Annotated in this window: 89 protein-coding genes and 5 pseudogenes (1 of these 94 cut by a window edge); 78 read left to right on the forward strand and 16 right to left on the reverse strand. The window is 43.8% G+C overall.

Features of this window, described 5'->3' with window-relative positions; genetic code table 11:
• The first annotated feature begins 212 nt into the window (after positions 1–212).
• From B9N86_RS13405 to B9N86_RS13425, 4 genes are all read left to right on the forward strand, one after another.
• The gene (locus tag B9N86_RS13405; protein ID WP_208919719.1) at positions 213–1,586 is read left to right on the forward strand and encodes an ABC transporter substrate-binding protein; all 1,374 of its coding nucleotides are present in this window, start codon (positions 213–215) and stop codon (positions 1,584–1,586) included.
• 84 nt (positions 1,587–1,670) lie between these two features.
• On the forward strand, positions 1,671–2,615 hold the full coding sequence (locus B9N86_RS13410) for a carbohydrate ABC transporter permease (protein WP_208919720.1): 945 nt from the start codon (positions 1,671–1,673) through the stop codon (positions 2,613–2,615).
• A gap of 109 nt (positions 2,616–2,724) precedes the next feature.
• On the forward strand, positions 2,725–3,564 hold the full coding sequence (locus B9N86_RS13420; protein WP_210190671.1) for a carbohydrate ABC transporter permease: 840 nt from the start codon (positions 2,725–2,727) through the stop codon (positions 3,562–3,564).
• Positions 3,565–3,594: 30 nt separating this feature from the next.
• On the forward strand, positions 3,595–4,512 hold the full coding sequence (locus B9N86_RS13425; RefSeq protein WP_208919723.1) for an N-acetylneuraminate lyase: 918 nt from the start codon (positions 3,595–3,597) through the stop codon (positions 4,510–4,512).
• A 212-nt stretch (positions 4,513–4,724) separates the two neighbouring features.
• Here B9N86_RS13425 and B9N86_RS13430 read toward each other — a convergent pair whose 3' ends face one another.
• Positions 4,725–5,288 carry a TetR/AcrR family transcriptional regulator gene (locus B9N86_RS13430; protein ID WP_208920355.1) on the reverse strand — a complete coding sequence of 188 codons (564 nt, stop codon included), beginning with the start codon at positions 5,286–5,288 and terminating at the stop codon, positions 4,725–4,727.
• A gap of 184 nt (positions 5,289–5,472) precedes the next feature.
• Here B9N86_RS13430 and B9N86_RS13435 point away from each other — a divergent pair, with 184 nt between their 5' ends.
• The 7 genes and pseudogenes from B9N86_RS13435 (at position 5,473) to B9N86_RS13465 (ending at position 15,327) form a co-directional block, all read left to right on the forward strand.
• Positions 5,473–6,957 (forward strand): DHA2 family efflux MFS transporter permease subunit, encoded by a 1,485-nt coding sequence (locus tag B9N86_RS13435; protein WP_208919724.1) that lies wholly within the window; start codon positions 5,473–5,475, stop codon positions 6,955–6,957.
• Between the two features lie 842 nt (positions 6,958–7,799).
• Positions 7,800–9,455, forward strand: coding sequence for a DUF6138 family protein (locus B9N86_RS13440; RefSeq protein WP_208919725.1), 1,656 nt, complete (start codon positions 7,800–7,802; stop codon positions 9,453–9,455).
• 386 nt (positions 9,456–9,841) lie between these two features.
• Positions 9,842–10,480: a spore coat protein gene (locus B9N86_RS13445; RefSeq protein ID WP_208919726.1), complete on the forward strand. Its 639-nt coding sequence runs from the start codon at positions 9,842–9,844 to the stop codon at positions 10,478–10,480.
• A 377-nt stretch (positions 10,481–10,857) separates the two neighbouring features.
• The gene (locus B9N86_RS13450; protein WP_208919727.1) at positions 10,858–12,357 is read left to right on the forward strand and encodes a malate:quinone oxidoreductase; all 1,500 of its coding nucleotides are present in this window, start codon (positions 10,858–10,860) and stop codon (positions 12,355–12,357) included.
• Between the two features lie 345 nt (positions 12,358–12,702).
• Positions 12,703–13,200, forward strand: a pseudogene (locus B9N86_RS13455) (SDR family oxidoreductase); the annotation flags it as partial.
• Between the two features lie 111 nt (positions 13,201–13,311).
• Complete coding sequence (locus B9N86_RS13460) at positions 13,312–13,635, forward strand: hypothetical protein (protein WP_208919728.1); 324 nt, start codon at positions 13,312–13,314, stop codon at positions 13,633–13,635.
• Positions 13,636–14,067: 432 nt separating this feature from the next.
• Entirely contained in the window at positions 14,068–15,327 is a 1,260-nt protein-coding gene (locus B9N86_RS13465; protein WP_208919729.1) for a M24 family metallopeptidase, read from the forward strand.
• A 56-nt stretch (positions 15,328–15,383) separates the two neighbouring features.
• Here the strand turns inward: B9N86_RS13465 and B9N86_RS13470 are convergent, their stop codons facing one another.
• Positions 15,384–16,058 (reverse strand): CerR family C-terminal domain-containing protein, encoded by a 675-nt coding sequence (locus B9N86_RS13470; protein WP_208919730.1) that lies wholly within the window; start codon positions 16,056–16,058, stop codon positions 15,384–15,386.
• A 497-nt stretch (positions 16,059–16,555) separates the two neighbouring features.
• On the opposite strand from B9N86_RS13470, the gene B9N86_RS13475 reads away from it, so the two are divergent.
• The 5 genes from B9N86_RS13475 to B9N86_RS13495 all read left to right on the forward strand — a co-directional run bounded on the left by B9N86_RS13475 (position 16,556) and on the right by B9N86_RS13495 (position 21,467).
• Positions 16,556–17,875 carry a glycosyltransferase family 2 protein gene (locus B9N86_RS13475; RefSeq protein WP_208919731.1) on the forward strand — a complete coding sequence of 440 codons (1,320 nt, stop codon included), beginning with the start codon at positions 16,556–16,558 and terminating at the stop codon, positions 17,873–17,875.
• A 379-nt stretch (positions 17,876–18,254) separates the two neighbouring features.
• Positions 18,255–18,557, forward strand: coding sequence for a hypothetical protein (locus B9N86_RS13480; protein ID WP_208919732.1), 303 nt, complete (start codon positions 18,255–18,257; stop codon positions 18,555–18,557).
• A 1-nt stretch (position 18,558) separates the two neighbouring features.
• Positions 18,559–18,879, forward strand: coding sequence for a hypothetical protein (locus B9N86_RS13485; protein ID WP_208919733.1), 321 nt, complete (start codon positions 18,559–18,561; stop codon positions 18,877–18,879).
• Positions 18,880–19,125: 246 nt separating this feature from the next.
• Positions 19,126–20,580 carry a benzaldehyde dehydrogenase gene (gene yfmT / locus B9N86_RS13490; protein ID WP_208919734.1) on the forward strand — a complete coding sequence of 485 codons (1,455 nt, stop codon included), beginning with the start codon at positions 19,126–19,128 and terminating at the stop codon, positions 20,578–20,580.
• Between the two features lie 17 nt (positions 20,581–20,597).
• A complete protein-coding gene (locus tag B9N86_RS13495) occupies positions 20,598–21,467 on the forward strand; it encodes a methyl-accepting chemotaxis protein (RefSeq protein WP_208919735.1) in 870 nt (289 codons plus the stop codon).
• 380 nt (positions 21,468–21,847) lie between these two features.
• Here B9N86_RS13495 and B9N86_RS13500 read toward each other — a convergent pair whose 3' ends face one another.
• Positions 21,848–22,201 carry a DUF6199 family natural product biosynthesis protein gene (locus tag B9N86_RS13500; RefSeq protein ID WP_244563075.1) on the reverse strand — a complete coding sequence of 118 codons (354 nt, stop codon included), beginning with the start codon at positions 22,199–22,201 and terminating at the stop codon, positions 21,848–21,850.
• Positions 22,202–22,677: 476 nt separating this feature from the next.
• On the opposite strand from B9N86_RS13500, the gene B9N86_RS13505 reads away from it, so the two are divergent.
• From B9N86_RS13505 to B9N86_RS13535, 7 genes are all read left to right on the forward strand, one after another.
• Entirely contained in the window at positions 22,678–23,610 is a 933-nt protein-coding gene (locus B9N86_RS13505) for a hypothetical protein (protein WP_208919736.1), read from the forward strand.
• A gap of 233 nt (positions 23,611–23,843) precedes the next feature.
• The gene (locus B9N86_RS13510; protein ID WP_208919737.1) at positions 23,844–24,626 is read left to right on the forward strand and encodes a DeoR/GlpR family DNA-binding transcription regulator; all 783 of its coding nucleotides are present in this window, start codon (positions 23,844–23,846) and stop codon (positions 24,624–24,626) included.
• A gap of 2 nt (positions 24,627–24,628) precedes the next feature.
• Positions 24,629–25,774, forward strand: a complete 1,146-nt coding sequence (gene nagA, locus B9N86_RS13515) for an N-acetylglucosamine-6-phosphate deacetylase (protein ID WP_208919738.1) — start codon at positions 24,629–24,631, stop codon at positions 25,772–25,774.
• Between the two features lie 523 nt (positions 25,775–26,297).
• A complete protein-coding gene (locus tag B9N86_RS13520; protein ID WP_208919739.1) occupies positions 26,298–27,032 on the forward strand; it encodes a hypothetical protein in 735 nt (244 codons plus the stop codon).
• Positions 27,033–27,263: 231 nt separating this feature from the next.
• A complete protein-coding gene (locus B9N86_RS13525; protein WP_208919740.1) occupies positions 27,264–27,674 on the forward strand; it encodes a BlaI/MecI/CopY family transcriptional regulator in 411 nt (136 codons plus the stop codon).
• Complete coding sequence (locus B9N86_RS13530; protein ID WP_208919741.1) at positions 27,674–29,551, forward strand: M56 family metallopeptidase; 1,878 nt, start codon at positions 27,674–27,676, stop codon at positions 29,549–29,551. The genes B9N86_RS13525 and B9N86_RS13530 overlap by 1 nt, the downstream gene beginning before the upstream one ends.
• 246 nt (positions 29,552–29,797) lie before the next feature.
• Positions 29,798–30,208, forward strand: coding sequence for a BlaI/MecI/CopY family transcriptional regulator (locus tag B9N86_RS13535; protein ID WP_208919742.1), 411 nt, complete (start codon positions 29,798–29,800; stop codon positions 30,206–30,208).
• A 440-nt stretch (positions 30,209–30,648) separates the two neighbouring features.
• Here the strand turns inward: B9N86_RS13535 and B9N86_RS13540 are convergent, their stop codons facing one another.
• Positions 30,649–31,047, reverse strand: coding sequence for a winged helix-turn-helix transcriptional regulator (locus B9N86_RS13540; RefSeq protein ID WP_208919743.1), 399 nt, complete (start codon positions 31,045–31,047; stop codon positions 30,649–30,651).
• Between the two features lie 189 nt (positions 31,048–31,236).
• On the opposite strand from B9N86_RS13540, the gene B9N86_RS13545 reads away from it, so the two are divergent.
• From B9N86_RS13545 to B9N86_RS13555, 3 genes are all read left to right on the forward strand, one after another.
• Positions 31,237–32,451 carry an MFS transporter gene (locus B9N86_RS13545; protein WP_208919744.1) on the forward strand — a complete coding sequence of 405 codons (1,215 nt, stop codon included), beginning with the start codon at positions 31,237–31,239 and terminating at the stop codon, positions 32,449–32,451.
• Positions 32,452–32,552: 101 nt separating this feature from the next.
• Positions 32,553–33,398 (forward strand): aldo/keto reductase, encoded by an 846-nt coding sequence (locus B9N86_RS13550; RefSeq protein WP_208919745.1) that lies wholly within the window; start codon positions 32,553–32,555, stop codon positions 33,396–33,398.
• A gap of 118 nt (positions 33,399–33,516) precedes the next feature.
• Positions 33,517–34,311: an SDR family NAD(P)-dependent oxidoreductase gene (locus B9N86_RS13555; RefSeq protein WP_208919746.1), complete on the forward strand. Its 795-nt coding sequence runs from the start codon at positions 33,517–33,519 to the stop codon at positions 34,309–34,311.
• Positions 34,312–34,708: 397 nt separating this feature from the next.
• Here the strand turns inward: B9N86_RS13555 and B9N86_RS13560 are convergent, their stop codons facing one another.
• Complete coding sequence (locus B9N86_RS13560) at positions 34,709–35,608, reverse strand: AraC family transcriptional regulator (protein ID WP_208919747.1); 900 nt, start codon at positions 35,606–35,608, stop codon at positions 34,709–34,711.
• Positions 35,609–35,954: 346 nt separating this feature from the next.
• Between B9N86_RS13560 and B9N86_RS13565 the strand changes: the two genes are divergently transcribed.
• A complete protein-coding gene (locus tag B9N86_RS13565; RefSeq protein WP_244563076.1) occupies positions 35,955–37,133 on the forward strand; it encodes a sugar efflux transporter in 1,179 nt (392 codons plus the stop codon).
• 366 nt (positions 37,134–37,499) lie between these two features.
• On the opposite strand, the gene B9N86_RS13570 is transcribed toward B9N86_RS13565, so the two are convergent.
• Positions 37,500–38,438 carry a helix-turn-helix transcriptional regulator gene (locus B9N86_RS13570; RefSeq protein WP_208919748.1) on the reverse strand — a complete coding sequence of 313 codons (939 nt, stop codon included), beginning with the start codon at positions 38,436–38,438 and terminating at the stop codon, positions 37,500–37,502.
• A 124-nt stretch (positions 38,439–38,562) separates the two neighbouring features.
• Here B9N86_RS13570 and B9N86_RS13575 point away from each other — a divergent pair, with 124 nt between their 5' ends.
• The 5 genes from B9N86_RS13575 to B9N86_RS13595 all read left to right on the forward strand — a co-directional run bounded on the left by B9N86_RS13575 (position 38,563) and on the right by B9N86_RS13595 (position 42,442).
• Positions 38,563–39,012: a VOC family protein gene (locus B9N86_RS13575; RefSeq protein ID WP_208919749.1), complete on the forward strand. Its 450-nt coding sequence runs from the start codon at positions 38,563–38,565 to the stop codon at positions 39,010–39,012.
• A 98-nt stretch (positions 39,013–39,110) separates the two neighbouring features.
• Entirely contained in the window at positions 39,111–39,932 is an 822-nt protein-coding gene (locus tag B9N86_RS13580) for an isocitrate lyase/PEP mutase family protein (protein WP_208919750.1), read from the forward strand.
• Between the two features lie 120 nt (positions 39,933–40,052).
• The gene (locus tag B9N86_RS13585) at positions 40,053–40,859 is read left to right on the forward strand and encodes an AraC family transcriptional regulator (RefSeq protein WP_208919751.1); all 807 of its coding nucleotides are present in this window, start codon (positions 40,053–40,055) and stop codon (positions 40,857–40,859) included.
• 78 nt (positions 40,860–40,937) lie between these two features.
• The gene (locus B9N86_RS13590) at positions 40,938–41,909 is read left to right on the forward strand and encodes a proline dehydrogenase family protein (protein WP_208919752.1); all 972 of its coding nucleotides are present in this window, start codon (positions 40,938–40,940) and stop codon (positions 41,907–41,909) included.
• Positions 41,910–42,004: 95 nt separating this feature from the next.
• Positions 42,005–42,442 carry a GNAT family N-acetyltransferase gene (locus tag B9N86_RS13595; protein WP_208919753.1) on the forward strand — a complete coding sequence of 146 codons (438 nt, stop codon included), beginning with the start codon at positions 42,005–42,007 and terminating at the stop codon, positions 42,440–42,442.
• A gap of 71 nt (positions 42,443–42,513) precedes the next feature.
• Here the strand turns inward: B9N86_RS13595 and B9N86_RS13600 are convergent.
• Positions 42,514–43,861, reverse strand: a pseudogene (locus B9N86_RS13600) (transposase).
• Between the two features lie 339 nt (positions 43,862–44,200).
• On the opposite strand from B9N86_RS13600, the gene B9N86_RS13605 reads away from it, so the two are divergent.
• On the forward strand, positions 44,201–49,066 hold the full coding sequence (locus B9N86_RS13605) for a S8 family serine peptidase (protein ID WP_208919754.1): 4,866 nt from the start codon (positions 44,201–44,203) through the stop codon (positions 49,064–49,066).
• A gap of 61 nt (positions 49,067–49,127) precedes the next feature.
• On the opposite strand, the gene B9N86_RS13610 is transcribed toward B9N86_RS13605, so the two are convergent.
• The 6 genes from B9N86_RS13610 to B9N86_RS13635 form a co-directional block, all read right to left on the reverse strand.
• A complete protein-coding gene (locus B9N86_RS13610; protein ID WP_342193868.1) occupies positions 49,128–49,457 on the reverse strand; it encodes an amidohydrolase family protein in 330 nt (109 codons plus the stop codon).
• A 151-nt stretch (positions 49,458–49,608) separates the two neighbouring features.
• On the reverse strand, positions 49,609–50,688 hold the full coding sequence (locus B9N86_RS13615) for a DUF418 domain-containing protein (protein WP_208919755.1): 1,080 nt from the start codon (positions 50,686–50,688) through the stop codon (positions 49,609–49,611).
• A complete protein-coding gene (locus B9N86_RS13620) occupies positions 50,685–51,305 on the reverse strand; it encodes a DedA family protein (protein ID WP_208919756.1) in 621 nt (206 codons plus the stop codon). The genes B9N86_RS13615 and B9N86_RS13620 overlap by 4 nt, the downstream gene beginning before the upstream one ends.
• 72 nt (positions 51,306–51,377) lie before the next feature.
• Positions 51,378–52,571, reverse strand: a complete 1,194-nt coding sequence (locus tag B9N86_RS13625; protein WP_208919757.1) for an MFS transporter — start codon at positions 52,569–52,571, stop codon at positions 51,378–51,380.
• A 66-nt stretch (positions 52,572–52,637) separates the two neighbouring features.
• Entirely contained in the window at positions 52,638–53,264 is a 627-nt protein-coding gene (locus B9N86_RS13630) for a GNAT family N-acetyltransferase (protein WP_208919758.1), read from the reverse strand.
• Positions 53,261–54,043, reverse strand: coding sequence for a MerR family transcriptional regulator (locus B9N86_RS13635; RefSeq protein ID WP_208919759.1), 783 nt, complete (start codon positions 54,041–54,043; stop codon positions 53,261–53,263). Before B9N86_RS13635 ends, B9N86_RS13630 begins: the two co-directional genes overlap by 4 nt.
• Positions 54,044–54,124: 81 nt before the next feature.
• Between B9N86_RS13635 and B9N86_RS13640 the strand changes: the two are divergent.
• A pseudogene (locus tag B9N86_RS13640) lies at positions 54,125–54,333 on the forward strand (serine hydrolase domain-containing protein); the annotation flags it as partial.
• A gap of 33 nt (positions 54,334–54,366) precedes the next feature.
• Positions 54,367–54,885: a GrpB family protein gene (locus B9N86_RS13645; RefSeq protein ID WP_208920359.1), complete on the forward strand. Its 519-nt coding sequence runs from the start codon at positions 54,367–54,369 to the stop codon at positions 54,883–54,885.
• 192 nt (positions 54,886–55,077) lie between these two features.
• Here the strand turns inward: B9N86_RS13645 and B9N86_RS30965 are convergent.
• Positions 55,078–55,723 (reverse strand): annotated as a pseudogene (locus tag B9N86_RS30965) (DMT family transporter).
• 394 nt (positions 55,724–56,117) lie between these two features.
• On the opposite strand from B9N86_RS30965, the gene B9N86_RS13655 reads away from it, so the two are divergent.
• The 13 genes from B9N86_RS13655 (at position 56,118) to B9N86_RS13715 (ending at position 65,458) form a co-directional block, all read left to right on the forward strand.
• On the forward strand, positions 56,118–56,516 hold the full coding sequence (locus B9N86_RS13655; RefSeq protein ID WP_208919760.1) for an Rrf2 family transcriptional regulator: 399 nt from the start codon (positions 56,118–56,120) through the stop codon (positions 56,514–56,516).
• A 114-nt stretch (positions 56,517–56,630) separates the two neighbouring features.
• A complete protein-coding gene (locus B9N86_RS13660; RefSeq protein ID WP_208919761.1) occupies positions 56,631–57,563 on the forward strand; it encodes an NAD(P)/FAD-dependent oxidoreductase in 933 nt (310 codons plus the stop codon).
• Between the two features lie 166 nt (positions 57,564–57,729).
• On the forward strand, positions 57,730–58,050 hold the full coding sequence (gene trxA / locus B9N86_RS13665) for a thioredoxin (RefSeq protein ID WP_208919762.1): 321 nt from the start codon (positions 57,730–57,732) through the stop codon (positions 58,048–58,050).
• A gap of 89 nt (positions 58,051–58,139) precedes the next feature.
• On the forward strand, positions 58,140–59,363 hold the full coding sequence (locus B9N86_RS13670; protein ID WP_208919763.1) for an MFS transporter: 1,224 nt from the start codon (positions 58,140–58,142) through the stop codon (positions 59,361–59,363).
• A 71-nt stretch (positions 59,364–59,434) separates the two neighbouring features.
• Positions 59,435–60,202 carry a class I SAM-dependent methyltransferase gene (locus tag B9N86_RS13675; RefSeq protein ID WP_244563077.1) on the forward strand — a complete coding sequence of 256 codons (768 nt, stop codon included), beginning with the start codon at positions 59,435–59,437 and terminating at the stop codon, positions 60,200–60,202.
• Between the two features lie 166 nt (positions 60,203–60,368).
• A complete protein-coding gene (locus B9N86_RS30780) occupies positions 60,369–60,659 on the forward strand; it encodes a GNAT family N-acetyltransferase (RefSeq protein WP_342193870.1) in 291 nt (96 codons plus the stop codon).
• Positions 60,660–61,210: 551 nt separating this feature from the next.
• Complete coding sequence (locus tag B9N86_RS30295; protein WP_244563078.1) at positions 61,211–61,444, forward strand: hypothetical protein; 234 nt, start codon at positions 61,211–61,213, stop codon at positions 61,442–61,444.
• 283 nt (positions 61,445–61,727) lie between these two features.
• Entirely contained in the window at positions 61,728–62,135 is a 408-nt protein-coding gene (locus B9N86_RS13690; protein WP_244563079.1) for a GNAT family N-acetyltransferase, read from the forward strand.
• 245 nt (positions 62,136–62,380) lie between these two features.
• Positions 62,381–62,917, forward strand: coding sequence for a hypothetical protein (locus tag B9N86_RS13695; protein ID WP_208919766.1), 537 nt, complete (start codon positions 62,381–62,383; stop codon positions 62,915–62,917).
• Positions 62,918–63,074: 157 nt separating this feature from the next.
• A complete protein-coding gene (locus B9N86_RS13700) occupies positions 63,075–63,437 on the forward strand; it encodes a hypothetical protein (protein WP_208919767.1) in 363 nt (120 codons plus the stop codon).
• Positions 63,438–63,636: 199 nt separating this feature from the next.
• Positions 63,637–64,041: a phosphotransferase family protein gene (locus B9N86_RS13705; protein WP_208919768.1), complete on the forward strand. Its 405-nt coding sequence runs from the start codon at positions 63,637–63,639 to the stop codon at positions 64,039–64,041.
• A gap of 216 nt (positions 64,042–64,257) precedes the next feature.
• Positions 64,258–64,803, forward strand: a complete 546-nt coding sequence (locus tag B9N86_RS13710) for an AAA family ATPase (protein ID WP_208919769.1) — start codon at positions 64,258–64,260, stop codon at positions 64,801–64,803.
• Between the two features lie 322 nt (positions 64,804–65,125).
• Positions 65,126–65,458 carry a VOC family protein gene (locus B9N86_RS13715; RefSeq protein ID WP_208919770.1) on the forward strand — a complete coding sequence of 111 codons (333 nt, stop codon included), beginning with the start codon at positions 65,126–65,128 and terminating at the stop codon, positions 65,456–65,458.
• A gap of 466 nt (positions 65,459–65,924) precedes the next feature.
• Here the strand turns inward: B9N86_RS13715 and B9N86_RS13720 are convergent, their stop codons facing one another.
• Together B9N86_RS13720 and B9N86_RS13725 are read right to left on the reverse strand one after the other, a co-directional pair.
• Entirely contained in the window at positions 65,925–66,647 is a 723-nt protein-coding gene (locus B9N86_RS13720) for an SDR family NAD(P)-dependent oxidoreductase (protein WP_208919771.1), read from the reverse strand.
• Between the two features lie 154 nt (positions 66,648–66,801).
• Positions 66,802–67,383, reverse strand: coding sequence for an NAD(P)H-dependent oxidoreductase (locus B9N86_RS13725; protein WP_208919772.1), 582 nt, complete (start codon positions 67,381–67,383; stop codon positions 66,802–66,804).
• A 164-nt stretch (positions 67,384–67,547) separates the two neighbouring features.
• Here B9N86_RS13725 and B9N86_RS13730 point away from each other — a divergent pair, with 164 nt between their 5' ends.
• The 30 genes and pseudogenes from B9N86_RS13730 to B9N86_RS13870 all read left to right on the forward strand — a co-directional run.
• Complete coding sequence (locus B9N86_RS13730) at positions 67,548–68,540, forward strand: AraC family transcriptional regulator (RefSeq protein WP_425298612.1); 993 nt, start codon at positions 67,548–67,550, stop codon at positions 68,538–68,540.
• A 117-nt stretch (positions 68,541–68,657) separates the two neighbouring features.
• Positions 68,658–68,975, forward strand: a complete 318-nt coding sequence (locus B9N86_RS13735) for a hypothetical protein (RefSeq protein WP_208919774.1) — start codon at positions 68,658–68,660, stop codon at positions 68,973–68,975.
• A gap of 282 nt (positions 68,976–69,257) precedes the next feature.
• A complete protein-coding gene (locus B9N86_RS13740; protein WP_210190672.1) occupies positions 69,258–70,019 on the forward strand; it encodes a GNAT family N-acetyltransferase in 762 nt (253 codons plus the stop codon).
• 296 nt (positions 70,020–70,315) lie between these two features.
• A complete protein-coding gene (locus B9N86_RS13745; RefSeq protein ID WP_208919775.1) occupies positions 70,316–73,486 on the forward strand; it encodes an ATP-binding cassette domain-containing protein in 3,171 nt (1,056 codons plus the stop codon).
• A gap of 352 nt (positions 73,487–73,838) precedes the next feature.
• Entirely contained in the window at positions 73,839–75,587 is a 1,749-nt protein-coding gene (locus tag B9N86_RS13750; RefSeq protein ID WP_208919776.1) for an ABC transporter substrate-binding protein, read from the forward strand.
• Positions 75,588–75,682: 95 nt separating this feature from the next.
• A complete protein-coding gene (locus B9N86_RS13755) occupies positions 75,683–76,636 on the forward strand; it encodes an ABC transporter permease (RefSeq protein WP_208919777.1) in 954 nt (317 codons plus the stop codon).
• Positions 76,637–76,653: 17 nt separating this feature from the next.
• Complete coding sequence (gene opp4C, locus B9N86_RS13760; protein WP_208919778.1) at positions 76,654–77,586, forward strand: oligopeptide ABC transporter permease; 933 nt, start codon at positions 76,654–76,656, stop codon at positions 77,584–77,586.
• A 7-nt stretch (positions 77,587–77,593) separates the two neighbouring features.
• A complete protein-coding gene (locus tag B9N86_RS13765) occupies positions 77,594–78,574 on the forward strand; it encodes an ABC transporter ATP-binding protein (RefSeq protein WP_208919779.1) in 981 nt (326 codons plus the stop codon).
• Entirely contained in the window at positions 78,571–79,536 is a 966-nt protein-coding gene (locus B9N86_RS13770; protein WP_208919780.1) for an ABC transporter ATP-binding protein, read from the forward strand. The genes B9N86_RS13765 and B9N86_RS13770 overlap by 4 nt, the downstream gene beginning before the upstream one ends.
• Positions 79,537–79,775: 239 nt before the next feature.
• On the forward strand, positions 79,776–80,111 hold the full coding sequence (locus tag B9N86_RS13775; protein WP_210190673.1) for a hypothetical protein: 336 nt from the start codon (positions 79,776–79,778) through the stop codon (positions 80,109–80,111).
• Positions 80,112–80,410: 299 nt separating this feature from the next.
• Complete coding sequence (locus tag B9N86_RS13780) at positions 80,411–81,004, forward strand: sugar O-acetyltransferase (protein WP_208919782.1); 594 nt, start codon at positions 80,411–80,413, stop codon at positions 81,002–81,004.
• A gap of 610 nt (positions 81,005–81,614) precedes the next feature.
• A complete protein-coding gene (locus tag B9N86_RS13785; protein ID WP_208919783.1) occupies positions 81,615–81,998 on the forward strand; it encodes a GntR family transcriptional regulator in 384 nt (127 codons plus the stop codon).
• Positions 81,995–82,861, forward strand: a complete 867-nt coding sequence (locus B9N86_RS13790) for an ABC transporter ATP-binding protein (RefSeq protein WP_208919784.1) — start codon at positions 81,995–81,997, stop codon at positions 82,859–82,861. The genes B9N86_RS13785 and B9N86_RS13790 overlap by 4 nt, the downstream gene beginning before the upstream one ends.
• The gene (locus tag B9N86_RS13795) at positions 82,854–83,477 is read left to right on the forward strand and encodes an ABC-2 transporter permease (RefSeq protein ID WP_208919785.1); all 624 of its coding nucleotides are present in this window, start codon (positions 82,854–82,856) and stop codon (positions 83,475–83,477) included. Before B9N86_RS13790 ends, B9N86_RS13795 begins: the two co-directional genes overlap by 8 nt.
• A 13-nt stretch (positions 83,478–83,490) precedes the next feature.
• A complete protein-coding gene (locus B9N86_RS13800) occupies positions 83,491–83,784 on the forward strand; it encodes a YfzA family protein (protein ID WP_208919786.1) in 294 nt (97 codons plus the stop codon).
• A gap of 38 nt (positions 83,785–83,822) precedes the next feature.
• Positions 83,823–84,695 (forward strand): CPBP family intramembrane glutamic endopeptidase, encoded by an 873-nt coding sequence (locus B9N86_RS13805; protein ID WP_208919787.1) that lies wholly within the window; start codon positions 83,823–83,825, stop codon positions 84,693–84,695.
• A gap of 71 nt (positions 84,696–84,766) precedes the next feature.
• Positions 84,767–85,060 (forward strand): YfzA family protein, encoded by a 294-nt coding sequence (locus B9N86_RS13810; protein WP_244563080.1) that lies wholly within the window; start codon positions 84,767–84,769, stop codon positions 85,058–85,060.
• A gap of 569 nt (positions 85,061–85,629) precedes the next feature.
• Positions 85,630–88,128 carry a GH39 family glycosyl hydrolase gene (locus B9N86_RS13815; protein WP_208919788.1) on the forward strand — a complete coding sequence of 833 codons (2,499 nt, stop codon included), beginning with the start codon at positions 85,630–85,632 and terminating at the stop codon, positions 88,126–88,128.
• Positions 88,129–88,327: 199 nt separating this feature from the next.
• Complete coding sequence (locus tag B9N86_RS13820) at positions 88,328–89,569, forward strand: PTS sugar transporter subunit IIC (protein WP_208919789.1); 1,242 nt, start codon at positions 88,328–88,330, stop codon at positions 89,567–89,569.
• Entirely contained in the window at positions 89,556–91,865 is a 2,310-nt protein-coding gene (locus tag B9N86_RS13825) for a beta-glucosidase family protein (RefSeq protein ID WP_244563081.1), read from the forward strand. The genes B9N86_RS13820 and B9N86_RS13825 overlap by 14 nt, the downstream gene beginning before the upstream one ends.
• 38 nt (positions 91,866–91,903) lie before the next feature.
• Positions 91,904–91,987: pseudogene (locus B9N86_RS30300) on the forward strand (gluconate 2-dehydrogenase subunit 3 family protein); the annotation flags it as partial.
• Between the two features lie 185 nt (positions 91,988–92,172).
• Entirely contained in the window at positions 92,173–92,502 is a 330-nt protein-coding gene (locus B9N86_RS13830; RefSeq protein ID WP_244563082.1) for a hypothetical protein, read from the forward strand.
• A gap of 557 nt (positions 92,503–93,059) precedes the next feature.
• Positions 93,060–93,743, forward strand: coding sequence for a 4'-phosphopantetheinyl transferase family protein (locus B9N86_RS13835; protein ID WP_210190674.1), 684 nt, complete (start codon positions 93,060–93,062; stop codon positions 93,741–93,743).
• 940 nt (positions 93,744–94,683) lie between these two features.
• On the forward strand, positions 94,684–99,210 hold the full coding sequence (locus B9N86_RS13840; RefSeq protein ID WP_210190675.1) for a non-ribosomal peptide synthetase: 4,527 nt from the start codon (positions 94,684–94,686) through the stop codon (positions 99,208–99,210).
• A gap of 76 nt (positions 99,211–99,286) precedes the next feature.
• Complete coding sequence (locus B9N86_RS13845; protein WP_208919791.1) at positions 99,287–100,531, forward strand: macrolide family glycosyltransferase; 1,245 nt, start codon at positions 99,287–99,289, stop codon at positions 100,529–100,531.
• On the forward strand, positions 100,524–103,652 hold the full coding sequence (locus B9N86_RS13850; RefSeq protein ID WP_208919792.1) for a cyclic peptide export ABC transporter: 3,129 nt from the start codon (positions 100,524–100,526) through the stop codon (positions 103,650–103,652). The genes B9N86_RS13845 and B9N86_RS13850 overlap by 8 nt, the downstream gene beginning before the upstream one ends.
• A gap of 34 nt (positions 103,653–103,686) precedes the next feature.
• Positions 103,687–107,511 (forward strand): non-ribosomal peptide synthetase, encoded by a 3,825-nt coding sequence (locus B9N86_RS13855; RefSeq protein ID WP_208919793.1) that lies wholly within the window; start codon positions 103,687–103,689, stop codon positions 107,509–107,511.
• Positions 107,512–107,524: 13 nt separating this feature from the next.
• The gene (fabD, locus tag B9N86_RS13860) at positions 107,525–108,808 is read left to right on the forward strand and encodes an ACP S-malonyltransferase (RefSeq protein ID WP_208919794.1); all 1,284 of its coding nucleotides are present in this window, start codon (positions 107,525–107,527) and stop codon (positions 108,806–108,808) included.
• 21 nt (positions 108,809–108,829) lie between these two features.
• Complete coding sequence (locus tag B9N86_RS13865; protein ID WP_208919795.1) at positions 108,830–112,873, forward strand: type I polyketide synthase; 4,044 nt, start codon at positions 108,830–108,832, stop codon at positions 112,871–112,873.
• Positions 112,866–115,343, forward strand: partial view of a beta-ketoacyl synthase N-terminal-like domain-containing protein gene (locus B9N86_RS13870; RefSeq protein WP_208919796.1) — the 5' portion only. It continues 954 nt past the right edge of the window; only the first 2,478 of its 3,432 coding nucleotides appear in the window; its start codon is at positions 112,866–112,868; its stop codon lies off the right edge, out of view. Before B9N86_RS13865 ends, B9N86_RS13870 begins: the two co-directional genes overlap by 8 nt.

The following is a 115,343-nucleotide window of genomic DNA, read 5'->3' on the forward strand; positions in this document are numbered from 1 at the left end:
TAATCCGCATAGGAAATGAATGTTGAAAGCGTTTTATATTGTTACATTAGCAAACCCTTTCTCAACATTCAATACGGGGAAGGGCAATGGCAACCAGTTCATTGACGGAGTCCACCAAAACTTGAAATTGCCGCATTGTTGAGCTTCGGATTCGCGGGTAAGATGGGATTGTGCACAAGCAAGACAAGTCGAAACGGGAGGATGATGAAAGCATGCCTAGGGGGAAAAAAAGATTCGGGCTCGGCACGTTTGTTGTTGCGTTGTCCCTGCTGGTGAGCGGATGCGGTGCATCCGGAGGGAATACCGCGGGAGAAAACGGAGGCGGAAGCCAGCCGCCATCAACGGCCGCTAGCGGAGAGGCCATCGATTGGAGCACGGTCAAAGCAGACATCCGGTTCGTCTATCCGGGCACTTCGGAGGCGGAGAAAGAGCTGGCCGAACAGTTCAAGGCGAGAATGAAAGAGAAATATCCTAACGTCAATATTGAGTATATGTATCTGTCGTGGGCGGATATGGAGAAAAAGCTATCCGTCATGCTGAATTCGGGCGACGTCCCGGATCTCACTCAGACGCAGGACGTCACCAACTTGGTTCGGCTGAACGGCCTGGAAGACCTGACACCCTACTTCGAGCAAGAGGGCGAGCAGCTGAAGAAGGATGATTTTCTGCCGGGTACGATGGAATATGCCCAGGAGGACGGCAAGCTGTACGCTGTGCCGAACCTGGCTAACTCCTTCACGTTGATCGTCAATGAGCAGATGCTGAACGAAGCGGGCATGAAGCTGGAGGACTTGCAAACGTGGGAGGACGTAGAGAAAGCGGCCAAGGCGATGACGAAGGATGGCAAGTACGGCTTTGGTTATCCACTTGGAATAGCCCGGTTCTCTTTCCGCGTGCCGTTCACGGCCGCATACAGCAATGATCTGCTTCTGAGCGATACCTCTGATGAGAGCAAAAGCAAATACATGGAGACGCTGCAGCATTTTAAAAATCTGGAGCCTTATCAGCCGAAAGCGCATCTGACCTGGGGCTACCCGGAAATGTTCCGCGCCTACAGCAATGGCGAAGTTGGCATGATTGCGGCGGGAACGTTCTTTACGGCCAACGTATACAGCATCAACCCGGACATCGTCAATGTCTCCCGTACGATTGCGTATCCGAAGGGACCTTCGGGCACGGTGGCTAAAGCGCCGGTATCGAACGTCGGCATCGCGATGTTCAAGGACAGCAAAAACAAGGAGGTCGCCTGGAGATTGATCCAGGAATGGTCATCCCAGGAATTCAATAGCACGGCGGCATCCGTCGTCAACGTAACGGCGATTAAGAGCACGAGCCTGGACGAAATTATCAAAAAGTCGGAAAAAATTTATCCGAAAGCGATCGAGGGCCACAAGACAATGCTGAACGACTTCAGCAAGCTGCTGGATGAATCTGGCGTTCCGATGGACAAAATTCCGGGACAAAGCGAGATGGAAGTGGTCGTTCAGGAACAGATGGCCAAGCTGCTGAACGACAAAGTGACGGTTGAAGAGGCATATGCCGCCATTAAGGACGGCATCGACAAAATCAAGGCCAAACTGGAATAGGCCGGACTCCCGTGGAGCTGCATGCCGAACCATTGCGGCTCCACCTTATGTAATGGGACCGGAGAAGGAAAGGAAGCGGAAGTAATGTCCAACATACTGAGGCTAGATAAGCAGGATCCGCCGCATAGCCGGCAGCGGAGACGCGCTTCGGCGTTTTTTCGGGAGTTCGGCTTCGGGTATTTTTTGCTGGCGCCCGTCGTCCTTTATATTGTGGTGTTTCAATTTTATCCGCTTACCGAAACGATCCGTCTGAGCCTTTACGATTACTCGCTCATCTCTGGACGGGGCATGTCGTTCAACGGCTTCGGCAATTACAAGGAACTGCTCGTGAACGACGAAGCTTTCTGGCGCATTTTCTGGAACAGCATCATCTGGGTGCTCGGGTCCACCGCGCTGCAATTCGCAATTGCGATCCCAGCCGCAATAATATTGTTTAGTAAGATACGGTTCAGAGGGCTGTGGCGCGGATTGATGATGGTTCCATGGGTATCGCCCGTGGTCATTATCGGCATCGTCTGGAAGTGGATTTATGACGGTCATTACGGTTTATTCAACCATTATTTGAAGATGGTTCACCTTATTTCTGAAAATATCGTCTGGCTTGGAGACGAACAGCTCGTCTGGCCCGCGCTGCTGCTAACGTCGGCATGGAAAGGATTCCCCTATATTACGCTGATGATGCTGTCCGGGCTCACGGGCATCTCCCGGGAGATGATCGAGGCGGCGCATATGGATGGGGCTTCCGCGTGGCAGCGGTTTACCCGGATTACGCTGCCGATGCTGAAGCCGATCATGTACGTGACCGGTCTTGTCAGCATAGTCTCCTCCTGGACTAAATTCGAAATGATATGGGCGCTGACGAACGGTGGTCCGGGCTATGCGACCAGCATTTTGCCGACGTACTTATATACGAATTCATTCGTTTATTTCGATCTCGGCAAAGGCTCGGCAATCGCGACGCTGTCGATGGCGATGGTATTGATTCTGGTCGGCATTTATTCGCGTCTGTTCGGCCGAAACCAGGAATAGACGTCAGAGTAACGATATCATTCACGCTTGACGTGATATTCAAACGAGTCTTCGCCCAGCTTGCAAAAATCAAGCGGGCAACAACGTTGTATGATACGAGGTGCGACTTATGAAGGAGTCCTTTGCTCAAAAAACGGCGAATTATGTCTGGCTGGCGCTGTTGATGGTATTCACGCTGCTGCCGTTCGCCTGGCTGATCGTCACGACGCTGAAGCCGGATACAGAAATGTTCTCCACGGTGCCGACCTGGATCGTGGACAATTTGACCTGGGATCATTACCGCTGGGCGCTTGGCGATGCGGGCTTGCAGCTGCCCCGGCTGCTGCTCAACTCAATTATCGTGTGTGGCATTACCGCGTTGATTACGGGAGCCGTCGCCTGCATTAGCGGCTATGGTCTGGCTCGTTACAAGGTGCCCGGCGTCGGCCTGGTCGTAGCGCTGATCGTGCTGGCCCAGATGATTCAGGGACCGCTGATCATGATTCCGTGGTACAAAATGGCGGCAGCGTTCTCGCTGCTGAATACGAAAGCGATTTTAGTGATGATTTACGGGACACTGACGATACCGGTCGGGGTGTGGATTATGAGCGGGTTTTTCCGCACAATACCGTCCGAGCTGGAGGAAGCTGCGGCGATTGACGGCGCAGGCAAGTGGCGAACGCTGTTCACGGTCATTATTCCGCTAAGCTTGCCGGGACTGGTGTCGATCACGCTTTATGCATTCATTCTCGGCTGGAACGACTACCAGTACTCGCTCATTTTAACCAGCTCCATCGACGCGAAAACCGTTCAGGTCGGCATTGCCGAATTGATGGAAAGCATGGGCTCGACCAACTGGGGCGGATTGCTCGCAAGCGGGGTTATCGTAATTTTGCCGATTATCGTGATATTCGCGTTTATTCAGAAGTATTTGATCGAAGGAATGACTGCAGGGAGCGTAAAAGGTTGACAGGCGTTACAAGAAAAGGAGCTGAAAGATATGACAAAACCTCACGATTTCAAAGGAGTGTATACTGCGCTTATTACGCCGATGCACGAGGACGGAAGTATCGACCGTGAATCTTTGGCCCGTCTGGTCCGGCATTTGCAGGTCCAGGGGGTTAAAGGGTTTTATGTGGGCGGAAGCACCGGCGAGGGCTTCATCCTGAGTACGGAGGAGAGGCAGGAGGTGCTGGAGACGGTCGTCCGCGCGGCGGAGGAGGGCAAGTCAACGATCATCGCCCACGTCGGATCCATCGGTACGGAAGCTTCGATCGAGCTGGCGCGTCATGCCGAGCGGCAGGGCGTCGATGCGATGTCGGCAGTGGTGCCGTTTTATTACAAAACGACAGTAGAACAGATCAAGGAGCACTACAACGCGATTATGGCCGCCGTCCCGCTGCCGATGCTTATCTACCACTATCCGGGAGCGACAGGAGTCCAGCTGTCGATGGATTTCTACGAGGATATGGCGCGTCATCCCCAATGCATTGGTGTCAAATTCACCTCGCTCAACCTGTTCGAGATGCAGCAAATTCGCGCCCGCTGCGGAGACCGCTTTCTAATCTTCAACGGGCATGACGAGGTGTATGCGGCTGGCGCTCTCATGGGAGCCGACGGCGCTATAGGCAGCACGTATAATATGATGGCTCCGCTGTTCGTCCGGATGTTTCAAGAGGCAGAGCGGGGCGGCTGGTCGAGGCTTCCGGAACTGCAGGCCGAGAGCAACGAGGTGATTGCGCATATGGTGCAGTTCGATGTGATTCCTTACGAGAAGTATATATGTTATGCGCAGGGCATTATCCGGTCGCCCAGAGCAAGGCAGCCGCTAAAACAGCTGACGGACGCAGAGACAGCGGCGATCCGGACGTTTTATGAAGAGAGTGCTGTGTTGAAGGCATCTGCTTATCAAGGGTAACCCGCTCCTTTAGGAGATTTTCTGGAGCAATTGATCGACGAACGCAGTGCGGAATATTGATGTGTGTCATGACAGTGGCGGATCAGGAGTTCACGATTAATATAAAAAGAATCGAGAAGGCATCCCAGGCGGGAGTGCCTTCTTTGTTTTGCCCAATGAATCCCCAAACTGTTGTTGTTACTGCTAGTTTTAAGTAACGCTTTGTGATTTCCTCATTTTTCTCCATTAACTAAAAGAGTAATTTGGTGTGCCATATAATTAGGGCTGTAGGGCGTTCTTTCTTTCAGCCACCAAGTTACAATACCAAGCGTTGAAGAAGCGATCACTTCATTAAGGACATGGAAAGGCCGTCCCTTTATTTTTCTTTCCTCGCCCCACAGGGTGATGATATCCAATAGCATTCCAAACACCCGATCATGAAAAGCCTTATTCTCTAACATCACATGATACAAACCTGCATTTTGATAAAAATGTTCAAGAAATGAAGTAAGGGCGGGATAAGAGGGGGAATGAGAGGATGAATTCTTGATAGCATCAATCGTAATGGTCTGGTACATCTCATCAAGAATCTCTTCAATCATCTGCTCCATTAAGTCATCTATTCCGTCGTAATGCAAGTAAAACGTCGCTCGATTTAACTCTGCCCGGTCAGCAATACGTTGAACGGTTAGTTTGGTTTGATCCGAATCTTCTCGAATTAAAGAGATAAGGGCTTGTTTAAACATCTTTTTTGTCCGTTTAATTCGAGGATCGATTTTGATATCTTCTGAGCTCATCTTTTCCAGTCCTTTATCTATAATTTCATACATATTCGACATATGTTATAAATGATGTCGTTTAGTAGGCATATCACCGAAAGGTGTAATTTACGGCCATTATTTTATCGTGTTAGTATTCATTTTATCAACATTGCATCTGTTAAACAACAACGTGTCTATTATAAACGAAGGTGGATTGTTCATGAGTCAACGCATTCAAAATGAAGCAAAATCAAATAGGAGAGTTCTTTTATTTATATTGTTATCAGGTTCATTCTTATCTGTTCTGAATCAAACGATACTGACCGTTGCATTACCGGAATTTATGGGCGAATTTGATATTAATGCAACCACGGTACAATGGCTGACAACAGGGTATATGTTAGTGAATGGAATCTTGATACCGGTAACTGCCTATTTAATGAATAGATTCACGACCAGGCAGCTCTTCATCAGTTCCATGCTCTTCCTTCTGCTTGGAAGCATATTAGCAGCTTCTTCTCCTAATTTTACCTTATTATTAACCGGTCGATTGGTGCAAGCTTCAGGAGCCGGAATCATCATGCCTCTATTAATGGCTGTTATTTATGAAATTTTCCCTATCAATAACCGTGGATCCGCGATGGGAATGATCGGTCTTACGATGGCGTTCGCTCCTGCGATTGCACCTTCTTTGGCCGGTATAGTTATAGAACATGTATCTTGGCGCTGGTTGTTTATTGGCATGATCCCATTGCTCGGTATCGTAATCCTATTATCGTTCAAATACTTATTTAACGTATCAGAGACATCCAAACCCAAAGCGGACATTCCCGGAATTATATACTCCACCTTAGGATTTGGCGGTATCCTTTACGGTTTTAGCAACGCAAGTGGCAGCGGATGGGGAAATATCGTCGTTTTGTCTTGTTTGATCGGTGGGGGAGCCTTTCTTGTACTCTTCTGTACGCGTCAACTCAAATCGTCTAATCCTATGCTGGACTTACGCGTTTTTAGCAATAAAACTTACTTATTGACAACAATCATCAATACTTTGGTTACGATCATTATGTATGCGGATATAATTTTAGTTCCTCTATATTTGCAATCAAGCATGGGGTACACTGCGCTAGAATCAGGCTTACTGTTGCTGCCCGGAGCGCTATTGATGGCAGTTATGTCACCGATAACTGGCCGTTTATTCGATAAATTCGGACCGAGGATTCTCATGTTAACGGGGCTTGTTTTTGTCATTATAGCGGTATGGGGCGTAACGAATCTAAGCGTTACAACCAGCTACACTTATTTAATGATACGTACGATCGTTTTACGTCTCGGTTTATCTCTGTTAGTTATGCCTGTAACGACTGCAGGTCTCAATGCGCTGCCCCAAAAATGGACTGCTCATGGTTCTGCAGTTACGAATACGGTTCGTCAAGTGGCAGGCGCTATCGGAACAACGCTCGTGGTTACGGTGATGACGATCAGTTCCAGTCATCACCTAACAAAATTAATGCAGTCCGATCCGTCATTTTCACAAACCCAGCTCGCACAAGAGTCATCCATTCTTGGCACGAGCGATGCCTTTATTTATATTGTATTTGTGGGCATCATCGCATTTATCTTGACTTTGTTTATGCCGAAGCAAAAATCTGGCTCAAAGCAAGAAATCTCCAATTCGCAAAGTCCTTCTCGTGCTGACGCTTAAATATTCATTTCTTAGAAGTTGAGTTCGATCATAAAACAGCCTTGCCGTGCAAGGCTGTTTTGTGTGTTAATGTCACTCCAAAGGGGGACGATGGAAATTTCCGCTCTTTTTTATGCGGATTTTGCTTGCCAGTAACAGCAAATTCTTAAATCCTATCATAATAATGTCGATTTATTATTTCATGTAATATAATATCAAATAAAGTGTAGCGTATTCCAAGATTTGTATAGAGATAAGCGACGTCCAACATTAACGAAATGATATTAACTTTGCAACAATTACCGCCACGTGACGCAATGATTTGCTGATCGGCTCGGCTCCATCGAGAACTACTAGGCGCGCAGCAAGTAATTAACTACGGGGGGTACAGAGGGCGAGGCGCCGTTGATTGACGGCCCGGAATTCACGTTCTGGGGCGGCTTGGGCTGGTCCATTTTGTTCTTCGAGGGGAGTTTGGAAATCTGTAACCCTTATGGCGTGATGGTGAATTTCCACGATTCTAGCATAGTCGGATTCGACGATCTTTCCAATGCAGAAGAGATGTTCGAGGAGAGTGATTGTCCATGAAGGAGCACTAGAGAGGACACCAAACAATCAATGCCGAAAATGAATTTCATAAGGCGCTGAAGTATTTGGATTTTGGCAAGTTGGAACTGTGATTTACAATTAGCCGTATTCCGGATCAGAAAGCGCATTACAGCGCATGACGCATGAACTTCTTCATCACGATAAGGTTGTAGCGGTTTTTGCAGGATCAATTCGACAATGCGCTGCCGTCAGAATATATGAAGGTAAGCGCGAAAATGAATTTATATCGGAGTATAAAGGAGCATTAGATAAACATGGATTTCACTCTCGAAACGATTCTGGACAAAATGAAACAGGAGATCGATAAATGGATTGCCTATATTAGCGATAAGGACGCGGAACGAATCGTGAAACGAACTTCGCTGCAGGTGGGCATTCACGATCACGCGCTGCTCGAATATACCAAAGGCAAAGTGAACGTGAGCGATAAGGAGCTCAACTTTACGATGCCGGGAGGCAAGACCAGGCACGGCGAGTCGCTGACCGAGGAAAAAGTGCGAGAGTGGATCGTCCCTGAGCTTTCTTCTTATGTGCGGCATAAATTGGACGAGCTGCCGCGCTCGTTAATTGATTATCAATTTACATTTAACGGAAAGTTTCGGGCGCGAGAAGGCAGTGTCAACGTTCGTATTCTCGAATATGTCGATGAGACGAAGAAAAAACAATTGCAGGAACGAATCTCCATCTATATTGTGAATAAGCTCGAACCGGGAATATATCCGACCAAACCCTTGGAGACGTTTTTCCTCTCCAGGCACCTGTTGGACGAGCGGTTGTTTCCTGATTTGGATGCCGACCGGATCATTTCCATTTTCGAGAACATTCAACAAGTGAATAAAGGGAACAAACATCTTGTAGAGCATCGTTCTTATCTAATTAGCGCATTGCGGAATTGGGCGGAGAATCAGTGGTTGCCACGTTATTTCGATAATATTGGGACACAGTGGCAGAGAGAATATAAGAAAAAGTGTGACGCCCGGCTGGAAGATACCGAGCAAGGTCCGATCGAACTGGTCATCTATGCCGCGATGTTGATTCTGAAATACGAGCCCTCCCACAGCAGAAGCACGGGATTGGCTATTTTGAATTGCGCTATCGAGTTGGGAAGCGCCCGGGCAAAACGTTTGACGAAGGAAGGCAGCGGAACGTTCGCCAAGGAAGACGTCAGCTTGAAGGACGAACTGGCGGAATGCGCAGCCAACGATGTTTTTGCCGAGGCGACCATAGCCATTAAGCAGGAAACGGAGGAGAGCTACGCGCGTGCACTCCGGTTTCTGACTCGCCTATTAGGCATAGGCTTCCCCAAAAGCTACCAAATCAAGCTGAAATCCGGCGTCAAGCAGTGGCTGCCTATCAAAGGGTTGGCCAAGTCGGGCACGCATCGCTTCTTCGCCAACGCTCTGGAATATCCGAATTTGCATCCCTTACTGGAGGAGTACGCCCGGGCGGCGATGGAACCGTTCGAATGGTATGAGGATACGGATGGGGAAAAAAATTGCATGCCGGGTAGTTATGCGATCTTCGGCCTCGGATTGGCGGATCGTGCTTATTTTCCGTTAGTAGAAGAATATATGGGGAAGGTTGACGAAGAACACCAAACCGTTCAGAACGACTTCACGGTTGCTTTGGCCGAGCGGCATGGCGTTAGCGCGGAGACAATTCCAACGCTGGTGAAGTGCATGCTGTATTGCACGGATTCGATGAAGCTGAAGATCAAATCCGATATGGAAGACGATAGGCATCTTAGGCTGCTGCTCGATCAGGTTCGCGGCCTTCAGTACTACGAGGTGGAGCATATCGTTTATTTGATCTGGGGAGAAACGGACAAGTTGAAGAAGATAGCCGCAAAAGCCGAAGGGGATCGGGGTCAATGGCTCTCCGAGTTGGCACAGGCAGCCAGCCGCGGCTAACCTTGGCGATCACCGTTCGAAGATCCGACGGAGACAAGAGGGAAAAACATTTCCAGATGGATAGTGTGTCGAAGAATAGTCGCTAAATTGGCGGCTTTTTTGTTTTACCGATATAAGTTCTTGGCCTAACCCAATGACAAGGAACTTATATCGTTAACCGAAATGGACAATAGCAAAATAAATTCGCTGTCATGCGCTCACTGTTGGGAGGATGGGCGGCAAGGACTCTTCAAAAATTAAACGTGGGCACTTTAATATACTATGAATACTTTGAGCTAATTAACTTAACAATATTCTTGAACTGCAATGAAGCCATCCAAAGCCAGAACCCGACTGAAATATTCATGTAATGGAAATTAAGCAAAAAACACTAGGAGGTTATATGAATGCAATTCCAACAGCCACAAAATCACCAAAACATTGAAACAGGTATGGTTCCACCACAAATGAACCATGGCGGTCATGAAATGTTTGATGTCCACGAAGTATTGGCAGGATCAATCAATACAATGAATACTTATACCATGCTGAGTGGGCACGTACAGGATCCAGAGCTTCGGGATATCTTGCAACGCCAGAAGCAATTTATGGCTGATGAATATAATATCACCTTAGAATGTTTTAAATCAGGACAAGATCCTTCAAAACCGACGCAAAGCTATAAAATGAAACAGCGAAATGACTTTACTTTCGGAATGAAACCAAGTCAACCGAAAAAACCAATGCAGTCTACTGCCGAGATAAACGATGAAACCATTGCGCTCAGCATGTTAAGTGCAGTTAAATCGGGTTCTACAATGAAAACAAATGCTGCTATGGAATCAACGAATCCGGTAGTACGTCGTGTGCTTGCTGATTCCCTTCCCAATTGTATTGAAATGGCTTATGAGATCTCGCTTTACCAAAACAAACATGGCTACTATCAAGTACCACAGCTTTCCCAGCAGGACATGCAGCAAATGCAAAATGGTTACGCCCTTGCTCCCGTGCAGCCGCAAATGTCTGGTAAACTGTCTCCTCACTAAAAATCAAAGCGCCGGCTTCTGAAGCCATATTCATTCGATTAACCAGTCCATCAAAGGGCTGGTTTTTTCGGTTGTCGGAAGACAAGAATATTTTCTCATCCAAGGCCTTAATCCTTGCAAGAAGCTGGGTTAAGGCCTTGGTTTTTGTGTGTTCCGAGAGCCTTGTGGACGAATTTCTCACTTTTTTACCAACTTTAAATAGTTTATAATTATTAGATAATAGTAGATATTTTAATCTATATATATCTATAATAGACTATAATATGGTGATAATTGACACAGAAAAGGTGTGTTTCTAGGTGACGCCTTGCTTATTAATCATCTAAGCAGGAGCGCCTACTCTTTTTTTTCAAATATACGGGATAAGGAAGGTTATCATGAGCAACATACAGAAAAAAACAGATGTTATCTTAATTGGTGCCGGAGTGATGAGCGCGACTTTGGGATCATTACTGAAAGAATTAGCACCTGAATGGGAAATCAAAGTGTTTGAGAAACTCGAAAAAGCAGGAGAAGAAAGCTCTAACGAATGGAATAATGCGGGCACGGGTCATGCTGCCCTGTGTGAGCTTAACTATACATCCGAAAAATCTGACGGATCTGTAGATATTAGCAAAGCTATAAAAATTAATGAACAGTTTCAGCTTTCAAGACAGTTTTGGTCTTATCTTGTAAACAGCAATCTGATTCGTAATCCGCAGGACTTTATCATGCCAATACCTCATATGAGTTTAGTACAAGGGGAAGAAAATGTAACATTTTTGAAAAAACGTTTTGAAGCGCTGTCAAACAATCCTCTGTTTCAAGGGATGGAATATTCCGATGAATCTGAAAAACTGAAGGAATGGATTCCGTTAATCATGGAGGGCCGTACATCGAATGAACCGATAGCGGCAACAAAAATCGATTCTGGCACGGACGTCAACTTTGGCGCTTTAACGCGCATGCTGTTTGACCACTTAGAGAGTAATAACGTTGAGATACACTACAAGCAAAGTGTTAAGAATATTAAACGTACTAGCGACGGCACGTGGGAAGTGAAAGTGCATGATATCGATAGCGGTAAAATAGAGTACCATACTGCAAAATTCGTCTTTATCGGCGGTGGGGGCGGAAGTCTACCTTTACTACAAAAAACCGGTATTCCTGAGTCAAAACATATTGGAGGGTTCCCGGTAAGCGGGCTATTTTTGGTATGTAACAATCCGGAAGTTGTAGCACAGCATCATGCAAAAGTATACGGTAAAGCTAAGGTTGGTGCTCCTCCAATGTCTGTTCCGCATCTGGATACAAGATATATCGACAACAAAAAAGCATTGTTGTTTGGACCGTTTGCCGGCTTCTCACCAAAGTTCTTAAAAACGGGTTCCTATTTTGATTTGATAGGTTCCGTAAAACCGAATAATGTCTTAACTATGTTGGCCGCAGGTGTAAAAGAGATGGCATTGACAAAATACCTGATCCAACAAGTGTTGTTATCGAATGAAAAGCGTATGGAAGAATTACGCGAGTTTATTCCGAACGCTAAAAGCGAGGACTGGGAAATAGTAGTAGCGGGCCAACGTGTGCAAGTTATCAAAGATACGGATGCCGGTAAAGGAACACTTCAATTTGGTACGGAAGTTGTTAGTGCCGCTGATGGCTCGGTAGCTGCATTGCTCGGTGCTTCTCCGGGTGCTTCTACTGCCGTTCACGTTATGCTTGAGGTATTAGAAAAATGTTTCCCGCAACATATGAAAGAATGGGAACCGAAAATAAAAGAAATGATTCCTTCTTATGGCGTGTCACTAGTGGAAAACCCAGAGCTTTTCCAAGAAATTCATACATCAACAGCGCAGACGCTTAGTCTAAGCGAAAAAGAACTGGTCTATAGTTAATTTTTTGGATGAAAGTATGATAAAGAGGTTGAAAAGGTAATGATTGAAGGTTTTTTTCATTAAACCTATCGAAGGACAAGAACATACATGCATAAGAAGTCGCCAAAATGGCGGCTTTTTTGATTTAACGATACAAGTTCAATGGTGGTCCTTAAAACTATTTTGATAGATTCGAACTGGAACAAAATGAGACATTTACTCTCATTGGAAATCAGACTGGGAAGCAGGAAAAGGGAAAAATGGTTAATACAGCAAAAAAGGAGGATTAGTTGATGAGTATGAGGAAATTAATAACTCAGTAGAAATAAGAATTAAACAACAATTGATTTCAATAGTTGAAAATATCGGTTTGATATTCTTGTGAATAACGCTGGAATTGGTCAAATTTTAACCTTGGAAGAGACGACGGAAGAATCTTTTAACGAAGTCATGAACATAAATGTCAAAGCACCGCTTTTTGTTATCCAGCAAGCTTTGCCGCGTCTGAAAGATGAAGGCCGTATCATAAATATCTCTTCGTTTGTTACACGCGTGGCCTCTCCTAGTGTTTTCGCCTACAGCATGTCGAAGGGTGCAGTCGATACACTTACGCACGTATTAGCTCAGCAACTTGGGAGCCGTAATATTACGGTGAACGCCATCCAGCCTTGCATTATTAATACAGAGATGAATGCAGGGACGTTGCAAGATCCCAATGGACAGAAATATGCCGCTGGTCTTTCAACCTTCGACAGGTGGGGAGAGCCTGAAGATGAGGCTGATATTGCCGCCTTTCTTGCCTCATCGGACAGCCGTTGGGTAACCGGTCAATTGATTGATGCAAGTGGCGGATCTCATCTGTAATTTTACGGGTTCAGAAACCCGGCTGAAGAGCTAGGCTTTTGAACCTAGTTCATATACTTCACTTATAGCGAAAGAAGCCAAGAGTCGGATTTATCAAGAAAGGGAATGATTATGCGAGTAATTACTTTATGCGGTTCTACAAAATTCAAAGACCAATTCGAACAAGCAAATGCATTTCTCACACTTCAAGGTAACATCGTTATTAGCGTTGCCTTCTTTGAGCAAAGCGAAGGTTTTGAAATAACTGAAGAACAAGCTGATCTACTTGGTAACCTGCATTTTAGAAAGATTGATATTTCTGATGAAATATTTGTAATTGATGTTGGAGGTTACATAGGGAACAGCACAAAAAAAGAGATCAAGTATGCTGAAGAGAAGGGAAAGGCAATCCGCTACTATTCTAATGGTGGGATTCCTTCAAAAGTATTCAACTAAGCTCAAAAAGACCATCTGAATGTCTGTTGTATATCAAAATCAGCATTTGGGTTACTCGGTGGTGAGATCGATCGTTCATTTTCAAAATGGGAAGCAAACAGATCGCTTTACGAAGTACTTCATTACCTCTTTAAATCAACTACTACAATATAGGAAATGAAAAACACTGTAATCTTTAAAGATACAGTGTTTTTCATTTTAATGATTTAAAGATTAATTCTCCAAGTTATATAATTTGGAGCTTTTTTTGCACATAAATCAATTAATTCAATTGAATTAATCAAATGAATGAATTATACTTGCAATGTAACAGGTTCATTCATGACATCTATTGGAGAGGAGCCATTCTCATGTATACGGTTGGATGATGACAAAAGGCAACGATCAGCGATGAACTCTGGAAAGAAATAAACGTTAGGAGGAGAAAGAGGTATGAACAATCAAGATACTAGAATCCCTACCTACTCACTTGCGGAAAGAGATCGTAGATGGAACATTGCAAATCAGCTAATGGAAGAAGAGCATGTGGATGTATTGATTGTGTATGGAGATCGAGAAGGTGCGTTCCCTGCTGTATTTAACCCGGACACCTACTTTACGAATGAGCGTCCAGGTTCTATTGTCATTTTCCCTAAGAATGAAGAGCCGATCTCTGTTGTCTTTTTAGCCACTGCTGTGGAAGATCATATTCAAGCTGGATATACGAATACGCAAGGCTGGATACGCCCGGAAAATATGTATGTCGGAAAAATGGGTGCGCACATCGTCAAGATTATGGAAGAGAGAGGACTTACAAATAAAGCATTTGGTGTGATTGGCTTAGAGCCTTATCCTCCCTATTACTTTGATGGAGCCATGCCCTATAATACTTGGCAAACGATCCTAAAGGGATTACCGAATGCGACCTTTAAGCCTGTGGGACACAAATTTTTCGCACTGTCTTCTGTGAAAAGTCAGGAGGAGATCGAGGTATTAAAATGGTCTGCGAACGTTGGGGAAAAAATGTGCCAGGCGATGCTTGAGGCAACGAAGCCAGGCGTGAGAGAAAATGAGATCTATGCGGCAGGGATGAATGCTTGTGCGACCCATGTCGGGTTCACGACAACGATATTAATGGGATCAGGACCAGAGTTCGTAGGATGGGGACTGCCCGCATGGACATATCGACCAGAGGAGCCGCGGGTGATCCAAGAAGGAGATATTATTTTGGCCGAGGTATTTTCATCATTCGGAATGCTAGAGACGCAGCATCAGCCTTCAATCGCTGTGGGAGCTGTGCATCCGGATTTTGAGCGGGCGGCAGCGGCAGCGAGACAATCGTATGAGAACGGAGTAAAAGAGCTGCGGCATGGGGCTACCTTCGGAGACGTGGTCAAAGCGATGAATGAGCCGATGCGTGAAGCAGGAGGCTGGCACGTTCATCCGCTTATTCATTCCATCAGTCCATTTGGTCTTATTGGGGTTGGTGATGAGATTGCACGGTTGCCTGAGGCGAGAGAGTACGGGAAAGTGCTGCCGATCCCATCCATAGGGTTAGAGACCGAACTCAAGACAGGAATGGTGTTTGCATTTGAGCCGAATTGTGCGATTGGTAAGAAGGTCATTAATCTTGGCGGAACGGTGATCGTGGGTGAAGCTGGGGGAATTGAACTAAATAAAAATTCTACTCAGCTGATGAGGGCAACTTGGTAAAATAGCAAAAGGGTACGTAGTGAAGAGTGTTTATGTCTTCGTTACGTACCCTCTTTTTAATGAGAATAGCCGCTGCATGTACGAATCGACATTTCGCCAAGCTCCTTTGCGATCAAAGCAACGTGTGCTTCATCCAAGTCTTGAATCCCTTGGCGTCTGAAATAGGTTTCCTTCGCTACAGAGAACGCAACCGATTGTCCAACAATGGCATGTGCGATTAATATCGTTTTTGGATCTTTTGCGTCTAGATCCATTAATTTACCCACCAAGACGGCAATCATCTGATGTAGTGGCTGGAAGAATTGTTCATACAAAATGTCATAAGCCTCTGTAGGCTGCAGCTGCTCTCTTGCGATAAATACACTTCTTGCATTGGCTTCATGATTGCCAATCATCGTCTTGGAAAATTGCGTCATGACTTTTTTAAGAGCTTCTGCGGCTTCTTCTTTTGACCGTTTCTCAATCTCTTCTGTCTCAATTAGAGCCTGCTTCAAAAAATCATCTTGAACGGCTGCTGTCAAGCGACGGGCAACCGCTAAGTACAATCCTTTTTTTCCACCGAAATAATACGGAATCGCCGATTGGTTCACACCAGCTTCATCTGCAAGGGTCCGCGTACGTACGCCTTCATAGCCATGTAATCCAAAGATCCGTAGCCCTGCTTCTAATAAACGAGTTTGGGTAGAGTCTTCATTTCCTTTATTCATATCACTGCTTAGGTTTGTATTCAATGTCCAATCCTCCATACTGTTGAGTATAATTAATTCAAATGAATTAATCAATTGAAACAAAAGCACGGTGCGACTTATTTTCGTTTATGTTTAATTACGCATGGAATGGAAGATTGAGGTATATGGCAGGCTGTGCTATGATCATTCCATAATTTGCTAGAGCTATTAGTATACTTGATCAAAAGATAATGGCCTCTTGTTTAGTTAGCAAGAGGTCTTTTTGCTGTGAAGTAATTCCTATTTATAGATTGTTAAGGCTACATCTTAAATGAAAAATGGAACAATGTTGTAACGTGTTGCAAAGTGAGCAGGTTCCTGCCGATTCAAATGCTGATTACAACTATGATAACTGGAATCGGTGGAGCTGAAGTAGCTGCAGATCTGAATATTTCAGAAGTATATGTAAGGATGATTGATTAATCCCTGATCTTTTTCAATCCAAAATGATAAATAATTTATCTACCACAAAATAAACCTTGAGGGGATGTATCAGCATAATGAAGGCAATAGTATCTGGGGTCGCATTACTTGTTTCAATTTACATTATCGCTCAATTTAATTTGACGAATTCTCTTCTAATCAGTGTTTTGATTATTAGTCAACTTGTAACATTATTCTTTACGGCTTATCAAACCATAATCTCTACTCTTGGAATGTTGTGGAAACGTGGCACAGGATACTTGAATAATACGGTAGGGCGTAGGTATGCACTGGTTGTATGTGCTCATAATGAAGAGCAGGTTGTAGGTGACATCGTAAATAACCTACAGCAATTAGACTATCCTAGAGAGTTGTATGATATTTATGTCATTGCTGACAATTGCTCGGATAACACAGCGCGTATCGTTCGTGACTTGGGAGCCATTGCAATGGAACGTCATGACAAAACTAAAGTCGGTAAGGGTTACGGCATCGAGTGGTTTCTTGACAAGTTATGGGGATTAGAAGATGAAGGTAAACATTATGATGCTGTAGCTATTTTTGATGCAGACAATCTTGTTACAACAAACTTCTTAAAGCAAGTAAATGCAAAAATGGATGCCGATCATGAAGTAATCCAAGTCTATATTGACAGTAAGAATCCTAATGATACATGGATAACACGATCTTACGCTTTTTCTTATTGGGCAACAAGTAGGATTTATCAGTTAGCTCGAGAAAATATCGGTTTCAGTGCGCAACTAGGCGGTACAGGTATGGTCTTTAGTGCTTCGGTATTAAAGGAGATGGGGTGGGAGGCAAAGTCACTCACTGAGGATCTTGAGTTTACAGTTAAGTATCATTTAGAAAGAAATAAACGTGTAGCATGGTTGCATACGGCGAAAATTTATGACGAAAAGCCATTGAAATTCAAGCAGTCTTTTGCTCAGCGCATTCGATGGATGAAAGGGCATTTTGACTGTGCATTTCGTTATTTCAAGCCTTTAGTTAAAAACATAGTTAAAGGAAAGGGTTCACGCTTAGCTTCACTCGATATTTTGATTTACTTAATACAACCAACAAAGATCGTGTTAGCTACGAGTGGCTTTGGATTCTTTTTTTTATCTTTATTTGATCCTTTGCCAAACTACATACAAAAATATGTTTTGAACGTATGGTGGGCTATACTTATCCCTTATTATGCCCTACCATTTATAGGCCTTGTACTTGAAAAACAGGGTAAGAGAGCATGGTGGTTTATTCAGACATATTTATTCTCATTATCGTGGATTCCCATTGTAGTTTATTCCTTTTTCCGCAGGAATGAGAAAACATGGAATCCTACACAGCATACACGTTCAATGAGTATTGAAGAGGTGTTTAAAGAAGTTAGATAATGTTTTTAATAAGCTTTGTCTATTGTATTGAAACATCCTGGACGGATTGAATAGCTTGTTCAGGGATAGGTGGTGAGCTGGTAGAAGTGTATCTCCATAGCTCGGAATCGGATAATTATGTGAAGGGATATATAGACCGCAGCGGTACAATCTTATGGCCGCCTCATAATAAATTTTAGTAGTGGTTTCTTTCTTGTTTAAGTTTCAAATCTAAATACATACATGGGTAAAGAAACAGCTCTCCGTGAGCTGTTTCTTTTGTAATGCCTAATCAGATGAACTTAAAGATTGCAAATGAACTAAATTAGGGGATTATCTATACAACATCCCCCTTTCCTTGTCAATATGTGGTAAGTTGTAAAAGAAAGGAGACCTTTAAATGTTGAAAAAATTTATCGCAGCTTCTTTAATTGCCACAACAATAATACCAGCTACTGGAACTTTTGCAGCTGAAAGTACAAGTGATATTTCTAACGGAAAAGTAAAGTCTATAACAACATTCCTTGGAAATAGATATATGGATGGCGTATCCTGGGGACATTACAATCATATTAGATCATGGGAAACAATATACGATAATGGCACAAAAGTTGATTTCCGTAACAAGGGAAATATTAACTATACGATCAAACTTAGTGATTCCAATTACACTGCCACTTTCTTGGAAGAATTAAAGGTGTAAAATGGGAGAATTATCAGACAGCGGTAAAAAGGATGAACAAAAATGGGGAGTGGGTAGTTTATCACCCGTTTTCTCTATTTTAGGCACTTTAGTAGGTACCATTCAAACAAAATCATTGTCTCAACTAGAAACAAATTTTCAAGCATTTTCAAGTGTGAAAAGCTTATTAGGAATAGGATTGATTATCTTATCTTACATGTTAGCTAAAAATTATCCTAATCATAAATTTTCTGCAGTAGGAAAAAAAATCGCTATTTTTTTATTTTATGCTTTTATACTTATTATAAGTATTACAACATTATTTAATATATTGATTTCATAATTAAAAGGCTATTAGAGTAATTTCCAATAGCCACGTTTCGTGTCGGAGAACAAGAACTTATATTCATAGACGATTTGATGGCTGTGCAATGTTACTCGGCATCGGCAACCGATATAATGGCTGCCGCTTTTTCAACTAACAAGGAGAATAGGTTGATTAAGTTCACGAATCTGACTTAACATTTACCGGTATTCAGTCGATAAATATATTAGGTCAATAGGAATTATTCGACACAGGAGGGACAATATGGATTACTCAAAGTTAGGAAAACAATTTATAGGTGGGGAATGGAGAGATGGCAAGAGCGGTAAAACGCTGCCTGACATCAATCCTTATAATGATGAGGTTATCACGGCTTTTCAAATAGCCAGCGTTGCAGACATTGATGATGCTTATCAAGCTGCCTATAAAGCTAAGCTGGAATGGGACAAGGTTAACCCATACAATAAACGCGACATCCTTGAGAACGCTGTTAAATATATTGAAGCGCATGAGGAAGAGATTACGTCCATTATTATTCAAGAGCTGGGTGGAACACGGCTGAAGGCAGCATTTGAGATCGGTCTTGTGAAAAATATGATTAAGGAAGCGGCTACGTTCCCGCTTAGAATGGAGGGTAAGATTTTGCCTTCTACAGAGGATGGTAAGGAGAACCGTCTGTACCGGATCCCAGCCGGCGTGGTTGGGGTTATCAGTCCGTTTAACTTCCCTTTCTTCTTGTCTATGAAGTCAGTTGCTCCAGCGCTGGGTGCCGGCAATGGCGTGGTGCTGAAGCCGCATGAAGATTCACCCATTACGGGTGGAACTCTGATCGGCAAGATTTTCGAAGAAGCGGGTGTACCGAAGGGCCTATTGAATGTTGTGGTGACAGATATTAAGGAAATTGGCGATGCGTTCGTCGAGCATCCGATTCCAAGAATCATTTCCTTCACGGGTTCGACTAAGGTCGGAAGCTATATTGGCCAACTGGCAGTCAAGAACTTCAAAAAGCCGCTACTGGAGCTCGGCGGGAATAGCGCGTTCATTATCCTGGAGGATGCGGATATTGACTACGCGGTACAAGCTGCGACATTCAGCAGATTCACGCATCAAGGCCAGATCTGTATGTCGGCCAACCGGATTCTTGTACAGAAGACAATCTATCAGGATTTTGTAGATAAATACAGAGAGAAGGTCTCTACGCTTACAACAGGTGATCCGAGTGATCCGCAGACCATCATTGGACCAGTCATCAACAACCGTCAGGCAGAGACACTGCAGAAGCTGATTGAAAAAGGCATTGAGCAGGGTGCTGTTCCCCTGGTGCAAGGTAAGATTACCGGTAGAATGGTAGAGCCTACAGTCCTCGTAAATGTCAAACCGGATATGGTTGTAGCTCAAGAGGAGTTGTTCGGCCCGGTTGTGTGTATCATTCCGTTCGAAACGGAAGAGGAAGCCATTGAAATTGCCAACGATACGCGTTTTGGGCTTAGCGGGGCAATTCACACCTCCAATCTTGAGCGTGGTGTAGAAATAGCGAAGAAGGTCCACACTGGTATGATCCATGTGAACGATGTCACGATTAACGACGAGCCGATTGTAGCTTTTGGCGGAGAAAAGCAGTCCGGTTTGGGCCGTTTGAATGGGGAATGGAGCCTGGATGAGTTTACCACGATGAAGTGGATTTCGGTTAACTACGGACAAAGGAAATTCCCGTACTAAGGGCTGGGGGAGAAAGCATGAATAACGTGACTGAAGGGCAAACACAGCATGAGCTGATCAAAGCCTTTGTAAGGGTAGCTCCACTGCTGAAAAGTCTCACTAATGATGATATCACAGTTGGCATTTATGACACGGAGAAGCTGATCATCAACATTCCGGGCAATACCTTCTCGCTGAATGTCAGTCCGGGGGACCCGCTTATGGAGGGGGACATTGTAACAGATGCGATTAGGAATAATACAGCTTTATCGGCTGTCGTTCCGAAAGAGCTGTTTGGTTTTCCGCTTGCTGCACGCGCAATACCGCTGCATGACGAGCAGGGCAGGGTTATCGGTGGTGTAGGCATGGGTACAAGCCTCGAGAAAGCGAATAAGCTTTTTGAGATGGCCGAGAGCTTTTCCGCTATTGTCGAACAGACAACTGCGTCCATTGAAGATATCAGCCAATCCGTTTCTCACCTTACCGACCGTGTGACCGAAGTAACAAACCAAATGAAGGACGTTAGCTCCAGTGCGCAGCAGATCGGTAAGATTTCCACTGCTGTTAAGGAGATTTCGGATCAGAGTAACATGTTAGGGCTTAATGCTGCCATCGAAGCGGCAAGAGCAGGGGAAGTGGGAAGAGGCTTCTCAGTCGTTGCCGATGAGATTCGGAAGCTGGCGACGAGTTCTAAAGAGAATGTGGACCAGATTAATGGCATCACTAAGAATATTCAGGAGCTTTTGCTGGGGTTAAATCATGCTTTTTCTGATATTCACACTCTAACAGGTAGCCAGTCAGGGGCGATTCAGGAATTCACTGCAACGATCCAGGAGATTAGTATTAAAGCAGAGGAATTAGCGCAGGTTGCTGAAGAAACACTTTTTTTAAAAGAAAACAGTCAATAGGAAATCAGAATTTTCCTCTTATACTTTAGTCTTGTATACTGAGCAACAGGACTTGGAAGAAGAAATACAGCTATAATGTATTTCTTCTTTTTTTTTGATCTTTTATCTAGGGTTCATTTATAACGAGAATTGACATTGAAAAACCGACCGGGAAAGAATTGGTCAACGTTAATCCGATGAAGCGCTTTAGCCGTTCAGAGGTTACCAGCTATCTAGTCGCTTTCCAGCTGTAGGGATAAGCCTTAGTTTAGCTAAAATGAATTATTGTAGGGATAATTGTAACGATCATTTTCTTAATCACAGTACGCAGAGATTGCAGAGCAGCGCACGGCAGTGATTCTGCCGACTTTGAATATAATCCCTTAAGGGAAGAAGGGCTTTTAAACAAAGAGATGTTGTGCGCTTAGCAGGATAATTAATGCGCCAAATCCTATGGCTATTTTACCAGCAAATTTTATGTACCATATCCTCAAATCACTGAGTTCACTATCGTCTCCTATTCTTCTGAACCACCATGATTCAGGACGCTTAATGGCGTATATGCCAAGTGTAATTACTGCACTACCTAATAAAATTGAAATAATAAACGTGGATGAAGAAACTCCTTTAAAAAGAGTAGATATTCCTACCAGTGCAATAATCGACCCAATAAATATAGTTATTACTCCTCCGATTTGTGTTTTTACTAATTCGTCATCATCACGTACGACGTCATCAGGAATTCGCGAAAACAATCTGTACTAATCGGAATCAGGATTTCTGCATATATATAGTCCGATTACAATATGTACGATACCAAGTAGCATCCAAAACATTTGATCAACCCCTTAAAAAGACACTACGCAAGAATCGATATGAGGTTCCAGCATTAGGAGGTTTGATCTAGCTTAGAACAGATTTCAACTGCTCAATATCCTCTACTCCACCTTGAATATCGTTCTGCAGAATATCATCTTGTGTTAAATCAGGTTCCGATCTGGCTATTCTTCAAGAGAAATTCGGAGTGACTTACGGTAAGAAGTATTGATTAAAATGATGATTTAGAACAGTTATAAAAGTTGTCTTCCTTGTCCTATTCAGTGAAAATCAACAGCAAATTGCAGAGTATGTTCAAAAAAAGTTGTTGTTGCCACTTATGAATTGTCAGAAAAAGAGGCGCGCCGAAGTCTATAACATGAAAGCAATTATATTTTAGAAAGAGGGAAAACACATGTTATCTTACATTGGAAATGGCGCGTACTGCTACGCAAACTCTTTATCCATGCTTTTGGAGACGATTGGTGAGAAGGTGTCACCTGCATTACTCGAAGTGCTCTCTGGTGTAGGGATCGGGGCGACATGGATCGAGCAGCCAAAGTTGCTCTTTTTCGGAGAAATGATTCCAGATCGGGGTGTTAGCCATGCGCTCGAACTTCTTGGCTATGAATGGAAGGAGATATCAGGTGATGTAGAGGGTGAGCCGCCTTTAGAAGAATTACGGCGTGATTTGGAGTGTGGACCTGTTTTGCTCGGCCCCCTTGATATGGGGCATCTGACTTATAATCCAAACGCAGCGTATTTGGGTGGTTCCGATCATTTTGTACTCGCTTATAAGATTGATGACAATGCGATTTATCTACATGATCCCGCAGGATTCCCTTATGTAAGCTTGCCATTATCGGAGTTTGTTATAGCGTGGAAAGCTGAGTGCATCATTGATCGAGTCTTCTCTTATCATTATTGGGCAGCTCCTAAACGTAAGGACAGTCCGTCAGAGGATGAGATATTTGCGAATGCGGTTCGTTACTTTCAAAAAATCTATCAAACAAGTGCATCAGCTGCTCCTAACTCTGAAGTGTTATATGGAAATGAAGCGATCCTGCGCGTAGTAAAACGGATCAAGGAAGAAGAAGGGCTCATGCCAGCGGAAATTGCTCATTTCTCATATTTTGCTTTCCAACTAGGGGCGAGGAGAGCTATGGATTATGCTGAATTTTTCATCAAGGATGCTCCTGAATTTGCTGCGATCAAGGAGAAGCAGGCAAAACAATTCGGACGTTGTCACACTCTGATTGTGGAGAAAAATTTTCAAGCTCTCGCCGATGCCTTGTATGAGTTAGCTGAGATGGAAGAAAAATTTCGTCGAGTAATTTGTGAAAGTTAATTCAGTTTGTTTTTAAAAAACTCGCTCTTTCGTTGAATTGAACTGTGACCCACAAGAAGGACACTTTGAAAAAAGTGATCCTCTTTTGGGTCTTTTGTTTTTAAATAAGCGAAATGGATCTACTACGGTGTGGTGACTCTATTTTTTACTTATAAATACTTATTGAATTTTACATATTACTTATATATGCTTAAACCATAAATTCAAATGCTTAACTAAGGAGGGCACCCAGTGTGTTTCAAGAACATAGGTTATTGAAAATTCTTGATTACTTAAAGCAACATCAATCGATGAGCGTTGGGGAAATTTGCTCAATTTTTCAAGTATCCAGAGATACGGCGCGAAGAGATATTGTCAAGTTGGTTCAAGAAGGTGTCGTTGTTCGGACGCATGGAGGGGTAGCTCTTCCAGAACTTCAGAAGGAGCTCGCTTCCTATCAAGATCGTCTTATTGAGGAATCCACCAGCAAGAACGATATTGGTAAGCTTGGAGCCAAGCTGATTCGAGATCATGAGACGGTATTCTTGGACGTATCGACAACGGTCCAATTTGTCGCGGAACATATTCAGGCGAAACAGATTACTGCCGTTACACATTCCATTGATAATGTAGGCATTCTCTCCAAACGAGATGATTTGAGCATTTATGTGCTTGGGGGCTATCTGCATACCCAGAACCGCCTATTATACGGTCCTTCCGTCATCGATAAGATTAGTGAAATTCGAGCTGATAAGGCGTATATTGGGGCAACGTCTATTCAGCCAGACGGACTCTATTATCCCTATGAAGAAGATGTTCGTGTGAAGAAGGAAATGGCCAAGCAATCGGATCAAGTGATCCTTGTTGTGGATCATACGAAATTCGCATCAAAATCAAGATTTAAGTTGGATTTTGATTACGTGGATATTATCGTGACAGATCAGTCTATTTCCAGCGAGATGAGAGAAGTATTAGATCAGAAAAATATCACACTGATTGAATGTACAACAATTAATCCTAAGGACGGAGCTGAGTAGAGATGAACAACAAAATCATTCAACATGTCAACGTAGTGCTTCCACATCAAATACTACCTTCCGCTACAGTCTGGGTCACAGACGGGAAGATCGAGCGAATTGAGACGCAAGAAGCTCAGCAATTCGACGAGGGGTACGAACGGATAGATGGTAATGGGATGTGGCTCATTCCTGGGATGATAGATGTTCATATCCACGGAGCCAATGGCTACGATATGATGGATGGCACGGAGGCTAGTATTCAAGAGGTATCCCAAACATGTGCTACAACCGGATGCACGTCGTTCTTAGCGACATCCGTAAGTTCAACGATGGAAGATCTGCTGAACATGATTCGCTGCGTGAAATCGGTGATTGGTCGTGAGCAAGGGGCGAAGATCGCCGGCATTCACTTGGAAGGTCCCTATTTGAATCCGAAGCGTAAAGGGATGCAGAATGAGAAGTATCTTCGTCATCCTGATCTCGATGAAATGAAGCTTATTTTCCAGGAAGCCGGTTCACTCATTAAAATGGTGACGATTGCTCCGGAATTACCGGGAGGTTTAGAGCTAATTTCCTACTTAAAGGATCAAGGGGTTGTCATTGCCGTTGCGCACTCCGACGCCACGTATGAGGAAGCAAAGGAAGCATTTGGAGCAGGCGCGAGTCATGTTACACATTGCTTTAACGGAATGAGACCGATTCATCATCGAGACCCCGGTCTGATCGTTGCCGCATTCGAGGAACCGCATGTAAGTCTGCAAGCGATTGTCGACCAAGTCCATCTTCATCCTGCGATAATCCGCCTGATGCATCGCATCAAAGGGCCGGAAGGGATGGTACTGATTACAGACGCACTTCAAGCGATGGGACTGGGCGATGGAGAATACTTGTTTGGCGGCCACCATGTCACTGTATCCGAGGGGATTGCAAGGCTAGCGGACGGTACTTTGGCATCGAGCACGGTGACGATGAATGAAGCGTTACGATTAACCGTAGAGAATGGAATATCCTTGACAGATGCTGTACAGATGGCTTCGACATCGCCTGCTCGTATTCTAGGTTTGTCGAACAAAGGGAAGATGGAAATCGGCTACGACGCGGATTTCGTCCTCCTCAATGAGAAGTATGAAGTACAATGGACGATGATTGAGGGGCAATTGGTCTAATTCATACGCATATTACTATTAACGCGGAGTCTGATCAGAACATCGATTATTTCCTTGAAAACATAGCAACCGATTCTCATCACAATACTATGTACAATAAAGGAAGCTTTGACTCATAAACCTGAATACTTCTTCCAGTTAATGAATTCAATAAATAGATGAGTTAAAAAATCAACTTAGCAGTTTTATATAAGTTTAAATAATTACCATGCTTCAGACGATGTCAAAGCATGGTAATTATTTAACTTAAAAATGTTTATGGAAGTAAAAAGCTTACAAAGCATTCCTGAAGTTGTTATAAATAGAACTGGTAACTAAATCTCTTTTTAATCTATTGAACAACGGTGGGCTCTTTTTTCGCCATGATATGTTGGCAACAGGGTCTTTTTTGCATGTAACAATAGCGAGAAAAAAATATTCTTCACAAACCATGTTGACATTGTAGAACTACAGCTGTAGTATTGAGTCTTAACTACATCCGTAGTTTTAATAACCGAAAATCATAGGAGAGGAGTATTACACAATGAAAACAGCAACAAAAGTAGCAATCGCAACACTTAGCAGTATTTTATTACTGGGTTCTTCCGTAAACCTCGCAGCGGAGGCGGCACCCTCCCAGTCGGCGGCACAAAAAACCGCTGTTAAAAAAGCAGCCAAGTCTATATCTGCAGAGGAAAAAAAGTTTATCGAAAATGAGATCCAGAGAGTGAAGGAGCTGACCAAAGAGTCGGGTGATATGTATGTTTTGTATCATAAATACCCAAAGTTAAATAGCGGATTTGATATTAGCTATTGGGGAGTGACACATGAATTCACTACATACGAGGACTACTTGAAAAAAGCTTCAACTCTGAAGGGCTCCATTCTGCAGCAGCCTGCCAACCTGCCAAAGGGATATAAGTTTTTAACAGCGGTCATTGAAGGTCCGATCGAAGGAAAGTTCGTTGATGAAGTAAGGGCCGAAGGTAAGAAGAGCGGAAAGCCCATCTACATGAAAAAGATAGATTGGAAAGAGGCGGCAACCATCCGTCTTAAATATACGAACGGAAAAGACACGCTGGGCTTTTCTAAGTATACGGTAGACTCAAAGGGAGGCAAGAAGAAAGGTTTCTTTGACGATGAACTGCCGGCTCATATCTTTCCAAAATACGTTTTTTGGAATGATGGCGGCAAATTCGAATACAGTATTTCAATAACCTCATTGGATATGTCCAGGAAACAGAAGATCGAAATTCTGAAAGCAGCGGTGAAAAAATAACATTTTGCGCCAGCTACTACAGGTCTTGCGGACAGGCCCATACAGCTCTAGAAATAGGATTGCATGAGTTCTTTTGCAGATCAACATTCCCACAAGCGGTGCAAATATACTGCATGTAACTAAACCGAGAAAATTTTCTTCACAAAACATGTTGACATTATCAAACTACAATCGTAGCATTAACATAACTACATATGTAGTCTGATTGAATTGACTTTGGAGGTTTCATGCATGAATCAAATACCACCGATTACGGATGCAGAGCTGGAAATTATGCGCGTATTGTGGGCAAAGCCGGACTGCCCTTCCAGCGAGGTCGTAAAGCAAATGACGGATCGAATGGGGTGGAGCCCCAATACGACCCGGACGCTCCTTAGTCGTCTGGTGCAGAAGGAAGCAGCGGGTGCGAAACTGGAAAAGGGTTCGAAGCGCACCCAACTATTTTATCCTATCATCAGCGAGCAGGAGTATCTGCAGTCCGAAACCAAATCCTTCATGAAAAAACTTTATGGGGGAGCTTTAAAGCCGATGCTGGCCAACTTTTTGCAGGATAAAAAACTGAATGCGCAGGAAATCGAGGATCTAAAGGCTTTGTTTGACGAAAACCGCAGCGACGGGGAAGCAGCAAAGAGAGAGCCCTGATGAGTCCTACATTGCATGAAAATTTATTGTCGTTTTTCGGCTGGGTGATTCGCGGATCGTTCATGGCCTTCATCCTGATCGTACTTGTCCTGATCCTGCAATTTCTACTAAGAAACAAGATTGAAGCCAGATGGAAATATTGGCTTTGGCTTCCTGTGGGCATTCGTTTGCTGCTCCCTTGGGCCCCGGAATCTTCGTTTAGCCTATACAATGTTTTGTCTCTGGAGGCCATAGCGCCTGGTATTCATCAACAAACTCAAGTTTCACCGGTTTGGAAGGAAGCGGGGAGAATAAGCGAGGCGGTGGTTCATGTTGAGCGCTCATTAAACCCGGAAGCAAGCGGAACTTCGGAAGTACCTGCTCCATCCATTGAATTGGGACCCGTGCAGGAGAGCAGCTTTTGGTGGAGCGGGTTCAAGCAAATAGGCTTCACCAATATGCTGATGTCGGTTTGGCTTGCGGGCGTGCTGTTTCTTGCCGCGAGAACGGTATACGATCAGATTCGATTGAAACAAGCCTTGCGCGCGGGCCGAAATATGGATACGCCTTTTTTATCGGCAGTGTTTCGCGAGACGAAACAGCAATTAGGCGTGAAGCGAAAAGTGCAGTTTATGGCCAGCGAGCGAATTCCGGGACCTGCCGTGGTCGGTTTTAATAAGCCGGCGATCGTCATTTCGCCAAGTCTGCTCATCACGCTGCAAAAGGATCAACTCCAATATATTCTGGCGCATGAGTTCGCACATATTCAGCGGCGGGATGTGGCAGTGAACTGGTTGATGCATATCATCCTGATCATCCATTGGTTTAATCCGTTCTTATGGCTTGCCGTACATAAAGCAAGACAAGACCAGGAGATGGCCTGCGATGCATGCGTCTTGGATCGGATGAGCCCGCAGCAAAACAATGCATACGGACAAACGATCATCCATGTGTTGGAGCATTTTTCAGGAAACCAACACCAGCCGGGGCTTGCCGGCCTGTCAGCCACGCATAAACAAATGAAAAGGAGACTTAAGATGATTAAACATTTTCACAAAAAATCCTACCGCCTGTCCATTCTGGGGATGGGGATGATTCTCGCGCTTGGCAGCGTGACGTTGGTTAATGCAAAGGAAAGCGATGCAGGGAGCGTACCACAAAAAGCTTCAGTGCAATTGGAACAGGATTCAAAAGCTGCTGTGAATAATGAGCCGGATATTATCTATCCCGAGGGCGATATAGACCGCGAGCTCTACAAGAAAGAACTGGAAAAGGCCCGAAAAAAAGCAGAAGCAGCAGCCAAGGCTCTAACTCCAGAGGAAAAGAAGTATATCGAAGATGAGACCAATAGAGTGAAGAAACTAAGTAAAGAGACAGGTGATATGTACGTTCTGTATCATAAATATAAGGATCTTAACAGCGGACTCGACCTAAGTTATTGGGGAGGGATAGAAAAATTCTCTACTTACGAGGACTACTTGAAAAGAGCTTCCACCTTGGAAGGTTCCATCCTGAAGCAGCCCGCCAACCTGCCGGAGGTATATAAGTTTTCCAAAGCGAGAATTGAAGGTCCAACCGAAGGAAAGTTCCTTGATGAAGTAAGGGCCGAAGGTAAGAAGAGTGGAAAACCCATCTACGCGAAAAAGATAGACTGGAAAGAGGCGGCAACCATCCGTCTTGAATATACGAACGGGAAAGACACGCTGGCCATTTCTAAATATATGTTGGACTCAGAAGAAAGTAAGAAGAAAGGTTTCTTTGAGGATGACTTACCGGCGCATATCTATCCAAAATACGTTTTTTGGCATGAAGGCGGCTTTGAATACAGCATTTCAACCACATGGGATATGTCCAAGGAACAGAAGGTCGAAATTCTGAAAGAAGCGGTGCAGAAATAATATTTTGAGCAAGCTTGGTCTTGCGCGGGTTAACCCATGCACTCCTGGAAATAGGATTGCATGGGTTCTTTTGTTGATCATGATTTCTCCGAAAGCGCTGCGGTTAATTTTGCATGTAACAAAAATGAAAAAATTTTAACTGCCAAAATATTCAGCATAAAACATGTTGACATTACCAAACTACAATTATAGCATGGATATAACTACATACGTAGTCTGAGTAAATTGCCTTTGGAGGTTTCATGCATGAATCAAATACCACCCATTACGGATGCAGAACTGGAAATCATGCGCGTCTTATGGGCCAATCCGAATTGCCCTTCCAGTGAGGTCGTAAAACAAATGACGGATCTGATGGGGTGGAGCCCGAATACGACCCGGACGCTCCTCAGTCGTCTGGTGCAGAAGGAAGCGGCGGGTGCGAAGCTGGAAAAGGGTTCGAAGCGCATCCAACTATTTTATCCTATCATCAGCGAGCAGGAGTATCTGCGGTCCGAAACCAAATCCTTCATAAAAAAACTGTACGGCGGAGCATTAAAGCCGATGCTGGCTAATTTTTTGCAGGATAAAAAGCTGAATGCGCAGGAAATCGAGGATCTGAAGGCTTTATTTGACGAGAAGCGGAGCGACGGAGAACCAGAAAAAAGAGATACCTGATGACTCCATCATAGCATGCATGTTTATGGTCAGTTTTTGACTGGGTGATTCGCGCATCGTTCATGGCCGGCATCCTGATCGTGCTTGTCCTTAGCCTGCAATTTCTGCTGCGAAGCCATCCAATGACATCGAGCTTTCAGCAATCACTTGAGACATAGATTGTTTCACCTTCCAACTGGAATTAGCTTGAAGATCTCATTTACAGTAGTGAGACATATATCTTGGGGATTTGGATCAGTAAAGCATTCACTATGTATTTAAATTTCTTATCAATTGCTACTTTGGGAAACGCGTGAAAGCGATCGTAACATGAAAAAGGGCTAAGTCAAATATTTGACTTAGCCCTTTTTCAAATGTTGCGGAATGCATGCATCATCCAAGCTACACTTACTGATAACGCAACAAAAAAAACGGCTAACGCCGTTATTCACTTGTACGGTTTAGCGTACGTCTGATGGCTCATCCGCAACCTTAAGTTTATCGTTAAGCACATTATCCTCAAGCACGCTGAATTTGTCACCGTATACTTTTGTAATATGTTTTTCACCCCATGCACAGAGCAAATCCAGAATTCCGCTCAAACTCATGCCGTAATCGCTCAGCTCATATTCCACTTTTGGCGGTACCTGGTTATGGATAATGCGGTTGATCACACCATCTTCCTCCAGCTCCCGCAGCTGCTGAGTCAGCATTTTTTGCGTGATATGAGGCATGAGACGCTTCAACTCGCTTGTTCGTTTACGACCATGGGTCAGGTGACACAGGATCACACATTTCCACTTGCCTCCGATGACTTCCAATGTCGCTTCTACTGCTATGTTGTATTTCTTCGCCTGCATAAACATCCTCCCATTCTTATGGGCACTAAAAAGTACCTAGGGTACTGACAGGTGCCTACATTACAAAAAAGTACGTTCTTCACACAATAAATGATATAGATCATAATAGCATTTGCCAGCTGGATTACACCATACTCAATATTTTTACATTATACAAGCAAGACATTGGACAGGAGGAAATTATCCATCATGGTTTTAGATAAAAAAAGTAGCATGCTTGCGCTGCTGGCGCTTGCCGTTAGTGCCTTTGCTATTGGTACTACAGAGTTTATAAGCGTGGGGTTACTTCCGCTGATTGCGGAAGATATGAATATTTCAGTGACCACTGCAGGATTAACCGTTTCGATGTATGCACTCGGCGTTACCTTCGGTGCACCGATATTAACATCTTTAACTTCAAGGATGTCCAGAAAATCATTGCTGCTGTGGATTATGATCATTTTTATCATAGGAAACAGCGTGGCAGCCAGTGCATCATCCATTGGCATTCTGCTTGCTGCACGCGTACTCTCCGCCTTCTCCCATGGCGTATTTATGTCGATCGGTTCGATCATTGCAGCAAGCGTAGTACCAGAGAACCGGAGAGCATCTGCTATCTCCTTTATGTTCACGGGCCTTACGGTAGCTACGGTTACGGGTGTGCCGCTTGGAACATTTATCGGTCAGCAGTGGGGATGGAGACTAGCATTTGTCGCCATAATTGTGGTCGGTATTGTTGCATTTATCGCGAACTGTATACTTGTGCCTTCGGAATTGCCCAAAGGGGAGCGCACTTCATTCCGAGATCAGGTCAAGTTGGTGACGAATGGCAGACTGCTGCTTATGTTCCTGATCACCGCATTAGGTTATGGAGGGACCTTTGTTGTCTTCACTTATTTATCTCCATTGCTACAAGATATAACCGGCTTTAAGGAAACCACGGTGGCCGTTATTCTGCTTGTGTATGGGATTGCCATCGCTGTCGGTAATGTTATCGGCGGGAAGGCAGCCAACCGGAATCCGCTCAAAGCTCTGCTCTATATGTTTATTGCCCAAGCGCTGGTGCTGTTCATTCTTACGTTTACGGCACCATTTAAAGTGGCCGGTTTAATCACGATAATCCTAATGGGTTTTCTCGCTTTCATGAATGTGCCGGGATTGCAGGTATATGTCGTTATGCTGGCTGAGCGGTTTGTCCCGAGCGCCGTGGATATTGCTTCAGCGATCAATATTGCCGCGTTCAATGCCGGTATTGCCATCGGTGCTTTCCTTGGCGGCTTGATCACGAATTCGATGGGCATGATTCATACGGCATGGATCGGAGCATTGATGGTACTAGGTGCTGTCGTGCTCACGGGTTGGAGCTTGAAGCTGGAACGAAAGGATCAGCAGGAGCAGCAGAAACAGCAGGAGCAAGCAGCTTAAAACGTTATTTTATATGAAGGGAGGTGGTGTCTTAAGCGTTCGGTCGGGGCTATTGTTAGGGAATTAACATTTTTACAAAAAATTATCGGAGGTTTATCAACATGACAGCAAAACACTTACAAGATACAACCACTTTATATAATGGAGTCAATATGCCTTGGTTCGGACTTGGCGTATTCAAAGTAGAAGAAGGACCGGAATTGGTAAATGCCGTACGTACGGCAATCCAGCATGGGTATCGGAGCGTGGACACAGCCGCAATATACGGTAATGAAGAAGGTGTCGGGCAAGGAATCCGCGAGGGCTTGGCAACTGCAGGTTTAAATAGAGAAGATCTGTTTGTTACATCTAAAGTGTGGAACGCTGATCTGGGTTATGAATTGACATTGAAGGCTTACGAAGAAAGTCTCCAGAAGCTTGGTCTGGAATATTTGGATTTGTACCTCATACACTGGCCGGTTGAAGGGAAATATATCGAAGCATGGAAAGCGTTAGAGACGCTTTACAAGCAAGGACGCGTAAAAGCCATTGGCGTGAGTAATTTCCAGATCCATCACCTTGAACAGTTAATGAAGGAAACCGAAATCAAGCCGATGGTGAATCAGGTTGAATATCACCCGCGACTAACGCAAACAGAACTGCAGTCGTTCTGCCAGTCGAACGGAATTCAGCTTGAAGCCTGGTCACCCTTAATGCAGGGTCAACTGCTCGATCAAGAGGAGCTTCGGAACATTGCGGAGAAACATCATAAATCCATTGCCCAGATAATTCTGCGCTGGGATTTACAGAACGGCGTAGTGACGATTCCAAAATCAACCAAGGAACACCGAATTATGGAGAATGCAGCTATCTTTGATTTTGAATTGTCTGGTGAAGATATGCAGCGCATCAACAGCTTGAATCAGGATCACAGAGTGGGTCCAGATCCGGACAATTTTGATTTCTAAGAAATCCGCGTTTACGGCAACAATATAAATGTAATGAATATTATGGCTCTCCTTACTTCCAGTAGCACTACCGGAACAAGGAGAGCTCATTCCTACATAGATAGAAGGAGAGAGAATCATGAATCTAGATTTACAGGGCAAAGTCGCATTGGTAACAGGTTCAACGTCCGGCATCGGCAAAGCGATAGCGATGTCTCTTGCCGCCGAGGGAGCATCGGTTATTATTAATGGAAGACACGAGGATAAAGTGAAACAAACAATACATGACATTCACTCGAAGCATCCAGATGCCGAGTTGCGTTTTGTCGTAGCAGATCTTGGCACGGAGGAGGGTTGCCATCAGGTCAGGGAAGCTGCTCCGGTTGTTGATATTTTGGTTAACAATTTAGGGATCTTTGAGCCTGCTGAATTCTTCGATATATCGGATGCAGATTGGTTCAAGTTTTTTGAGACGAATATTATGAGCGGTGTTCGGTTAACACGGCACTATCTGAAAAACATGATCAATCGCAATGAAGGCAGAATCATCTTTATCGCGAGTGAAGCAGCCATTATGCCTTCGCAGGAGATGGCACATTACAGTGCAACCAAGACGATGCAGCTGTCTCTTTCCCGGAGCTTGGCTGAGCTGACAACAGGCACACGCGTAACGGTGAATACCGTCATGCCTGGATCAACCCTTACCGAAGGCGTTGAGACGATGCTGAATACCTTGTACCCGGATGAGAAGCTTACCATCGAAGAAGCCGAGCAGCGGTTTATGAAGGAAAACCGGCCGACGTCTATTATTCAGAGACTGATTCGACCGGAGGAGATTGCGGATTTTGTTACGTATCTGAGCAGCCCCAAGTCCTCGGCCATTAACGGTTCAGCACTCCGCATTGATGGGGGCTTGGTACGAAGCGTGTTCTAAGGGAAAAAGCAGCTTGAATAATTATTTATGAGCGGTATTTCTGCCTGAAAGATTTGCGTTTGAAGCCTGTGTAGCGAATGAAAATGGATAAAAGACAACGGAGAAATCAAATGATGCCAGGAAACATTGAGGGGAGAAGGAAGTCTGGATAGGCTGTCCGTTTGTCAGAGGACAACAACATATTTTCATTGGGACCACGTAAATACGTGGTTTTTCTTTTAAGGATATATGTTCTTGTCCAAATCCAAAGACAAGAACATATATCCTTTGCCGCGTACCCGTAAGTATAAAATTCCTCTCTAACAATAAGCTCACTTTTTATCCCTAGTAAAACTGGTAACTATCCTTTGCACGGTTTGGACCCTACTTAAGTAGGAGTCATACGTTGTTCTTCTGGTCATAGTTCCCCCCTCAGGCGCTTTACATCTTCTCTTGGTGGAAAACCAAACATACGGGAATATTCGCGACTGAATTGCGATGGACTTTCATAACCTACCTGGAAAGCGACATCAGCAGCATCTGTTGACTCCGACAATAACAGGCGCCGGGCTTCCTGGAGTCTCAGTTGTTTTTGGAACTGAATCGGGCTCATAGCGGTTACCTCTTTAAAGTGCCTGTGAAGTGAGGCAGCACTCATATTTGCTATTTCTGCAAGCTTTTCAATCCGAAAAGACCTGTCATAGTTATTCGTAATTTGGTCGATTACGTCTCTAATACGATTGGTAGAGCTTCCTTCTAATGCAATCTGTACCAGCACATTCCCATGCCGCCCTTGCAGAACCCTATAGAGAATTTCCTTCGTAAAAAGAGGAGCAAGTAACGGAATATCCTTCGGATTGTCTAACAAACGAGCTAATCTGATTACAGCATCTAGCATTGATAACTCTGTCGGGCTGACAAACATGGCTCGATTAGCATTCTCTTTCTTTCCAACTCGAATTTCAGAATCACGTAGAACTTCTAAGATTTGACTCGGTGTAAATACAAGATTGAGAGCCAAATACGGAACCTCTGAAGAAGCTTCCACAATTTGCGCCGTAACCGGCAGATCAACCGATGCAACAAGGTAATCGGCTGGACTGTACCTAAACCGCTCCTGTGACAGCCATACCTCCTTCGCACCTTGAACGATGATGCATATAGAAGGCTTGTAGACACTGTGCTTTGGACCGGTAATATTAGAGCGGCGAATAAAAAATAAAGATGGAATCGCAGTTGCGTTAACACCTTCCTGACTTGAATAACACTCTATGAGTTTAGCAAGCTCTTCTTGCTGTTTATACATTGGTTCAGACATAAGATCCTCCTTACCCTTTTAACTTGATAGTACCATTATAATGTTTATTCATCTGCGTGTAGATGGCTGTGAGAGGATTAGGCAATCATTTGCGACAAATTGGGTATCGGTTGCTTTTTCATTTGTTGCATAATTAGAGAACACGTTGACGTAAATGGTATCAGGGTTTCACACTTTGAAGTGAGGTGGAATTATGATGCAAATTCGTTTTCGGTTCTTTTATCTGGCTGTTTTTATAAATCTTGAATAAATCATAATGACCTGTCGTTAAGCGCGACCATTGCGAGCGCTGAGGAGGAAATAATTATGTATAATCGAATAAAAAACCTGTTTGCGATAAAAGGTTATGGTTTATTCGTCATTTGTACTGCTGGTTGGTGTGGGAATTTCTATTACGCAGCCATATCTATCCTTGTATGCCACTGAAGATTTGGGAATGAGTGCGGGAGCCTTTGGGGTGTTCATCGCAGTAAGTTCATTAAGCGGAGTAGTGGTCAACTCGCTAATTGTTAAGCGATCGGATAGCGGATTGGATCGAAAATGGTTGATTATTTTAGCAATGCTTTCATCTGCTCTAGGGTATGCTTCATATTTAGTTTTTGATAACTTCATTATTCTGTTGATTGTCATCACTATTTTTAATGGATACGGGGCTTCTGCCATGCCGCAAATCTACGCCTACGCACAGGAGTCGGCAATTGAAAGCCAAACGAGTGATAGGACTTTTGCGATGTCAACATTACGTTCTCTGGTATCACTGGGATTCCTGATAGGACCGTTAGTCGGTACACTCATTTTGGGATTACTTGGATACAGGGGGCTTTTTCTAGGGACATCCGCCATCTATCTTACAATTGCTTCACTTATATTCTTGTTTCTGCAAAAACGAAAAACTGTTCAAGGCAATGACAAAAAGAGAAAAAGCAAGGCCACCTCATCGCTTAAAAACAGGCAAATCATGCAGCCGCTTATCGCCTTTACCTTACTATTTGCGGTCAATGCTATTAATGGAATCAACACGCCGTTGTTTATAATAAATGAACTCCAAGGTACACATATGGATGTCGGTTTAGTCGTTAGTATTTCTGCTGGCTTGGAAATTCCCATAATGCTTACATTAGGTGCACTGGGCAGAAAAATATCAAACCATTCATTAATGATCATTGGATGTTTTGTGGCTCTTATCTATTACAGCATCTTAAGTATATCGACCGATTCCTGGCAACTTATCGCTGCGCAGCTTCTGCAGGCAACGTATGTAGCTATTGTCATGGGTAATGGACTAAGTTATTTCACGGATTTATTACCTGATTCACCAGGGCTATCCACCACGATCTATTACAATGGGTCCATCATTGGAAGACTAGTCGGAAATATGGGTGGCGGTATCATTGCCCAGTTTGTAGGATTTCGTCATGTTTATTGGGCCTGTCTCGCCATTGTGATTTTCTCGTTGTTTATCTTATGGAGAACAAAACCTCATAGGGAAAGCGAAGCAGCAACAGGGCACACTGGGTCCGTGTAGTATGTAATCCACACGACCATTTCAAGCTACTGCAAATTTAACTAGGATGGATTTTCTTCCAGACTTTGTACTGCATGAGGCTGTTTCCGTAAATGAGGAACGGATAGATCTTAGTGCAGTTTAATATGCAGCTTATATTGAGAGTGGACAACAACATATACACATAGGGACCGCGTAGATGCGCGGTTTTATTTGTTTAAGGATATCCGAATTACTCAATCAAACCAAGTGCAAACCGACCAGCGAATCCGACGATAGGTCTGCAAATATTTGACGGCAGCATCAGCAAGCTGATCTGTCGGAACAGTAAAGCAGGATAGTGGCAGGATACTTAACGACTCATTAGGGCACCAGAGCCATGCTCATTTATAATTTTTGATAGTGATTTAAGAGATTCTCTATTTTATCTTGGATAATTTGTTTTAATGAATCAGGCTTCACTGATATAACATAATTACCATATCTCATAAAATAGTTAGCTATAAACTCCTCTTCTCCTAGATTATAGAATCCCTTAATAACTGTTTTATTACCATTTTCTATTTTCATAGAAGGATAATGTTCTTTATAAAAAAGATCCTTTACTTGTTCTAAAATCTCTACTTCAAAGTCAATACTCTTCTCAGATTGATACATTTCTAATGAACGACTAACGAGTTCATCTATAGAAAAGTGAGATTTGATTTCCTCTTCTTCTATAAAGGTTATTCTATCGCATCTGAAAACTCTATATTGATTCGTATTTAACTCTATTCCTGTAGCATACCATTGACCAAACTTAGCGGAAATTTTGAAAAATTGAACATGGTAACTTTTTGTCTGATTATTTTTAACATATTGAATCTTACAGTTACTCTCATTAAGAATGCTTTTTAGAATTCCATCTAAAAAACGACTAACATTATTATGCTGATATATTTCAAACTGTAGGACTTTTTTCATTTTGTGAATCTGTTCTATTTGTTTTTTAGAAAGACAGTCTTCAAACTTTTCATTTAGTTTATTAACACTTAAATGAAATGGTGTTGATTGATAAGATTCTAACGTCAACATCGCAAAGTACAGAGCATACACTTCATCTATCGTAAAAATAATGGGGGATAACAATCTATTTTTTAAGATGCCATATCGTCCATGTCTGCCATGTTCCGCAAAAATAGGCATACCTAATTGTTCTAATGAACTAATATCACGTAGAGCTGTACTTTTTGAAATATTGTATTTATCCATTAGGTCATGTAAATTAAAGAACTCTCGACTATTTAAGTATCTTATCATGTCATTTAATCTTTCTGATTTATTCATAATTAAATCTCCTCATTAAAGGTGTCATACTTTGATACCTTTATCTATTATGATGAGTTCAAGGTCATATATCAAATTTATAAGATACATACCTAAAATCATTATATAAAAGGAGATTGATACCATGAGTGCAACACTAGAAGTAGCTATTTTCTTATCCATGAACGGAAAAGCACAAGAAGCTATACATTTTTACAAAAAGCATTTTAACGCAGAGGAATTGTTACTTGTTACCTATGAAGACATGGAAAAACGTGAAAGCTCATTGCAGCTTACTGATGAAAATAAGAATTATATTTCTCACTCTGTCTTATTAATCGGAAGAACAAAAGTAATGATAGCGGAATATACAATGAATATCAGCGAAGAATATACAGTTGGGAATAACACTTCATTATGTATTCAAAGTGCTGACTTAGAAGAAATTGAACATTTTTATAATAGCTTAATTACAGATGATAGAGTGAAAATCATTGTTCCTTTATCTAATAATGTGTTCAGCAAAGCATACGGTATTATAGAAGACCCGTTCGGTATTCAAATACAATTAATGTTTGACCATAGATTACAATAAAAAAATGTGCATTCCATACTTCAATTGGTATCGAATAAAACCTGGTTTATAATGTATGCAGGGAGTCACAAGAAGTAATTGGATGGGAGGTCGTAGAAATGGAAAAGACAAGATCCATACAAATGGTTACAGATTTTAAAGAGCTTCACTCAAATTTCTTTATTTTGCCCAATGCATGGGATGCGGCGAGTGCTAAAATTTTCGAGCAGTGTGGCTTCAAAGCGATAGGCACGACCAGTGCAGGCATCGCCGTCTCCCACGGATATTCGGACCGGAACATGCCGTTTGATACGATGCTGGCTGTAGTCCGTAAGATCGTTCAGGCCGTCAACATTCCGGTTACCGTGGATATAGAAGACGGCTATGGGGAGACCCCAGAGGAAGTCGCGGAGTCAGTTAGACAGGTGATCAAGGTAGGAGCGGTGGGGATCAACCTCGAAGACGCCACCATGGACCCGCAAGCGCCGTTGTATGATATTCAGGTTCAGCAAAAAAAAATAGCCGCCATCCGGCAGCTTGGGGATCGCATAGGTTTTCCTATTTTTATCAATGCCCGGACCGATCCATATTGGATCAAGCATGTGACTTCTTCCGGGAGGCTCGAAGAAACGGTAAAACGGGCACATGCCTACCAGGAAGCAGGGGCAGATTGTATTTTTGTCCCCGGAATCAGGGAAATTTCCGACATCCGGACACTCCGTAAAGAAATAAGCGGTCCGATAAATGTATTGGCTGGGCCTGAGCTGCCTCCCGCACATGAACTTGAGGCACTCGGGATCCAGCGAATCAGCACCGGCTCAGGACCTTTTCGTGCGACAGTATCGCTGCTACACCGCATCGGCCAAGAAATGTTGGAAAGGGGCACCTTTGAGCAAATGACCTCAAAAGTTCTTTCTTATGACGATTTATCACAGCTCTGACAGGCTTAACAGGGTTTTGGACAATCAACTCTCCTGTCGGTCGGACTCTGTGCTAAACTTGTACGTACGCATCAGGCATTAGCCTGCCTGATCCAGTTTATCTAATTTGGAGGCTAGTAAATGGCTGATGTGACCTTTTACCGTGACGAAGCGCTGCCTTTTCTGGAGGCGAAGCGATGCCATAAGAGTGATCTGGCGTATCAGAAGCATTTTCACGAGGAGTATTCCATCGGTTTAATCGATGAAGGCGAAACACAGGCATGGTGTGATGGCATCTTGTGGCGCGTTGAGGCGGGACGAATGATCAGCTTTCCACCGCTCATGTTCCACGCTTGTCAGCCTGCGGAAGATGCGCAATGGAAATACAAAATGCTGTTCATTAAACCGGAATGGCTCGCTCATCTTGAAATGCCCGATATCAACCAGCTTCATATTCCTTTCTTGCTCGAAAATGGGAAGAATGAAGCCTGTAGCAAGCTGCTTAATCGTATCATGGAGGCACTGACCCGGAGCGGTTCACCACTCGAAATCGAAACTGCGTTAATCGAACTGGTGCACAAGCTCGTAAACAAGCATGCGTCCGATCTGACACATGAGCCTTATGGCATACTGGAACCGAAGTACGTCAATCTGCTGAAGGAATATATCCATGCACATTATACCGATCGGATTACACTAGACACGCTTGAGCAGGAAGCCGGGATCAGCCGATATCATCTCATTCGCATGTTCAAGAAAAGCACACATGTACCGCCTCATGTGTATCAAAATCTACTGCGTATCAATCATGCTAAGAAAGAATTGAAAAATCGGCGGCCCATTGCCGAAATTGCTGTAGACACCGGCTTCTATGATCAGAGCCATTTTTCGAAAGCCTTTGCCAAAATCGTCGGGGCAACACCTCAAACTTATGCCATGTCCGTATAGATAGGCGCAATTTTTTACAATCCACTCCTCCTGTCCTATTGTACATTGGATTTTAAAGACAAGAGGAGGGACCACTTGATGGTGACAACGACTAATTTGGAAAAAAAATTTGCCGAGGCGATGAAATCCATAGCCCGCCGAGCTGATTTGAAGACTTATGTCGAGCAGACGCCGGCTATCTACCAGCTACTTCAGCGTGCGGCAGCAAAGTATGTGACGGGGGAGGAACGGCAGGATGGTCTTGAGGCAGGACGCCAGCTGGCTGATAAAGGGTACGCCATCTCGCTTGAATATATCGGCGAAAATACGACAGATATTCAAGCTTGCGAAGCGGCGGCACTGGAGCTGTCGCTGCTCATTCATGCTTTGGCAGAGCGTGGAATACCGGCTCGTATTTCGTTCGACCTTTCCCACATCGGCTTATCGCTAGACGGCGAGCTGGCATATAAGCAGCTGACAGTACTTGCCGCGCAAGCCCAGCAGGCCGGTATCGAGTTGTTTGTCAGCATGGAAGAATCAGCCAAGACCGACGCGATACTTTCGATCTGTGCAAGAGCGACAGCCGCATATGCGAACATCGGCATTACGCTACAGGCACAATTGAACCGGACGGCTCAGGACTTGAACGGCTTACAACCCATCCTTGGACGGATCCGCATCGTGAAAGGGGCGTACCAAGAGCCGGAGCAGCTCGCGATACCGCGTTCATCCGCCCTAAATGAGCGATATGTGCAGCTTGTGGAGCAGGCCATCCGCATAGGCCATCGTGTATCGATCGCCACCCATGATGAGTCTATCGTTGATGAGGTCATCAAGCGGGGATGGATCCATGAGCCGGGCGTTGAGTTCGAGCTGTTATACGGGATTCGACCTGATTTGAGCAGCCAATTGAAGAAGGCGGGGTATCCTGTTCGCATTTATTTAACGTATGGCCGTGAATGGTATTTGTATCTATGCCACCGGATCGCCGAATATCCGTCTAATCTATTCCAAGCGATTCTCGACATCACGGACGCCGGAAAGGTTGATCCCGTGCTGGATTATGAATAAGAGTCTGAGCCGCTGGGTCTTATCAAGAATCATGCATTGAAAATGCAGTTCTGCGAAAGTGAGTTACTAACTAATTCAAAAGGATATTACATTAAATGAATTTAACCCTTACTGATGTAGATAAGAATAACTATGAAGATGTTTGTGACCTAACTGTAGCTGATAACCAGCATGAATATGTAGCAGACAATACGTGGTCACTCGTTGAGTCAAAATTTAACCCCTCATATCAAACACGTGCAATTTGTTTAGAAGGCAAGCCTGTCGGATTTTTCATGTGGGTGCCTGAGACAAAACGAAGAATATCGATTTGGCGATTTATGGTGGATCAGAACTATCAAAACAAAGGTATCGGGCGCAAAGCTTTGCTGCTGGCCATTGATGAAATTAAGCGGACAGATGGATTAGAAGAGATCGAGATCTGTTACAACCCAAATAATCCTGTAGCGAAAGACTTTTACGCCAGCTTTGGTTTCGTTGAAGTCGGTATGGACGAAGACGGTGAAGATATGTTAGCAATTATTAAAATTTAACTAATTTTTGAGTAAAAGTGAGCTTCAAATTGGAAATGTACTCGTGAAGACTAAAAAAAGCAGCTCGTTCCTCATCCGAGGGCGGGCTGCTTTTGCTCTGCTAGCTTCACCATTCGTTTCACATTTACAACAAACGCGGTGAGGTACGCCTGTATTTGCATGCGAAATAGACCTCGGTATTTGGCTATTGCCATCCCGTGGAACCTCTTCATCTCTGCGTTCTTGTGTTCTATGATTGGTCTCCGCTTAATCCGCTCTTTAGACGTATCACTAAGCTCAAACTCGATCTGTTCCTTGAAATGCTCTGCAATGATACGAATCGAGTATGTCTTGCTCTTTGCTCCTGGTTTGTAACACCCTTCGCTTAGCGGACAGGTCTTACACTTCTCAACATCAAAATAAAACACAAGGGAGCGGCTGTTTCCGCTTTGCTTACTTCCTTGCATCGCTTTCCGAGTGCTGTGCTGTCCGGCAGGGCATATCACAAAATCCGCATCTTTGTTGTATTCAAATCCTTCTTGCCGTTCTCCTCCATGATGGACAACAGGGTTTAGTGGAACGACAGGCTGAATTGTTTCTTTTTTCATCTCTGCAAGATTATCTTTGCCAGAGTAGGCGGTATCTGCAATAATTTCCGTTACGGTCATGCCATTTGCTTGAGTTTTCGACAACAGGGAGGGCAGTTGTTTTCCATCATCGCTGCTGCCGGGCGTGACTTCAACCGCTCATCTTCTACGATTTGTCTAGCAATTTGAAGCTTGTCACTAATGGCCCCTTCATGATCGGGCAGCAGTTCCTCCACGGATTCACCTAACTTAGCCAAGTAATGAAGCATAACCTTCTCTGCATCCTCTTGTTCGTTTTTTACACGAGGCATGGAAGGTAGCCTCTTCTCCAGCTTCGGATGTCGTTTGACAACCGTTCGCATAAGACGTTTAGCTGCATCCCGTAACACGTCCAAAGGTCGCTGCTTTTGACTACTTGCTTGGGTATGAGTAGCATCCAGAATAATGGTTTTACTCTTAATGAGTTCTTTCTCCACACATTGAACTCACCACTTGTTTCAACATGACTTGCACCAAGACGATGATTCCGAAAGCGCGACAATTGCGAGGCATCTGGCAAGGAATCTTCTGGATTAACGCCAAGAAACCATTTGTACGCTAAATTCACCCGCGCTTCCTGAACAACTCGTTCATCCGAAAGATTGTAAAGGATCTGCAAAAAGAGCAGACGAAAAAGCAGCTCAGGCTCATTAGCCGGTCTGCCGTATTATTTGCAATAGCTGTTTTCGACCAACTCATGAATGAAGCTGAAGTCTACAATGCGATGAATCTTTTGCAACAAGTGATCTTCAGGAACAAGATTATATAATTCCGCTTGGAATGATGCAGTTAATTGTCTACCGGCATGCAACAACAGGCTCATCTCACTTTTACTTTTCTTCCATTATACAACAAACCCAGTACCGACAAGGTACCGGGCTCCATTTTACAGATACTGTATTCGTTTTGCAAGGCTCTCCTTACTTGGGCTTTTTTTTGTCAGAATATGTCCAGTAAAGCCCCGATTTACATAGTTAGACAAGAAACAAACTCGTTTATTAGCTAGAAAAGAAGATAATCGTCGGATTTTAGTCTATTATCCCGATAAATATAGTTGTAATAATAGAAGGAAAATTGTAGGAAATATAGAAGTTACTATAAAACACAACTTTGTTAGCGCATACAATATATTTTTTGAAGGAGATGAGAGTGCTTGAAGAGGAGAGTTGTTGGTAGTTTACTGAGCTTCTTATTAGCCTTCACGCTAATATTGCCAGCAGTAGGAGCGCAGGAAGGCATTTCGCCTGAGACAGGCGGAGCCCAGAAGATCATTTCGAAGTTAGATCCGAAGGCCATATCGCTTGATGTGAGCAGCTTGGATCAGAACGTAACGCTGGAGAAGCCGTCGAAGACGGACACATCGAAATCAGCGAAGCGGCAGGCCAATGGATTGCAAATTGAGAAGATAGACACCCTCGACAAGGCAGCGATTCAACCACAGAACTATGTTCCCCTCTCAGATAGTACGGAGCGCATTTCCGTTATCGTAGAATTGCAAACCGAACCGGTGAAGGTTTTTGAAGCGAGTCAGAAGAACTTACGGATCGGTACGTCAGCCATATCTCACAAATTACAGGTAAAGACAGAGCAGGACAATTTCAAGAAATCAGCGAATAAACGACTAAATGTAGACATTGATCGTGAGTATTCCGAAGTATTCAATGGATTCTCGCTGGAGATTGCTGCGGATCAAGTCGAAGATTTGCTGAAAATTCCTGGTGTTAAAGCGATTTATCCGAATAACACAGTATACGCCTTGGAGGAGTCGGGGGGAGGTTCCGCCACTGTTCCTGAAGGAAGTGTGCCGTTTATCGGTAGTGAAGCTTTCTGGAACCAAGGTGTTAAAGGCGCCGGAATCAAGGTCGGGGTCATCGATACCGGTATTGCCCACGATCATCCTGATCTTGTCGGTACAGTAGACCCTAACAATCTTGGGTATGACTTCGTTAATAATGATAATGATCCGTATGAGACGACAAGAAAAGATTATGATGATGCACATTCGTTAGATCCAAGTCTACCTGAAACGCATCCAGTAACGGGTAGACCATACTGGACTTCACACGGCAGCCATGTCTCTGGGGTTATTGCTGGTCGTGGAGTAGGCAAGGATGGACAACTAGGGATTACAGGCGTAGTCCCAGAAGCTGAAATCCATGCTTACAAGGTCCTTGGACCTTATGGAAGCGGTTCGACGGATAATGTAATCGCGGGTATTGAACGTGCTGTAGTGGATGGAATGGATGTCATTAATCTATCGCTCGGTTCGGAAACCAATAATGAGAGATCCGCTGATGCAGTAGCCGTGAACAATGCGATGGCTGCACGTGTTATCACTGTCGTATCGAATGGCAACAGCGGTCCGGCTGATGCTACAGTAACCGATCCGGGTACGGCCGAACTAGTGATTTCCGTAGGCGCATCGAAGCCTCCGTTAGTGACTCCGATCCTGAAGATCGTTGGCTCAGATGGAGAATTCAAGGTGGATTCCTTTGATAAATCCCAAGGTATTGAGAATCTTACAGGTTCATATCAGCTTGTTGATGTGGGCTTGGGTAAGCCTGAGGATTATACTGGAAAAGACTTAAGCGGAAAAATTGCATTTATCAAACGTGGTGAATTGTCTTTCACCGATAAAGCACTGAATGCAATTAATGCAGGGGCCGCCGCAGCAGTTGTATACAACAATGCGCCAGAAGCTCTAGAGAGCGGTACTTTAGGCGATATCAATATTACAATTCCGGTATATGCTCTTTCGGGCACATATGGCAATCAGATAAAGGCCAAACTTGATGCGGATCCGAGTTTACAAGTTAATTTCACGACAACCATTGAAAAGGATATTATCGCAGGTTTTAGTTCACGCGGTCCATCCAAACCTTCCTATGCGGTTAAGCCGGACATCTCTGCACCAGGCATTGGCATTCGCTCCAGTGTGACCGAATATGAAGGATGGTATGAAGCACAGAATGGTACAAGCATGGCAGCTCCACATATTGCCGGGGCAGCAGCGTTACTGAAAGCGAAATACCCTAATTTGGATCAGTATGATATTAAGTCACTGCTCATGAACAATGCTGTTAAACTCTCCGACCGCAACAATGAACGATACTCTCATATGGATCAAGGCGCCGGAAGAGTTGATCTGAATAACGTGTTGAATGCGAAAGCAGTTGCTGGGGTAGAGGCGAAGACAACTGCCGTTAAGGATGGGGTAGAAGTTCTCTATCATACAGGTAGCCTCTCCTACGGTTACATTAATTATGGCGAGAGTGCCGATCGTAAGGTGGTAGTTAAGGATATTGCCAATGCGGCTTCGTCCTACTCGATTAGCACTCAGTGGTATGGATCTTCTCCAGTTACATTAACAACATCGAAAGATGTAGTTGATGTATCTGCAGGCGGCGAGGAGTCCTTTACAGTTACAGCTACCGTTCCGGCTAATACAGCGGATCAGCGTTATGAAGGTGAACTGATCCTGACAGAAGCAGGCGGCCATGTTATTAAACTGCCGATTGCTGTATATGTAGGTGAAGCTCCGGTAGATGAAGTTGTTACTAATTTGGAGCTGAATCCGAATATATTCTCGCCAAATGGCGATACGCTTTATGATACAAGCAATATAAGATTTACGATTACCGAGTTTACTGAATATTTCTCGCTAGATGTATTTTCTGTAGAAGGCAAATGGTTGGGTACTATTGTTGAAACCGACCAAGATGGAATCGATCCTGGAACTTATAATATCAAAAATTGGGACGGATCTTTCAATGCGCCATCGGGTCAATTAGTGAATCCGTCGGATGATTTGTATTTATTAGTACCACTCGCAGGCAGCTTATTGGATGATCCTGTTCCTGTCGAGTCTCAAGTTACTCCTTTTATCATCGATACGGAAGCTCCTGTATCCAAGCTGGACGATCCGGGTATTGTCGTTGATAAAGGCAATCTGACTGCAACGATTTCAGGCCAAATTACGGATGATTTGTTAATCCAACTCAAGGATATCATTGGTCTTGAAATAAATGATGTGGTTGGGGTTGCTGCCTGGTACGATGATGGCAATAAAGAGCAAGTAGTTGATGGGGAAGTCGATAACTCGGGGCATTTTACGATTCAGGTACCGATTTCTGTAGGAGACAATTCCTTTGAGGTTTATGTATACGATATTGCAGGCAACGGGTTGATTGATCCGGCCCATATCGTGGATTATAAACTGACTAACATGGTAGCTCCGGCAATTAGTCCGGTTCAGGTTCAGCCGAATGAACCATTCTCATTAAATGTTGCATTCGACGTAACCGATGCCGTCTATTCGGCTAAATTTGATCTGTTATACATCAATACATTTACAGATGTGGAAGTTACACCGAGTACCGAGCTGGCAGAGCATCAGGCTAAACTTAATCCGGATGCTTCGCTAACTGTTACAAATGCAGTGTATGAATATGATCCTGAATTAAGCAGACATGAATTTTCGATCAGTTTGAATGATGTTGATGGATATAGAGGAACAGGCTCGTTAGCTTCATTCGGTTTTGCCGGAGCGCCTGCAGGACAGTATTCGTTCAAAATAGCGAACCTGGAACTGCTAGATCGGGACGGTAAAGAAATTCCGGTTGAGGTGAGCGATACAATTGAGCTGACAGTTAAGCCAGTTCAACAGGCGGAATTGTCTGTATCACCGCAATCTCTATCCATCAAGGCAGGTACTACGGGTAATGTATCGGTCTCTTATAAAGCGCCGGACGGTTCGGTTACCGACGTAACTGAGAAGGCAGCGTATACAGTAAGCAACGCTGAGATCGCGACTGTGCAGAAAGGTATTGTGTCAGGCAAGAAGAAAGGCAGCACAGACATTGAAGTTACGTATGAAGGTCTGAAGGCGACTGTTGCTGTTACCGTAACCGAATCAAGTACGGGTGGAAACCCTGGCGGTGGAGACGGCACCGGTGGCGGCAGCGGCGGCGGTGGAACAGCAACTGCTCCAACAACACCAACCACCCCTCCAGCAAAAGGTACTGTCAAGGAAGCTATCAAGGCTGGAGAGCCGACGGTTCTGAAGCTTGAAGGCGGTCTGACAGTAACGATTCCGGCGGGGGCGATCACCTCGCCAGAGGCCGCATTTGTGCAAGGAAGTGTTGCTTCTAAGGAAGATACAGAGGCTTTATTGAAGGGTCTGCAATTAGGCTCAACAATTAAAGCATTTGGTGTATATTATGACTTTGCAGTTCTTGATAAAGCTGGAAAGATAATCGAAAATATCTCTTTCAGCAAGCCGGTAGAAGTTTCAATACCGCTGGAGACACTCCAGATCGGCGACTTCAACGGTGAGAAGATCAATCTGTTCAAGATTGGGGATAAAGGAGAACTGAGCGGACGTACTGCCCGCCTGGTTGACGGCAAAGTCGTCGCCCATCTGAACGGCTTCAGCCGCTATATGTTCATGGCTAAGAACATCGCCTTCACCGACGTTATAAAGACGAATTATCCATGGGCTGTTAATGAAATTGAAGTGCTCGCTTCCAAGGATATCGTTACGGGAACGAGTGCGGATAAGTACACGCCTGGCAAGCAAGTGACGCGCGCTGAATTCGTCTCCTTATTAGTAAGGACGCTGGAGCTTGGCAAGAGTGAGAACAGCGAAACGGAGTTCAGCGATGTTCAGTCCGGAAGCTGGTATTATGACGCGGTTCAGGCTGCAGTATCTGCCGGATGGATCAATGGTTATGCGGATCATACCTTTGCTCCGGATCAGAGCATTACTCGCGCCGAAATGGCAGTGATTCTGTCCAGAGTGCTGAAGCACTTGGAAGTGACTGAGGGTGCGGAAGCAACCCTTCCGGGCTATGCTGACCAAGCACAGATCAAGGATTGGGCCAAGGATGCAGTTGCCCAGGTTGCTGCGCTTGGCATTATGCAAGGTAGAGGCGAGACCCGCTTCGCCGCACAGGAGAATACAACCCGTGCCGAAGCAGCCGTAGTGGTATATCGTATTTTCAAAGGATACACGAAATAAATCGTGCAAAAACAAAGGAACTGCCAAGGGCGCAAGCACTCGGCAGTTCCTTTTCTATTATTTACAGCTCCCCAGCCACAACTTCTCCCTGGTACATCGTAGCGATCCGCTTCGATCTTCTCGCCACCGCTTCGGCGGAGCAGGAAGCTTCAACTACAACGAGGCTCGCCTCGTCTCCAACGCGCGGCCAGATCTGTTCCCCTTGATAGTTAAGCGTGGTTTGTCCGTTAGTAATATACGAGAGCGTCTTTGCAAATGCGCGCTCATCCACCCAACCGGACACCTCAGCCAAGCGGCCGGCCCGTTCTAGAATGTCTCCATTGCCGAATGGCGACCAGACATTAAAGATATTATCGCAGCCAACAGCGACCGATACGCCCTTCTGATCCAAGGCTGACAGGCGGGAATTTCCGGTCGATCGGTACGCTTGTTATAATCGTGATTCCTGCGTTTGCAAGAAGTTCAGCCATCGCTTCGGCTTGAGCAAGGGTAATATCTCCGAGAGCATAGGCATGGCTTACAGAAACTTTGCATCTTCCATGTTAGCATAATTTTCTCATAAGCAACTCGATCGGCCCTCTCGTCATCCATTTTCTCCACATATGCGAAAAGATAATGGCCATTATAAAATATAAGCTTCCGTATGCCATTGCAAAAACAAGGCTGCCATTTTCCAAATAGCCTGTTACATGAAGCAGCCCCAATCCGATTACCACATGTCCAATATAATGAGATAACGATAACTGCCCGGTACTGATAAGTGCTTGCGTAAGAACGGACTGCTCAAATTTATCGACGACATAAAGACAAATCGCGATCACGGCCATAGCCGAACAAATTCCCGAGAGCACATACAGCATTGTCGGCGGCATCGGTTTCGTTCCAAACAAATAATGTGCCGCTTCATTCCCCAGTACAGGGGAAGCCCATTTGATCAAGAAGAAGGAAAGGGATTCAAAAACAACCGTTCCTGACAATGAATATATCAAAACCTTCGATCGATGCTCCTTGCTCAGCCAGCCCTTTCTGCCAAACCACATGCCGATGAGGAAAAAGCTCAGCCAAGGAAAGATCGGATGGAATCCGTTAAATAACAAATTACGAATGAACCCTTCTATTGTCCAAAAACCCGTATATTCTTTAAAACTCAAGTTCCACCCTTTGGTGTAATCGAATATGACTAAAAATAACTGTGATGCTACCAAGATAAACGAGAACAATCCGAGTATTTTGTTGTTGGATACGGTGATCAATACCGCAGCCACAAGCATGAATACCGCATAGTAGTGCAAAATGTCTGCGCTCCAGTCCATTAACAATAAAAACACGCCGGCAATAAACAGGAAAGTTGCTCTCTTGTATAAGCTGTTCCGGTTTTGTCGAATAAGCTCCCCGTTCATTGAGCTTCGGGCTTTCGAGGTCATTAGGGTTACTCCGATGCCGGCCAGCACGACAAACAATGCAGATGCTCTCCCCTCAAACAGACCTGCTATCGATTGTAGCCATCCCGGTCCGCTATTCTCTGCCTGCATTGCAAGCTTATAGTTCACGATAATCATTCCGAAGATCGCCAATGCTCTCGCAAAATCAAGGGCAGTTATCCTCGCTTTCGATTGACTCATTCCACTTCATCCCCTCTTAGTGTTTTGCGACGTGACGATTGAACCATTCGTTTTACTAGCCAGGCAACAGCTGCAAGCAGTACTAAGATGATTACGATGCTCCAAGAGTAACTCTCAATGGTGTGCAACAAATTGTCCCATTGTGAGCCAAACATGTTTCCCAACCCGATGAAACTAATACACCAGAACAAGGCGCCGCTATAAGCATAGACTGCAAAGGTTCGAAACGAAGAACCCAAAATACCTGTTAAATAACCGGTTATATGACGAACACCGGGAATAAAATAGCCGATGAATACAAGAAAATTACCGCGCCTGTTAAACCATTTTTTCGTTTTATAGAATTTGCCTGGTGTAATGAACACCCATTTGCCAAAACGCCGAATAAAAGGCATTCCCACTTTCAGACCGATAACATATGTCACAGTCATTCCTAATGTCGTTCCGGTAAACGCTAAAAAAAGTGCCGTCCATCCGTTTAACACACCCAGATAAGACAGATACCCCACATACAGCATCGTTATTTCCCCTGGAAAGGGAAGAGCAATGAACTCTAGCAGTAATCCTATGAACAGGAGTGCATATCCATATTGCTCAAACAGCGCTTCAATATTCATCGATATCACATCCTTTAATTCCTTTCTCGAATAGGAGAAACAATAAGCAAGCTCAAAAGCAATACGATTAAACTATGAAATGGATTCCATTGCTTTACTTTTCCATACTACCGATATTACAAAAGCGGAAAACAGAACTACTGCTGCGAAAATATATGGCAAATTAATATTCACATCAAATAAAATACCGCCTAATGCCGGTCCAATAATAATTCCAAGACTTGTATACATGGAATTCATCCCAGCAACAAATCCTTGCTCTTCCCCTGCCAATTTGGAAAGTAATGTTGTTACTGCAGGACGAAGTAAATCACAGGCGAAAAATACGATGCTGGAAACGGCCATAATGCTCCAATAACGACTGACAAACACAGAAGCAACAATGAAAATTGCGGCTACGATAATCATGTAATGAATTAGCTTCTTCTCGCCGGACTTATTTACCAGCTTATCAAAGAATAACAATTGAGCTACCACACCCGAGATGGAGCCAACTGTAATAATGGTAGCTATATCTTTGGCAGTAAAACCGAATTTCGAATCTACAAAAAGGCTGAACATCATTTCATAGGCAGATAGTCCAAAAGATAATACGAAGACAATGATAAGTGGCACCAAATATAAAGGATGAAATGATTTCTTAATCTCCAAGAAAAAGCTTACTTTCATTTTCGATTTTCTGTTTTTCGCGAGTTGATCCTTAGTTAAAGGCTCTTGCAAAACAAGGAGTGAAATGATAGCAGTGACCAGGGCAAAGCCTGCTGCGAAAAAGAATGGGGCGCGTATGCCCAATTCGGCTATAAACCCGCCAAGCCCGGGACCAATGATGAACCCTAAACTAATCGCAGCAGCTTGATATCCCATGACTTTAGCTCTCTCTTCTAATGAAGTGCTATCCGCTATAAAAGCAGTTACTGCCGGCATAATGAGGGCATCACCAATCCCTCCTAAAATTCTAGAAAGAAACAGTACCCATACCTGATTACCAGTGGCAAATAATAGCTCGGAGAAAGAAAAAAGGAATAGACCGAGTACAATCATTTTCTTTCTGCCGATCGTATCTACCCAGATCCCGGCAATAGGAGAGACGAGAAACATGGCAAATGCAAAGGCAGAAATCATGTATCCCATCACTTGACCGCTTAAATGCATTTCTTTTGCAAGGGATGGCATGATTGGGGCAGCAAGGCCTACCCCTACAAAGGCAATAAATAAGTTAATTAAGATGACAATTAATGATATTTTTTCTCTAGTAAATATACGCATACGCTTTCCCCACCCGACTTTGTATCTTTTTCTTTTTCATTAAATAGCTCCATAAAAATTTACTGATCATTTTAATTTCAAGACCATATAATCCCATTTGGATTCATTGAACAAAAGATGCCGCACTAAGCTATTCTTTTGTAAATGAGTCTGGAATGACAGGAGCTCGTATAGATGCTTGGCACGTGGGTTACTACCTACGACGTGCAGGCTCAGCACATCTAGGTGTGGCTCAGTTTGCACAAAATGCTGCGCCCACTGAAATAATAGTTTTCCAATCCCCTTGCTTCGATGGTCTTGATGGACAACAATGTCTGCAATATAACATTCTCCAGCCTGTGGTTTATGATCTAATAAAGATAACCCGATCAGCATTTTTAACAGGTTCCATTTCCCCAACCTATTGAAGCTCTTCCACGAAGGAAGCTCTTGCTTTTGCTTCACGTCAGATTCGGGCTTCCATTTGATAGATATCGTTCCGATAACCTCTCCATCTTGCAGGGCGACCATTCTTTGACTTCCCGGCTCGGTGGGATAATGTTCAAACATCTTTTCGAAAAAAAGAGCGAGATCGTCATCATTCATGCTCGTCAACTTTTGAAATTTTCCGCGAAACCCGTGAACAAGCAAGCGGCCGACCTGTGGATTATACTTGGCCTGCATAGGTTCAATTGTTATCGGTGCTGCAGTCATGATGGTTCCCCCTTTGCTGCCGATTCGATCAAGAATTGCAACTCGTAATGCAACCCGTTCTTGCTAAATAACGATAAATAGGATCTTTCAATAAGGATAAGGGGTCCAGTTATGGTATATGATTGCGTAGCAGCATAGTCGTACAACTGTTCAATCATTTGTTCGAGCTCATCATCTTCATGAATTAGGCTCTGCATTGAAAGGTAATTGCCTCCAGGTAAAGAAAAATCGCCAGGCCCTTGAGTTTCTAGGCATAAGGTAATTGTGCTCGAACCATCAGATATATAATGAATGTCCGATTCGAACAAGTTCGGAACGCGCTTCGCTTGTTCAGCCAACAGTTTGGCATTAAGCTTATTGTGTGAATCCATTTCAATCCAACGTGCAAAATAGGTGGTGTCTCGCCGCTTTATTTGATAGTGGTTGGACTGCGAATTAAAGTTTTGCTGTTCATGCAAAACTTTTTTGATGAAATGCTGAAGCTCTTTGAGCCGGAGCAACTCCGCATCCACTTCCCGCAGGGAATGATGAAGAAGCTGTCGATATTGATCCGCAGAATAGGAGGTCATACAATCATTTATGGACTGAACAGACACTCCGAGCTTACGAAGCAATAGAATATGTGAAAGCTGGTATACTTGCTCGATGTCGTACATTCTATACTGATTGTTATCTGTGTAAGCGGGCCAAAGAACACCTTTCTCTTCAAAATAACGAATTTGATGAACAGAAACGTTCATAAGCTTGGCTAATTCACTGATCGTAATTTCACTCTTCATAAAGTTCACTCCTAAAGCTTGTAATACCTCAACGATACACCTTAGGTCAGACCTAAGGTCAAGTGTTTGTGTTAAAATTACACAACAATTGTGGATTGCTATCCAACTACGATATCAATTGCTAGTGGATATTTGAAAAATGAACAAGGAGCATATGAAATCTATGAAAGTCCTTGGGAACATACAGGGGATGGAGTAGTTCATATAACTGTTGAAGACTTGGTAAAATGGGGGGGGATTTAACTACAGGTACCGTTGGTGGAGAAGACTTTGTAAAAAGAATGAGCGAGAAAAAAACATTACTTATAGTGGGAGGCAAAGAAATGAATATCATTGTTGTAGAATATGATCCAAATTGGAAAAATGAATATCTAAAAGAAGAACATGCAATAAAGGAGATTCTTCAAGATGAATTAGTGAACAGTTTTCATGTTGGGAGTACTTCTGTTCCAAATTTAAGAGCAAAACCGATCATTGACATACTGCTTGTAGTTATTGACCTCAATGAATTAGATACTTACTCTGTACAATTTGAAGATCTTGGATATGAGGTTATGGGTGAATTTGGAATTAAAGGAAGGAGATACTTCCGTAAGGGTGGAGACAATCGCACTCATCAAATTCATGCTTTCCAGTATGATAATATTCAAGAAATCGAAAGGCACCTATCTTTCAGAGACTATCTTCGCCAAAGCCCAGAAATATGTAAGGAATACGGAGAATTAAAAAGTAAGCTTGCACACCAATATCCAACTGACATTGATGGCTATGGTGACGGTAAAGATGAGTTTGTCAAAAAAATAGAAGAAGAAGCTCTCAAATGGCATTGGACTATCCGCTGAAATCAAACATCATTATTGGGCGCTTTAAATGAATAAAAGGAGGATACATATAGTCATAATAGGTGTTCTCCTTTATTCGTGTTGACCAAATAACAACCTATTTACCTCCGGACATACAAAATAACAAACTGGCGCCGATAGAGTACGGGCGCCAGCTTGTTGAGCTTTTACAATTCGAGTGTTGAGTAATCTCTAGGTGAATTTTCTATTTCTGTAAGGCTCTTTCTTGTTTCTGCTTACTTCACTTATTAATGTTGACCCCAACAATAAGGCTGCGCCCTCAATTTGGAGTAAAGTCATCTTTTCGCCTATAACAAGAGCCGAAATAAATAATGAAGTTAATGGATCGATATAACTTAATATAGCAATGCTCTGACCTTTTAATCCTCCCACGGTAATAGCATTATAAACGATAATACTAGCTGTATAAGCGTGTTCTCCAGCCCATTCAAGTTTCGGATGCTACACCTACACTAATCACTTTTTTGAGCGAAAGTTTTTCTTTCAATACAATAGGTGATAACATAATGGCCAAAACTGGTGCAAAATAATAGCTTAAGGCTGCATTTGCAATTGTTGTTTCCTTATACGACTGAAAAAGAAAGATCCAATTGCCGCTTAAAGAAATGCTCGCGATGAACAGTGCAATGGCATTCTTTTTTATGTTTTTCCACGAAATTTTATGCTTGGTACAGATGCAGATGATGAGTAAAAATAAGCTGCCGATCAGACTCATAAATAAAGCTATTTTACTTGAAGTCAAATCAATATACTTGGCAAACACTCCAACTGCACCGAAGATGATCATCGACAAGACGAAATAAATTTTTTCCTTCACTTGTTATTCCCGCTTTCTACTAATATGATGGGGCGACAAATAGACGTCGGCTGCCACATGCACACAGTAGATCTGCGGAAAAGGTCCAGCAAAACTCAGTAAGTACCTTTAACAGCAGATTCTACTGTTGAGGTACTACTGGCGGGGCAATAAAGTTAACCATCGTTATCCTCCTCAAAAGTTAAATTAAGAATAGGCTATATTACTTCGTAACACATGCTTGCAATAAATTTATTATAATAGAAATTACACTTGTGAGCATTGAACCGGCACAAATCTCGAAAATAAAAGATCTAGATAATGGTCTCCTGGATTTTATGTAAAGGTATAACTTGACACATTGACGATTTCGAGGATATTATAGATATAATAAGTCTTTGAATGGGGTGTTACCGTGAGATTTACAAAAGCAACAAATTATGCTTTGCACACTATGCTCGCGCTCCTTGACGCTTCTCCGGTTAAGCCGATTGGTGTTCAGCAGTTAGCAGAATTACAAGGTGTTTCACCAACCTATTTATCCAAAATTTTAACAAGGCTCGTGAAAGCAGGGATGATCGAGTCTGTTTCCGGAGTCAACGGAGGATATCGCTTATCTCGCAAAAAAGACGACATTACATTTTTGGATATTATTCACGCTATTGAGGGCACCGCATCCTTATTTGAATGTGATTTTGTCCACGGCGACGAATGCTCGATTCAAGCTGTAATGAAGGAAGCAGAAGAGAAAATGGAAAGCCATCTTAAAAACACGAAGTTGACGGATCTGGTCCAAAAGCAAACGCAGTTTTAAGGTTGAGCCATTTTATATTGAAAGGAGGAGAGGAGTTTGATACACATTAAAATATTTTTTATCTAATCGTAGATATAATGAGTCTTTAAAGTCTATATAAAGGAGTTGAGCGTCATGATTTACGAATGCGCCATTATTGGTGGAGGACCGGCCGGGTTGAATGCAGCCCTCATCCTTGGAAGGGCAAGGAGAAGCGTGGCAATCATTGACAACAATCGACCCAGAAATGCCGTTACACATGCGTCTCACGGCTTTATTACGAGAGACGGCGTAACTCCGGCCGAGTTCCGCAGAATTGCTCTTGAGGAGGTTAAAAGCTATCCGTTAGTCGATCATCTTCAAAACGAAGTTGTTTCCGTTGACACTACCCAATTCGGATTTGAGTTAGTTGATTCTGCTGGCCTCCACTTTAAAGCGCGAAAACTGATCTTGGCAACAGGCGTAAAGGAGATATATCCAGATATTGAAGGCTTTTATCCGCTTTACGGGAAAAGCATGTTCAATTGTCCCTATTGCGACGGCTGGGAGCTTCAAGATCAACCGCTTGTTGTTGTTTCCGAAAATCCAAACCTATTTCATACGGCCAAACTGCTTCTCAATTGGAGCAAGGATTTGGTTGTCTGTACGAACGGCAAGGCGTCTCTGCCAGATGAGCATAAAAAGCAGCTTCAATCAAAGGATATTGTGGTAATGGAGCAACCTATTGCAGCTTTCATTGGCCAGAATGGGCAGCTTGAACATGTTCGCTTTGCAGACGGAACTCAAATTCCGAGGGTTGGCGGCTTCGTGACTCCTAAATTTGTGCAAAGCGTTCCGTTCGCAGAACGATTAGGCTGTGGAATGACGGCCTCGGGCGGGATTAAAACAGACGGAAAGGGGAGGTCCGCAATACCTGGTTTATATATCGCCGGAGATACTTCGTACGTGGCTCCTTCCCAAGTGGTTTTTGCTGCAGCGGACGGCAGCCAAACTGCTATGAGCGTAAATATGGATTTGACGGAGGAAGATTTTACAAATCGTGGGAGTTCACCTACGGGACAATTGTAGATATAAAATATCTTTAATATCTCAACAAAGTTGGATTGGGGATGTACGTACCAAAGTTTTTCGATTTCAGACGTGTTGTTTAAGTTTAAGGAGGTGATGATATCCAGTCGATTCGTCATTGGTAGTAGAAAATGTGTGAAAAATTATGAAATGGAGGAAGATACACATGACTATTTGTCACTCTACGGATACAACCTTTGAAAGTGATTTGAAAAATGAAGGTTTTACATTAGTTAATTTTTGGGCGCCTTGGTGCGGACCTTGCCGCGCTTTTGCACCTATACTCGAGAGGTTCGATCAGGAGTATAGCAAAGTAGTGAGGGTGCTAAAAATCAATGTAGACGAACAACCAAGTACTGCCGCTCATTATGGGATTATGAGCCTTCCAACTACGATTCTTTTTAAAAATGGTGAGCCGATCGATAAAATTGTTGGAGCTGTTCATATTGATAATTTAAAACAGTTCATATCAGATAAAAATAATTAAACAATGTAAAGCTCCCAACGAAAGCCGCCGGCCCAATCGACGGCTTTCGTTAGTTTTGAGTAGTTAAATTTTAAGAGGAGATAAAATGAATGAAGAAGTTAGACAAAACAGCACAACCTAATTCTTTCATTATTTTGATATTGTTTTTTGCGGGATTGGTAATTATGTCAAGCTTTTATGTTACAATCCCTTTAATCCCCGTGCTTTCACAGGATTTTTCGGTTTCAGAAGGGGAAACTGTATGGATAAGCAGCATGTTTACGCTTTGTTTTGCTATTGGATGCTTACTGTTTGGACCATTATCAGATCGTTTTGGCCGAAAAAAAATCATGCTTTGGGGATTAGTTGCGTTAACGATTGTTACTATCTTTCTAGGGTTTCAAAGCAGTTTATCCTCAGTTATTCTTTTCAGAGGAATACAAGGCTTGACTGCAGCTACTTTCTCTCCCGTAGTGCTTCCCTATGTGATGGAATTGTTCCCGCAAAATAAAAGGGTATTTGCAGTTAGTTGCATGAGTGCAAGTTTTCTGATGGCTGGAATTATCGGGCAAGTGTACAGTAGCTTCGTCACTTCTCATCTAGGTTGGCAGTATGTGTTCATCATTTTGGCAGCGATTTATTTTTTATTAACACTACTAATGTTATTCTTTATACCAAACCTCCCGCCGAACGGCATTCGTGTATCGAATGCATTTAATCAAATGAGAAAGACACTGGCACAAAGGTCACTATGGTTTGCTTATGTAATCGCATTAGTCATGCTGCTTTCTTTTGTGGGCATGTACACTGCATTGGGGGAATTTTTAAGCAGTTCTCTTTTCGGGTTCACAAATCAACAGATTTTATATGTGCGTTCAGTAGGGATTTTAGGGATGCTAATGTCTCTTTTTGCTAGCAGTCTGATTAAGCGATATAGCGTGATACCGATACTTAGAAGCGCAATAATCCTATCTGCTATCGGATTGATCCTCTTAGGATTTGGTGCAAACATGGTGTTTATTATTGTCATGAGCGTCGTATTTGTATCCGGCATTGCAATCGCCATCCCTTCATTGGTTTCACTGGTCGGTGAACTAGGGGGAGCTTCAAGAGGTGCGGCGATTTCTATTTATACGGTTGTAGTGAATTTAGGTGCTACCATTGGACCAATCCTAGCCATTCAGCTGCTCCGAACGGGTAATTATGTCCTCACTTTCTCAATCTTGGCATGCTGCTTACTGTTGGGATTCCTATCTACATTTTTTGTTAAACGTGTATCACCAGTAGTTGATAATCTTGTTACAGATCAGGAGAAATCTATAGCACCATTTTGAATGCACTTTAAAGAATCCGTTATAGAAGCTATCGTGAGAGTTATATCACTTAAGAAAAAGAAAATTTGTTAATGGTGGGTGATACTATGCTAAGCGAGCACGATAATCTTGAAGAATATCGAGACCCCGTAAATTATGATCTAGAATTTGGTGGTGAGATTGAAAAATATAATTTTTATCTTGAACTTGCTAAATCGAACCCAGGAGAAGTTCTAGAGCTTGCATGTGGTACAGGATTAACAACAATACCTTTATCACAGTCTGGTATAAATATTACTGGTGTTGATATTTCTTCAACAATGCTTGAATATGCGCGGATTAAAGCAAAAGATTTGTCTGCAATTTTTCTTGAAGGGGATGCTCGGACATTTAAATCGGAGAAGCGTTTTTCCATGATTTATTTAACAGGAAATGCATTTCAAGCATTTCTGAGTGATGAAGATCAAAGTTGCTTGCTCAAAACCGTTTATATGCATTTAAAACCTAATGGGATATTTGCCTTTGAAACACGTAACCCTATGGGAGCTGACTTATCAAGCGAAGAAGAAACAACTTGGGGAGAATTTATCGATATGGATGGATTTCTCGTGAAGGTATCTGGAACGCAATCTTATGATGAAAGAAATCATATCATGCACTGGGTTACTTTCCGTGATTGGGGATATAAGAAATCTACTTCCCGAATTGCATGTCGTTTTACTGATAATAATACTCTTAAGTCTATGTTAACAAGCCACGGATTCTGTATTGAAAACCAATATTCAGACTGGGATAATACTCCGTTTACTACTTTATCCTCATCCATTATTACCGTTTGTAGGAAGAAGGAACAAAAATGAATATTGTCGTCGTAGAATATGACTCCAAAACAAGATATTAATTGCCATGGTGGCAGTAAAGATACTTTTGTAGGAAAATAGAAAAGAACCCTAAAAATGGCATTGGGTTTTATAGAATTTTCGGCATTTGTATGATGTAACGTTAGCCTAGATAAGGGAGCATCTTATGATGAACGACAGAGAGTTTGATAAGGTTTTCGCGATAATGAAGGTATCATTTCCTGATAGTGAGCGGAGAACTTATGCCGGACAGAAGGAGTTGCTGGCCGATCCGCATTACCGTCTCATTACGGAAACGGATGGTAATAACAAAATGATTGCTTTTTTGGCCGTATGGGAATTTCCTTTGTTCCGGTTTGTGGAACATATCGCAGTCGATTCAGCCATAAGAGGAAGCGGTCTTGGAGGAAAATTAATGACTCTGTATATCGAAAAGTCCGTAAAGCCAATTTTATAGGAAGTGGAACCACCTGTTATGGACTTGGCACAACGGAGAATAGGTTTTTATGAGCGATTGGGGTTTCGTCTTAATCCTTTCGAACATGTGCAACCTCCTCTTCAGAAAGGGCATCCTGAATTACCGCTCAAAATTATGAGCTATCCTCAAACTCTCACGGGAGAGGAGTTTGCCCTTTTAAAAGAAATTTTGTACACAAGAGTGTACAAGACTAGTAAATCGGGGGGCGTCCGATGTACAGGAATCAAAGCAAGCAAAACGATTGCGCTAACGGGGAACGTTAGTAGAATTCATCCAGATTAAAACCTTCCATAAGAAGAAAACTAGATTTAATAGCTCTTATGGGAGGCCTTATTTATGATTTCAAGTGAGTTATGGCGACAGTATGAAGCTGATAAACGTATCTCAGGGATTTAGTCGAAATACATTGAAAGCCAACGCCCTGCTGCCCAAGATGCTGGTAAAGGAACTAGGAGACCAGGATATTTCTGAAGTTACGTGAATCCGCTCTTCTAGAGTTTCTCTACAGTACCGGCTGCCGGGTTGGAGAGGTGGAGAAGTTAGATATTGAAGACCTGAACTGGAATAACTTCTCTGCAATTGGAAATGGCAAGGGTTCAAAACAGAGAGAGGTTTATTTTACAAACGAGTGTAAAATGTGGTTGAAGAAGTACCTCGCGAGCCACGAGGACTCCTGTAAGGCCTTATTTGTAACCGATACACATCCATCCTACAAGACGAATGGCTATTCCGACGATCAGGTGGGCTTTAAAACTACTTGCTGATCGGGGTGCGCCATTAGATTTCATTCAAGGCATGTTGGGCATGAAAAAGCATCAACCACTCAAATCTACTTCCAGCTGTAAGGGGAACGCCGACGAGAACTTTACCGCCGGTTGTTTTAGCCTTTCTGTACTATTGTGTAACGAAGGTACGCACTTAAGACCGTTGTTATTGCATGGGTAGCTGAAAGGATATTCTTCCAAAGGTAGCGAAGTCATAAATATATACGAATGTAAAATCAATGATTTCTAGGAATGGGTGAAATGAATGCTACCAAATGTAAGGTTGGCAACGATAAGTGATGCAGATGCATTGTCTAGACTAAATCTTGAGTTCAATGGTGGAGACAAGCGTCCTGTGTCAGAAATAATCAAGTGCTTGAATAGCAACAATGAATTGGTTGCCGTGGCTACCTTAATGGACGAAGTTATTGGCTTTGGCTGTGCTCAAAGTTTTAAATCGTTTTGTTACATTGGAGCTTATGGTGAAATTACTGAAATGTATGTTAAGGAATCTGCTCGAAGGAACGGTGTTGCTACTTCTCTGATTTCCTTTCTGGAAAATCAACTTCATTCCCGTGGCGTCAAAACAGTTAAGATTTTGACAGGAAGAGATAACAAGTCAGCCATTAAAGCTTATGAACTAAGTGGCTATGTTAAGGATGATGAAGTAATGCTAAAGAAAAAGCTTTAATAACCTCCACTTACAAAAAGAATACAAATGTATAAGAAGCCGCGAGAATCGTGGCTTTTTTGTCTTAACGATATAAGTTCTTGTCCCGAGCTGAGGACAAGAACTTGTATTCATAGCCGATTAGATGATTGTCTAAGGTTAATCGGAATCGGCAACCTGTTCAACTAACGGGCAGGATAGTGCAACTTAGTGAGTATGTTTACGTTTATTAAAGGAAGAGCCTGAAAAAATAAAGGAGGTGTGTAATGAAGCGAAAAATTGCTGTTTTACTTACGATAGTTGCAATAATTGTAAGTATATTCTCTATTTGGTACTTTATACCCAAGCGGTACTCAGAGACAGTAAATGGTGTTTATTATCAACTAGGAACGGAAGGAATAATCGAGCGTATAAAAGTACATCTTGATGGGAAATTGCAAAATCATATAAATGGCAAAAGAACCTTTAAAGGTGTAATTGACTTTGAAGGAAGTAAGGTTCCTCAAATTCCTAAAGATAGAGCAGAATTAGAGTTGCATTACGATGGTCATAATTTTACAACCATTTTCTCCGCTTTTCGAATCATAGATGATAAAGGTAGAATAGAGCCTGATATTTTCACTTACGGTTGGGTATATACTGATGATAAATTCTCTGAATTTACAATTAAAGTTATGAATGATGATGACCAGTGGTCCCCATCAAACGGACATATGATTACAGCACCAGCGAAAGACAGGCAGGAAGCAATGAAAAGGTCCCAAGAGTTAATCAAGGAGTTTGAAGAAGAAAGTAGGAAATGATTGAACTAACGGGGAACAATAGCACGATAACAACAAGCTACCAATAAACGGTAGCTTGTTCAACGAACGGGCAGGATAGTGGAACAAAGGGTCTAAAATTCTTCTCACACTGAAGCTTAGAACTACGGTATAATTCGGTAAAATATTACATGATTGGGTGAGTAACTTGGCGTTAAAAAATAATAATCTCCTAAAATTGGTACAAGGGACTGTAAAGAAATTTATAGATCCTAACGCAGAGGTTTTAAGCATTGAAAGCACGCCTATTACTATGGGCTTACAAGCAGTTGAGTTAAGGCGCCATATTGTACTAATAAAGATACTTGATGACACATCGAAGTTGTCTCTTGTTTCAAAAAATGCAACCAGGATAGAACGGCAGGTACTTACAAGGCTTTACTCACAAAAAGCAAGTGTACCTTTTTCTTTGTCATATGGTTCTGAAGCAGAGGAGAGGTCTCTTATTTGTATACAGGATGTTGATTATCAAACGGACTATAGAAACATAAATAAATATTAAATTGCTTCAGGAAAGTGAACCGAAGGCACTATCGCACATTCACATCTCTAACTTTGGTCTAAGGAAAGAACTTTCATGGTTACCTGAAGCAGACAGCTTCCATATTGAAAAGATGATATATGAGCGGTGGAAACCCCAATGGCAAGCAGCTAAGGGGAACGAACAGTTTACAGATGTCTTCGGGGAATAAATTCCTTTAGTGGAAGCTGTGGCTAATACGATTTTCGAGGATATACAATACGTAATAAATGACGAGAACAGCCAAACATTAATTCATAACGACCTTAATCCAGGAAATGTGTTGGTACATAACAATACCGATGTAATATTTATTGATTGGGAAGAAGCTAGGTATGGGTCTTTATTTCTAGATATCCCTTTGCGTTGTGGAACCTCGGAACAAATTGAGGAGTATAGGGAGTTATTGGCTGCTAAAAGCATAGAATTTCCTGATGATCATTTCAATCATATGTATGCAATCGCCTCTCGCTACCTAGGACTTAGATATATGAGTTGGAATTTAGGGGCTTGGACTAGTAATTTACACGCCAAAGATGACTTAAAGAAATACTTGGACATGGTAGTGGGAACTTCGCTAAGCTAACGGGAAACGATAGTTGATTAACACACATTGTTAAGCAGGCTACTGAAGCCTGCTCATTTTATATAGCTAACTGGCGGATTTTCTCAGTATCACATCCAAAATTTATTAATATGATACTGATCTCTTGACAAATTATTTTAAAAACGAGTTATTGAAGTTAATAATCCCAATATGTTATTTTACTTTTAAATTCGTTTTTAATTGGAGGCTATATAGTTGAAATCTGCACCCATAGTGATCATTTCGGGTCCACCAGGATCGGGCAAGAGCAGTGTAGCACGAAGGCTGGCTGAAAATTCAGCGTACGAGCGTGCAATTCATATGCATACCGATGACTTTTATCAGTACGTCCGTAAAGGTTATATTTCAACTTGGTTACCTGAAGCTCGAGAGCAGAACGTTGTAATTCTCGAAGCGTTTACAGCAAGTGCCACCAGATATGCCTTGGGTGGCTATGAGGTAATTGTAGATGGGATTATCGGTCCATGGTTTCTAGATCCATGGATTAAGGCGGTTCAAGACGGATTTGATGTACGATTCGTTATCCTACGCCCCAACGAGCAGACGACAGTTGCACGAGCAGCAGAACGACAAGGACCTGGGGCTTTGGTGAACGCCGAGGTTGTAGGGAAGATGTGGAATTACTTTGCAAATTTAGGGCGATATGAGTCGCATGTAATAGACACGACCACGCAGAACATTGACGAGAGTGTCACCGCTATTAAGAAGTCCATCGATGATGAGGCTATGCGACTATCTTAATTCTTCCAGAGTTTCAGGAAAACGAACGAAAAAATTATTATATTTTCCCGTTATCAAAAGAAGAGAGGCATCAACTCCTGATTGAAATACCGTGAAATAATAGTACAACGACAATAGGCTGCCGGCGAGCCTATTTAATCTGAGATAGACAAGAACCTGCATCCTTTGTTGATAGCATGGGATTCATGTCCAATGACACAAATATGCCTACATACCTTAGTCGAGAAAAGCTTGTTAAATCGGGCTTAGGAGATCAAAACAATGGAAAATCAAACGAAGGAAAACAAAGCCACAATTCGTCATTTCTCGTCAATCTTTTTTTGTGTCAGAACATGAAAGAACTTTAAGATACTATGGAAATCTAGGGTTCTCATGCGATGAATCATTTGGTTTTGTGCATCGGGATGGCTTCGAAATAATTATTCATGAAACAAAGAACACAAGTGATATTAGACCAAATTATCCAAGCCACGGCCAAGATGCTCTTGATATATTCTCAATGGTTAATGGAGTAGAGAGCTTATATGAAGAGTTTAAGTCTAAAGGAGCAGAATTTCGATATCAACTTCGTATTACTGAATATGGCATGAAGGAATTTGCAATTCAAGATCCAGATGGATATTCAATAGGATTTGGAGAATCATTAAACGACTAAATGAAAGAAAAGAAGACTGGCCCATCAAATAACAGCATGTAATGAATATACATAATGAACATGATGTGATAACAGAACACTGGATAAGACAAGGGAATAAACTTTTCCCCGCTAACGGGGACCGTTAGTTCATAGAAGTAAACAAAAGTAGTTTTGAAAAACTTAATTCTTTGATAGGCGAATATTCTTTGATTGAGTCCAACACTAAATTTAACATGAGCAGATCGTGTTGCGATCGAGAACAGGAAAAGCATTGAATCAAATGTTTAGAGTTTCGACAAAATAAATAGGAGTACTGATGTAACTTTAAAATAAAGATTGATTGAAAATTATCTGCAAACATTCATTCTAGGGATAGAAAATAGCTCGCATTTTGAAAAAAGATTGATCAAAATGCGAGCTATATTTAGTACCGAATGATTAATTTTTATAATATACCGAAAAACTCTATTCATATGCTATACAATCATGCATTTAAGTCTGTTATGGCAGGAATATTTATTTCCTTCACACATGAAACAGGCGATAAATTAATAACGCATTGGACAATGGCTACAATGTCTTGTACAGGAATACGTGTACCTTCATACAACGTAATTGCCTTTTCTGCACCTTCTTCATAAGGGACTTCAGCAGCAAGCTCTCCTGGATTAATACACGTTACAGAGATCTTATCTTTTCTCACGTGCTCACGCATAGCATTTGTAATACCACGCAATCCAAATTTAGATGTGACAAACGAAACTTGTGCATTATTCGTATGATCTAAACCTGCTGTTGAACCAATTAAAATAATCTTTCCGTTATTCGCCTGTCTTAAATTAGGTAAAAGCGCCTGAATATAAGTAATAGTGGAAGTTAAATTAATATTAATTATGTTCGAAATATCTCCAACTTCATCCTTATCAAACGTATAGTCATCTTCAAAACCACGCTTTTCCCATACTCCGACATTATAAATTAATACATCAATAGCAATGTCTTTTAAAGTTTCTTTTAAAGAAGGAATTTGTTGTTGACTAGATAAATCAATGGTGAGCCATTTACGATTTACGCCATCATTTATATCTAAACTACTTGGTCGTGTGCGTGACACCACCCATACTGTATCTCCCTTGGTGGGTAAGCCTTTTACAAATGCATCGCCTAGCCCATGGCTTGCTCCAAATATAATAAAGTTCTTACTCATTCAATCACTCCTTCTAAATAGCTATACTTCTTAATTATAACTATTATAAAAATAAGTAACAACTAAAGTGATTTATTGAAATGTTGGTTTTAAACTAGCCGTGTTAAGTAGTGTAAATTCTTCATTTATGCAGTAGCGTCCATTCAGAAGATGCTCAAGCTAATTGCGCCCCAAGCTGATTCACTTTGGCTAGCCACTCAGCTCGCGCTTTATCCGAAGATCCTCGGATCGGACCAATCTCAGTAACACGTACAGGAGATACTCCACAAAATTTCAATATGTTGCGTTTCATCACATTGTATTCTGCATTCTTATATGCCAACTTATTGTACCAGAACGGAGTATCGGCAGTGACGATCAAACGCGAGGACTTACCGGATAAAAGCTTGTCCACTGCAGGAGAATTTTCCCGGTATTTGTAAGCAAAGCCGGGGAGAAAGACTCGATCGATAAATCCTTTCAGGATGGCCGGCATTGCACCCCACCATGTAGGATAAACAAATACAAGGTGATCCGCCCAGCGGATTAGCTCTTGCGCATCTCTCAGATCTTCCTCTAATTCTGTTCTTTTACGGTAGCCAAACTTTAGGTTCGGGTCAAATTGGATCTTGCTCAAATCAATAGAGCGAACCTGGGCTTTGTTGGCCGAAGCCCCCTTCATATAAGCTTGGGATAAGGCCGAACAGAAGCTCTCTGGGTCGGGATGTCCGTTAATAACGAGAATATTCGATTTCATCTCTAGTTCCTCCTGTTGCAATTGTTTGCGATATAATAGTTAGTATAAAACTGTAATTATCATAGAACGAATTGAAAGATAAATGAATAATCAGAAGCGCAAGTATCCTGCTTATTCACGCAAAAGGGGAGTAGATATTGAAGAACCCGGGAGTTCCCATCACAATGGTATATCCGATTATGAAGACTATTGTTCATAAAGGATATGAAATAGAGAAATATTTCAAGTATGCTTCGTTTGACCGTAGTTTATTACAGAATACAGAGGCTCGTATTACCGAAGAGGAATTGGAGCGATTGATGATTGCCGCCGCGAATTACACACAGGACAATCATTTTGGCGTGCATCAAGGACAGATCATAGAGCTTGCCGACATGGGCATTCTCGGTTATGTGATGCTTCATTCTAAAACCATTGTCGATGCGCTTACCGCTTATCAGAGATACAATGTGATTCTGTGCAACGTATTCAACCTGGATTGGGAAGTGGAGGGGGACGATGTCCTTATCCGGTTTTTTTTGCAGCATCCCGTTCAAACATCGCGTCATGTCGTAGAGGAGATGGCAAGTTCGCTGTATCATAAGATCAACAAGCTTAGCAACCAACACATCCCGTTGCATGAAATTCGATTTACACATGGCGCACCGGCGGATACATGGCCCTATATGGCGGTTTTCGGGAAAGTGCCCCGCTTTGGCGGGAAAGATAATGTTCTGCGTATGAGTAAGGAAGTGCTGAAATATCCGATTCTGTACTCTGATGCAAGACTGCTGGGAGTATTCGAGAATATGGCACGGGAAACCAAGGATGAGCTGACCCAGGCAAGTACGTTTTCAGACCGGGTAGTTCAGTGGATGAAAGAATGTGTTCCTTCCTTTTTTCCGACCTTACAGCAAACTGCGGAATATTTCAAAATAAGCACAAGAACACTTCAACATAAGTTGAAGGCCGAGCAAACTTCCTATAATGAGCTATCTGTAAAGGTACGCAAGGAATTGGCCATGATTTATTTGCAAAAAAGAGAGTATTCCATCGGCGATATTGCCTATTTGCTGTATTTTTCCGAGCCTAGCGCATTTCAAAGCGCTTTTAAGAAGTGGACGGGTTTATCTCCGGGACAGTATCGAACCAAAGCGCGTAACAGGATAGTTCCCTAATCTTTTGAAACAAAGATATAATCCTATAATATTGCCTCATTCTACCCGTGAAGAATGATAAGCAAGCGCTGCTCGCCTGAAATCTCATAAATTACCTAGTGTTAGGAAGATAAGCATATGAGTGATTATGAACAGATCTTTAATGAAATTGAAAAATTACCGCTGCTATTGAATGATGAAAATTACTATCATTTATTAAAGCGTGGATACGATTATCTTGTTATGTTGCATGGTAGCGGCATGAATGAAAAAATGGTTTACAACCGCCTTTTTGCAACACACCAGAATTTAGAAACAGAATGGCAACAAGATTTTATGGCAGAACTCTTAGATTTTGTTTGCGGTTTTATTGGGAATCAAGAGTATTATATTTGGCGGCATGATGGAGCATTTTCAAGGAAACTTCGCATTCACAACTGTAAGAAAAAGGAGTAGAGCCTCAGCTGGATTGATTTTATTAGATAAGAAGATAGCTAGCCGAGCTCATCCGGTTGCACCCAACAGCCATGTGTCCTTAAATTACAAATCTAAATGGTCTCGTGAAATTTATGAAAAGGTATAACTTGACATATTAACGTTTTCAAGGATATTATGGACCCAATAAGTCTATTAATTAGGTGTTACTGTGAGATTTACAAAGCAAATTATGCTTTGCACACGATGCTGTGAAAAAATTACTTAAGGGTGCAAATTAATAAGTATAAGGAAGTGAACATAATGACAAATCAACCAAATCAAGTAAGAAGTATGCCTTTATTTTCACAAACGATAACTGACTTTTGGCGGGAGCAATTTTTGAACGGAGACGTCCTCTATAGCGATGAAGTCTTTACTGTCGCCATCAACCCAGACCTGGACGAAAACAGTCGGGTCATGGTACTGGAAACAACCGATGACCGGGTTATGGCGGTCCTGACGCCTGCGATGGCCGATAAGGTAGGCCTTTATCATCGACAAGATCTGTCTGAGGAGATCTTTCGCCGGAAATTGAATGAAGCGGGAGTCACTCTGCATGGCGCAGATTATCTTTTTTATTTTTCAGAAGCCGATAAGAACGTATTGCTGCAAGAAAATCTGGAAGGTGACTTGCGCCGGTTAACAGAGCAAGATGATGCGGTTTTCTCCGAGTTCCAGTCCTCCGCCTCGGAACATGACTTGGATGACGCTTATGTGGAGTTGGATCACTGGGCGGTGTTCGGCTCTTTTGAGCAAAACCGCCTGGTCAGTGCCTCCAGCGTGTATCCCTGGGAGGACAATGCGCAAATTGCGGATCTCGGTGTACTGACTCTGACGCCCTTTAGAGGAAAAGGTCACGCCCGTAAAGTGGTGCGTTTAATCTGCAAGTATGCCTATGATCAGGGATACGAACCCCAGTACCGATGCCAGCTCGATAACCATGCGTCCACTTCGCTGGCTAAAGCGGCGGGTTTGACGCTGTTTGGAAAGTGGGATGTGATTTCTCCCGACTCCACTGATTGAGACGTCCGACTCAAGTGTTAGCCGAACTGTAAAAATGATTTCTTCATCCTCTATGATGCCTGCTTTTCAGAACCAACTCGTTTTATACAAATAAACCATTCTTCTATAATCGGGCGCTTCTCCGGAACACGGAAAGCGTCATTTTTAATGGAATAAAAGATTGAGTTAAATAACAAGTCTTGTAATAATTGTAATTTAGCAAACGTGGCAGGATGGTTGTAGAAGCTTTTATAATATAACGAAGAGTTAAGTAAATACTTTGTGGGGTAAATATAGAGATTGGAAAGGATATCACTATGAAAATAAATCAATTAATCGCGAACAATATTAACAAATTAGATGCAGTACTACCAGTAGATAAATCGTTAGGCATTGCTGGTTTGTCTGGATCTGGTAAAACAACTTTTTGTCAAACCATTGGTGAAGAATCCAAGAAGCGTCTCGTTTCCTTATTGCCAAAGGCAGAATATCAGTATTTATTTCCTAATATTATGGAAACTAACTTCAGTGCCATCAAGATGGAAGAAATGCCACTTGTACTTTTTCTAGGTAGATCATCCATTTCTTCAAATCCACGTTCAACAATTGGTACACATACTGGTGTGTTTACTGAGATTCGAGTTACCCTTGCTGAAAAATATAATCTTTCCCCGGAAGTTTTTTCATTTAATAATGAATTAGGTTGGTGTCCAGCTTGTAAAGGTCGCGGAACAACTAAAAATGTCGAATGTAAAAAGTGTGAGGGAAAGCGATATAATCAAGAAGTTGAACAATATAAAATTGATTTATTTGATAAATCACATAGTATTTCCGATATCAATGACTTAAGCATTGAAACCATTTTTTCACTTGCAGAAGTTTTAAATATTAGTGAAGGTAAACATCAAATTCTAAAAAATATAATAAATATGAATATTGGTTATTTAACATTAAATCGCATTATGGGGACATTATCAGGTGGAGAATTAACACGACTTTACTTGGCAGAATTCATGGCTACAAGTGAAAATACGGTTATTATCATTGATGAAATCTCAGTCGGTCTTGATCACCAAACATTATTGAAAATTTTAGAAGAGATTAAACAATTAGGGTATAAAAATCAAATTTGGCTCATTGACCATTCTGACACGGTGCTTGACACAGCGGATGAACACTTGTTCTTTGGACCTGGTAGTGGTAAATACGGTGGGAAAATTGTTGAAGAATCACCACGTCCAAAACCAATCAATGGGGAACGAAATCAGGCAACACCAACAGAATATTACCAATTTCATGATCTTTACTGTCGTAATATTCAAATGGCCGAAATTCAGATTCCAAAAAATAGACTTGTAACTTTCACAGGCGAGTCTGGATGTGGTAAATCTACACTTGTTAATGAATGTATGGCTAAAGATTTTCTGAAGCGATATCCCAAAGATAAACTAGTAATGGTTGGTCAAGATCGAAACCAATCGATTACCAGTCGGTCAACAGTTGCGACTTTTCTTGATATTAAAAAGAAACTCACAAAATATAGTGAAGATATTGATGATATTTTTCAGCGCTCGATTGAAGATATTATTGATGAACTGCCAAATGAAGACATCGCTCATAAACGCTTGAGCTTATTGATCAAACTTGGACTTGGTTATTTGACGTTAGAAAGAAAAACACAGTCCTTATCGACTGGTGAATTTCAATGTGTCCATTTAGTTTCTGAGCTGTTTGCTAATTCAAGAAACCCAAATACGCTTTTTATTTTTGACGAGCCTTCAAAAGGTTTATCACAAAATATTTTAAATCAATTCATTGATAGTATTAGGGGCATTCTGCAGGATGAATCTGTCTCAATAATTATGATTGAACATAATTCGTATATGCTAGAAAACTCTGATTTTATCGTTGATTTTGGTAAAAGACAGCTTGCATCTGTGGAGCATCTTGATGTTCTCAGTCATGATGATTATTATCGTGAACAAAACGGTACTTATAGTGTGGCTCCATTGCAAATTTCTTCAACACTAAAGTCACAAAATGGAATTAACTACTTAAAAGAAAATCATATTGCCTATTTTAAAAATGCAGAAAACGTCTATAAAGGTGGCATTTTAAAAAGCTTATCATCTATGGCTCGTTTGATTTATGGTGAATACGAATCTGAAACAATTGCACCCGTCATCGCCATTGATCTGGAACGGCACTTGTACAGTCAATATAGTTTTCTCTATGAAATTGGTGGCTTGATCAACCATATTGTGGCGGCGCATCCAACCAATAAAGATACGAATAGCTTCGATTTCTATAATCAAGACAATCATTGTCCATGCTGCTCGGGTCGCCGGGTGATTGAAAAATTTGATTTTAATATTGTTATTCAGGACAAAACCGTGTCATTCTGGGATGGCTTATTGCATCCAGATGTGATGGAGATTTTAAAGTTCTATCAACTCCCAAAAATACAATTCATCTTTGATGAGATTAAGAATGAGCTCGGTCAGGATTTAAGCAAAAGTTATAACGAGATGACAGAAGCAGAAAAGCATACATTTTTATACGGGTATTGGGAAAAGTCATTCTATGATAAAGCAGCCAAAGCATCGAGGACTTGGGAAGGCTTTAATTACATCATCGGGAACTATATGGTCATATCGAAATCGATTATTAAAGAGCATATAAAAGAATCCAAAAAAATGATTACCTGTCCAATCTGTCGAGGAACCGTGCTAAAGCATCATAAAAAGCTCAAATTAGGCGACACGGATATTCGTGAGATTATTGGGCAGCCTCTTGATCAAGTCATGAAAACCGTGGGGAAGTTACAGGTACTAGAAAAAATGAAAGCCATTGTCGGCGGCGATATGCCTTTGACGGAAGATGTCTCTCTGTTGCCTAGGGAAACACAAGTCGCGCTGAAACTGCTTGAACTAGAGCTGGCAAGCTTTGCCCACTATGAAATGGTTTTGCAAAATGCCCTGCCATTCTGGGACAGTATTAGTGGCAATATCGAATCGATCAGCATTAATAATCGGATCACCATCTGTGATTTTGCCAATATCACAGAAACGAGAGAAACCATCATTGATAAATATTTCACCAATGGAAAACACAAAAAACTGACGTATGTCTATGAAGCGTTTGGTTACAAAAAAATTGTCACCCTAATTAATAAGATTAAAAAAAGTGATCCATGCCCATTCTGTAAAGGGAAAAAAGTAATATCGGAAGATGGGCTCCATGATGGTGTGTATAAATTATCGGTACCATGTGTTAGTTGTTATGCAAGTGGCATCAATGATGAAGGGCGTAAGGAAATCGTCGATGGCATAGACGTACAAACATGGCTAACTGGCAAAGTAAGTGATGTTGTTGCAGAAAGCTTAATTATTGAGGCTGTTGCAGATATTCCAATTTTCAATCGTATTCGTGAGTTGAATAAACGAGATATGATGGCGATTTACCAATTCCTTGAGCAAAATAATTAAATTAGAATTATCGGAATCATGATACCATTTGTCATTATTTCATTTGACATAATATTGACACTCTGTATAGTCTGATGGTATGCTTCAATAAATTTTACTAATCTGATAGGATTAATCATATTACCAGTTCGAAAAATGAAAACAGAGTCGACCATACCATTGGAGACGTAGGATAGCTGCTTTAGCTATTTCCTGCGTTTTTTTATTTTCGCACACAATAGGGGGGGATATTCAGAATATATAACGAAGGGGAAAATGGTGTAGCAGTTTAGCAATAATTCCTACTTAACCCATTTGAATTATGAGTCGCTTTGAAGTTAGGTTTTATAAAAAAAAATTAAAGGTGGTTATTATGAAAAAGCAATGGTATACAGGCTTGTTATGGTTGTGGTTCTTGACGTTTTCGATCATTCTGGCGGGTTGCTCGTCAAGTTCTACCAACACTCAGCCGGAGGCTTCGTCTCCTTCTCCCCAGTCCAACGCCACCAATGAATCGTCTACGAAGCAGGGGACGGAAGACAATTTACTTCAAGAGCCTTTAGCTGCGACGGATTTATCCAAACTCCCGGACAGGGCCAAGCAGCGCAACGATGCGATTATCGTCACCCTGACGAACCCGAGCGGCGCATTCACACCCTATTTCACACAGGTTGGGTATGACGGCAACGTGAACTCCGTACTATACACCCCGCTTGTCCGTGTTGATACGAACGGCTTGCCGGTCACTGGGCTCGCCGAGAAATGGGAAGTTTCCGAAGATAAGCTGACCTATACATTTCATCTTCGCGAAGGTCTGAAATATAGTGACGGATCGCCTATGACGACAGAGGATGTTAAATTTACATGGACCTTACTTCATGATCCGGCATACGACGGTATTAACAGCATCGTGGAAACCAATATCAAAGGCGGGCAAGCATACAAGGAAGGAAAAGCGGATTCCATCGAAGGTATTCGAGTTATCGATGAGCGAACGATTTCCGTGACGCTGGAAGAGACGAATGCGACCGCACTGACTGTGCTGGGTGGCCAGATATTATCCAAAGCCTACTACGGCAAGGATTATAAGTTCGGCAATCTGGATTATATTAAAAACCTGCACGCCAACCCGATCACGAACGGGCCATACAAGCTTGAGAAGTTCATTCCAGGCCAAGAAATACGTTTTGTTGCCAACGAACACTATGTTTTCGGAAAACCGAAGACGGAATACTTCATTTACAAGACGACCGAGGGGGACACATGGCAGTTTATCGAAACGGGGGAAGTGGACTACGGCAGCTTCTCAGCCACCACGGATAATATCGAAAAACTAAAAAATCTCGGTTTCTTGAACCTGGTGCCAAGTACCGCGAGCAATTACGGATACAATCAATTCAATTTGGAAAAAGATCATCTAAAAGACAAGCGCGTCCGTCAAGCCTTGACTTACGGTCTCGACCGCCAACTGATTTATGTTGATTCCAGGCAAGGCGCAGCTACGATCGCCAACATTCCTTCCTCCCCAATTCTGTGGTCCTATACGGAAGAAGACATCAATCCGTATCCGTACGATCCGGAAAAGGCAAAACAACTGTTGGACGAGGCCGGATGGACAATCGGAGCGGAGGGAATTCGTCAGAAGGATGGAAAAAAACTGCAAATCAACTACCTTGGATCGAAGAGCCCGAACACCGATATTTTTATAGCGGTCGCCAAGGAGAACTATAAAGAAATCGGCGTCGATTTTATCCCTGAGCAATTCCCGGATTTCAACACACTCGTAACCAAGGTCGACAGTGGCGATTACGACATGGCCTCGTTCTCTACTACCATTATCAGCGACCCTTCGCAAGGGGTAAGCCGATTTATTAAAGGGGAGACGAAAGGCTACGACAATCCTCGAATTGACGAGCTTTATGCACAAGGATTGGCTATAAGCAACGTTGATGAGCGCAAAGAGATTTACCATGAAATGTTCAAGATTTTAAACGATGAACTGCCGATCATGTTTACCAACTATACTAAATCGGTTATCGCCATCAATGGCCGTATTGACGGTTTCGAATTAAACCCGTTGGCCGGAATCGCTTATAGCTTGCCGGATTGGGAACTTCAATAGGCTGTTTAGGACGGAGAGCCTTTGGCCCGCTCTATTAACTAAGGTATCTCCAGCCTGAGCTCTTCAGGCCGGAGATGCCTGATTAAGGAGAGAACATGAGAACCTATTTGCTCCGAAGATGTTTGTATATGCTCTTGATTTTGATTGGCGCGTCTCTGTTGATTTTTTTTCTGTATTCGTTAACGCCCGGCGATTACGTCGACAACAATTTGAGCTTAAGCGAGGAGCGCAAGGCAGAGCTGAGGGAAATTCACGGGTTGAACAAGCCGATATTCGAACGATACGTGAATTGGATGGCCAATATTTTCAAAGGAGATTTTGGTTATTCCTTGGCTCAGCAGCGTCCGGTCCTCGATCTGTTTCAGGATTACATATGGAACTCTTTTTTGCTTGCCGTAGTCTCGACATTCTTCACCTGGTTTTTTGCCGTTATCGTCGGTGTCCTTACAGCCTACAAGCAGTATTCGCTGTTGGATACGTTTATCATGGTCGGAATATTCGCCGCGATGTCCATTCCTTCGTTCTTCATCGGTTTGTTCCTGATCAAGGTGTTTGCCGTTGATTTGAAAATTCTCCCGCCCGGAGGAATGATTACGACAGGCAGCCGAGCCGAAGGCTGGGATTATATCGTCGAGGTGCTGCATCATATGCTGCTTCCGGTCGCTGTCATGATACTGCTTGGCGTAGGTTCGCTGACTCGTTATTTCCGCAGCAACATGCTGGAAGTCATCCGACAGGATTACGTGCGGACCGCACGTGCCAAAGGATTGAAGGAAAGAACGGTCCTTTACCGCCACGCTTTGAAAAACGCGATGCTTCCTGCGATTACATTGATCGGCTTCGAATTGCCAGGTCTTTTCGGGGGCTCCATTATTATTGAGAAAATTTTCAACTGGCCGGGAATCGGGCAGTTGTACATGCAATCATTTACCGTTCGGGACTACCCGCTCTTAATGGGCTTTACGATGTTTTTAGCCATATTGACGGTCGTCGGTACGCTGATATCCGATATACTCTATCATACTTCCGACCCTCGGGTCAGGCTTTAAAGAAAGGAGGAACTCACGTGTCCATTCCTACGACGGCAGGCCAGGCGGGGAAAGCCAGCCGCCTTTTGGATGCTTCGGATTCGATATGGCGGCAATCGGCTCGCCAGTTGGGCAAAAACAAGCTGGCCGTAGCCGGCTTCGCTTTTATGGTGTTTATGTTTTTGATTTGTTTTATCGGACCATTGTTCTCTCCTTATGCGGATGGCAAGATCAATCCTGCCATGATGCACCAGCCCCCGAGCGCCAAACATTGGTTGGGAACCGATTTGCTCGGCAGGGACGTGCTCACCCGACTTTTGCAAGCCGGCAGAATCTCGCTGACGGTAGGTCTTGCATCCATGGCGCTGTCGATGACCATCGGAACGGTTCTCGGCGTCATCTCTGGCTATTACCGCGGGGTCATGGATCAGATGATCATGCGAATCGCCGATTTGCTGTTTACGATCCCTGGACTCCCCATACTCTTCATTATGGGAGCGCTCATGTCGGATTGGAAAGTTCCGACCGATTATCGGCTCTATCTCGTCATGTTAATGCTTAGTGTAATCGGCTGGCCAGGCGTTGCGCGTCTTGTCCGAAGCCAGATACTAACGTTAAGGGAGAGGGAGTATATACACGCTGCCGACGTGCTTGGCCTTAGCGATAGACGGAAGTTGTTTCGTCATTTGCTGCCCAATGTATTCCCGCTTCTGATTGTTATTGCCACGTTAAGCATTGGAGGGGCGATCTTGTCGGAATCCGCGCTCAGCTTCTTTGGGCTGGGGGTCATGCCTCCAACTCCGACCTGGGGAAATATGATTGATGCAGCCAACAATGTGATCGATTTCGAGAAGCGTCCCTGGCTGTGGATCCCTCCCGGACTGGCCATCTTTTTGACGGTCATTGCCATCAATATTTTCGGCGACGGATTGCGCGACGTTCTCGATCCAAAACAGAATACAAGCAGGTGAACGGAAGATGAATCCATTAATCGAGGTCAACAACTTAAGTACCTATTTTGAATCGGGGGCAGGCACGGTAAAAGCGGTAGACGATATCACCTTTCGAATCCATGAAGGGGAGACGGTGTGCATCGTGGGCGAATCCGGATGCGGTAAGAGCATAACGGCGATGTCGATCATGGGGTTGGTCGAAGGACCTCACGGGAAAGTCGTAAGCGGTCAAATCCGGTTCGGGGATAAGGATCTTCTGAAGATCAGCAAAGAAGAGATGCGGCGCATCCGCGGCAACGACATCTCTATTATCTTTCAGGAACCGATGTCCTCCCTTAACCCGGTCATCACCATCGGCAGGCAAATCATGGAGCCGCTTATGCTCCATCAAAAACTGAACAAAAAACAAGCCTATGTCCGGGCACTGGAACTAATCGAGTTGGTAGGCATTCCCCGAGCTGAACAAATCGCAGCTTCTTATCCACATCAATTGTCAGGAGGAATGCTACAACGAATCATGATTGCCATGGCGATCTCGTGCGGGCCCAAGCTGCTTATTGCTGACGAACCGACGACCGCTCTGGACGTAACAATCCAGGCCCAGGTGCTGGAAACGCTCCGGCAAAGCAAGGAGCAATCCAATATGTCGATCATGCTGATCACCCACGACCTTGGTGTGGTGGCGGAAATGGCGGACTATGTCATCGTCATGTACGCCGGAAAAATCGTCGAGGAAGGGGACGTCGAGGAGCTTTTTGAGCGGCCGAAACATCCTTATACACGCGGACTGCTTAAATCCAAGCCGGTTATCGGTCAGCGGACGGAACAGTTATACTCGATTCCGGGACAAGTCCCAAGTCCGTTTGAGCTGTCCGAATCCTGCTATTTCCACGATCGCTGCGAAAAATGCATACCTATCTGCCGAACCCGGCAGCCACAGCTAAAGGAAGTAGAATCTGGTCATCGAGCAGCCTGTTGGTTGTATGAAGAGGAGGCGGAAGCATGAGTGAAGCATTGCTTGAGGTACGCCATTTAAAAAAATACTTTCCGATCACCGCGGGACTGCTAAACCGTACCGTCGGATACGTCAAAGCGGTCGACGATATCAGCTTGACGATACAATCGGGAGAAACGTTCGGACTTGTTGGCGAATCCGGCAGCGGAAAAAGCACTGTTGGGCGCACGATTTTGCGACTGCATGAGAAAACCAGCGGGGAAGTGCTCTTTAAGGGGATTCCCTTTCATGAGCTGCCCAAACCGGAAGTCCGTAAGCTAAGGCCCAAGATGCAGCTTATTTTCCAGGACCCTTACAGTTCGCTTAACCCTCGCATCCGTATTGGAGACGCGATAGGAGAATCTTTACTGGAGCACCGTTTTGCGCCGCAGGAAGAGATTCGCGACCGGGTACTCGATGTGCTGGAGGCGTGCGGTCTTTCCTCCTATCATTATAACCGGTTCCCTCACGAGTTCTCCGGAGGACAACGGCAGCGGATCGGCATCGCCCGGGCTTTGGTGCTCAACCCTGATTTTATTATCGCCGACGAGCCGGTTTCCGCGCTGGATGTCTCGATTCAGTCCCAGATTATTAATTTGTTCCAGAGGCTTCAGCATACCCGAGGATTGACCTATTTGTTTATTTCCCATGATTTAAGCGTTGTCGAGCATTTGTGTAATCGTATCGGAGTGATGTATCTCGGTTCTATGATGGAAATGGCTTCGCGGGACGAATTGTTTAGCCAGCCGCTTCATCCCTACACAAAAGCGCTGCTATCGGCAATACCTATTCCGGTACCGAGGCTGAAGCGGGAGAGAATTGTGCTCAAAGGCGATATTCCGAGTCCGGCGAATCCGCCTTCAGGATGTAAATTTCATACTCGTTGTCCATATGCCGTAGCACAGTGTAAGGAACAGGTGCCCGAATTCCGTAATATGGGCAACGATCATTATGTTGCCTGCCACCTGGTATAACAGGCCTAAAACTATATAGAATCGATTTTTAGAGATAGAAGGAGTGCAACTAGTTGTCTTATCAATTGGAAATATCGTTCAAGTCTTGTCAACGAGCCAAGTATATATGTGCGAATAACACAATGGGTCTTGCTGAATACGTTAGAAAATTGAATTTTTAAAAACCACCCCTGATCAGAAATGTGAAAGGCTTATAAAGCCGGGAAAACACCAATGGAAATCTTTCTTGAGGGCGGGTTTTGACAGTTCTGTTTAACTCACACAAGCCAAAAGAGAGCTTGAAACCTTGGCGGGCGTCAGCAGGCGGACTGTCTCAGACTAGCAGCGAATTTGGTTTCGCCTTGGGACTCGCTGTTTTAGGCAGTATAAGTACTGCCGTGTATAGAACTCGGATGACCGACTCAATTCCACAAGAAATACCGAATGGAGCATCTCTAATAGCACAGGACAACATCGCAGGAACAACAGAAGTTGCACAAGATATTCCAAATCAATTAGAAAAGGGAGCTCACACGCTGTACGCTGCGGAGCTCCCTTTTATCGGTTATAGCGAGAGTTTCTATGAGCAATCATAAAGCATGACGGACTTGCATACCCTTCGTACACTCAGTTGAACTGTTTTCGTGGTAACGCTTGTCAGGTTGGCAGGTTGAATCCTGTCCTGCTGACACAAGCTGTCCCTCGATTTACACGCAATTTTATTAGCTATTTCCAGCATAATCATATGACTTACGAATGTGTTCTTGCTTTGTTCCATCCGCCTTGGAAGATAGATCTGAAAGGTTTACAATTAGATGGTTATTTATATTTAATCTTTGTTGTCGTATTTTATTATTGGAATTGGGTAAAAAAACAAGCAGAGGAGTCGTTTAACATGACAGAAAAAGAAAAAATGTTAGCTGGCCTGGCATACAAGGCTTTTGGAGAGGAACTGCTGGGGGAAAGACAGCGCGCGAAGGAAATATTGTTTGATTATAATGCGTTGAGGCCAAGTGAAATTGAGAAACGGGACAATCTGTTAAAGCAATTACTGGGTCAAACGGGAACAAACTTTTTCATTGAGCCGCCATTCCGATGTGACTATGGATACAACATTTCAATTGGTGAACAATTTTATTCTAATTATAATTTCACAGTACTGGATTGCAACAGAGTCACGATCGGCGATCACGTCTTTATTGGCCCTAATGTAAGTATTTTTACAGCAGGACATGCTATTGACCCTGAAATGAGAGCCGCTGAAGTGGAGTTTGCGTATCCTATTCATATCGGGAACAGGGTTTGGATTGGTGGAGGAGCCATTATTAATCCGGGGGTCACGATCGGTGACAATAGTATCATTGGCTCCGGCAGTGTGGTCACTAAAGATATACCTGCCAATGTCATTGCAGCCGGGAATCCATGCCGGGTAATTCGAGCAATAACTGAAGAAGATAAAAGACAGTTTGAAAGTACATCGTTGAAGTGAGGCTGAAAAGAACTGTAGTAGAAAATAATTTCCCTACAGTTCTTTTCATATAAAAATTCACAACGCACTAAATTAGCTATTCAGAAATTACGTGCAAAGGATAGCTTCGGCATTACAGTTATACCAATACGAACTGTAAATATTATAAATAGTCTTAAGGACGTTTACGAGGAAAGAGTTCCTCTATACATTAAGTATAGTGATACAACTCTTGATTGCTCAAATAAGGATATAGAACATTGTGTTAGTGAAATTATAGAGAAAATACAAGATTGAATATTCCTCCGTCCAAGAGGAATAATATGTTAAGAATAAATTCAGAGATCATGGTAAAACTGCCTTGCAAGCAATAATTGTTACTGGGGACGGATTGTGGAGAAATCTGCTGAACCATCGAAGAAGTCAAGAAAATCGCAGATAAATATATGAGAAATTGACGCCAACAAAAACGGCTGCTTATCAAAAGCAGCCGTTTTTGTTGGATTTTGAATCGACATTCGATCTGTGGATATACCCATATAAAAGACACTAACATTGACGCACAAATGGATAGTGTGTATATTATATATACACGGTAGATACTCTATTGACGGCAGCGAGGTGATTCAACATGAAAATAATAATATCCAACGCATCGAGCGACCCAATTTACATACAGATCATGAACCAGATTAGGCAGAGTATCCTGAGCGGTGAATTGAATGCAGGAGAGAGCCTGCCTTCCATTAGACAGCTTGCCAAGGATCTGCAAGTTAGTGTTATTACGACTAAGCGTGCCTATGAAGAGTTAGAGAAAGAGGAGCTAATCGACTCTGTTGTAGGTAAAGGTTGTTTCGTATCCGGAGCAAACAAAGATTTTATTCGGGAGCAGCGAATGAAACGACTAGAGGAGAAAATGTTAGAAATCATTCGAGAAAGCAACGAATTAAGCATGAGTCAGCAAGATTTAATCAATCATCTGGCTTTATTATTCGAGGAGGAAGAGACACCATGAATGCGATTGAATTACGAAATTTAACCAAAGTTTTCCAGGAATTTACAGTCGATCATGTATCTTTGGATGTGAAACAAGGCTACATAACCGGACTTATAGGTCCGAATGGCGTTGGTAAAAGCACCTTGATTAAGATGATGCTCGGCATGATCCATCCCGACTCCGGGAGCATCAAAATACTAGGCTGTGATATGCCGAAACAAGAGATTGACATTAAACAGCGCATCGGTATTGTATCAGATGATTGCTTCTATTATGAGCATCTTACGATTCGCGACACGGGAAAGATGATCGCACCTTTTTATAAGAAATGGAACGATAAGAAGTTTAAAAGCTATCTTGAACAATTCGAGTTGTCTCCCAAGAAGAAGGTTAAAGATTTATCCAAGGGGATGAAAGTCAAGTTATCCCTTGCTGTTGCGTTATCGCATGAGGCTGAGCTCCTCATCATGGATGAGCCTACCTCTGGACTTGATCCAGTGTTTAGAAGGGAATTACTCGACCTGCTTGCGGATATGATGCAGGACGAGAGAAATTCAATTATTTTCTCGTCCCATATTACAACAGATTTAGATCGTATTGCTGACTACATAGCTTTCATAAATCGTGGAAAGCTCATTTTCAATGAGGCGAAAGATGAAGTGCTGGAGAGATACGCCATTGTAAAAGGTGACTCACAACTACTCGATTCAGATATTCGAAACAAATTTGTCGGGATTCGTGAGACTGCTGTTGGTTTTGAGGGCTTAATAGACAATAAGCAGGAGGTCGAACAGTTGTTTGGAAATTATGCCGTGTTCGAAAAACCCTCCTTAGAAGAAATCATATATTTCACCACCAAGGGAGGCCGCACTTATGCTTAACTTACTCCGTAAAGACTTCATCGCTTTGAAGAGCTCACTTGGAATGCTTATCTTATGTCTGGCTTTATTCAGTATTTTTTTTATACCAAAACATGATATGTCTATTTTTACTGTGGGTTTCACTGTAGCTCTCGCCGCAGTTAATATGAGTACGATGATAGATGTCAGAAATAATAACCATAATTTTCTAATTACACTGCCGATTAGCCGAAAGCATATTGTTCTTGCCAAATACATAACAGCCATTATTGGTTCGCTTTTTGGAGTCCTTGCTTCCTATGGGATTCACTTGCTCGTTAAACTAGCATTCCCACAGCTTAACAAACCAGACTTTTCGATCACGGGTCTGCTAGTTCCAATAGGAATGATACTTGTTCTTATTTCTATTTATTTGCCGCTTTTTTATACACTTAGTAAAAAAGGAGCTGAAATTATCAATGTTGTGTTTTTGATAAGCCTGATTGTTCTGATGAATCCTGGAGCTATGTTGATGATGATGAGCGAGGAAAGCTTTATCAGTGGTCAAATTTTATTTCTTATTTCAATCGGGATTTTACTGTTACTCATAGCTTCCTATTACTTAACTGTATATCTGTTTACTAGAAAGGACTTGTAGGAGGGCTATTCAAATGACAGACACACAAAAAAAACAAATAAAAAGTTGGATGATTACCCTTGGCGCTTTTCTCCTTATGCATATATACTTTATCGCCGTTGATGGCACATCATGGGTACCGAAGATGAATGATTCGGGCAATTTAGGAAACAGGTTTTTTCAATGGATTTTGCAAGGGGATCTTTTCACGGAATGGATTACTCCTTATAGCTACCCATTTTTTAACTTGGTCACCGTGATTAGCACCGTTGCTGTACTTATAGCAGCAGTATCATACATCTTTTCTAGCATTTTTTCCAAAAATTAAGCGAGAAATCAAAAAAATCGTCATGGAGAGATTAATATATGAAGTGGATACTTTTGGTACTCGTCGGATGGTCAACATTAGTCGTGGGTCTGTTCCTAGGTGCTCTTTCCGGTGATATTGCTGAACAGTTGTTCGGCTTATCAAGAAATTCTCAATCATTCGTTAAGGGTTTAGTAATGAGTGGGCTGGTTGTTCCGGTTATTTTGTATTTGTATCCGCACGTCTATAAGCTAACTGGTGTTAAACCTAAAACACCAGTATATTCCTGGAAAAGACTTCATCACTTTATTACTGGGGTTCTCTTGGCAATTGCACTGGCTTCATTAGGTTTCATAATAGCTAGTTCTCAAGGGTGGATCGTCATTGAACAATGGCATAATCCCGATCAGTGGCTTGCTGCGCTGCTTATCAATGTTATCATTGCTTTTCTATATGAAGCTTTACCAGAGGAATTAGGATTGCGAGGCATGCTGTATGATGTCTTGCGTCATCGATTCGCGGCTTGGCTAGCTGTATTATTTCAAATTATTTTATTTATACTTGTCCCTATTACAGTTACCCAGCTTCAAGTGCTCTTTGGTCTTGCTCCCGGAAACATCATTAACTTGCCTTATATCATATTAATTCTAACCTTTGGAATATGTTTGCAGCTGCTCCGTCTATGGACCGGGAGTCTCTGGGCGTCGATTGGTTTTCACATCGCATACTTAGAAATCTCGAGGTTTGTCATATTTGAACATGGATATGGAGGACAGATCATAACCTACTACGAACCAGTGCCCGGATTCGGCGGGTTATTCACAATCTGTATGATTATTATTGGGGGTATCATTGTATCACTCGTTATACTAGGTGTGAAGCGTTTTATACGGAAAAGTGAAGGGCGACATAAAACTGCTCGATTCAGCTAACTTTGTCGGGATTCGCGGGAGGCCGCACAGTTGTATGGTCAAAGTGATAACTAAAAAGGAGAACTAGTCAAATGATAGATACACAAAAAAAGGGTCGTCCTCGAATAAAAGGTTGGATGATGACCCTTGCTGGGTTGCTTCTTATGCAATTATTCTTTATCGTCTGTGATATGTATTTCTGGTCACCGTACAGAGAATTCAAACCCGGAACATTAATTGGTAAAATTATTAATTCGAAGTTATTTACAGAATGGTTCACTCCATATAACACACCTGAATTTAATGTATTTACGGGATTTTTTGGGGTTACATTACTCCCATCTGCTCTCATAGATGCAATAAAAGACATCTTTTCTAGAAAATGAATCCATTTTTGAAGAGGAACGAGCTATTATAATGATAAACTAAATGCCAGGTGAATTATGGATGAAAACTTATTTGTGGAATTGCGACATAAAATTGTCCGATGAACAATTACGGATAGACTCAAAGTGGAAAAAAATTAAATAAGAAAAAGGCTCTAGTTGATTCGTCTCATTGTGAGACAGGGATCAAATCGCCCCCAGTTCCTCCACAAGGCCGGACAAGAGGAGTCACGAGCTTCAATGCATAAAATGCTGCGTAGATCGCGGCTTTTTTTGTTTTAACGATATAAGTTCTAGTCGATCATTCATCAAATGTCAGAGGACAAGAACTTGCATCCTTAGCCGATTAGATGATTGTCTAATGTTATTCAACACCGGCAGCCTATTATACTAACGGTTTTCTCCAAAACCAACCTTATTTCCTCATGTATGTAAAAGTCATAAAATATATATGCTATTATGATAAGCTACTATAACTTAAAATTATACTTGTAATATATGAGCAAAATCAGTTCAATACTTAAATAAAAGATATATCGTTTTTCAGTTAAAAGAAATGAGGACATCGTATGCGTTACCTTTACGAATTTATCGAGCATCAGGATGATATGCCATTCAAGCTGTTTGTCAACAGCGTTAAGCATATTCAATTTCACTGGCATAAAGAGGTGGAAATTCTCTACGTTCTCCAAGGATCTGTTATCATGTACCTTGACCAGAAGCAGTATACTCTGAATCAGGACGATGTCATTGTGGTGAACAGCATGTCGGTCCATAAATTTGAGGGGAGTAGCCATGACAATATATTATTAACACTTCAGTTTGGTCCGGAGTGGCTGTACAATAACGTTTTCATTTCCTGTAATTCAACGACTGAGGCTGAACCGAACGGCTTCCGATTTGACACCATCAAGCACGATCTTGCAAAGATGGTATGGGAGATGAACAAGAAAACACCAGGTTATCGAAGCTACACGCTGGGGAGGCTTCAAACGTTATGCGGACATTTACTGCGATATTTTTCGGAGGGAATAAACTCGGAAGCTGAAGAAGGCAGCAAGAGCTATGACTATAAAAGGCTGAATCGGGTTCTTACCTATATCGATCAAAACTACAAAGAGAAGATTACGCTGCAGACGATGGCGGAACAAGAGCACTTAAGCTTGCATTATTTTTCTCACTTTTTCACGGATAAAATCGGTATTCCTTTCCAAAAATATTTAACGCTGATCCGTTTGGAGAAGGCTCAGTCGGAGCTCTCGGGAAGTGAAAAGAGCATCACTGAAATTGCGATGGATTGCGGTTTTGCTAACGTAAAGTTATTCAATAAGTATTTCAAGGAAAAGTACGGCTGTACACCAAGCTCGTATCGAGAAGCCACTATGGCACCTAATCAGGATAAGCCTAATCGGAAGCCGCTCACTTACGACGAGTCCTCAAGTGGAGACTATTATGAGTTAGATACGATCAATGCGATGGGGTCGTTATATCGTTACCTGGATCTGAAAACAAATCAAGATCAGGAGGCAGTCAACCCTTTAACACCTATTGTTACGGACCACGAGCAGATACGGATTCAGACAGGCATGTCGTCAAGAGGGTACGATAAGCACTGGAATATTACCACAACCGCAGGCAGGGCAGTTGAAGGACTGCGTGATGACTGGCGTCGTCAGCTTTCTGAACTTGTAGGACGAATCCCATTTAAATATATTCGTTTCCACGGCATCTTTAATGATGAGATGATGGTATATAACGAAGAGGATGACGGCACCCCAGTCTATAACTGGGCTTATGTTGACAAGCTTTATGACTTTCTTCTTGGGCTGGGGATCAGGCCATTTGTGGAGCTCGGTTTTATGCCGACCCTGCTCAGCCGTTCCAACGAAACCGTATTCTGGTGGAAAGGGAATATTTCCCCTCCAGCCGATAAGGAAAAATGGAAGGCGCTTGTTCGTGAGTTCGTTCGGCATTGCATAAATCGGTACGGGGTTGAGGAAGTAAAGCAATGGTACTTCGAAGTGTGGAACGAGCCGGACTTATCTGGAGTTTGCTGGGCAGGGAGAAAAGAGGAGTACTTTTCTTTTTATGAATCTACAGTCCGAGTGATCAAGTCAATTCTTCCAGAACTAAAAGTAGGAGGCCCTGCTTTAGGTTATGGTTCACTTTGGAACGACACATGGGCTGAAGAGTTTATGGAATACTGCCGGAAGCATCAAGTACCGCTAGATTTCTTTTCCTTTCATATATATTCGGAATATCCTCAGCTTAAAGCTGAGAATCATATTTTAACGAAGATGATGCCGCCTTCTTTTTATAAAGAAAGCATACATCGGCTGCAGCAAAAAATGGAGCTCACCTCTTTCCGTGATTTGGAGCTGCATATTACCGAATGGAACTTTTCGCTCTATGACCGGCATCTGCTGCACGATACCATGTTCATGGCTCCATTCGTCATTTATCATGCGATGAATACGCTGGGAGACGTGAAGGCAATGGCTTTTTGGTGCTTTACTGATGTGTTTGAGGAAAGTATTGTTCCTTCCTCTCCGTTTTATGGAGGTTTTGGTTTGATGAATAGAGATGGACTTAAGAAGCCGAGCTATTACGCTTTTGAGTTTCTTCAGAGACTGGGTGAAGAGTTAATCGTTAAAGGGGACGGTTATGTAGGCACTCAAAAAAGTGACGGGAGCATGCAACTTCTGCTGTATCATTACGTCCATGTGGATCATCTGTTTTCAAGCGGAGACTGGTCGGAGTTGTCCAATCTTAACCGTTACGAAGTGTTCGAAGAGAAAGGCAACAAAGTTTTTCAAATAAACATTTCTCATCTTTCAGGAACCTATAAATGCACAAGTTATCAATTGGATCGAGATCATGGCTCCGTTTTTGACGAGTGGGTTCGCATGGGGGCTCCGGTATTTTTGACGGAGGAGGAGCTTGCGTATCTTCACGGAAGAAGCGGCCCGGTTATCCGGACAGAGATATTACAGGATAAAAGCTGGCAGAAAGAAATTAATCTTCCTCCACATGGTATATTATTACTCACATTGGAGAAACAATTTTAAAGACAATTTTCAAGAACACCACTCTATAATGAGGGGTGTTTTTTGTTATCTATCTTAAGTGGCACAGATGAGCAGGAATAAAAGATGTGAAGTGAACAAAAAACGACCATATGAGCGGCAATTTACAACAAGTAAGCGTTAACAATGAAATTTATACTATAGTTGTGTCCACAAGAGAATTACAGGAGGGAATAAACAGATGAAGCGTTTCATGAAATGGATGACGGAATCTTTTGCACCAAGATTGGAGGCGATTACAAATAATATTTGGATAGCATCGATTCAAGAAGCCATTATGGTTGCGATACCAATGATTTTTATTGGCTCTATTATTACGTTGATTTCTATTTTGCAAGACTTTATTCCTGGAATGCCGGATTTATCACCAATCACAACCTTCAGCTTCGGTCTTCTCGGTTTGTTTATTGTATTTCTAACGCCTTATACCGTCATGGAAAAAAAGGAGCGTCACAAAATCAAGCTGCTCGCGGGAATGACCGGAATATCTTTATTCATCATGCTGCTTAATCCAACAATAAACGAGGACGGTACCATCCAGTTCATTCTTGAGCGTTTCGGTCCTTCGGGTATGGTTACGGCACTGATTGTAGGCGTCTTCGTCGCGGTTATAATGAATGTCTGCACAAAGATTTCTTTCTTTAAAAAAGGTTCTTCCATGCCAGAGTTTATTATGGATTGGTTTGACTTCCTGGTACCGATTGCCTTGATACTGGGCACAGGTTGGGTTCTTGTATATCAGCTTCACTTTGACATTTTTGGACTTATCGTGGGCGTGTTCGAACCTATTAATGCCATGGGGCAAAGCCTGTTTGGTTTTATTCTTTTCAATTTTATTGGGGTTGTGTTGTATTCCTTTGGGGTCAGCCCATGGGTTCTGATGCCAATATGGTATGCCATATGGATTCCAGCGATCGAGGAAAATGCCGCATTGGTGGCTCAGGGCCTGGATCCGGTCAACATTAATACATTTGAAACTTTCTTCTCCGGATGGCTTGGAATCGGAGGGATGGGTGCAACGTTGCCGCTTGTCATCTGGTTCCTGTTTGCCAGATCCAAAAAGCTGAAAGCCATTGGTAAAGCAACTTTAATTCCTTCCTTGTTCAATATTAACGAGCCTGTTGTATACGGGGCGCCAATCGCGTTCAATCCACTTTTGATGGTGCCCATGTGGATTAACGGTCTAATAACACCCATTGTCGTTTATTTGGCTCTTGATATGGGGTTAGCTCAAATTCCAAGTAAAATCTTTCAGCTGTGGTATACACCGATCGGTGTATCGACTTACATTATGTCCGGATTTAACGGACTGATTCTGCTCGCCGTCGTCTTGCTGATTGTGTTTGTCGTATGGTTTCCGTTTTTTAAACTGTATGATGCGCAGGAGCTAAAGAAAGAGCAGGAGTTACATGAAGAAGCTTGACATGAAAGGGTGGAAACAAATGAATGCATCTATTAACGATTTGATAAAGGAAATGACACTTACTGAAAAAGCATCCCTCTGCGCGGGATTAAATATGTGGATGACCAAGGGGATTGAGAGACTCAACATTCCGCCTGTTCATATGTATGACGGAACGAATGGTATTCGCAAAACGAACAGTGACGAAGAAATGGGGATCACCACGGAAAATATTCCTGCCACTTGTTATCCCACAGGATCAGCAATCGGTTCTTCCTGGAACACTGAACTGCTGCATGAAGTCGGGGTCGCACTCGGGAATGAATCAATTGAAATGGGGGTAGAGTTGCTGCTCGGCCCAGGAATCAACATGAAGCGGACTCCGCTTGGAGGAAGGAATTTTGAATATTACTCGGAAGATCCTTGCCTGACAGGTGAACTCGGCGCTGCCTTTATCAAGGGCCTTCAAAGCAAAGGAGTTGGAGCTTCGCTTAAACACTTTGCTTGCAACAATCAGGAATTTGAAAAAATGGTGACTAGTTCGGAGGTGGATGAGCGGACTTTGCGAGAAATATATTTAAGCGCCTTCGAACGGATTATTAAAAAAGCGGATCCCTGGACAATCATGTGCTCCTACAACTTGCTTAATGGAACGTATACAAGTGAAAACGAACATTTATTAAACGATATTTTGAGAAAAGAGTGGGGATACGAAGGGGTAGTGCTATCAGACTGGACGGCCGTCAATGACCGGATCCGTGGGCTTAAAGCTGGACTTGATCTCGAAATGCCGGGACCTGCCTACTATAATACGAATGCTATTATCGAAGCAGTTGAGAGTGGGGTTCTTACTGAAGAGCAGCTTGATAAAAGCGTTGCCCGTATTCTAAAGCTTGTTGAACGTGTAACCGGAAGTGAAGGATCTGCTCCGACTTCTCGTATGGATTATCATACTCTGGCACGAAAAGCTGCAGCGGAAAGCATCGTGCTTCTGAAGAATGAGAACGGTATTCTTCCGATACAGCTTGCATCAACCAAGTCCATTGCGGTTATTGGTCGGTTTGCCAGCAAGCCAAGAATCCAAGGAGCCGGCAGCGCTAAAGTTACGTCTACACGCATCGATATCCCTTTGGAAGAAATGAAGGAGTTGGCGGGAGCTTCCGTTGAGCTGAGCTATGCTGAAGGCTATCTGGAAGATGACTCCATCAATGAGGAGATGATCAAGGAGAGTGCGTCATTGGCCGCAAGATCAGATGTTGCAGTCATATTCGTTGGCCAGCCAGAATACGCCGAATCTGAAATGCGTGACTTAAAGGGAATTGATTTGCCTAAGCAACAGATCCTGCTAATTCAAGCGATTGCAGCCGTTCAACCTAAATGTATTGTGGTGTCAAGCAGCGGTTCAGCCTTGGCGATGCGTCCCTGGGTTCAGCATGTTCCTGGCGTTATTCACTCTTGGCTTTCCGGACAAGGCATGGGCAAAGCGATTGCTGAAATCTTGTTTGGACAGACGAACCCATCCGGCAAACTGTCCGAGACCTTTCCAGTAAAACTTTCAGATAATCCTTCACATATGCGTATTCGTGGGGAGAATGGCAAGTTATATTATCGTGAAGGGCTGTTCGTCGGCTACAGATACTACGATCGAAAAGAACTTGCTCCACAGTTTCCATTTGGCCATGGCTTATCCTACACTTCATTTGCGTATAAGGATATGAAAGTGGCTCAGATGGAGACAGGTGTTACAATCTCTTTCTGGTTGGAGAATATCGGAAATAGGAGCGGGAAGGAGGTAATTCAACTTTACGTGCACGACGAAGAATGCAAATGGACGCGTCCAGAGAAAGAATTGAAGGCATTTGCCAAAATCGAGTTAGCTCCTGGGGAAAAGAAGGAGGTTGTTTTTGAACTTGAAGAGAGAGACTTTGCCTATTACAATACAAAATATAACCGCTGGGTAGCGGAGAGTGGTTACTTCCAAATTGCGCTTGGCAGTTCTTCTCGTGATATCAGAATCACGGAGCGCCTGTACTGTGATTTTGGGAAGGAAGAAATATCATTTCACAAGTTCAGCTTACTCAGCGATTGGATCAGCGACCAAACCGCTAAATCAGTTTTGGAAGAATGCTTGGATGAGATGAACCGGCACGTCATAGACAAGGTTTATCTCAATGAAGAGTTCATCGGATTTTGGGAAGACTTCCCTGTCATTAAGATTTTTCAGATGTTTGGTCAAAGCTGGATGGTTGACCGGTCACCAGATGACATCATTGAAGAACTTATAAGTCGAGTCCATCAGAGACGCTTTGCCAAATGAGAAAAAGTTAATCCGGCTATGAATATAGGATCACATAAGCAGCCGTGGAACGTATATTTCTTGCAGATGAGAATGGCCCGAGCGCCAAAGAGCTAGGCGCAGCATTTTTCATCGATCACCAGTTTTATGACCCTCATGATACAATGCAGATACTGATCTCGTTGTTATCATGGGGGTTTATTATATTGCGGTTTCGAGAATGGAGAGGCTTCATAAGGCGGCCAATAGGACATTCATCGATAATGAGCGTGAAGAACGAAGGAGGGGCTGAAATCATGACAGAGACGTTCGTATCCTCCTATAGAACATGTACAATAAAGTGCCGCACGGTGGTTTACTTTTTGGTTGTCCAAAGTTTTATTTGAAGGACATTCCATACAATGACAAATTTACATATATCGTTGGTCAGAATCCGGACAGGATCACCCAAATTGGTAGCTGGCGCAAGCCGGGTTCTAGGGTGTACCGAGGAAGGCCGGGGCGCGAAATTCAACTGGAATTTAATCTAGATCATCAAGGATGGCGTTTTCATGCATCGTATTTTCTGAAATCGGCCTGGACGGATTCGAATCAAGCGTTCCATACCAATTCAGAAGACCTGGTCTCCAAAATCCATGAGTTGTACCCTGATAAGTGAGTGTTACGTAATTTATATTATGTAAACTAATTATGCTGCTTCGGCGAAGTTTCGCCTGATTTGAGATTCTATTGTTGTAGGACAAGCACATACACGAGCAGCAAGCGTTTTTTTCTTAATTTGTCAGAGGACAAGAAAATAGTCGCTTAAGAAGTCGCCTGTAAGGCGGCTTTTAGTTTTAACGATGGAAGTTCTTGTCCTCGGCTCGGGACAAAAACTTCCATCGTGTCGATTAGATGATTGTCTAATGTTAATCGACCTCGACAGCTTATTAAGCTAACGGGCAGGATAGTTTAATAACATATCGAATTTTTAAGCGTGGAAGGGTATACGAGGCGAGGCGTTGCTTAACTAAACAAACTATTCGTTTACCAATCGAAGAATCTATACAGTCATAGATTAAGTTATAGTACCTATAGAGGCTGATGAAATTTAAACAAAAAGAAAGAGTGGCCTGAATTCGGAGAATGGAACTTTTTTTCGCCGATGGAATTTGTTTTTGAGTATACCGTCAGGTCTGTAAAGACAGAGTAAAATCGAAGGGTGTGGGTGATAAAATGCCTAAGGCTGCAGCAGTAAAACTTCCTGAGACGATGGGAATGCAGGAATATGATCGGAGTGCTTCATTTATTTCAGCAGAAAGACGTATCCAAATCGACCGTTTCATCCGAAAAGAAGATGCAAACCGCTCCTTATTCGGTGAACTCCTAGCCAGGGCAATGATTTGCCGGGACCTCGGCGTGCCGAACCGGGACGTTCATTTTGTTAAAAACAATTATGGAAAACCGCTACTGTTCGGGCATGAAGAGTTTCATTTTAATATTTCTCATTCAGGGTGTTGGGTTGTCATGATCTGGGATCAGAACGCCGTGGGCATCGACATTGAACAGATCCAGGAGATTGATCTTGAGATTGCCAGACGGTTCTTCTCCCCTCTTGAGAATAAGGATCTCATATCCAAGCCGGAGTCGGAACGAAAGGAATATTTCTATGATTTGTGGACACTCAAAGAAAGCTATATCAAAGCGTTGGGTACAGGGTTGTCGACTCCGCTAGATTCTTTCAGTATTCGCATAAAGGATAATGACAAATTCATGCTAGATCCGGATTGGGAGTCATGTCGGTTTACACAGTTTGAGATCGACCCTGAGTACAAGCTGTCTGTCTGCTCACTTGGCAATCATCAGCCGGCATCTATACAAATTCACGATTATAAAGATTTGATTGATAATCTGGCCTGACACGATTCATCAACACTTTCATGTGAACAAATCATTGAAAGAACTTCGCAAATGCACGAGATGATGATGCCGTACATACCTTTAGAACCATGTAAGGTTAGTATCGGACGAATAAAAATGTTTGATAGACTACGGATTATAGCCCGGTACTTGTGACAAATCCGTGGATCATGTTAGTGACAGGCAAACAGTTCACGACTTTTATCAAATATGGAATTTAGTCGATGACAGAGTTTTGAATGTAGCAATAAGTTAAACTTAACGCTATTAAACAGATGTTGCTCAATACACGACTATATATAAAAATCGAGTGTATATCAGAACGTTTACCTGGTAGATGCTCGATTTTTTGCTTCGCGATCTGAGATTGGTCAGAATATCCGACAAACGCATAGAGATCATTGGAAAATATTTTGAGATATCGAGTATATTTCTAAATGATATTGATAAACGAAAGCTAATGTTTTTTACTATGACATTAATCATAACATTTCAACATTTATCAACTTATATCGACAGAAGTGATTTACAAACTAATCCATAGGTCACATTGACTTATTATGATATTTTTTGGTAGATTAAGGCTAATAAACTATAATGTTTCCATTATCCCACTTATCCCATGAATAGGAAATCACCCCCTTCTAGAATCTACTCAACATCATATCCAACCTAGAATAAACTCCTTCTTGCTAGCTAATTCGAACATCAATATACATAGTAGAAAACGTCTCTAATCTTTTTGTTAATCGAATATCGACCTAATAAAGCTCAATCTACCCATTTCCCTTTTCTATTCGATATGGATCTTCTCCATCTATTTTTTTCTATGGATTCTGCAATTGATAATGGTCTATATATTGAGATTCATATTCATTCAATCAATCTATATAGAATCATTGCGAAATCTATCTATCTTGGTATATGGGAGGAATTTCACATGAGCGTAATGACGTCGGTACAAGCGTTGAACGATGTCACTTATCCTTTGATCCATCCTCAGAAGCGCATATGGTATATGGAGCAGATCTTTCCTTGTACGTCCATTGCAAACATTGGAGGCCCTGTTCGAATTAAAGGTACCGTTGATTTTGGTCTGCTGGAGCAAGCCATTCACGCTTTTATTCGCTGTCATGAAGGGCTTCGGATTCAGCTTGCGGAATGCGATGGAGATGCGCTACAAAGGGTCAGAGACTATGAGGAGCAGTCGCTCGATTTTTTTGATTTTTCGGGTGAATCCGATCCGGAAGCGGCCTTTTGGTCGTGGGTGGATGTCGAGGCAAGAAAGCCAATCCCGTTAGTGGGCTCCAGGCTGTACTACTTTGCGATGTTTCGCTTATCGGCCGAAGATAACGGTTATTTGGTGAAGAGCCATCATATCATCTCTGACGGCTGGTCGAATCAGTTGACAACCTCACAGATTGCGGAATTCTATACGAAGCTGCTGCATGGAGAGTCCATCGATACTGCTCCGGAACCGCCATCGTATTTCGAATACGTTCAAGAAGAGAAGACTTATTTGACTTCACCAAGGTTCAGTAAGAGCAAGCAGTATTGGCATAATAAATTTAAAATGATTCCCGAAGGTGTTACCCAGGCATCTGTAAGCAGCACGGAGGGAAGAAGGTATACCTTACAGCTCAATGTAGCACTTTCACAACGTATTCAATCATGGGCAAATGAAGCGGGAATATCATTGAATACGTTCTTTGTGCTTGCTTATTTGATCTACACGTACAAGACGACTCAGCAGCGGGATTTGGTTGTAGGGACTCCTGTATTGAATCGCTCCGGCAAAAAGGAAAAGTCGATGTACGGGATGTTTACCAGTACGATGCCATTCCGTTTTGAGCTTGATCCAGAGGCGACCATCCAGGATACGCTTAGATCGGTTCAAAAAGGGCTGATGGAATGCTACTTCCATCAACGCTATCCGTATGACCTGCTTGCACAAGAGCTGGAACTGAAGAAAAAAGGCTACGATCAGCTGTTTCATACCAGCATCAATTATTATAATACGAAGCTTCAAACAAGCTTGAATGGTATCCCGATTGAAAATGTGGAGTTTTACAATGGTCATCAGCTATACGAGCTTCAGATTGTCATTAAGCATTGGTCCGCCGATGGCGGTTTGACGCTGGATTATGACTATCGATTAGATGTTTATCAAGCTCAGCAGATTGAGGAGTTGTCTCGAAGAATGCTGCTTGTTATCGAGCAGATGCTGGACAAGTCTCAGGCAGCAATTAAAAGTTTAAACCTGCTAACAGCTGCGGAACAGCACCGCGAGCTGTATGACTATAATCAAACGCTCGTGTCTTATCCGAAGGATCAAACCGTCCTGCAGTTCTTTGAGGAGCAGGCAAGACGCAATTCGGAATCTACAGCCATTGTATATGAGCAGGAACAATGGACGTATCGACAGTTAAATGAGCAGGCGAATCGATTAGCACATTTTTTGATCCAAAAGGGTATTGCTCGTGAATCGATCGTTGGACTTTGGATGCAGCATTCGATCGAGGCGGTTGTCGCTATTCTTGGAGTGATGAAGGCAGGTGGTACCTATCTGCCAATTGATCCTGCTTATCCCGAAGAACGGATTCGATATATGCTGGAGGACTCTGGTGCTCAGCTTGTCCTGACCAATTTATCGAACGTCGTTCTCATGGAATATCCGGGCGAGATCATAGCTTATTCTGATCTTTCTCTGGATGGACTCGATTCATCCAACGTTAATCATGTTCATGAGCCTCGCGATCTGGCTTATATAATCTATACTTCAGGCTCAACAGGCCGTCCAAAAGGCGCGATGATTGAGCATAGAGGTCTTACGAATTATATCTGGTGGGCAAAAAAGGTGTACATTCGCGATTCCATTCCGACGTTTCCACTGTATTCATCTCTCGCCTTCGATCTTACCGTAACCTCCATATTTACTCCGCTCATATGCGGGGGACGTATTATCGTTTATCGAGACAACGGAGATGAATTTATTCTATACCGAATTATGCGAGACAGTGCTTCTACCATCGTAAAGCTGACTCCTGCTCATCTTGCATTGCTGAAAGAGCGGGACAATAAACAATCATCCGTAGGACGCTTTATTGTTGGCGGTGAAGATCTGAAGACTAGTCTGGCAAAAGAGATCACCGATTCTTTCGGAGGAGCAATCGAGATCTACAATGAGTATGGCCCAACCGAAACGGTCGTGGGCTGCATGATTCATCTGTACAATCCACTCGAAGACAAGCGTGTATCTGTACCGATCGGCATCCCTGCGGATAATGTCATGCTGTATATTCTGGATCAGGATCAGAATCCCGTTATGCCAGGAGCGATTGGGGAACTGTACATTGCCGGAGATGGTGTCGCTAGAGGATATTTGCATCGTAAAGAGCTGACGCAGGAAAGATTTTTATATAATCCGTTCGTGCCTGGTACTCGAATGTACCGTACAGGGGATCTGGTGAAGCGGCTTGCAGATGGCAAGATTGAATATATCGGTCGTGTGGATCATCAAGTGAAAATACGAGGTTATCGCATTGAGACTGGGGAGATCGAGAAAGCCATCGCCCAGCATGAAGCAATCTCAGACGCAGTCGTTATTGATCGAGAGAATGATCGACTCGGAAAGTATTTATGCGCGTATATTGTAAAGCACGCAAACATTGAAGTGAGCGATCTCAAACAACATTTATCCATTACACTCCCGGCTTATATGGTGCCTGCGGCATTCGTGGAGCTGGACGATATTCCGCTTACGATTAACGGCAAAGTGAATCGAGTGCTTCTTCCTGAGCCGGATTTTACTTTAGTACAGGAAAACGTGCGTGCGGCATCACGAAGTCGTGATGAAGCAGATTTGATTGAGGTTATTAGCGGTGTGTTGCAGCTCGAACGAGTAGGCATTTACGATCACTTTTATGATTTAGGCGGAGATTCGATTAAAGCGATTCAAGTCTCTTCACGGATGAATCGATTTGGTTATTCGCTCAAGGTCAGAGACATATTAGAGAACCCGATCATCGAACGGATGGCGTTAAGGCTGGAACCCGTCAAGTCTGTTAACACCTATCCGCAGGAGCGCTGTGAAGGAAAGGTTGCATCATGGCCGATCATCTCTTGGTTTTTTGAGCAACAGTTTGAGCAACCAGACTACTATCATCAATCTGTATTGCTTGAATTAAAGGCCGATGTTGATGCTGACATCGTGAGAACGATCCTATTGCGATTAGTCGAGCATCATGATGGTTTGCGATTGCAAGTCAATATAAATACACAAGAGCTCGTTTATCATAACCTAGCAGATCGTATGATGCAGTTCCAACCCATTTCCTTAGCAGAGGTCGATGATCATACGCAAATCGTACGCATGGCTGAAATAAGCGAGACCTTTAAGTCCCAGTTTCACCTTCGCGATACGATCTTAATCGGATGTTGTCAATTCGATCTTGGCCGCAACGGAAAGAGACTTCTTATCTCGGCACATCATCTCGTTATAGACGGTGTATCGTGGCGGATTTTACTAGAGGATATGGCTGAATCTTTGAGCAGTTATGCACGAGGGGAAGAGTACCTGCTGCCGTCCAAAACGGCATCACTTCAGATGTGGTCTGATGCATTGTCGAGATATTCCGTTACGGAACAGGAGCAGCAGTATTGGGAGGATCGAGTTGCTGCAATCCGCCCAATACCGACAGATCGCAGCGATGACGCAGCCTTGATGAGCAGCTCTAATACACAGGAGCATGTGTTTACACCAGAGGAAACGGGCAGTCTGCTGTTGGAATGTCACCAAGCATATGGGACGAAGCCTTTAGATTTGCTTATTGCAGCATTAACCCATGCGATATGTGAAAGCTTCCAGCTGAAAGAAACAGTTATCGAGCTGGAATCACACGGACGTGAGCCGCTTGAGGAGCTTGATTTATCTCGTACGATTGGCTGGTTTACAAGCATGTATCCCGTGAAGTTGACACAGCCAGCTAGCGGAGCGGATGCTTCCGCTCTTGCCGCTCTCATCAAAGAGGTGAAAGAGCAGATTCGCTCGGTCCCTACGCAAGGCATCGGATTTGGCATCCTGCATTCGAATTCAAAGCTATCCTTGGATTATGATGCTAGAGCATTAATTCGATTTAATTACTTGGGTGACTTTGACGGTGTCTGGGATAACCCTTGGTTCGCATTAGCCCAAGAGAGTAGCGGCCTCGATACGAGCAGACACCATGAGCTAACTTGCTTACTCGACATTCAAGCGATGATCGTCAATCAATCCTTACGGTTGAGCATCACCTATAGCCGCAATCGCTTCAATGACGAGACGATTGCTAGATTGATAGACACCTATAGAGAAGCACTGATGCTGATCTTGAACCATTGTGCAGGCAATCAAGTGAGGGAATACACCCCATCAGACTTTGAAACCGCAAAGTTGTCTCAGGAGGAGCTCGATAGCTTATTTTTCTAACAACATCTCTCGAAGAGATGAATAAACGACAATACAAGAGTGTCATGATCTGAGATTTCAAAGGGGGTCATTCGATATGTCTAGAGTGGTGTTTTTCGGTGTTGATCTGCACGGGCATGTGAATCCAACGCTTGGATTGATCCACAAGCTTACCGAGAGAGGTGAAGAGGTCATCTACTATTGCAGTGAGCCCTTTCGTGAAAAAATTGAACAGACAGGGGCAACCTTTCGCAGCTACCACGGCCTATTAAGATTTGGAAGGCATAACGGAACAGGCATAGAGACCCTACTTGTATTCGCGGACTTTATCATGGACAAGTGCCGGACCATAGTTGAGGCTTTGCGTGACGAGGTCTATGAATTAAAGCCTGACTATATCATTCATGACAGCTTTTGCTTATGGGGGAAAGAGCTAGCGGCAGAGCTTCGGATACCGGGGATTTCCGTGTTTTCCAACTTCCCGTTTATCGATGAGATGGCCCAAAAGGACCCTGCGTTTTTCATGGATTATGTGCTGATTGCTTCGGATGATCCGCTCTATCTCAGGCATAAGGGGCAGCATGATGTTTACCGGAAGCTGATGGATAAGCTGTCACGCGTCATTGGGCTCAAATATGGAAAGCCTTCGATGAATGTGATTAATGATATTTTTTGCAGCAAGGAGCCGCTTAATTTGGTGTTTACCTCTCGTGAATTTCAAATTTATGAAGAGGTGTTTGACGATACTCACGTGTTTTCCGGCTATGAGATTTATCCAAGGGAGGAGCCCATAGACTTTCCATTTGAGAAGTTGGACAACAGGCCCTTAATCTACATTGCCTTTGGGACAATACTTCATAACCTGTCTGAGCTCTATCAGACTTGCTTTGACGCACTAGGCAATTCCAAGTATCAGGTAGTCATGTCGCTTGGCATTCAAACAGATTTCTCATCGTTAGGTCCAGTTCCTGACAACTTCATCGTTCGAACCTTTGTGCCTCAATTGAAACTATTAAGCCGGGCTGATGCTTTCATCACGCATGGCGGCGCGAATAGCATTTATGAATCGTTGTGCAGCGCTGTGCCTATGATTGTTCTGCCGCAGGTGTTTGATGAGTTTATGGGGGCCTTGATGGTAGAGCGTTCAGGTACGGGAATCTATTTGCGCGATCTTCATCCTACCAAAGAGAAATTGCGAGAGACGACTTTGCAAGTGCTGGATAATCCTCTCTATCGAGAGAATTGCGAGCTCATAAAGCAATCCTTTAAGTCGGCAGGCGGCTTGGATTATGCAGTAAATAAAGTCATTCAATTTGCGAAGCAGAAGGTGTGCCATGAGTAAACTAACACGGGTGCTGTTGTCGATCAGTTTCATCGTTTCTCTTTTTATGAGTGCAACAAATGGGAGCTTATCAGCAGCGGCTTCTACAATCGGTTCTGCCACAGATAGCGATATAGATGCCTATATCGAGGATATGATGGACAAATCAAAAATTCCAGGAATGTCCGTGGTCATCGTAAAAGGGGATGAGACGGTCTATCAAAAAGGATTCGGCTATGCTGACGCCGAGAACGATGTGCCGGTGAAGCCAGAGACTTTATTCGAGCTTGGCTCGACGAGCAAGGCCTTTACGGCTTTGGCCTTGATTCAGCTGGAGGATCAAGGGCTTGTGAATCTAGAGGATTCCGTCACGAAGTACCTCCCCTGGTTCGAGACCACTTATAAGGGCAAGCCTGCGGATATTCGCATTAAGCACTTGCTTCATCATACTAGCGGGATTCCGTTCCACAGCATCGGGGATATTCCGGAAGCCGATGATGACCAGGCGCTGGAGAGAACGGTTCGTACCCAAATCGGACAGAAGCTCGATCATGAGCCAGGCGAGAAATACGAGTACGCGACCATCAACTATGATGTTCTCGCTCTTATCATTCAGCAAGTCTCAGGTATGACGTATGAGCAGTATGTCCAGCAGCATGTGCTTGATCCGCTGAATTTGAAGCAAACGTACATGTTCCGTGAGGATGCTGCCCGTGGTGATATGGCGGTAGGGTATAAGCTCAGCGTGTTAAGACCAGCAGCCTACGATGCTCCAATGTATAGAGGAAACACGCCTGCGGGCTATATCATTTCGAGTGCTATCGACGTGGCACAATGGCTCAAAATCCAAATGGGTACGGTACAAGGAGGAAAGGATTTCGAGAGATGGCTGACTCGCTCCCATGAGCCAGATCGCTCTGTTGCACCATCAGGAGACGGCTCCTCGTATGCGGCAGGCTGGAGCGTTTATCAGGATGGAACAGGGATGCTGGCTCACGCTGGAGGCAATCCCAATTACTCTACATATTTCGTTCTTCGTCCGGCTGATGGCTATGGAGTAGCGGTTCTTGCCAACATGAACTCTCCATATTCAGGAGCAGCCGCTCAAGGCATCATGAACATGCTTGTCGGCAAGGAAGTCCTCGAGCCTGCAAGCGATATGTATAAAAACATCGATGCGATTTCATCCGTGGTGCTTCTCTTGACGGTGCCGGTACTGCTATTAGTCTTTTGGCTGACAGGGAAGGCAGTGTGGCAGGCAATTCGGGGGAGTCGCAGCTATGTAGGCCGTCACGCTACGACGGTAACCGGATTTGTGATTTTTACCCTATTCATGGCAGGTCTTGCTTATTGCCTATATCAAATTCCGGATACGCTCTTCTGGGGCGTAAACTGGGCATTCGTTCAAGTATGGGCGCCTAACACACTGATCTATGCCGTTTATTCCTTGTTTACGACGATTTGCTTGTTCGGAGTGTACTTCCTTTTTACGACCGTATTTCCTAAGTTTGACGATCGCTCTTTCTTTGCCATTACACTTCTTAGCGTAGCAAGCGGCTTTGGCAATGCTCTCATCATTTTTATTGTCAATGAGACGCTGAATCGAGATCTCGATAAATTCCAGAGCGGTATGCTGCTCTACTTTGTTCTCGGGATTGCGATCTACGTGTTTGGACAAAAGCTCGTGCGAACAAGACTCGTACGTATTGCCAATGACATGGTATATGAGAAGCGAATGGAGCTGCTTGGCAAGATACTGAATACGTCTTATCAAAAGATAGAAGGCGTAGAAGACGGCAAAATTCCGGCTTCCCTGAATAACGATACGGAGGCAATCAGCGGCTTTTCTAACATCGTCATTACCGGCGCAACCAGTCTTGTTACCTTAATCAGTTGCTTTGTCTATATGGGCATGATTAGCCCGTTGGGAGTGATCATGGCAATTGGCTTTATCGTGGTAGCAGCTGGGATCCATTACTTTACAGGGCTGAAGGCGAATCGGCTGTGGGAGCAAATGCGTGATATCCAAAACGTGTTTTTCCGCTTTATTCATGATTTGACGAGCGGATTCAAGGAGCTAAGCCTTAATCAAGACAAGCGAGCTGATTTCAAGAAGGACATGCAAGATAACTGCCATTCTTACCGAGAGAAGCGAATCGGCGGCGATCTGAAATTCGCGAATGTGAATGTGATCGGCGAGCTGTTGTTTACCTTCGTCATCGGTGCAGTTGTCTTCTTGTTCCCGCTGCTCTTCAGCGAGCTGAAAGTGAGTACGCTGCGCAACTATGTATTCGTTCTTCTTTATATGACAGGTCCTGTTCATGGCATCTTGGGAACCATTCCAAATATATTCCGTGTTCGAATCAGCTGGAACCGAATTAATGAACTGTCACGAGAGCTGGATTCAATTCAGGAGGCACAGCAGCAAGCAGCTTCCAGTCTAGAACCGACGCAGCCAATAGAGCTTAAGCTGCAATCTGTGGAATACCACTATGGAAATCGTGAAGGCGAAAGCTTTGCTGTAGGACCGATCGACTGTTCCTTCCGTACGGGGCAGATTACCTTTATAACTGGTGGGAACGGCAGCGGAAAATCAACCCTGGCGAAGCTGATAACGGGTCTATATGAACCGGCGCAGGGCGGGATTACCGTAAATGGGCAGTCCGTGCCTACACGGGAGCTGAGCCAGCAATTCTCCGCTATATTTAGTGACTTCTATTTGTTTGAGAAGATGTATGGCGTTCCTTATTCCTCGAAGCAGTCGGAGATTGAGCATTATCTGAAAGTGCTCCATTTACAGGACAAAGTCGAGATTCGTGATGGCTCTCTCAATACGACGAAGCTATCGACAGGACAACGCAAGCGGCTCGCGCTGCTCATTAGCTATTTGGAGGATCGGCCAATCTGCTTGTTTGATGAATGGGCTGCAGACCAAGATCCGGAATATCGGGCGTTCTTCTATCACACCTTGCTGCCTGAGCTTAAGCAAAGAGGGAAATGCATTATCGCGATTACTCATGATGACCGCTACTTCCACATGGCGGATCAGGTCATCAAGATGGAGCTGGGTCAGGTAGTTCAGGTGGAGCAGAACGACGAGATGAAAGACAATGAAGCTCTCGTTTATTCGAAACAAGGCTGAAACAGTCACTTTCCAGCATGGGGGATGAAGCGAAATGAGAGAAAGTCGTTCAACCAAATTGGACAAGGCCAATGTGGAAGATATCGTTGCATTAACACCGATGCAGGAGGGCTTGCTGTTTCATTACAGAAGCGACAGGGACAAGAGGTACTACACACAGCAGCTTTCAGCACGCTTGTCCGGCCACTGCTCGGTTGAAGCTATTCTACAAGCATGGCAGAACGTTGCTCGCGCGAATGATGTGCTACGAACCGTATTTCGCTGGGAGAAGCTTGAGAAGCCTGTTCAGATTGTGCTGAAAGACATGGAAATCCCGATTGCCGTTCTGGATTACTCCAGCTATTCGGCTGAGCAGGCGGAAGTAATGATTGCCGAGTTTAAAGCACGTGATCGTTCGAAAGAACTTGACCTCGAAGTAGAACCGATGCGAATTACGCTATGTCATATAAACAACGAGTCTTGGGAGATGATCATCACATGGCATCATATCCTATTCGATGGTTGGAGCAATGGGGTACTGCTCAAGGAGTTTTTGCAGGCTTATCAAACCATTGTTGAAGGAGCGGAGGTGCCTTTAAGAACAGCTGTCAAGACTCCGTTTAAGCAGTTTGTGCAGCTGCTACAGCGTCAAGACAAGGCTTTGCAGCGGCAGTATTGGGAGCAGGAGTTTCAGGGTTGGCAGGAACGTACCTCGTTGAATGAACAGAGAGAGCTGTATGAGGAGGGTGCTTCAGGAGAAACGAAGATTTCTCACACTCTAACAATCTCGTTCCAAGAGGTAGAGGCTATTTCTCGTTATACCCAGCGCCATGAAGTAACGCTGGCTGCTTATCTGTATGCTGCATGGGGCTTACTGCTTGGACGATACTGCGGGACTGAGGATGTTCTATTTGGCACAACCGTATCAGGTAGAACGCCAGAGCTTCCTGGAATGGAGGAGATGATCGGCTTATTTATCAATACCGTTCCACTGCGGATATGCTGGACCTCGGAAGAGCCTGTCCATCAGTTCGTCAGATCTGTAAATGAGCGGCTCAAGCGTCGCGTAGATTATGAGCTGACACCCTTAGTTGATATAAACGCTTATAGTGGCGCTGATTCTTATGAGCCGTTATTCAACTCGATTATGGTTGTTGAAAACTACCCATTAGATACGAGCATAGGACAAGCAGGAGCCTTGCGAATTGAGCATTATGAGATGGAAGAATCCACGCATTATGGGCTGACGATCGGCGTTCAGCTAAAGGAACCAGGGGAGCTGGAGCTAGAGTTTGCTTATGATCCGAGCTCCTTCTCTAAGCCAATGATCATGAGGCTCGCCAACCACTATAAACAAATCATCCTGCGAATGTACAGCAAGGCTGAGCTCAGGATAAATGAGCTTGAGCTTCTGACAGCAGAAGAAATGGAAGAGCTTCTCTTCTCGTTTAACCAACAGTCGTCTGCGTGTCTTAAATCGGAGCAGCTAGAGCCTGGTCTCGAGGATCTTGTCCAGCTTCGATTCGAGAGACGGGTTATGCAATCACCGGACTGCACAGCTTTAATATGTGGAGAACACAGCTATACATATCAAGAAATCAACAGAGCGGCCAATCGGCTTGCGCATCAGATCAGAGCGCTTGGTGTTCATGCCGATAAACCTGTCGCGATATGGCTTGATCGATCCGAGCAGCTCCTCATTGCGATGCTGGCTGTACTAAAGTCGGGAGCGGCTTATGTGCCGATCGACTATGATTACGCTCCAGGCCGCATCAACCAGATTCTCCAGGATAGTGGAGCAAGAATATTGGTGATGGGTGACCATGTGATCCCAGCTTCGATTGATTTTGATGGCACTTGCATGTGTATGGAGAAGGTTCTGTCAGCGCCGGATGCAGTCGAAGCTGATCCTGTACCTCCTGTAAATAACCCTAGCGATGCAGCTTACATCCTGTACACATCAGGCTCGACAGGAACTCCGAAGGGTGTAGTTGTTGAGCAGAGCAACCTGTTGGCTTACGTTGATGCCTTCCAGCAGGAGTTTCACTTAACGGGCAGAGATAGCTTTTTGCAGCAAGCCTCCTGCTCCTTTGACCAATTTGTAGAGGAAGTATATCCGGTGCTACTCGCTGGCGGCCAGGTTGTGATTGCACGCAAGACCGATGTGATCGACATGCCGAAGCTTGTCCAGCTGATTGACCGTCATCAGGTCACGATCGTATCGTGCTCTCCTCTGCTTATGAACGAGCTTAATAAACAATCCGGAATGGACAGTGTCCGAATCTTTATAAGCGGTGGCGACGTTCTGAAGCCTGAGTATATGTCGGAGCTGCTCAAGAAGGCGGAGGTCTACAACACATACGGACCGACAGAAGCGACGGTGTGTGCAACGTATCATCGCTGCTTGCCGGAGCATGCTTCTCGAACGAGCATCCCAATCGGCAAACCCATTTTGAATTACCGCGTGTATGTCCTTGACGCTTATGGCTATCCGCTGCCAATAGGAGTGCCTGGGGAGATTTTCATTGCAGGAGCGGGTGTAGCAAGAGGTTATCTGAATCGACCTGAGCTCACGGAACGGCATTTTTCCTCCGATCCGTATGATGATGGTGCGCGCATGTATCGTACAGGCGACATCGGATTATGGCTTTCAGATGGAAGTCTGCTGTATGTCGGCAGAAATGACCAGCAAGTGAAGATTCGAGGCTATCGAGTAGAGCCGGGGGATATAGAGCATCACTTGCTTGGTCTTGATGCGATTGATGAAGCGATCGTGCTTGCGCATCAAGATGAACACGGCATGATAACACTTGCATCTTATGTCATGATCAATCGTGACGTAACCGCTAATGAGCTGCGGGATGAGCTATCGGCTGTATTGCCAGCTTACATGATTCCGACCTTCTTCTACCGTATTGACAAGGTTCCGAGGACCCCTAACGGCAAGCTGGATCGCAAAGCGCTGCTACAGGTCACGGACAGACTGGCTGTTACCGATGATGGAGCCTCATTTGAAGCGAACGATGATAGCGAGACGGAGTGCAGCATAAGGCGCGTGTGGCAGGAAGTGCTGAAGGTGGAGCATATCGGGCTACATGAACATTTCTTTGATCTTGGCGGCAATTCGATCTTGCTTATGCAGCTGCATGCCAAGCTAGAGAAGGAATATGGCTTTGGAATCCAGATCGTGGATCTTTTCTCCTATACGACAATCGCGAAGTTGGCAAAATGGGTGGATGAAAAGCATAGCGTTCCCAAGCAAGAGGAGCAGGCTGCATGGAGCGTTTATCAGCAGCTCCCAGCAACCTTTTTCCATCGTCATTTGAATGGCACCGGGATAGGAATTGTCCGGTTCCACCTTCAATCCCAATTAAGAGAGGCCGTTGATGGACTTGCTTCCGACACTGAAGTTGAATCGCTTGATGTATTAACAGGTATGGCGCTTTATTTGTTCAGTGAATGGAATGAGAAGACTGGCGCTGCAATCCACAGCTTACGTGCGGAAGGTGAACAGGTCGTTCCCTTATCTCTCGATTTTACGAAGATCAGTGGATTTGAAGAGCTGTTCCAGCATGTGCATCAGGGCCGAGTGAACGGGACGAATGCTTACCATATTGGACGCATTCAATCCACACATGTAAAGAAGGGAGATGATGAGGTGCTCCCTCTCATCTACCGCCAACAAGATCTAGACATCGATGCAGCATGGCTTGACATATACGATATGGCTTGGGGGATAGATATTCAGGCTGATGAACATCAGCTGTCTATTTCGATCAAATTCAACGACAAGCGGATGAAAAAGGAAGCGGTCCAGATGCTCACTAACGGGTATGTCGATCTGCTGCGCCAGCTAAGTACAAGCCGCGTGATGTCGTGAGGAGGAGTTGTCGATGAGAAAGCTAGCGCTTCTATTTCCAGGTCAAGGCTCGCAATATATCGGGATGGGCAAGGACTTGCTTGGACGATCAGCAACAGCGAGAGCGGTATTCGCTGAAGCCAATGATGTATTGGGCTTTGATCTTCAAGCGCTTATCGCAAATGGAAGCTCTGAGGAGCTGACACGAACGGAAAATGCGCAGCCTGCGCTGCTTACCGTTAGCGTCGCAGCGTTCCGTGTATACATGGAGGAAATCGGTGTGGAGCCTGCCTATTCGGCCGGACACAGCTTAGGTGAGTTCTCGGCGCTGACCTGCGCAGGCGTGATGACATTCCAAGAGACGCTAAGGCTTGTAAGACGTCGAGGTCAGCTCATGCAGGAGGCAGCTTCCGAGGGTATCGGCGCGATGTGTGCGATTATGGGCAGCGATTCAAGCCGTGTAGAAGAGGCTTGCCAGCGCGCATCCATCTCCGAGCACCAAGAGGTTGTTATCTCCAACTACAACTCTTCCGGACAGCTTGTCATTTCCGGACATCGCATTGCGGTTGAGGAGGCGGCTTCCGAGCTCGAATCTCTTGGAGCCCGCATCGCATTTTTAAAAGTAAGTGCACCTTTCCATAGTCCGCTTATGAAGGGTGCGGCCATTCGGTTTAAAGAAGAGTTGGCCTCCTGCACCTATCGTCCGTTTCAATGGTCGGTGTTGTCCAACGTCACAGGTAAACCTTACGAGTCCCCGGATCAGGTTGCATTCTATCTGACCGAGCAACTTACCGCTCCTGTACGGTGGGATATGGCGATGAAGCTGCTCTCGGAGCAGGGTGTTCGTATTGCTGCGGAGCTTGGCGCGAAGCAGGTGCTCACACAGTTTATGCGAACAGATGCGAAGTCTATTGCTTGTTATCCGTATGAAAAAGCAGCAGAGCTTGATTTGCTTCAGAAGGAGCTGGAAGCCGACAAGCTGGAGCTGGCCCGCCAAAAAGCTTCCAATAACGTGGTCACAAGATGTCTTGCGGCTGCAGTATGCACGCGCAATCGCAATTGGGATCTAGAGGCGTATGATCAAGGTTTTGTCCTCCCTTATCGGCAAGTTCAACGATTGCAGGAGCAGCTGGATGAGAACGGGGAGCCGCCTACTCAAGCACAGATGCACGAGGCGCTCAAGCTGTTGAAGCAGATGCTGGATACCAAAAAAGTGCCGGAACAAGAGCAGCAGGAGCGTTTTGGCGACATTCTCAAGAAAACGGGTACAACTGCGTTGTTTCCAGAATTCTCGCCTGATTCATGGGTGATTGCTTGATGATGTATGGAGGTGATCAGGGTGGATTTTCAGTCAATCAAATTAAATCGCAAGTCTATAGCTGAGCTTGAGGATGTTGCCTTTGATCGAACATCGAGTCAGGATATCGCGATTGTCGGCATTGCGGTGAAGCTGCCGCTTGCAGATACGGTTGAGCAATTTGCTAACAATCTGAAGACAGGACGGGATTGTGTTAGACCGATCCCTTCACTGCGTAAGCAGGATACAGATTTGTATTTCAAGCAGATGGGGCTTGAGCCGGAGGATTTAGCCTATGGCGAGGCTGCTTATCTCGATGAAATTGATAAATTTGATTATTCCTTCTTTAAGCTATCGCCGCGAGAAGCGAGCTTACTGGACCCCAACCAACGATTATTTCTAGAGACGGCCTGGCGTGCAATCGAGGATGCGGGCTATGGCGGCGGCAAGCTTGGAGGAAGCCCTACAGGCGTCTATGTTGGCTATGGCTCTGATGCAGACTACTTGAAGCTGATTCGTCAGGTGGAGCCGGAGGCTGTCTCCATGTCCATGGCGGGAAATGTACGCCCGATCATCGCTAGCCGCTTGTCGTATTTGATGGATCTTCGAGGGCCGAGTTTCATCGTCGATTCGACATGCTCCTCCTCGCTCGTGGCCGTTCACCTGGCGTGCCAGGCGATACGCAATGGAGAGTGTGACTCCGCGATCGTAGGCGGAACTCAGCTTCACCTGATCCCGATCCGGGAGTATGAGGTTGGCATTGAATCCTCCACTTCGCGGGCGAGAACCTTTGATGATCGTGCCGACGGGACAGGGACTGGCGAAGGCGTTGTTGCGATGATGCTGAAGCCACTCGAGCAAGCCATTGAATCGCGTGATCATATTTATGCCGTGATTAAGTCGAGTGCGCTGAATCAGGATGGTGGATCCGTTGGCATTACTGCTCCTAATGCAGAGGCACAGGAGGCAGTGATTGCAGATGCATGGAAGAGAGCGGGTATCGATCCTGAGACAATTGGATATATCGAGACCCATGGCACCGGTACAAAGCTTGGAGATCCCATCGAAGTTGAGGGGCTAAAGCGGGCGTTCCGACGCTTTACGGACAAGCGGCAATTTTGTGCAATCGGGGCGCTCAAAAGCAACATTGGTCATTTGGATAATACAGCGGGTATCGCAGGCCTGCTCAAAGCCGTTCTATCGCTAAAAAACAAATGCATCTATCCGACGCTACATTTTGATCGACCGAATCGGGTGATTGATTTTGCGGAATCTCCTGTATATGTGAACGATAAACTGATGGAATGGAAGAGCGGACCACATCCTCGTAGATGTGGAGTAAGCTCCTTCGGCATCAGCGGCACCAACTGCCATGTCATCTTGGAGGAGGCTCCAGTGGAACGCTCATGGATGAAGCCTCAGCATGACGAATATCGACTGTTCGTCTTGTCTGCGCAGACAGTGTCTGCATTAGAGACTTATGTGGATGCAAGCCTTGATTATCTGATGCATCGTCCATCCATTGATTTTGGGGATCTGTGCTACACATTGGGCACAGGTAGAGGGCATTACCGCTATCGGATCGCGATTGCAGCCAAAAGTGTGGATGAGGTTGTAGACGAATTAAGAAGCTTTAAGACGGCTGGATTCAAGGGCATGCAAGATCGATCACAAGGAGAATCGAATAGCTCCTTATATGCGGATTCGATTGATCGCTTGCAATCGCAGCTTGAAGCGATTCGTTCTGCAGCTGAAGTTGTGTTTGCTACTTACTTCTCCTCTGATAGGATGGATCGCATGCTTTGTGCAGAGCTAGGCAGGCTTTATGTGCAAGGAGTGAGCATTCCATGGGAGCGCCTGTATCGGCAAGAGCGTAGAAGACGTCTAAGCTTTCCGACTTATCCGTTTGATCGGTATCGGTGCTGGGTGAATCTGACCGATCATACATCAAAAGGTAGAGCTCGTCATACCTCGGCCAAGCGCAATGATGCTTACGAAGCAGCAAGGAATGAAAGTCATAATCAAGATCAAGATCAAAGTGCTTTCTATCATCAACGGAGATGGCTCCCTGAGCCGTTACCACAGATTGGTCGAAAAAGCCACGGCTGTGAGACGATTCTCATCTTAACAGAAGATCATCAGGATAGCAGTCCTTTCGTACGACGATGGAAAGCAGTTGGATCGAAGGTTATTGAGGCTGCTATGGGTGACAGCTTTAAGGTAGTCGATGTGACGAAGTATATCGTTCGCGACGAGATGGAGGATTATGAGCGACTGCTGCATGATGCATTCGATTCATTCAACTCATTAGGTGACCGATCTCTTCTTATCGTTGATCTACGGTTTGCTGCCTTTGGTAATGAAGATGAGACCTTGGAGAAGCATGAACAGCAATTGGAGCAGTCGATATATCGGCTCTATCGTCTGATTCATGCGCTAGCACGTCGGGATGGTCATGAATCAATAGCTGTGACGCTTGTTACTTCCTACGCGGATGAAGTTACGGCTGAGCAGCCAAGAGTACGTCCTGAGCAATTTGCCATGATCGGGCTGAGCAAAGCTGCCGGCTGGGAGAATCCGAATCTAAAAATCCGGTGGATTGATGTGGATGAGCAGTCGGATCTGGTAGAGAGCGTATGCTCTGAGCTTGAAGTAGAGACGACAGAGTATTGGACGGCTTATCGCCAAGGAAAGCGATATGTAGAGTGCGTTGATGTGCTGAGGCTGGAAGAAGAAGTATCAAGTTCTCTTCAGCCGTTCTTCATCCGTTCCCAAGATATAAACGGTACATACCTCATTACAGGAGGACTTGGCAGCATCGGACTGCTGATCGTTTCGCACTTTGTAAAAGAGTCGAAAGGTAACATCCGCCTTGCTTTAATGGGCAGAACGGCACTTCCGCCCAGAGATCAATGGCCTGACCTAGAGCATGCGGATCAGGATAAGAAGATCGTTCGTGCGATACGTGCCATTCGTGAGATGGAGGATGCCGGGGCGCAGATTGAAGTCATTCAGGCGGATGTGTCCAATAAAGAGCAGCTGAGTAAGGCAATCACGTCTCTGCGGCAGCGTCATGGACGAATTGCAGGGATCGTGCATGCTGCCGGAGTTTCCGAAGGAAATCTGATGAGCCGATTGTCGGCAGAAGAGCTGCGATCCGTCATTGCGTCCAAGACGACAGGTACGTGGCTGCTGGATCATTTAACGCGGCAGGATAAACCGGACTTCTTAGTCCTCTACTCGTCTGCGATTACGCTGGTAGGCGGAATCGGCTCAGGTCCGTACACGGCAGGCAATGCATATTTGGATGGATATTCAGCTTATCGAAACCGTTTTGGCTTACGAACCTTGACCATCAATTGGCCGGCTTGGAAGGAGACCGAGAAGGATGAGGCAGATGAGGTAGACGAATCGAAGGAGATGTTCTGTCTCATGTCTCAGGAGGATGGAATACGAGCGTTCCAAGAGCTTCTTCAGGCTTCTGAAGCTGCTCCCGTAAGACAGGCTATTGTCGGGAGATGGAATCGTGGCAGCCACCTGTTTGTATTAGGGGAGCTGCTGCCATTCCGTCAATCCGAGCAGGTTCAACAGGCTCTAACTCGATCCATAACAACCGATAAGACTCATGCGAAGGCAGATCATAGACGTTCAGCAGGTACTGCGAATAATGGAACTTTTGCAGCTCCAAATAAATGGCCTACCACGCATAGTGAGATCGAAGAAGCGGTGGCCGAGGCATGGAAGCAAGTGCTTGGCTATGAGGAATTGGACGTTCATGCAAATTTCTTCGAGATCGGTGGAGACTCCATCCTTATCACGAGAGTGCATCACTATATCGATGAGGAGTTTCCTGGGCTGACTACAGTAGCGGATATGTTCTCTTATCCAACCATCGCTCGGATAACCGATCACCTATATGATGTTGTTTCCGATACGGAAGAAACGGGTGAAACTACGTTGGAATCGATCGAGGCGAACTCCTTTAATGAAGCGATATTCGCGATGTTTGAGCGAGTAAAGCGAGGCGAATTATCCATCGAGAATGCGGTTGATCTTTATCGCGGGATGGAGGTAGCAAATGGATAAACTAGCGAGTCAAATCTTTGAGCAAGTTGCTAAAGGGCAATTGGATGAGAAGGCAGCGATGCAGTTGCTTCGAACGCTTAAGGAGCAGCAGCCAAATGAGAGTAAGGATATTGCGATCATTGGACTTTCTTTAAAAATGCCTGGAGCGGATAACATCCATCAGTTCTGGAACAACCTCGAGCAGGGTCGTGACTTCATCGGACCTCTTTCGGAAGAACGACAGCAGGATAGCTTAGGCTTTATCCGTACCTTTACCCAGCTTGAAGAGGACAGCATTCACTTTAGTCATGGCGGCTTCATGCAGGATATCGACAAGTTTGATTATGCTTTTTTCAATTTATCTCCAAAAGAAGCAGCCTTAATGGACCCGAATCAGCGGCTATTTTTACAGACCGCCTGGGAGGCTATTGAGGATGGGGGTTATGGAGGTAGACGTATCCAAGGCAGTAGAACAGGCGTCTATATCGGGTATGCTGATTGGCCTGTATATGGTCAGTACATTACAAAGAATCAGCCATCGCAGATTCCGATGGCAAGCACAGGGAACACGCCTTCCATCATCGCTGGTAGGATTGCTTATTTGCTGGATTTGCAAGGTCCAGCATTGCTGGTTGATACGGCTTGTTCCTCCTCGCTCGTTGCGGTCCATCTCGCCTGCATGGCGCTTAGGAATACGGAATGCGAGATGGCCATTGCGGGTGGAGTGAAGGTATGTCTTATGCCAGTGGATGGATTGTTCGAGATTGGCATCGAATCTTCCAATCGTAAAACGAGCGCATTCGACGACAGCTCTGATGGCACGGTCTGGGGGGAAGGAACGGTCGCTTTGCTGCTGAAGCCGCTAAGCCAAGCTATTCGAGACAAAGACCCTATTCATGCTGTCATTCGGGGTAGCGCCATGAACCAGGACGGTACATCCGTAGGACTGACCGCACCTAATGCTGCCTCGCAGGAGAAGCTCCTCATGCGAGCTTGGAAGGATGCGGGCATTCATCCGGAAACAATAGGCTATATCGAGGCTCACGGTACAGGAACGAAGCTTGGAGATCCGATTGAAGTTGACGGAATTCGCCGGGCATTCCGTCACTACACGAATCGCAAACAGTTCTGTGCCATCGGGTCCGTCAAGACCAATGTAGGACACTTGGATGCAGCTTCAGGGGTTGCCGGACTTGTGAAGGCAATCGCAGCACTCAAGTATAAGAAGCTGCCGCCGACCCTGCATTTTGCGAGACCGAATCGAAATATTCCCTTTGAGAACTCCCCGCTCTATGTCAATGATCGCTTGAAGCCTTGGGAGAGGAGCGAAGAGATCCCTAGAAGATGCGGAGTAAGCTCATTCGGCTTCAGCGGCACAAACTGTCATCTTGTGCTTGAGGAATCCCCATTAGGGATACCAGATGCAGCCCAAGCAGATACGCATCATGGTGATCAGCTGATGGTCCTGTCAGCTAAGAGCAGGTCAGCATTAGAGCGACTAATTCAAGCTTATATCCGCGAGCTGCCTGAGCTTGAAGGAAGCTTTTCAGACCTATGCTATACAGCCCATACTGGGCGAGGACATTATAGCTGCAGATTGGCAATCATTGCGAGTGGTATTCCGAGCCTAATGGATAAGCTGTACGCATTATTAGAAGTGGGCTTAGAGCAGCAGCTTGAAGAAACAGCAGAAAAAGGAGTTTTTTACAACGAGTATCGAATTGCAAGTGGCCGAAGAGAGAAGCGACAGCGCGGGGAATGGACATTGGATGAACTCAAGGCCCGAAGTGAGGCGGCAAATGAGCTGATTCAGCAAGCTGATTCAGATGGAGGTTTGGACAAGCACCTGCTTGAACAGCTCGCCCAGTTCTATGTCCAAGGAGCGGACGTGAATTGGGAGGTAATATACGAGGGGCAGCAGCACTCGAAGCTGCATCTCCCTGTGTACAGCTTTGAACCGTCGCGATGCTGGATTGATCCATCGGCTAATACTTATATGGCTCGGTCGATGCCGACTGTAGTTGAATCAAACAAAGAAACGGACATGAAGCTTTCAGCAAACCTGAAAAGTAGTGCTGCAGAGCATGTGCCAATTCTAAAAGGCAGAGCAGACGAAAACTTTACGTCAACCGAAATACGATTAGCGGCACTCTGGGGAGATTTACTTGGTGTCAAGGAAATCGATATTGATGATGATTTCTTTGAGCTTGGAGGGAACTCAATTCTCACGATACGCGTTGAGGTTGAGCTGGAGCAAGCTGGGATTCTGTTTGCTTCCGAGCTATTGTATCGGTACTCGACGATTCGCGAGGCAGCCGCTTATCTAGAGCAGCAGTCTAGTGAATCTGGAAACTCCCATGAAACCAGCAGCTCTGGGAGTTCTGCTGATTCTCTTACTTTGAATGACTCTAGTGTGTCTATCGAATCTCATACTTCCAGTGAATCGGCCATTCTTCCAAATATCGAGCCATTTAATGATCTCTACTATCGC

The organism is Paenibacillus uliginis N3/975, from assembly GCF_900177425.1.
Classification (GTDB): Bacteria; Bacillota; Bacilli; order Paenibacillales; family Paenibacillaceae; genus Paenibacillus_AQ; species Paenibacillus_AQ uliginis.

What these genes read in the sequence shown, in the direction of transcription:
- B9N86_RS13770 (WP_208919780.1), top strand. Translation starts at nt 78,571, where the DNA reads ATGAGTGAAGCATTGCTTGAGGTACGCCATTTAAAAAAATACTTTCCG.
- B9N86_RS13505 (WP_208919736.1), top strand. Translation starts at nt 22,678, where the DNA reads ATGTTATCTTACATTGGAAATGGCGCGTACTGCTACGCAAACTCTTTA.
- B9N86_RS13555 (WP_208919746.1), top strand. Translation starts at nt 33,517, where the DNA reads ATGAATCTAGATTTACAGGGCAAAGTCGCATTGGTAACAGGTTCAACG.
- nagA (WP_208919738.1), top strand. Translation starts at nt 24,629, where the DNA reads ATGAACAACAAAATCATTCAACATGTCAACGTAGTGCTTCCACATCAA.
- B9N86_RS13615 (WP_208919755.1), bottom strand. Translation starts at nt 50,688, where the DNA reads ATGAGTCAATCGAAAGCGAGGATAACTGCCCTTGATTTTGCGAGAGCA.
- B9N86_RS13720 (WP_208919771.1), bottom strand. Translation starts at nt 66,647, where the DNA reads ATGAGTAAGAACTTTATTATATTTGGAGCAAGCCATGGGCTAGGCGAT.
- B9N86_RS13740 (WP_210190672.1), top strand. Translation starts at nt 69,258, where the DNA reads ATGACAAATCAACCAAATCAAGTAAGAAGTATGCCTTTATTTTCACAA.
- B9N86_RS13840 (WP_210190675.1), top strand. Translation starts at nt 94,684, where the DNA reads ATGAGCGTAATGACGTCGGTACAAGCGTTGAACGATGTCACTTATCCT.
- B9N86_RS13765 (WP_208919779.1), top strand. Translation starts at nt 77,594, where the DNA reads ATGAATCCATTAATCGAGGTCAACAACTTAAGTACCTATTTTGAATCG.
- B9N86_RS13495 (WP_208919735.1), top strand. Translation starts at nt 20,598, where the DNA reads ATGAATAACGTGACTGAAGGGCAAACACAGCATGAGCTGATCAAAGCC.
- B9N86_RS13450 (WP_208919727.1), top strand. Translation starts at nt 10,858, where the DNA reads ATGAGCAACATACAGAAAAAAACAGATGTTATCTTAATTGGTGCCGGA.
- B9N86_RS13445 (WP_208919726.1), top strand. Translation starts at nt 9,842, where the DNA reads ATGCAATTCCAACAGCCACAAAATCACCAAAACATTGAAACAGGTATG.
- B9N86_RS13695 (WP_208919766.1), top strand. Translation starts at nt 62,381, where the DNA reads ATGAAGCGAAAAATTGCTGTTTTACTTACGATAGTTGCAATAATTGTA.
- B9N86_RS13535 (WP_208919742.1), top strand. Translation starts at nt 29,798, where the DNA reads ATGAATCAAATACCACCCATTACGGATGCAGAACTGGAAATCATGCGC.
- B9N86_RS13580 (WP_208919750.1), top strand. Translation starts at nt 39,111, where the DNA reads ATGGAAAAGACAAGATCCATACAAATGGTTACAGATTTTAAAGAGCTT.
- B9N86_RS13810 (WP_244563080.1), top strand. Translation starts at nt 84,767, where the DNA reads ATGATAGATACACAAAAAAAGGGTCGTCCTCGAATAAAAGGTTGGATG.
- B9N86_RS13725 (WP_208919772.1), bottom strand. Translation starts at nt 67,383, where the DNA reads ATGAAATCGAATATTCTCGTTATTAACGGACATCCCGACCCAGAGAGC.
- B9N86_RS13845 (WP_208919791.1), top strand. Translation starts at nt 99,287, where the DNA reads ATGTCTAGAGTGGTGTTTTTCGGTGTTGATCTGCACGGGCATGTGAAT.
- B9N86_RS13475 (WP_208919731.1), top strand. Translation starts at nt 16,556, where the DNA reads ATGAAGGCAATAGTATCTGGGGTCGCATTACTTGTTTCAATTTACATT.
- B9N86_RS13520 (WP_208919739.1), top strand. Translation starts at nt 26,298, where the DNA reads ATGAAAACAGCAACAAAAGTAGCAATCGCAACACTTAGCAGTATTTTA.
- B9N86_RS13750 (WP_208919776.1), top strand. Translation starts at nt 73,839, where the DNA reads ATGAAAAAGCAATGGTATACAGGCTTGTTATGGTTGTGGTTCTTGACG.
- B9N86_RS13825 (WP_244563081.1), top strand. Translation starts at nt 89,556, where the DNA reads ATGAAGAAGCTTGACATGAAAGGGTGGAAACAAATGAATGCATCTATT.
- B9N86_RS13795 (WP_208919785.1), top strand. Translation starts at nt 82,854, where the DNA reads ATGCTTAACTTACTCCGTAAAGACTTCATCGCTTTGAAGAGCTCACTT.
- B9N86_RS13645 (WP_208920359.1), top strand. Translation starts at nt 54,367, where the DNA reads ATGAATATCATTGTTGTAGAATATGATCCAAATTGGAAAAATGAATAT.
- yfmT (WP_208919734.1), top strand. Translation starts at nt 19,126, where the DNA reads ATGGATTACTCAAAGTTAGGAAAACAATTTATAGGTGGGGAATGGAGA.
- B9N86_RS13735 (WP_208919774.1), top strand. Translation starts at nt 68,658, where the DNA reads ATGAGTGATTATGAACAGATCTTTAATGAAATTGAAAAATTACCGCTG.
- B9N86_RS13670 (WP_208919763.1), top strand. Translation starts at nt 58,140, where the DNA reads ATGAAGAAGTTAGACAAAACAGCACAACCTAATTCTTTCATTATTTTG.
- B9N86_RS13430 (WP_208920355.1), bottom strand. Translation starts at nt 5,288, where the DNA reads ATGAGCTCAGAAGATATCAAAATCGATCCTCGAATTAAACGGACAAAA.
- B9N86_RS13540 (WP_208919743.1), bottom strand. Translation starts at nt 31,047, where the DNA reads ATGCAGGCGAAGAAATACAACATAGCAGTAGAAGCGACATTGGAAGTC.
- B9N86_RS13805 (WP_208919787.1), top strand. Translation starts at nt 83,823, where the DNA reads ATGAAGTGGATACTTTTGGTACTCGTCGGATGGTCAACATTAGTCGTG.
- B9N86_RS13575 (WP_208919749.1), top strand. Translation starts at nt 38,563, where the DNA reads ATGAGTGCAACACTAGAAGTAGCTATTTTCTTATCCATGAACGGAAAA.
- B9N86_RS13585 (WP_208919751.1), top strand. Translation starts at nt 40,053, where the DNA reads ATGGCTGATGTGACCTTTTACCGTGACGAAGCGCTGCCTTTTCTGGAG.
- B9N86_RS13530 (WP_208919741.1), top strand. Translation starts at nt 27,674, where the DNA reads ATGAGTCCTACATTGCATGAAAATTTATTGTCGTTTTTCGGCTGGGTG.
- B9N86_RS13790 (WP_208919784.1), top strand. Translation starts at nt 81,995, where the DNA reads ATGAATGCGATTGAATTACGAAATTTAACCAAAGTTTTCCAGGAATTT.
- B9N86_RS13635 (WP_208919759.1), bottom strand. Translation starts at nt 54,043, where the DNA reads ATGAAGAGTGAAATTACGATCAGTGAATTAGCCAAGCTTATGAACGTT.
- B9N86_RS13820 (WP_208919789.1), top strand. Translation starts at nt 88,328, where the DNA reads ATGAAGCGTTTCATGAAATGGATGACGGAATCTTTTGCACCAAGATTG.
- fabD (WP_208919794.1), top strand. Translation starts at nt 107,525, where the DNA reads ATGAGAAAGCTAGCGCTTCTATTTCCAGGTCAAGGCTCGCAATATATC.
- B9N86_RS13560 (WP_208919747.1), bottom strand. Translation starts at nt 35,608, where the DNA reads ATGTCTGAACCAATGTATAAACAGCAAGAAGAGCTTGCTAAACTCATA.
- B9N86_RS13780 (WP_208919782.1), top strand. Translation starts at nt 80,411, where the DNA reads ATGACAGAAAAAGAAAAAATGTTAGCTGGCCTGGCATACAAGGCTTTT.
- B9N86_RS13620 (WP_208919756.1), bottom strand. Translation starts at nt 51,305, where the DNA reads ATGAATATTGAAGCGCTGTTTGAGCAATATGGATATGCACTCCTGTTC.
- B9N86_RS13835 (WP_210190674.1), top strand. Translation starts at nt 93,060, where the DNA reads ATGCCTAAGGCTGCAGCAGTAAAACTTCCTGAGACGATGGGAATGCAG.
- B9N86_RS13425 (WP_208919723.1), top strand. Translation starts at nt 3,595, where the DNA reads ATGACAAAACCTCACGATTTCAAAGGAGTGTATACTGCGCTTATTACG.
- B9N86_RS13590 (WP_208919752.1), top strand. Translation starts at nt 40,938, where the DNA reads ATGGTGACAACGACTAATTTGGAAAAAAAATTTGCCGAGGCGATGAAA.
- B9N86_RS13855 (WP_208919793.1), top strand. Translation starts at nt 103,687, where the DNA reads ATGAGAGAAAGTCGTTCAACCAAATTGGACAAGGCCAATGTGGAAGAT.
- B9N86_RS13630 (WP_208919758.1), bottom strand. Translation starts at nt 53,264, where the DNA reads ATGACTGCAGCACCGATAACAATTGAACCTATGCAGGCCAAGTATAAT.
- B9N86_RS13465 (WP_208919729.1), top strand. Translation starts at nt 14,068, where the DNA reads ATGAACAATCAAGATACTAGAATCCCTACCTACTCACTTGCGGAAAGA.
- B9N86_RS13800 (WP_208919786.1), top strand. Translation starts at nt 83,491, where the DNA reads ATGACAGACACACAAAAAAAACAAATAAAAAGTTGGATGATTACCCTT.
- B9N86_RS13625 (WP_208919757.1), bottom strand. Translation starts at nt 52,571, where the DNA reads ATGCGTATATTTACTAGAGAAAAAATATCATTAATTGTCATCTTAATT.
- B9N86_RS13830 (WP_244563082.1), top strand. Translation starts at nt 92,173, where the DNA reads ATGTACAATAAAGTGCCGCACGGTGGTTTACTTTTTGGTTGTCCAAAG.
- B9N86_RS13525 (WP_208919740.1), top strand. Translation starts at nt 27,264, where the DNA reads ATGAATCAAATACCACCGATTACGGATGCAGAGCTGGAAATTATGCGC.
- B9N86_RS13745 (WP_208919775.1), top strand. Translation starts at nt 70,316, where the DNA reads ATGAAAATAAATCAATTAATCGCGAACAATATTAACAAATTAGATGCA.
- B9N86_RS13405 (WP_208919719.1), top strand. Translation starts at nt 213, where the DNA reads ATGCCTAGGGGGAAAAAAAGATTCGGGCTCGGCACGTTTGTTGTTGCG.
- B9N86_RS13460 (WP_208919728.1), top strand. Translation starts at nt 13,312, where the DNA reads ATGCGAGTAATTACTTTATGCGGTTCTACAAAATTCAAAGACCAATTC.
- B9N86_RS30780 (WP_342193870.1), top strand. Translation starts at nt 60,369, where the DNA reads ATGATGAACGACAGAGAGTTTGATAAGGTTTTCGCGATAATGAAGGTA.
- B9N86_RS13440 (WP_208919725.1), top strand. Translation starts at nt 7,800, where the DNA reads ATGGATTTCACTCTCGAAACGATTCTGGACAAAATGAAACAGGAGATC.
- B9N86_RS13545 (WP_208919744.1), top strand. Translation starts at nt 31,237, where the DNA reads ATGGTTTTAGATAAAAAAAGTAGCATGCTTGCGCTGCTGGCGCTTGCC.
- B9N86_RS13675 (WP_244563077.1), top strand. Translation starts at nt 59,435, where the DNA reads ATGGTGGGTGATACTATGCTAAGCGAGCACGATAATCTTGAAGAATAT.
- B9N86_RS13730 (WP_425298612.1), top strand. Translation starts at nt 67,548, where the DNA reads ATGGTATATCCGATTATGAAGACTATTGTTCATAAAGGATATGAAATA.
- B9N86_RS13565 (WP_244563076.1), top strand. Translation starts at nt 35,955, where the DNA reads ATGGTTTATTCGTCATTTGTACTGCTGGTTGGTGTGGGAATTTCTATT.
- B9N86_RS13595 (WP_208919753.1), top strand. Translation starts at nt 42,005, where the DNA reads ATGAATTTAACCCTTACTGATGTAGATAAGAATAACTATGAAGATGTT.
- B9N86_RS13550 (WP_208919745.1), top strand. Translation starts at nt 32,553, where the DNA reads ATGACAGCAAAACACTTACAAGATACAACCACTTTATATAATGGAGTC.
- B9N86_RS13570 (WP_208919748.1), bottom strand. Translation starts at nt 38,438, where the DNA reads ATGAATAAATCAGAAAGATTAAATGACATGATAAGATACTTAAATAGT.
- B9N86_RS13815 (WP_208919788.1), top strand. Translation starts at nt 85,630, where the DNA reads ATGCGTTACCTTTACGAATTTATCGAGCATCAGGATGATATGCCATTC.
- B9N86_RS13850 (WP_208919792.1), top strand. Translation starts at nt 100,524, where the DNA reads ATGAGTAAACTAACACGGGTGCTGTTGTCGATCAGTTTCATCGTTTCT.
- B9N86_RS13785 (WP_208919783.1), top strand. Translation starts at nt 81,615, where the DNA reads ATGAAAATAATAATATCCAACGCATCGAGCGACCCAATTTACATACAG.
- B9N86_RS13755 (WP_208919777.1), top strand. Translation starts at nt 75,683, where the DNA reads ATGAGAACCTATTTGCTCCGAAGATGTTTGTATATGCTCTTGATTTTG.
- B9N86_RS13480 (WP_208919732.1), top strand. Translation starts at nt 18,255, where the DNA reads ATGTTGAAAAAATTTATCGCAGCTTCTTTAATTGCCACAACAATAATA.
- trxA (WP_208919762.1), top strand. Translation starts at nt 57,730, where the DNA reads ATGACTATTTGTCACTCTACGGATACAACCTTTGAAAGTGATTTGAAA.
- B9N86_RS13435 (WP_208919724.1), top strand. Translation starts at nt 5,473, where the DNA reads ATGAGTCAACGCATTCAAAATGAAGCAAAATCAAATAGGAGAGTTCTT.
- B9N86_RS13420 (WP_210190671.1), top strand. Translation starts at nt 2,725, where the DNA reads ATGAAGGAGTCCTTTGCTCAAAAAACGGCGAATTATGTCTGGCTGGCG.
- B9N86_RS13485 (WP_208919733.1), top strand. Translation starts at nt 18,559, where the DNA reads ATGGGAGAATTATCAGACAGCGGTAAAAAGGATGAACAAAAATGGGGA.
- B9N86_RS13410 (WP_208919720.1), top strand. Translation starts at nt 1,671, where the DNA reads ATGTCCAACATACTGAGGCTAGATAAGCAGGATCCGCCGCATAGCCGG.
- B9N86_RS13660 (WP_208919761.1), top strand. Translation starts at nt 56,631, where the DNA reads ATGATTTACGAATGCGCCATTATTGGTGGAGGACCGGCCGGGTTGAAT.